Source organism: Sphingomonas sp. 28-62-11 (assembly GCF_002278865.1).
Classification (GTDB): domain Bacteria; phylum Pseudomonadota; class Alphaproteobacteria; order Sphingomonadales; family Sphingomonadaceae; genus Sphingomonas.
Genome location: NZ_NCGB01000020.1, coordinates 1 through 91,161 on the forward strand (window position 1 = coordinate 1; position 91,161 = coordinate 91,161).

Here is a 91,161-nt window from a genome sequence, read left to right on the forward strand (position 1 = left end):
CGTCATCTTCCGCAGCATCAGCGAGGCGATCAAGGAATATCCCGATCTGGTGAAGAAGTGGCTGGGGAAGGTCGTCCCCATGCACGACAATTATTTCGCGGCGCTCAACTGCGCTGTCTTCAGCGACGGGACGTTCGTTTATATCCCCGAAGGCGTGCGCTGCCCGATGGAGCTGAGCACCTATTTCCGTATCAATGCCGAGAATACCGGCCAGTTCGAACGCACGCTGATCGTCGCCGACAAGGGCGCGTATGTGTCTTACCTCGAAGGCTGCACCGCGCCGATGCGCGACGAGAATCAGCTGCACGCCGCCGTCGTTGAACTGGTCGCGCTCGATGATGCCGAGATCAAATATTCGACCGTGCAGAACTGGTATCCCGGCGACGAGAACGGGCTGGGCGGCATCTATAACTTCGTGACCAAGCGTGCCCTGTGCCAGGGCAAGAACAGCAAGGTGAGCTGGACGCAGGTCGAAACCGGCAGCGCGATTACCTGGAAATATCCGTCGTGCGTCCTCGCGGGCGACGGCTCGGTCGGCGAATTCTACTCGGTCGCGGTGACGAACAATCGCCAGCAGGCCGATACCGGCACCAAGATGATCCACCTCGGCAAGAATACCCGCTCGACGATCGTGTCGAAGGGGATTTCGGCGGGGCGCTCGGATAACACCTATCGCGGGCTGGTGCGCGTATCGCCGACCGCGGAGGGGGTGCGCAACTTCACCCAGTGCGATTCATTACTGCTCGGCGACCAGTGCGGCGCGCATACCGTGCCCTACATCGAAGTCCGCAACCCGAGCGCGCAGATCGAGCATGAGGCGACGACGTCGAAGATCAGCGACGACCAGCTGTTCTACGCGATGCAGCGCGGGCTGGACCAGGAAGCGGCGGTGGCGCTGATCGTGAATGGGTTCGCCAAGGAAGTGCTGCAGCAACTGCCGATGGAGTTTGCGGTCGAGGCGCAGAAGCTGCTGGGGATTTCGCTTGAGGGGAGCGTGGGGTGATGTTTGCGGCAGCATTGCTTTTTGTCGCACCACAGGTGGTGGCAGCTGAAACGTCGGATGTTGCCGACGAGGTGATCGTTGTTGGCAGGCGGCTGAAAAATTGGCGCGGCAAGGCCAGCTTCAAAGGGTCGACGGCAACCTGCAAGACGACGATTTCCACCGGGGACCAAGAAATCGATGGAATCGGGTGTCAAGCGCTCGAGGTCTGCTTGCCGCCGTTGCAGGGGCGGGTGGACGCGAGCAACGCAAAAGGCATCAAGCCAGCCGTTCGAAAGAAAATGGTCACGGCACTCAACAGTGATTTGGCGGCATGTGTCCGTGAACGTCGCGATGTGCTTATCGCAGACTTGGTCGATAGACGATTTGAAGAGCGACAGAGAAAAACCGATGCTGAAAATTAAAAACCTCCACGCCGAAATTGACGGCAAGGAAATCCTCAAGGGCCTCTCGCTCAGCGTGAACGCGGGTGAGGTTCATGCGATCATGGGGCCGAACGGCGCGGGCAAGTCGACACTGGGCTATGTGCTCGGCGGGCGGCCGGGGTACGAGGTGACGTCGGGGAAGGTCGAATTTCGTACCACCGCCGTCACCCCGGCCTTGAGCCGGGGTCCCGCTTCTTCTTCTGGCGGCGGCGAAGGCAGCGGGATCCCGGATCTAGTCCGGGATGACGGAGACTGGGTGGATTTGTTGTCCCTCGCGCCGCACGAACGCGCTGCCGCTGGCCTGTTCCTCGGTTTCCAATACCCGGTCGAAATCCCCGGCGTGTCCAACGTCCAGTTCCTGCGGGAGGCATTGAACGCCCAGCGCAAGGGTCGCGACGAAGCACCGCTGTCAGGCGGCGAGTTCCTGAAGCTCGCCAAGGCGCAGGCCGCCGGGCTCGGCATGGATTATGAGATGCTCAAGCGGCCGGTGAATGTCGGCTTTTCAGGCGGTGAGAAGAAGCGCAACGAAATGGTGCAGATGGGCATCATCGCGCCCAAACTGGCGATCCTCGACGAGACCGATAGCGGGCTCGACATCGATGCGTTGCGTGCGGTCGGCGACGGCATCAACCGGATCATGCGCGCGCCCGACAAGGCCGTGATCCTGATCACCCACTACCAGCGGCTGCTCGATTATGTCGCGCCCGATTTCGTGCACATCCTGAGCAATGGGCGGATCGTGAAGACCGGCGGGCCGGAACTGGCGCTTGAGCTGGAAGCGGAAGGCTATGCGGGGGTGACGGCGTGAGCTTCTCGACCCCAAACACCCCCCGTCATGCTGAACTTGTTTCAGCATCCACCGCGCCATCAGGTCGGGCAGGATTGGTGGAGAGTTGGACCCTGAAACAAGTTCAGGGTGACGGAGTTTGGTGTGGCTGAGCTGTTGGCCCTCCCTACCCGCCGCGATGAATCGTGGCGCTATTCCGATCTGGAGGCGGTCGCCTTGGTGTGGCCCGTGCCTGCGCCCGAACGGATCGAGGTCGCTGCGGGTGATGAAATTGCGCGCGTGATCGTGCAGGATGCTGCGCCTGATGTGGTCGCGATCCATGATTATGCCGTGGTGCTGGGTGCAGGTGCACGGGCGACCTTCCACATCCTCAACACCGGCGGGCGATTGGGGCGCGTGACGATCGACGTTACGCTGCACGAGGGTGCCCATTTCGAGCTGGGCGCGGCGATGCTTGGCGGGGGTGAACAGACGCTCGAGATCGTCACGACGATGCGGCATATCGAGCCGCACGCGACGAGCAACCAGGTCGTGCGATCGGTGCTCGGCGGGCGGGCGACGGGGAGCTATCTCGGCAAGGTCGCGGTCGCGCGGCATGCGCAGAAGACCGATGCGTCGCAGTCGGTAAAGGCGATGCTGCTCGCGCGCACCGCGACGGCGAATGCCAAGCCCGAACTGGAAATCTACGCCGATGATGTGAAGTGCGCTCACGGGGCGACCGTGGGTGAACTGGACGCCAACGCGCTATTCTATCTGATGAGCCGGGGCATTGCGCCCGCCGAGGCCAAGGCGCTGCTGCTACGCGGGTTCATTGCCGGCGTGTTCGACGATGTGGCCGATGACGCGGCGCGCGAGCGGTTGGAAGCGGCGGCGAGCGCGGCGCTGGAGCGGATGTTGTGAGCGATACGCCGCACACCTCCCGTCACCCCGGCCTTGAGCCGAGGTCCCGCTTCTTGGCAACGGTGGAAAAAGGCAGCTGGACCCCGGGTCAAGCCCGGGGTGACGCCAAGGGGTTTGGGCTATGAACGCGACCAATGCTGTTCTGCTGTCAGAAGCTCCCCACTCAATCCGCGCCGACTTCCCCGGCATCACCCCCGGCTGGCATTATCTCGACAGCGCGGTGACCGCCCAGAAGCCGCAAAGCGTGATCGATGCGATCGCGCGCGGCTATGGCCCCGATTATGCGAGCGTGCACCGCGGCGTTTACCAGCGCTCTGCAAACATGACGCTTGCCTATGAAGCCGCGCGGCGGCGGGTGGCGGGGTTCATCAACGCTGCTAGCGAGAACGAAATCGTGTTCGTGCGCGGCGCGACCGAGGGGATTAATCTGGTCGCGCACAGCTGGGCCGCCGAGCAGCTGAAAGCGGGCGACCGCATCCTGATGAGCCAGCTCGAGCATCATTCGAATATCGTGCCGTGGCAGCTGGTGGCGGAGCGCGTGGGCGCGCAGATCGATGTGATCCCGCTGACCGAGGATCACCGGATCGATCTCGACGCGATGGCGGCGATGATCACGCCGGCGCACAAGCTGGTGGCGCTGGCGCATGTATCCAATGTGCTCGGCTCGGTGCTCGAATGCCGCCGCGCCGCCGATATCGCGCACGGCGTGGGGGCGAAGATCCTGCTCGACGGGTGCCAGGCGGTGCCACGCATTGCCGTGGATGTGCAGGCGCTCGACTGCGATTTTTACGTGTTTTCGGCGCACAAGCTCTACGGGCCGACCGGGATCGGCGTGCTGTGGGCGCGCGCGGCACTGCTCGAGGCGATGCCGCCGTGGCAGGGCGGCGGCGCGATGATTGACCGGGTCAGCTTCGAAAAGACGACCTACGCCCCGCCACCGGGCCGGTTTGAGGCGGGGACGCCGCATATCGTCGGCGCGCTGGGGCTGCATGCCGCGATCGATTATGTCGAAAGCGTCGGGCTGGACCGCATTCACGCCATCGAAACCGCGCTGGTGCGCGAAACGCGCGAGGCGCTGTCGCAGATCAACTCCGTGCGGCTGTTCGGGCCGGAAGACTCGGCGGGCATCGTCAGCTTCGTGATCGAAGGCGTGCACCCGCATGACATCGGCACCATATTGGACGAGGCGGGCGTGGCGATCCGCGCGGGGCACCACTGTGCGCAGCCGCTAATGGCGGTGCTGGGTGTCGAGGCGACCGCGCGGGCGAGCTTTGGCGCGTATAGCGATGCAAGCGATGTCGCCGCGCTGATCAAGGGTATCGAGCGGGTTACGCGGATTTTCGGGTGAGGGCTGACATGAACGAGGAACGGAAAATCAAGATCGAGGAAGTCAGCGCGGTGGATGCGCCGCCCCGTGCGCGGGTGGAGGACATTGCTAGTGGCGAGGCCCGCCAGCGCGATTATCTCGAAGGCTTTCTGGCGCAGAAGCCGCAGGGCGTTTCGCCAGGCGCGCCAGGTGGTGAAACCTATGAAGCCGTGGTTGCCGCGCTGAAAGATATCTATGATCCCGAAATCCCGGTGAACATCTATGATCTGGGGCTGATCTACGGCGTCGACGTGACGGTCGATGGCCATGCGGTAGTGACGATGACGCTCACGACGCCGCATTGCCCCGTGGCGGAGACAATGCCCGCCGAAGTGGAAATTCGTGTCGGCGCAGTGCCGGGGGTTGGTTCTGCCGAGGTCAATCTGGTGTGGGAACCCGCCTGGGATCCCGCCAAGATGAGTGACGAGGCACGGCTTGAGATGGGTATGCTGTAAGTTTCGATCAAAGTGGTACTTTGATCGAGTTCGATGTGAGGTAAGACCAACCCGTTCGTTTCGAGCGAAGTCGAGAAACGGGTTTAGTGCGCAGGGCTTCTCGACTTCGCTCGAAGCAAACGGATGTAGTGTTATGACAACGACCACCCGCCAGCGCCCCGCCGCGCTGAACCTCACGCCCGCTGCCGAGGCGCGGATCGCAGACCTGATGGCGCGCGCGCCTGCCGACGCGATCGGGGTGAAGCTGTCGACGCCGCGCCGGGGCTGTTCGGGGCTGGCCTATTCGGTCGATTATGTGAGCGACGCCAAGCCGTTTGACGAGCGGATTGATACGCCCGGTGGTACCTTGTTCGTCGATGGCGGATCGATCCTGTATCTCGTCGGCAGCAAGATGGACTGGGTGGAGGATGATTTCGCCGCCGGTTTCACCTTCGAAAACCCGAATGCCAAGGGCGCGTGCGGGTGCGGGGAATCGTTCACCGTCTGAGCACACCGCTCACGCTGATCGGCACGACGAACGCCAGCAGGAAACCGACGTTCATCAGCGCGTTGAGCGCAAAGCCGGTCGCGATCGACAGCGATGAATCGACCACGAACCAGAAGATCATGCTGGCAAGGATCAGTCGCCAAATCCGCGCGCTGCCCTCGCCAATCATGTGTGCGGCCTGGAACGCGGCGTAGAGCGTCACCCCCCAGCCGCACATCACCCCGCCCAGCACGCCGAGCGTGACGCGCGCAGCGCGATCGATCACCAGTGGACCCTGATTCTGCCATTCGAGCAACAGTCGCGCGGGCCATTCGGTGGCGGGCAACGCGCCGCTGGCCATGATGAAGCCGAACAGCACGACAACGCCGCACATCGCGTCCAGCCAGTTTTTGTAAGATTTGCTCATGCTCACGCTCCACCCGTTCACGGGGTTGAAGCACATTTATGTAGCATATGCTACATAAATCAGGCGGGCGATTTTTTGAGCAGCGCGGTGCGCAGGCATTCGCACACCACCTCGCCGCGCTGGTTGATCATGCGGTGTTTCCACGTCACGAGGCCCGCATCTGGGCGAGACTTGCTGTCGCGTAGCTCGGTGACTTCGCTCGTCGCGTGGAGCGTGTCACCGATGAACACGGGTTTCGGCATGACCAACTTATCGTAACCGAGGTTTGCGACGAGCGTGCCCATTGTGGTTTCCGCGACCGTCAGGCCGACCATCAAGCTGAAGGTGAAAGTGCCGTTGACGAGGATCTGCCCGAACTCACTCGCGCGCGCGGCTTCCGCGTCGAGGTGGAGCGGTTGCGGGTTGTGAGTCATCGTCGACCAGAGGAGGTTGTCGGTCTCCGTCACCGTGCGGCGCAGTGGGTGCGTGATCGCTTCGCCGACCTGCCATTCGTCGTAATATTTGCCGGGCATTTCCTCTCTATCCTTTGTACTCCGGCGCAGGCCGGAGCGCTTCCAGTTGGTGATACGCCGATGGCCAAGGCTCCTGCCTGCGCAGGTGCACCAACCTATCCCCCCAGCGCGCCAAAGCCCCGCCCCGCCGTCCAGCCGCCATCGGCGGGCAGCACCACGCCGCTCACATAGCGCGCATAATCGCTGGCGAGGAACAGGCATACATCGGCGACATCGTCCACCGTGCCGAGTCGCCCCAGCGGCACCGCGCGAGCGCTCGCCGCCTTGGCCTCGGGGGTGGGGGCGAGGCGGTCCATCCCTTCGGTGCCGTCGATCGGGCCGGGCGAGACCGAATTGACGCGCACGCCCTCATGCCCCCATTCGATCGCGAGCGTTTTGGTGATCATATCGACGCCCGCCTTGGCGGCGCAGACATGGATCTGGAATGCCATCGGGATCCACGCTTGCGGCGCAGAAATGTTGATGACGCTCGCGCCGGGCTTGGTGAGGTGTTCGTATGCCGCGCGCATGACGTGGAAGGTGCCCAGCGTGTCGATCTCCAGCACCGATTTGAAGCCATTGGGGGAGAGCCCGGCGGCAGGGACGGGGAAATTGCCCGCCGCGCCGGAGATAAGCACGTCGATCGTGCCGCGTTCAGCGCGGAAATGCTCGATCGCGGCTTTGACGGCATCGAAATCACGCACGTCGAGGCTATAGCCGAGCGCCTGCTTCGCGCCGTGGAGCGCGGCGACCGCGGCATCGACCTTGTCTTGCTTGCGGCTCGCGACGGCGAGGTTAGCCCCGGCGCGCGCGAACGATTTGGCGATGCCCAGGTTGATGCCCGATGTGCCACCAAAGACGATGACGTTCTTGCCCGTGAAATCGAATGGCATTTGGCTCTCTCCTGTTCTTTTCTAATCGTCACCCCGGCCTCGAGCCGGGGTCCCGCTTCTTGGCGACGTCGGAAGAAGGCAGCGAGACCCCGGATCAAGTCCGGGGTGACGCGATGGGCTAGGCCGCCGCCTCCACCCGCACCACCTTCACCAGCACCGTCCCCTCGCTCACCTGCGCGCCGGCGGTGGCGTTCAGTTCCTCCACCGTCCCGTCAAAGGGCGCGGTCAGGCTGTGCTCCATCTTCATCGCCTCGAGCGTGACGAGCCGCTGGCCCTTGGTAACGCTATCGCCCGCCGCGACATCGACCGCGGTGACGCGGCCCGGCATCGGGGAGAGGATCGCGCCGTCGGCGGCTCCCGCGCCCGCTTTGGCGTCATGCCGGAGGGTGACACGGTGCGGACTGCCGTTTTCAAATAATATGAATGCTTCGCCGTCAGCGGCAAAGCGATTGCCGAAATCATCGTCCCCGGCCAGTTGGCCAAAAGACCGACGATCAATCACGGCGTCACGTACCACGCCGTCAACGACAATGGCCGCCGTGTTACGCCCGGGTGCATTGAGGCGGAAGCCGCTTAGCCGATCGCCGATCGGCCATTCGCCGCGCTTGCCTTGGGTCAGCAGCGTGAGTCCTGCGCTTGCCATCATGTCCGACAGCGGTGCCGTCATCGTCAACCGGTCACCCTGGCTGGCGATGAATCCTGTCGTGATGTCTCCGGTCAGGAATGCCTGTTCGCGCAGCAGGGTTGCTAAAAATGCAGCGTTGGTGCGGACCGGCCAGACTTCGACATCCGCGCACACCGACGCGAGGCGATCAGCGGCGTCATTACGTGTCGTGGCATGAACGATCAGCTTGGCGATCATTGGATCGTAGAAGGGCGACACCTCGCTGCCTTGCTCGACGCCAGTCTCCACGCGGAGCGGCGTCGAAGGCACCCAGTCTTCCGAATTGCCGGAAAATCCAGCCGATTGCAAAATCTGCGACGCCGCCTGAGGAGCGAATAAAGTCCAGCCCGACCGCTCCAGTACTAGATGATCCAGCCGCCCCACGCTCGGCAAAAACCCCTTCGCGGGGTCTTCCGCATACAACCGCGCTTCCATCGCCCAGCCATTGATGCTCAGTTCGTCCTGCCGCTTCGGCAACTTTTCCCCGCTCGCCACGCGCAGTTGCCACTCGACCAGATCGACGCCGGTGATTTCCTCGGTCACCGGGTGTTCGACCTGCAGCCGCGTGTTCATTTCCATGAACCAGATGCGGTCGGCGCGCAGGCCCTCGCTCGCGTCGGCGATGAACTCGATCGTGCCCGCGCCGACATAATCGACGGCCTTGGCCGCGCGCACCGCCGCCGCGCAGATTGCCTCACGCGTTTCCTCGGACATGCCCGGGGCGGGGGCTTCCTCGATCACTTTCTGGTGGCGGCGTTGCAGCGAGCAGTCGCGCTCGAAAAGGTGGACGACATTGCCGTGGGTGTCCCCGAACACCTGCACCTCGATATGGCGCGGCGAGAGGATGTATTTCTCGATCAGCACCCGGTCGTCGCCGAAGCTGGACGCGGCCTCGCGCTTGCAGCTCGCCAGCGCATCGGCGAAGTCGGCGGGGGCCTCCACGCGCCGCATCCCCTTGCCGCCGCCGCCCGCGACGGCCTTGATCAGGACGGGATAGCCGATCTTGTCCGCCTCTGCCGCGAGCACATCGGGCGACTGGTCTGCGCCGAGATAGCCCGGCGTCACCGGCACGCCCGCCGCGATCATGCGTTCCTTGGCGGCGTCCTTCAGCCCCATCGCGCGGATGCTGTCCGGCAGGGGGCCGACCCAGATCAGTCCGGCGTCGATCACGGCCTGTGCGAAATCGGCGTTCTCGGACAGGAAACCATAGCCGGGGTGGATCGCCTCTGCGCCCGTTGCCTTCGCCGCAGCTATGATCTTCTCGCCGACCAGATAGCTTTCGCGTGCGGGCGAGGGGCCGATATGCACCGCCTCATCGGCCTGGCGCACATGGAGCGCCTTGGCATCGGCATCCGAATAGACCGCGACCGTGCGCACGCCCATTGCGCGCGCCGTGCGGATGATGCGGCAGGCGATTTCCCCGCGATTGGCGATGAGGAGCGAGGCGATCAACGGTCGACCTTTCGGACTGGGGGAGGCACTACGTCATGCACGCTCCCGTGTCTGGCGCGGGGGCAGGGCGAATTCAACCCCGCTAACCCGCTGTCTTTTTTGCCGCCAGGATCGCCTCAAGGCTGCCGATGCCGCGTTCGGGGTGTCGCGGCTGGCTGGCGCGGTAGAATTCGAAGATCTTGGCCATGTCCGCCGCATAATCACCCGTCGGCATGATCGCGGGGCCAAGCCCGCCGACCTTGCGGCCATAATCCATCATCCCGCACACCAACGGCACGCCAGCCCCCAGCGCGATGTAATAGAAACCGCTGCGCCACTGCGTCACCGCGCCGCGTGTTCCTTCGGGGGCGATCGTCAGCATGAATTCCTTGCGGCGTCGGAATTCCTCGACCATCGATTCGACATAGTTATTGCCCCCGGTACGGACCACCGGAACGCCGCCCATATCGCGCATGAAGCGGTTCATCGGCCAGCGGAACAGGCTGGTCTTGCCCATGAAATGCGCGCGGATACCGAGTTCGTTGGTGAGCCCCAGGAAGTTCACGAAATCCCAGTTCGAGGTGTGCGGCACGGCGATGATCACGCAGCGCCGGTCGGCTGGCGGCGTGCCCACCGCCTTCCATCCGCGCAACCGATAGAACCACAGCAGCAACCGGCGAACAACGCGCGACAATATCGCGGGCGCTGGATCCTCGTACATTAACTACCCCTCCCCCAAGGCGATTTTTTGCCACCTTATCGCGGGAAGGGGCGTTCGCCTACCTTATCCCTCGCATCCCGTCGTCCGGCTCGAATAGGTGATGTTGGCGATCTTCCAGTTGCCGTTTTCGCGGATCATGTCGAAATGATCATAGCCGCAGTGATGCAGCTTGCCGTCGATGTAGAAGTTGTAGCGCCCCCAGACGAGCGCGATATCGCCGTCAATCTCGATCGCAGGATCGTACATCCGCTCCTCATAACGCTCCGCGCCAGGCTTCATGCCGGTGATGAACTCGGTCATCGGGCGGCGGATGATTCTGCGGGTGCCGTCGGCATTTTCGACGGCGATGAACAAATTTCCATCCTCGCGCACCAGCGGCCGCAACATCTCTCCATCGCGCGCGGCAATCGCGGCGAAGGTGCCATTGATCGGGCGCATGACCGCGGTGGCATCGTCAATGACAACGGCCGGTGGTGGCAGACCCGTGCCCTTGGGCAGCGGCGGGGTCGGGGTGATCTGGAGGAGGAGGGGGAGGAGAAGGGCACTCATTGTAAAACACTCCGTCATGCTGAACTCGTTTCAGCATCCACCGTGCCACGAGCCCTGTGCTAGCCATAGTGCCGATGAGCAAGCAACCTTGCACCTATATTCTGGCGAGCGGGCCGTTCGGGACGATCTATATCGGGGTGACGTCCGATTTGGTGGCACGGCTGCATCAGCACCGATCGGGCGAGGTGCCGGGGTTCACGTCGCGCTATGGGGTGTTGCGCCTCGTGCGGTTCGAGGTGTTTGATGAGATGATTACTGCCATTGCCAGTGAGAAGCAGTTGAAGCGCTGGCACCGGGAATGGAAGATCAACCTGATTGAGTCGGATAACCCGCATTGGGAGGATCTGGCGGTTGGGCTCGGGTTTGATCCGCTGCTGCCGCGACTTCCGAAGAGGCGAGGACGACGCGCAAACCAATCAAGTTCGTCATGCTGAACTCGTTTCAGCATCCACCGCGCAGCCGGGGCGGACGGGACTTGTGCAGGGCTGGACCCTGAAACAAGTTCAGGGTGACGGTTACTAGAAAGAGGTGGTGCCGATCCTCACATCCGGAACACCCCGAACCTCGGCCGCTCCTCGACCGGTGCATTCAGGCACGCCGCCAGGCTTAGCCCCAGCACATCCCGAGTTTGCGCCGGATCGATAATCCCGTCATCCCATAGTCGCGCGGTGGCGTGCCAGGGGTTGCCCTCGTCTTCGTATTTCTGGCGGATCGGCGCTTTGAACGCTTCGGCTTGCTCGTCGCTCCAGCTTTCCGCGTCGCGGTGGACGGTCGCCAGCACGCTCGCCGCCTGTTCGCCGCCCATCACGCTGATCCGCGCATTGGGCCAGGTGAAGAGGAAGCGCGGGCTATAGGCACGGCCACACATGCCGTAATTGCCCGCGCCGAAGCTGCCACCGATCAGGACGGTGATCTTGGGGACGCTCGCGGTAGCGACGGCGGTCACCAGCTTCGCGCCGTGTTTGGCGATGCCTTCCGCTTCGTACTTCCCGCCGACCATGAAGCCCGAGATGTTCTGCAGGAATAGCAAAGGCACGCGCCGCTGGCAGGCGAGCTCGATGAAATGCGCGCCTTTCTGCGCGCTCTCGCTGAACAGCACGCCGTTATTCGCCAAAATCGCGACCGGCATGCCCCAGATATGCGCGAAGCCGCAGACAAGCGAGGTGCCGTAGAGCGCCTTGAACTCATGGAATTCCGATCCGTCGACCAGCCGCGCGATCACCTCGTGCACGTCATAGGGCGCGCGGACGTCGCTCGGGACGATGCCGTAGAGCTCCTCGACATCGAATTTCGGCGGTCTTGGCTCCCGCAGTGCTCCGGCGGAGGCCGAAGCGTTGGCGAGTAGGGCTCCGGCCTGCGCCGGAGCACAGGGGAAGCCCAGGTGGCTGACGATGTCACGCACGATCGTCAGCGCATGCTCGTCATTTTCGGCGACATGATCGACGACACCCGATCTGCGGCCATGCGTGTCGGCGCCGCCGAGTTCTTCGGCGGAGATGACTTCGCCCGTCGCGGCTTTCACCAACGGAGGACCTGCGAGAAAGATCGTGCCTTGCCCCCGCACGATGATCGTCTCGTCGCTCATCGCGGGGACGTAGGCGCCGCCGGCAGTGCAGCTGCCCATCACACAGGCGATCTGCGGAATGCCGAGCGCGGACATATTTGCCTGGTTGAAGAAGATGCGGCCGAAATGGTCGCGATCCGGAAAAACCTCGGCTTGGTGGGGCAGGTTCGCGCCGCCCGAATCGACCAGGTAAATGCACGGCAGGCGATTGTCCTGTGCAATCTCCTGCGCGCGCAGATGCTTCTTTACGGTCAGCGGATAGTAAGTGCCGCCCTTCACCGTCGCGTCGTTACAGACGATCATGCACTGCCGCCCGGAGACGCGGCCGATGCCCGCGATCATCCCCGCGCCGGGAATGTCCTCGCCATACACTTCGTAAGCGGCGAGCTGGCCGATTTCGAGGAAGGGCGAGCCCGGGTCGAGCAATCGCTCCACCCGGTCGCGCGGGAGCAATTTGCCGCGCGCGGTGTGGCGTTCGCGGGACTTGTCGTTGCCGCCAAGCGCCGCTGTGGCGACATCGGCGCGCAGCCGACCCACCAGCGCGCGGTTATGCGCGGCATTGGCGCGGAACTGGTCGCTCTCGATGGCGATTTTGGTGTCGAGCACCGGGGCGCTCATGCTGGGCATCCTTATCGTTTGGCCCTGACTAACTGGCGTATCCGGGATTTGGAAGCCGCATGCATCGCGGGAATGACTTGGTCGCAGCAATTGCGGCTTGCCGTCATCCGCCAATCGGGTTAGAGAAACGTAGCGAGTGCTACGTAAACGGGAGGGCGATGATGGTTTTCAGGGCGATATTGGTGGCGATTTTTATTGTGATCGCAGGGTACACGCTGCCGGTGACGAGTGTCCATGGCTGGAACCTGGTGCCGATCTTCTTCGCCGCCATCGGGGAGATGACCTGGCAAGGGCAGTTCAACGTCGATTTTTCCTGCTTCCTGATCCTGTCCGGGCTGTGGACCGCGTGGCGCAATGATTTCTCGCCGCTTGGGCTGGTACTGGCGCCGGTCGCCAGCTTTGGCGGCGCGTTGTTCCTCAGCGCCTATCTGCTGATCCTGAGTTTTCAGACGAACGGCGACATGGCGGCGCTGCTGCTGGGTACCAAGCGGGCGGCGGCGCTGCGGGGTTAGTTTTTGATGCTGTAAAGTTTCTCCACTTCCGTTCGGGCTGAGCGCAGTCGAAGCCCAAGCGTTACGCTTGCCCTTCGACTGCGCTCAGGGCGAACGGAAAGAGGAGTTGTCATTACCGGTTTCGGCGGGTGTTCCTATCCCGCGCCGATTAACTCGCGCCCGATCAGGAAGCGGCGGATTTCGTTGGTGCCCGCGCCGATATCATAGAGCTTGGCATCGCGCAGGAAGCGTTCGACGGGCCATTCCTTGGTATAGCCCGCCCCGCCCAGCGCCTGGATCGCCTCAAGCGACACCTTCACCGCATTCTCGCTGGCGAGCAGGATGGCGCCTGCCGCGTCGAAGCGCGTCGTCTTGCCCGCGTCGCAGGCGCGCGCGACCGCATAGACATAGGCGCGCGCCGAATTGAGCGCGACATACATGTCCGCAACCTTGGCTTGCATCAGCTGGAACGACCCGATCGGTTTGCCGAACTGTTTGCGCTCGCGGACATAGGGCAGCACCACGTCGAGACAGGCCTGCATGATGCCGAGCGGCCCCGCCGCGAGCACCGCGCGTTCGTAATCAAGGCCAGACATCAGCACCCCGACCCCGCCGTTCAACGGCCCCATGATGTTCTCAGCGGGCACTTCGCAATCCTCGAACACGAGTTCCGCCGTGTCGCTGCCGCGCATGCCCATCTTGTCGAGCTTTTTCGACACGCTGAAACCCGCCATGCCGCGCTCGATCAGGAAAGCGGTGATCCCGCCTGATCCTTCGCCCGTCTTGGCGTAAACCACCAAAGTATCGGCCTCGGTCGAGTTGGTGATCCAGAATTTGGTGCCGTTCAGGACATAGCGATCATTGCCCTTCGCCTCGGCCTTGAGCTGCATCGACACGACGTCGGAGCCCGCACTCGCTTCGGACATGGCGAGCGAGCCGACATGCTCACCGGAAATGAGCTTGGGGAGATATTTCGCTTTTTGCTCCGGATTACCCCAGCGGCGGATCTGGTTGACGCAAAGGTTGGAGTGCGCGCCATAGCTGAGGCCGATCGATGCGGAAGCGCGCGACACTTCCTCCATGGCGATACAATGATCGAGATAGCCGAGACCAAGCCCGCCCCATTCTTCCTCAACGGTAATGCCGTGGAGGCCGAGCGCGCCCATTTCGGGCCAGAGCGAACGGTCAAACGTGTTGGTCGCGTCGATCTCCATTGGGTCTCTCCAAAAACACACCTGTCACCCCGGATCCTTCGACTCACTCAGGAGAGCCTTGTTCCGGGGTCCAGCGTGCCTTACGCGTCGGTGGCTCTTTGGGGCACGGAGGATGCCGGAACAAGTCCGGCGAGACGAAAACCCGTATCGCGGGGGTAGTTCAGGGGTGTTCATGAGTCTCTTTCGCACCAAGATCATCCTGCATGGCGATGATCGCCCGGTCGAACACCGCATGGCGCGCACGCTTGGCTGGCCAAGCCTGGTCGCGCTTGGTGTGGGAGCGATTGTCGGCACAGGCATCCTGACGCTGATCGGCGTTGGGGCGGACCGGGCGGGGCCGGCGGTGTTGTTGAGCTTCGTGATCGCGGGCGCGATCTGCGCATGCGCGGCGCTGTGTTATGCCGAAATGGCGACGATGATCCCGGCGTCGGGCAGCGCCTATACCTATAGCTATGCGGTGCTGGGCGAAGTGTTCGCCTGGGTGGTCGGGTGGAGCCTGATCCTTGAATATTCGCTGGTGGTGGCGAGCGTCGCGGTTGGCTGGTCGGGCTATGCGGTGGGATTTCTGGGCGGGCTGGGCATCGTCGTGCCGCCAGCGCTCGCCAACGGTCCGGCGCTGGGCGGCGTGGTGAACTTGCCGGCGGTCGGCATCATTGCGGTGGTTGCAGGGCTACTTCTGCTCGGCACGCGGGAGAGCGCGCGGGTGAACACGGCGCTGGTGGTGCTGAAGATTGTGACGCTGACGTTATTCGTGTTTGTCGCGCTGCCGCATTTCGATTCCGCCAATCTCCAGCCCTTCGCGCCCTTCGGCTATGGCAGCACGCCCGGCGCAGACGGCGCGAAATACGGCGTGATGGGGGCGGCAGCGATCATCTTTTTCGCCTTTTACGGCTTCGATGCGATCTCGACGGCGGCGGAGGAAGCCAAGAACCCCGAACGCGATCTGGCGATCGGCATCGTCGGATCGATGGTAGCGTGCACAGTGATTTATCTGGTGGTGGCGGCTGCTGCGGTCGGCGCGATCGGCTTCACGCGGTTTTCGGACAGCACCGAGCCGCTGGCGCTCATCCTGCGCGAACTCGGCCAGCCGACGATCGCCACGGTGGTGGCCGCCGCCGCGGCGATTGCGTTGCCCACGGTGCTGCTCGCGTTTCTGTACGGCCAGAGCCGCATCTTCCTGGTGATGGCGCGCGACGGGTTCCTGCCGAAAAGCCTCGCGACGATCGATTCGCGGGGCACGCCCACCCGGATCACGATCGTGACCGCCGCGTTCGTCGCGGTCATCGCCGGGCTGGTGCCGCTCGACGTGATCGCCTCGCTGGCCAATGCAGGGACGCTGTGTGCCTTCGTGGCGGTGGCAGCATGTGTGCTGGTGCTGCGACGGCGCTCACCCGAAGCACGGCGCCCGTTCCGCACACCAGCGGTCTGGGTGATTGCCCCGGCGGCGATCCTCGGCTGTGTCTATCTGTTCACCAGCCTTCAAGGCGTGACGCAGACAGCGTTCTTCATCTGGAACGGCGTGGGGCTGGCGATCTATTTTGCGTTTGGTCGGGCACGTTCGCTGGTGGCCTAAAGATCAGCCGCTCGCGCGGGCCAGCCGTACCAGCGTGAAAATCCCGATCCCGGCCCAGGCAATGTTGAGCACCGCCGACGGCAGCGCGCCGTGCCACCCGCTGTTGAGAATAAACCCCGCCGCCCCGATCACGTTCATCCACTGAAACGTGGGCGATTGCCCCGACAGCCGCCCGCTCGACACCAGCAGATACGAGGCGAGGATGAGCAATGCGGCCGCCCAGCCGATGATTTCGATGGCGATGGGCATGCTTGTGTTACCAAAGTTTCAAACAACGCCGTCGGTTATCTGCAGACCAAGAGCAAGCTCCGTTTGAGCAATGATACCCCTTCGTTGATTCTATGTTGAATTGTTGGATTTTGTTCCATAAATGTTCTCGCCGTTTCAACGAATCGGTGCAGTATCATGGCCATTCCCCAGAGCGACGACGTCAGGGCATTTTCCTATTGGTTGCGGACCGGTCGCCGGCTCGCCAGGCGTTCTCCCGCCACTATAGAAGTGAAGTTCAACCCCTGGCATGACCCGGCCAATGGCGAGTTCACGTTCGCCAATAGCGGTGACTATCATGCCCGTAGGGGTGGCGGCGGCGATTTTGGCGGCGGTGGTTCGTCAGGAAGCTATGACGCGCCGAGATCACCGCGCGCTGCTGCGAAGCCATCATTGGTTAAAAAGCAACAGGTATCAAAAGCGAAAGCTCCAGATCGAACAAGTATCGTGCCGGTAGGTTTGGCCGTGAGGCCACCCGTCGAGACGTTTCGACGGGTTACCAAAAATGGCTATGAGTTTGAACTGGATTCGGGCGAGCAAATGCGTCGAGCTTCGGGTACTTTAACGAAGGGCACCGAAAAGCGAAATTTACGGGGTCAGCGTGTAGCCGGAGGATCGGATCGTCGATCCACGGATGATGGCGGGCATTACATCGCCCGACGCTTCAACGGACCGCCGGATGACTTTAACCTTTTCCCGCAGGACGCGAATTTCAATCGCGGCACATATCGCCTTCTTGAGGAGCAATGGGCGAGAGCCAAAAGGGCTGGGAAGAAAGTTGAGATTGAAATTGTACCTGGCTTCGAAGCGGGATCGACGCGCCCGTACGAGGTTGACGTAACTTTTTGGATAAATGGTCGCCGTGAGAGCATAAAATTCCCAAACGAAAAGTCGGAGAAGCGTCGTGGAAAATGATGAAGTGGAAAAGATTCTTAACGAAATAGGTCAGATTTTGTCAGAAGATAAAGCATATCCACTCGATAATACGTTGCTTTTCGCTCGTCTTGATTATGGTATGGTAGGGCCGTCTATTTTCAAGAATCTCGGCAACCACATCCTGTATCGTAGCCCCGACCTCGACACGCTCGGTTATGCGCTATTGGATTTGTGGGAAGAACAGCCCGAAGGGCGGCGTTGGGCAGAAATGGAGTATCTAATCAAGGACGGCAAGTTCGAGGCGGTCTTTGTATATCCCGACGAGCTCGACCCCGAAGAAGAGCCGATGGATCGCCGTACCCGAATCGTTCGTCGGTATTTCGGCGACAAGCCGATCGTTTATCCTCAGCCGGGGGAAGAGTAGGTCAACCCTCCCAACTGCGACCATCAACCGGTCTGATCTCCACCGCAGCATAATCAGCCGGATCGAACAGCCGCATATTGCCGCCGATCCGGTCATAACCGGGATCGAGCGCCAGCCAATGCGTGGTGGTACCGCACACCGCGCACCAGTGCTTGGCCAATGACGGATCGGGCAGGTCGGCGCGGACATAGTTTCGCGTCTCGCCGGCGACCGTGACCGCGGCGGGCGGGGAATAGCCCCAGATCGCCCCGCGCGTCATGCACAGCGAGCAGTTGCAGTCATTGATATAGTCGGGCGCGGCCGGGATCGTCACCCGCACCGCGCCGCAATGGCAGCTGCCGGAAAGCGGTCCGTTCACGAGGCCGCCAGGTTCCTCAGCACGTAGTGCAAAATGCCGCCGTTCAGGAAATATTCCAGCTCGTTGACCGTATCGATCCGGCAACGCGTTTCGAACGTCTCCACCGACCCGTCAGCGCGGGTGAGCGTAACGGTGACGTCCTGGCGCGGGCGGAGATCGGCGACGCCGGTGATCGTGAAGGTCTCCGTGCCGTCGAGTTTCAGCGTGGTGCGGTCCACCCCATCGGCGAACTGCAGCGGCAGCACGCCCATGCCGACCAGGTTGGAGCGGTGAATGCGCTCGAAGCTCTCGGTGATGACCGCGCGCACGCCGAGGAGGTTGGTGCCCTTGGCCGCCCAGTCACGTGACGAGCCGGTGCCATATTCCTTGCCCGCGACGACGACGAGCGGGGTACCATCTGCCTTGTAGCGCATCGCGGCGTCATAGATCGCCATGACTTCGCCGGTCGGGATGTACTTGGTGACGCCGCCTTCAATGCCCGGCGTCATCTCGTTCTTGATGCGGATATTGGCGAAGGTGCCGCGCATCATTACGTCGTGATGCCCACGCCGCGCGCCGTAGGAGTTGAAGTCGGCCTTCGATACCTGATGTTCCTGCAGGAACTTGCCTGCGGGCGAGTCCGCCTTGATCGAACCGGCGGGCGAGATGTGATCGGTCGTGATCGAATCGGCGAACAGCGCGAGCGGGCGTGCCTCGATAATGTCGGTCACCGGTGCGGGCGTCATCGTCATTCCGTCGAAATAGGGCGGGTTGGCGACATAGGTGGAGCCTGCGCGCCACATATAGGTGTCCGATCCCGTCACGTCGATCGACTGCCATTTGGCGTCGCCTGCAAACACATGGGCATAGCGCGCTTGGAACATGCCGCGATCGATATTGGCGTCCATCACACTGCGGATTTCGGCGTTGGTGGGCCAGATATCCTTCAGATACACATCGCTGCCATCGGTTGCCTGGCCGATCGGGGTGGTGACGAAATCGGTCGTGACGCTGCCCTTGAGCGCATAGGCCACAACCAACGGTGGCGAGGCGAGGAAGTTGGCGCGGACATCGGGCGACACGCGGCCTTCGAAGTTGCGGTTGCCTGATAGTACCGAGGCGGCGACGATGTCATTCTCGTTGATCGCTGCCGAAATCGCGGGCGCGAGCGGCCCTGAGTTGCCGATGCAGGTCGTGCAGCCATAGCCGACCAGGTTGAAGCCGACCGCGTTGAGATCCGCCGTCAGCCCGGCCTTGTCGAGATAATCGGTCACCACCTGGCTACCCGGTGCGAGCGAGGTCTTCACCCAGGGCTTGGGCTTCAGGCCAAGCGCATTGGCCTTGCGTGCGACAAGGCCTGCGGCGACGAGCACCGAGGGGTTCGAGGTGTTGGTGCAGCTGGTGATCGCGGCGATCACGACGTCGCCGTCGCCGATGTCATGATCCTTGCCCTCGACCGCGACGCGCTTGGGCTCGGAATGGCTGTATACCTTGGCGAGATCGGCGTTGAACACATCGTCGACCTGGGTCAGCACCACTTTGTCCTGCGGGCGCTTCGGCCCGGCGAGCGAGGGGACGACCACGCTCATGTCGAGCTCAAGCGTATCGGTGAACACGGGATCGGGCGCATCGGCGAGCCGCCACATGCCTTGCGCGCGCGCATAAGCCTCGACCAGCGCGATCTGCTCTTCGGTGCGGCCGGTGAGGCGCAGATAGGTGAGGGTCGCGTCATCAACGGGGAAGAAGCCACAGGTTGCGCCATATTCAGGCGCCATATTGGCGATCGTCGCGCGGTCAGCCAGCGAGAGTGCATCAAGGCCGGGGCCGTAGAATTCGACGAAGCGCCCGACCACGCCCTTGGCGCGCAGCATCTGGGTGACGGTGAGGACCAGATCGGTCGCTGTGATGCCTTCAGCCAGCGTGCCCGTAAGCTTGAAGCCGACGACTTCGGGAATCAGCATCGAGACGGGCTGGCCGAGCATCGCGGCTTCCGCCTCGATCCCGCCGACGCCCCAGCCGAGCACACCGAGGCCGTTGACCATCGTCGTGTGGCTGTCTGTGCCGACACAGGTATCGGGATAGGCGACCATGCTGCCATCCGGGGCCTGTGACGACCACACGGCCTGGGCGATATTCTCAAGGTTCACCTGGTGGCAGATGCCGGTGCCGGGGGGCACGACCTTGAAATTATCGAGCGCCTTCGATCCCCATTTCAGGAATTCATAGCGTTCGTTGTTGCGGGCATATTCCAGCTCGACATTGTCGTGGAACGCCTGGGGCGTGCCGAATTCATCGACCATTACCGAGTGATCGATGACGAGGTGAACGGGCACCAGCGGATTGATCTTCTGTGCGTCGCCACCCAGCCGGGTGATCGCATCGCGCATCGCCGCGAGATCGACGACGCAAGGAACACCGGTGAAATCCTGCATCAGCACGCGCGCAGGGCGATACTGGATTTCACGATCCGATTTGCGCTCCTGCTGCCAGTCGACCAGCGCCTGGATATCCTCGGTCGTCACGGTCTTGCCGTCTTCGAAACGCAGCAGATTTTCGAGCAGCACCTTCATCGAAAAGGGCAAGCGGCTGATATCACCCAGCTTCGCCGACGCCTTGGACAGGCTGTAATAGCTGTAGCTCTGGCCGCCTGCGCTCAGCGTGTCGCGTGTGCCGAGCGTGTCTTGTCCGATGGCGGTCATAAGCGGTCCTTCCCTGTTGGCCCTATCAGCGAAGGTGAACGCGGTGGCAGTTGGGGAAACCGCTCACGACCGCGCCATCGCCGATGCATTGCTGTGCGGGAGGCCTTAGCAAGCAGGCGCGCACGGGGGAAGGGGTGGGGTGCGAAGGACGAGGAGTCGGTCCGTTAGGTGCTGGCGACCAAACTGATGCATACCGTCAGACACGCGGTGCCGCAGAAAAAAGATACCACCTAGCCTCACTTTTTACTCTGCTAGGCGAACGTGCGTTCAACGTAGCCCTTCGCGGAATAATCGAGCAGACGACATCCCAACAATTGCAGGATCTCATGAAAATCGAGACAGAATAACTCATTTTCCATGCTAGCGATGATCATGCCGAGAAGTTCTCCGTGCGCAGTGAAGACGGGTCGGCCGGAGCTTCCGGCGTGAACTTCGACAGACGAATTCTCCCTGTTCACGAAGAACCCACGCGTCCGGACTGTAAGGCCATCGGCATACATAATTTCCGGGTTGGCACGTACGCGAGTTATAACGCCGAAGCGATCGCCCTTCACGAACACCTCACCATTGCCCTGAAGAAAGTGGTCGATCGGCGACATAACTGATCGGACCGGATCATGTCCCGAGGAGTTCCGAACGGCGACATCGGGATCGATGCGGATCACGCCTACTTCCTTTAGGCAGCTATAATTGGGGTCAACGCGCCAGAGGTCCATAACGGAGTTGAAACGACTCCAATCGGCCTTGCCAATTTTCCGGCCTTCTCGGTTTAAGATTTTAGCGCCCGAGCGAAAGCCAAAAACATGGGCCGCGCTAATACAATAAATCTCGCGTTCGTCGCCGTCCTTGTCCGGCGTGACGAACGCAGCGATCCGACCTATCCGCCGCTTCTCTCCGACGACAGCATGAATCTCCTGACTCACCTCAACGAGTTCTGTCGAACCGGTCATTTGACGAGGTCTCCCATGGGTGTCAGATCACTCTCGGCGGGCCCTTCGCCCGTTCATACTCGATATTGTAGCCAGCGTATACCGTGGGGCCGTCCCATTTGAGATTTTCTTCGTGGACGATCACCCTAAATCCGGGATTTTGATCGACTTTGCCGATCGCAACTTCCGCGACCTTTCTGGGGTAGTTAGAGCGGTAGTACCGTTCGAGCCTATCTCTGGCCGTTTCGATAGGCGTGACCTCGCTCAGTGGGCCTCTCACCTGCGCAGCCGGACCGTATTTGTCAGTGGAAATGGAATTCGAGAAGTCGAATTCGGCAGCGTTGTCCTTGCTAAAGGCTTCTAATTTAGACGCTCCGAACGTATCGTTCGCGAGCGGACAGTAGGATCGCCTCGGGCCAATCCTCTCGAGTACCCGGCTGAAGGGTCCGACTTCAATCTGTCCAGAAGCCGCCTCTCCCTGAACGAAGTAGCTATCATCCCTAAAAACGACGCCTGTGGCCTCGAGCTCGATTCGGGTCAGGAGGTTTTCGGAAAGGAGGAAGCCTAGGAGAACCTTGTGGATTGGAGATGCCCTGGGAGAGAATGGTTGCGAAAACTTACTCAAAAGCGTCATAGTCACGGCGTCGTTATAGCGAGATCGAAGAAATTTCTTACCCTGCGGCGATAAAATGTCGCCGAGGTAGACAGTTGAGAGCGCTTCTTGGGCTCCCTGCGGATCGGTTGAGAACACTGTACGTGCGGTCTCTTCCTCGGTTTTGATAAGATCCTGCTTTTCGACGTCGACGACGAATTTGTCGGCTACGAAGCGGTAGAGTTGATCAATGTTCTCGTTTGGCCATGCACAGCGAATCAATTCAACCAGCGCGCCGTCGCCATCGCCCACGATCGCAACGGAGGGCTTCTCGAATTTTGAACCGATTGGGATTGGCGAGGTGTCTTCCCAGTAGGAGAAGCGGTCATAGCCCGATATCTTTCGCTCGCTGCTGAACCCGGTCGTTGCGAAGACCGCTGTGAACAGGTCGTACCGTTCGTCGCCGCCGTCTTTGAACGTAACGCGCAGCTTGTTGTTGCGGTTCTCGATCTTAGTCACGTTAGTTGCTAGGTTAACATTAATCCCCTGATGCTCCGCTCCAACGAAGCCAGATCTAAACTCTTGCTCTATCATGTCGGCGATTTCGTTAGAAAAAGCGGAATGCCAATTCAGGAACGGCAGGTCTGTCGAACTTGGTAACGACGAATAAGGCCATGTTACTGAGTTAGGATGTATAAAACGTGTCGTGTTCTTTCTCTGCAACGGCATCAACACGTCGGCGCGCTCAAATAGCGTAACTTGGTAGCCCCTTACGAACATGGCGGCGGCGCACATCACGCCGGCGACCCCACCGCCAACGACAGCCACATCCGTGCCGCTCGCAATACTGCTCGCTACTGCGTCGACTAAATCGAGCGCCCGGCGCTGCTGTGTATGCAAGCTGACGCGCCAAGACATTCCGCCGAGCAGATATATTGAGCGCTTTGGATCAGGCTTACACGCCCTTACTATATCGTTGTTCAAACCGCCCCCATGCAGTCAGATTAGCAATTGTATTCGTTCACGCAATGGGTCTTTTTGCATTTTTAGTCTTATTCTACGACGTTAGTTTAAAAACTTGAGGATTTGCCTTATCGATAGCCATCACCTAATTCATTTAATTAATAACTATTGATCCGGACACAAAAATAAGATATAATCATGTTTCAAAAATCAATCATTTCGGCCAAATACAAAAACCGCCCTTCTGTTAATACTTGTTACTGCAATTGCGATTACATCGTCCAGGCGAGCACGCACCGGCAGCGGACGTTTTTTGAACGCGAGAATTATGCTGTGTAGCGGGATTTGTTGGAATTACGGTGACAGTGCACTTTATTCCGGACCCGTTGCTTGGCGGCCAAACTTGCCGGGCTTTGGATCACGCCCCAGTTGAGTGGCGACGCGGTCGAGAAAGGCGCTGTCGCCCAGTGGCCGCCCGATGCTTTCCGCTTGTCGGAACGTCGATTTACGGTGACACTGCACCTTATTCGCTCAATTTACGACACTGCAACCGCAGTTCATCATAAATCCTGCACCCCCTACCCCAGCACCTCCGCCACCAGATCCTTGCGGCTCAGCTTGCCGATCATCGTCTTGGGCATGGTCTCGCGCACCACGACGCTGTCGACTTGTTCGACCTTGCCGAGTTGCGGATTGAGCCAAGCGGTTAGCGCCGCCCCCGTCGCCTCCTCGCCGTCGTTCAGCGTCACATAGGCGCGCGGATGTTCGCCGCGGTAGCTGTCGGGGATGCCGATGACGAGCGCCTCTTTGACCGCGGGGTGCTTGTACAGGATCGCCTCGATCTGGCTGGGGAACACCTTGAACCCGCCGACCGCGATCATGTCCTTCAGCCGGTCGACGATCTTCACAAAGCCATCGCTGTCGATCTGGCCAACATCGCCGGTGCGCAGCCATTTGGTGCCGTCGGCATCGATGATGAACACATCGGCATCGGCATCGGGCCGGTTCCAATATCCCTTCATGATCTGCGGTCCCGCGACCAGGATCTCGCCGGGCTCGCCCTCTCGCACAGGATGCGCGGGATTTTCCTTGTCGACCAGGCGAATGCGCGTGGCGGGCAGCGGCTGGCCGATCGTGCCGGTCTTGCCCTCGCCTAGATAGGGATTGGCGGAAACGACGCCCGAGGTCTCGGACAGGCCATAGCCTTCCACCAGCTGCGCCTTGGTGACCTGCTCAAACTTTGTGCGCAGCTCGCCCGGCAGCGGCGCGCCGCCGGATATGCAGACGCGCAGGCAAGAGAAATCGGTGCTGGCGATCTTCGGGTGATCGAGCAGCGCCTGATACATGGTCGGTACACCCGGTAGCGCGGTGGCGCGGGTTCGCGAGATGGCGGCAAGCGCCTGGGCGGCATTGAAGCGCGGCAGCATCACAATGCACCCGCCCGACAGCACCGTCCGGTTGAGCACGCAGGTATTGGCGAACACATGGAACAGCGGGAGCACGCCGAGAATGCGGTCCTCCATGCCCGGCTCGGGATCGATCGCGTTCACCTGTCGCGCATTCGCGGTCAAATTCTGGTGAGTGAGCATCGCGCCCTTGGGGCTGCCCGTGGTACCGCCGGTATATTGGATCAGGGCGACATCATGCTCGGGGTCGATTGCGGCGGGGGGCAGTTTGCCATCATTCGCGATCAGCGCGCTGAACGCGGTGATGCGCGGATCATGCGGCTTGGCGGCCACGTCTTTCCCGTTGAACAGGCGGTAGAAAATCGATTTGACCGGCGGCAGCGCGCCCGCGACCGATCCGACCACCAGCCTTTCGAGCGCGCTTTCCTCCAGCACCTTCAGCGCCGTGGGAAGCAGCGCCGACGCGGAGATCGTGAACAGCATCCGCGTGCCCGAATCGGCGACCTGATGCTCAAGTTCCGCCGCGGTATAGAGCGGCGAAAAGTTTACCACCGTCGCGCCCAGTTTCAGGATGCCGTAATAGGCAGCGACATAATGCGGCACGTTCGGCAGGAACAACCCGATCCGATCGCCCGGCCCATAGCCAAGCGCGTGTAATCCCTTGGCGACGCGGTTTGCGCCATCCAACGTTTCAGCATAGCTGTAATGGCGGCCGAGGAAATCGATCAGCGGCGCATCGCCGTTCAGCGAAGCAGCCTGATCGAACATCGTCGTCATCGCTAAGGGCGGGAAAGGTCGGTCCCAACCGCCGGGGTGTCGGTAAGAAGTGTGCCAAGCGTTTTCGTCGCGGATCATTGACACAGGTGTAAGCAGCAACGCGCTGCAATCAACCCGTCATTTTAGGGCGAACGGTAACGCTCAGGCGAAGCGCTTCGAGGTCCAGGTGATGAGGACCGAAACCGCCATCAGGCCGACATCAAAAGCGGCGCGCACCTCGCGCGGGGTGGGATCGCTCGCTTCATGAGTGATGACACGGATATCCGCCGTCGGATGCCGAACCGACATCGCGAGCAACAGCAGTGCAGAACCAGCCAAGATTACCCGACGATTACGCATGACGAGTCGTCCTCCTGAAGTCAGGCTTACTTTACTTTTGGAGTCGCTGCAAGTGGCTTCAGGCGGCGATCGCCAAATCATATCGCACCCGATCGCGGCCTTCGGATTTGGCGGCGAACAGCGCGCGATCAGCCCGGCGATAGAGTTTCTTCCAGTCAATGTCGGTGGCCAGTGGGCCCGTGCTTGCGCCGATGCTGGCCGTAACGGTCAGATCGAAGGGCATGCGTTCGGCGCGCAACCGATCAAGGATCGTCGCGGCGTCAATCGCGCGATTGGCGGGCAGCAGGACCGCGAACTCCTCGCCACCGATCCTCGCCACCAGCCCCTCGGCAGGGATTGATGCGCGCAACGCCCGAGCGAACACGCGCAACACCTCGTCGCCGCCATCATGGCCAATCGTTTCGTTGACCGCCTTGAAATGATCTAGGTCCGCGATCAATAGAACATGATCCCCCGTCTGGCCGATCGCCCGGGCCAAAAATGACCGGCGGTTGAGCAGCCCGGTCAGCGGATCGGTATCTGCAAGCGCTCGAGCGGCGAGTTCGCGGACGCGCGCATCGTCTCGCTCACGGCTGAGCAGGCGGACGCGATAGGAAATCGCGAACGATGACAATAACGCTTCGCTCGTCATTGCCATAATCGTCGAGTTATCGACCCAGAAGCTCCAGTTGATGAAGTTCAGGCCATTGGCAACGCGAAGCCCGGCAAAGATGATCGGCGCGGCCCAGGCGATGGTAACCACCCAGAAATAGCGGCTTCTGGTCGTCCATGCCCGCCACAATATAGGGGGGACAAGCGCCACGACGCCGATAAAGGACATCACAAAAATCCGCTGCAGCATGAATGCCTGCCACGGGACGAGCAGCGCGAACATCACCGCGCTGGCGATCAATACGCCGCAGACAAGCATGATGGCGGGGGAGAGCCACCCGGCACAGACTTCAGGTTCGAAATAGGCACGGGCAAACAGCAGCGCGAGGCTCGCTGAAATCCCGAGCATCAGATAGTTGATCTTGACCCGGACCAAATCGGGCAGATCGGGCCAGATCCAGGCCAGCGCGCCTGATGATGACAGCGCATAGACCGCAAGCGATGCGACCATCAGACAGTAAATGAGCTGGAAGGGGTGCCGCAACGCCCGCCACATCGCCAGGTTATGCAGGATCAGCGCCACGCATAGCCCGCCAAATGCCGAATAAAGTGCTGCCATGAACAGGTTGAGTGTCGCACTTTCGCCCGGTTCGGTAATTTGGGCGCCGACCACAATACCGCGGGGATTCCCCGATCCTTCGATCTTCCAAAGCAGTTGGACAAGGGGTGTCGCGCGCGCGGGCAGCACTTGTTCGACAATCGCGCCGAGCTGCAAGTGGCGCGAAATCTCATGCTTGGCCATCGGCAGCGCGATAATCACCCCGTCGGCATAGCGCCCGTAGAGGATCGAGCGATCCTGTGTTGTCGCCGATGTGCGCACGGCCGCCGGCATCGAGGGGCTCGACCATTTCGGCAAAACAGGGGCGATTACCCAGAAATCGCCGGGGCCGAAACTGGTTTGCCGCGTTCGGCAATCGAAACGGGCGGTCGCGGCGAATAGCTGCCTGGCTACATCGCCCTTGACTCCACGCTTGACGCATAGGTCAAGCGGTGGGTTGCTGAGGCCATTCTGTGCCCGCGCTGGCGCCGAGGAAAGCGCCATCGCCAATGCGGCGAAAACCAGGGCCAAGATGCGCCGACAGAGGAAAGAACGCCCGAATTCCATTCCATCGGCGGTAACTGACTATAGCAAAGATAATGTAAAGATGGGCCGACCGGCGGAAGGACGTGCGCCTATCCGTCGGCCGGCCCGGCCTTATGCGTCAGCGCGATGCGTTTGCGCCGTTAACCACGGCGATTTGGATGGTGCCCGTTGCTGCCGCAACGCGCTGATCGAGCTGGCGGCGCGCATCGGCGAGAGCAGCGTCGCGGCAGGCGTCGGCACCGCGCGTGAACAGTACGCCGCGACGATACGCAGGTTCGCACACGCGGTTGGCGGCGTGGATCAGCCGCGCATCGATGCGCGCACGACCTTCGACCGAGCGCAGATCGGCACGATTGATGATGACAGTGCGGCTTTCCCGAACGACGGTTTGCGCGAGAACGGGTGTCGAGATGGCGATAGCTGCAAGCGAAATTGCAGACAGCACAATGGCTTTGGTAAACATGGGTGATCTCCTGGGGATAGGGCGAACATGTCCGCGGTCTGCGCCGCGCGACGCCGTTCCCCTAGGCGCGAGACGAGTCAGGCGCGTGACCGGTCAGCGACACGCCTGGGAAGAAATTACGACAGTTATGCTGCCATAGTGTCGCCGATCTGACACATCGCGCCCACCCCGGCAGCCACAAAAAAGGGCGGCCCGAAGGACCGCCCTTTGATTGTTTCAACTGATTGAGGTCGAAGAGCTATTTTACTTCGATCTTCTCGGCTTTGCCCTTCTTTTTGGGTTTTTTGGGGGCCGCCGGGATGATCTCGAAGGAGAGTGCGTTGTCCTTCAGCTTCACCGTCACCTCGCCGCCATGGACGAGCTTGCCGAACAACAATTCTTCGGCGAGCGGCTGCTTGATCTTTTCCTGGATCAGGCGGCCCATCGGACGGGCACCATAAAGCTTGTCATAGCCCTTGGTGGTGAGCCACGCCTTGGATTCATCGTCCAGGTTGATATGGACCTGCCGATCCGCCAGCTGCAGTTCGAGCTGGAGGATGAATTTGTCGACGACGCGGGCGACAACTTCCGGTGGAAGATAACCGAACGGCACGATTGCATCGAGCCGGTTTCGGAATTCCGGCGTGAACATCTTCTTCACCGCCTCCTCATCCTCGCCTTCGCGCGTCATCGCGCCAAAGCCGACCGCCTCGCGCGCCATGTCGCTGGCGCCCGCATTGGTCGTCATGATCAGGATGGTGTTGCGGAAATCGACTGTCTTGCCGTGGTGATCGGTGAGCTTGCCGTTGTCCATCACCTGCAACAGGATGTTGAACAGATCGGGATGCGCCTTTTCGATTTCGTCGAGCAACAGCACCGAATGCGGCTGCTGGTCGACTGCATCGGTGAGCAACCCGCCCTGATCATAGCCGACATAGCCCGGAGGCGCGCCGATCAGTCGGCTGACCGAGTGGCGTTCCATATATTCGGACATGTCGAACCGCTGGAGCGGGATGCCCATGATCGACGCAAGCTGACGGGCAACTTCGGTTTTGCCGACGCCGGTGGGGCCGGTGAACAGATAATTGCCGATCGGCTTGTCGGGATCGCGAAGCCCGGCGCGCGACAGCTTGATCGCGGACGCCAGTTTTTCGATCGCGGCATTCTGGCCGAACACAACGCGCTTTAGATCGGTTTCGAGGCTGGCAAGCGCCGCCGTATCGTCCTTTGACACCGATTTGGGCGGGATGCGCGCCATCGTCGCGATTACCTGTTCGATCTCCTTGGCGGTGATCGTGCGCTTGCGGCGGCTGGGCGGCACGAGCATCTGCATTGCGCCAACCTCGTCGATCACGTCGATTGCCTTGTCCGGCAATTTGCGATCGTTGATATAGCGCGCCGACAGTTCGACCGCGGTCTTGATCGCATCGGGCGTGTATTTTACCGAATGATGCTCTTCGAAAGCGGTCCGCAGCCCGGTCAGGATCTTGATCGTATCCTCGATCGTCGGTTCGTTGACGTCGATCTTCTGGAACCGGCGCAGCAGCGCGCGGTCCTTTTCGAAATGGTTGCGGAATTCCTTGTAGGTGGTCGAGCCGATGCAGCGTATCGTGCCGCCCGACAAAGCCGGCTTGAGCAGGTTCGACGCGTCCATCGCGCCGCCGCTGGTGGCCCCGGCGCCGATGACGGTGTGGATTTCGTCGATGAACAGGATCGCATCGGGCAGCTTTTCGAGCTCGTTGACGACGGCCTTCAGCCGCTCCTCGAAATCACCGCGGTAACGCGTACCGGCGAGCAGCGCGCCCATGTCGAGCGAATAGATGATCGCTGGCTTCAGGACCTCAGGCACATCACCTTCGATGATTTTCCGCGCCAGCCCTTCCGCAATCGCGGTTTTGCCGACGCCGGGATCGCCCACATAAAGCGGGTTGTTCTTGCTGCGGCGGCACAGGATCTGCACCGTCCGGTCAACCTCGGCATGGCGGCCGATCAGTGGATCGACTTTGCCCTTGCGGGCCTTTTCGTTGAGGTCGACGCAGAATTGCTTCAGCGCGCTCTCGCCCTTCGCCTTGCCGTCCTGCTTGGCGGGCTTTTCCTCTTCGGCACCCTTTGGCGACGATGCTTCGGTGGGGGTGCCGCCCTTGCCGACGCCGTGGCTGATGAAGCTGACCGCGTCGAGGCGGCTCATATCCTGCTGCTGCAGGAAATAGACGGCATAGCTCTCGCGCTCGCTGAACAAAGCAACGAGCACGTTCGCGCCAGTCACTTCATCGCGGCCGGATGACTGGACGTGGAGGATCGCGCGCTGGACAACGCGCTGGAAACCGCTGGTCGGCGACGGATCAGTCGCCGCTTCCACCTTCAGCGCCTCAAGCTCGGTATCGAGATAATGGGCGACGGTCGTCTTCAACTCGCCGAGATCGACCCCGCATGATGCCATCACCTTCGACGCGTGCTCGTCATCGACCAGTGCGAGCAGCAGATGTTCGAGCGTTGCATATTCATGGCGGCGCGATGAGGCGGCTTCGAGGGCCTTGTGCAGCGTGGTCTCAAGCGCGGAAGCAAAAGAGGGCATTATCTTAACTCCAAACGGACCGTCAGGCGACGGCCCTTTCCAGCTATGTTGGAAGGCGCGCCCTCCGCATCAAGCACTTGACAAACTTCCGCCCCGAACGGCTTCGAAGGCGAAAGACCTGTCACCGTCTGAATAACGCATCCGCGCTTGCGCGATGGTTAACGGCTTTTGACAAATGTCGCTTGGTGCGTTCGATCTCTGCGGCCAGCGCGGTAATGCGCGCTTCCAGCTCCTCGACCGACAACGGGTCGAGCTCAAGCCGGGCAAGCGCCTCCAGAGGATCGCTCGCCCGACGCGGCAAATTCTCGTCGGGCTCCATGTGCGACAACGTTGACCCGCGCGATCGTCGTGTCAATAAGGCCATCGGGGCTTTTTCCAGCGACGATCCCATACGGGGCCCAAGGGTGGCGGATTCCATGAGCGCAATTCCCGAAACCATGCCGGATATCATGACGGCGATCGATCCGGCCGCGCCCGGCGGGCCGGAAGTGCTGGTGCCCGTGATCCGCCCGATCCCGGTCCCGGGCGCGGGCGAGGTGCTGATCCGGGTTGCCGCGGCCGGGGTGAACCGGCCCGATGTGCTTCAGCGCAAGGGGCTGTACCCGATGCCGCCGGGCGCGCCATCGATCCTGGGGCTGGAGCTGGCCGGTACTGTGGTCGCGCTGGGCGAGGGGGTGGAGCCCGAAATGCTTGGCCAGCCGGTCTGTGCGCTGGTCGGCGGCGGGGCCTATGCCGATTTCGCGGTCGCGCCGGTCGGCACCTGCCTTCCCGTCCCGCCTGCACTCTCGATGGTCGAAGCGGCGGCGATCCCCGAGACGCTGTTCACCGTGTGGACCAATGTGTTTGAGCGCGGCTACGCGAGCGAGGGCGATACCGTGCTCGTTCACGGTGGCACCAGCGGCATCGGGACGATGGCGATCGCGCTCGGCACGATCTTTGGGCTGACCGTGATCGTGACGGCGGGATCGGATGAGAAATGCGCGGCGGCGATGGCGCTGGGGGCGGCGCATGCGATCAATTACAACACGCGGGATTTCGTCGCCGAGGTGAAGGCGTTCACCGGCGGGGCGGGGTGTGCGGTGGTGCTCGACATGGTGGGCGGAGACTATGTGCCGCGCAACCTGCAGTGCCTCGCCGATGACGGCCGCCATGTCTCAATCGCGGTGCAGGGCGGCATGATGGCGACGATCCCGATCTTCGAGGTAATGCGCCGCCGCCTGACGCTCACCGGATCGACGCTGCGCCCCCGCGACCTGGATTTCAAATCAATGGTGGCCGACGAGCTCGCCCGAAACGTGTGGCCGCATGTCGAGGCGGGGCGGCTGAAACCGGTGATCGACAAGACCTTCCCGTTGGCCGAAGCTGGCGCAGCCCATGCCCGGATGGAAGCGGGCGATCATGTAGGCAAGATTGTGCTGACAATGGGCGGCATCTTATAAGGGCAGCTTGTCGCCCGACAGGATTTCCTAATTCGATCCGCGGACGACTGGTGGGCTATGGCGCGCTGGCTGATGCAGGGAGCCTCGCATGACCGACTTGATCCTCCACGAATACGCCCCGTCCGGCAATTGCTACAAAATCCGGCTCACCGCGGCGCATTTGGGAATTGCGCTGGCGCGGCTCGGCTATGACATATTGGCGGGCGAAACGCGGACGCCGTCGTTTCTGGCGACCGTCAACCCCGATGGCCGCATTCCCGTGCTGCAGATCGGCGATCGGTTTCTGCCCGAGAGCAACGCAGCGTGTTTCTACCTCGCCGACGGATCACCGCTGATCCCGGCGGATCGCTTTGCGCGGGCTGATATGCTGCGTTGGATGTTCTTCGAACAATATAATCACGAACCCAATATCGCGACCTTGCGGTTCTGGCTCGCCTTTGTCGGGGAGGATGCGCTGAGCGACATGCAAAAGGCGCAGATTCCGGGGAAGCGCGCGGCGGGGGATGCGGCGCTGGCGCTGATGGATGAACAATTGGCCCGTACGCCGTTTCTGGTTGGGGACACCCTGACGCTCGCCGATATCGCGCTTTATGCGTACACCCATGTTGCTGGCGAGGGGGGATTCGATCTCGCAGCCTATCCCGCAGTGACGGCGTGGCTTGCGCGGATCGCCGCCATGCCGGGTCATATTGGCATTCTCGATTAAAAAACCCGCGTTTCTGCGGTCTCCAACGATTCGAACTGTAACACAAACTCGGCATAGCCGACCAACCAGCCAATGGTTGCAAGGGTTAGAGCATGGACGTTGCCCAGCTTGTGATGGACACCGGCATCACCGATTTCGCCGATTTCGCGCATTCCAATCCCGTCATCCCGGAAAAGTCGGTCGAGGGGCGGCGGCAGTTCCGCACGATCTGGATTTCGGACATCCATTTGGGCACGCGCGGGTGCAATGCCGAGATGCTGATCGACTTTCTCGATCATGTCGACAGCGAAACATTGTATCTGGTCGGCGACATCATCGATGGCTGGCGGCTGAAGAAGAAATTCTATTGGCCAGCCGCGCATAACGACATTGTCTGGCGGCTGCTGAAACGCGCCAAGCGCGGTGCCAAGGTGATCTATATCCCCGGCAATCATGACGAGGTTTTCCGCCAGTTTTCGGGGCTCGACTTTGGCGGCATCTCGATCCGGCGCAAGGCGATCCACCAGACCGTGGATGGCCGCCGCCTGCTGGTGCTGCACGGTGACGAATTCGATGCGATCACGCTGGCGCACAAGTGGCTCGCACATGTCGGCGATTTTGCGTACAATGCGCTGATGGGGCTGAATCGGGCGGTCAATGCGTTTCGCAGACGCTTTAACATGCCCTATTGGTCGCTCTCAAAGCACGCCAAGGCAAAGGTGAAGAACGCTGTCGAGTTCATCTCCAATTACGAAGAGATCGTCGCGCATGCAGCCGGCGCGCGCGGTGTCGACGGGGTGGTGTGCGGGCATATCCATACGGCCGAACACCGCATGATCCAGGGCATCGAATATTGGAACGATGGCGATTGGGTGGAAGGCTGCACCGCGCTGGTCGAACATTTCGACGGCCGGATGGAGGTGCTCCACTGGGCCGATGAAATCGCCGTTCGAGAGCTCGGCAAAGTATCGGCGCTGGCGGCCTGACGCGCGTGCGGATCGCCATCGCCACTGATGCGTGGAGCCCCCAGGTGAATGGAGTGGTGCGCACGCTTCAGTCGGTGCGCGCCGAGCTTGAGCGCCAGGGGCATGAGGTGCTGGTGATCAGCCCCGAGCGTTTCTATTCGATGCCGTGCCCCACCTATCCTGAAATCCGGCTGGCCTTTGCGCGGACCGCGTCAGTCGGCAAGATGCTCGCCGATTTCAATCCGCACGCGATCCATCTGGCGACCGAAGGGCCGATTTGCCTCGCCGCGCGGCGCTGGTGCCTGGCGCGCGATTTTCCCTTCACCACCGCCTATCACACCCAGTTCCCCGATTATGTGTCGGCGCGGATCGGGATCGATCCGGGCTGGATCTGGCGGTATATCACCTGGTTCCACTGGCCTGCCCAGGCAGTGCTTGCATCGACCCCGTCGATCGCGACTACGCTGCGCGACCACGGGCTGACGCGGATCAAGCATTGGGGGCGCGGGGTCGATCTGTCGACTTTCGGCGCACACGTCACGCCCGATCCTGCGATCCGCGCGCTGGCCCATAGCGGTGGGGGGCCGATCCAGCTCTATGTCGGCCGCGTCGCGATCGAAAAGAATATCGAGGCGTTTTTGGACTCGAGCGTGCCGGGCACCAAGGTGATCGTGGGCGACGGCCCTGCCCGCGCGGCGCTGCAGGCGAAATACCCGCAAGCGCACTTCCTGGGCCCGAAGTTCGGTGCCGAACTTGCCGCTGCTTATGCGTCGGCTGACGTGTTCGTATTTCCCAGCAAGACGGACACGTTCGGGCTGGTGATGATCGAGGCGCTGGCATCGGGCGTGCCGGTCGCGGCGTTCCCGGTGACCGGGCCGGTCGATGTGCTGAAACCAGGCGTTGGCGCGATGGCTGAAGATCTGGATGCAGCGATCACCGCTGCACTCACCCTCGATCGGTCGGCCTGCGCCGCTTATGGCCAAACCTTCACCTGGGAAGCGAGCGCGCGGCAGTTTCTGGAGGCACTGGCCCCGGTTCGCCTGGACGAAGCGCTGGCTGCCTGAACTGAAATCGCTCCATAATACGACGTCGCTTGCCCCCACCGCTGATCCGCATTAAGTCCACTCTATTACAGGCCGCTCCGTGAAGGGGCGGCCCTTTCTGTTTTTAAGGAGTTTATCGTGGCCCAGCCGCTCATGCCGCACGCAACCGCCTCATGGCTGGTCGACAATACGGCGCTCAGTTTTGAACAGATCGCCGAATTTTGCGGGCTGCACATCCTCGAAATCCAGGCGATTGCCGATGATACGGCAGCCACCAAGCTTACCGGGCGCGATCCGGTGCGCGCGCATGAGCTGACGCAGGAAGAGATCGAAAAGGGCCAGGCCGATCCGAGCTATTCGCTGAAGATGCTGAAAGGCCCCGATCAGGTCCGCCGCACCAAGGGGCCGCGTTATACCCCGGTATCGAAGCGGCAGGACAAGCCCGATGGCATCGCCTGGATCATCCGCAATCATCCAGAGATTTCGGACGGGGCGATCGGCAATCTGATCGGCACTACCCGCACGACGATCGCCGCGATCCGCGATCGCAGCCACTGGAACATCGCCAACATCACCCCGAAGGATCCGGTGACGCTCGGCCTGTGTTCGCAGCGTGAGCTTGACGCGATCGTCGCCAAGGCCGCCAAGGCAGCGGGCATCGAAGCCCCGGTCGATAACCGGCTCGAGGGCGATCGCGCCGCGCTGATCACAGAACTGCGCGCCCAGCGCGAACAGGCCGCCCGCGATGCCGAAAATGCGGGTGTGGCGGAGACCGAACTCGAGGCGCGCGGCTTCGAGGACCCCTTCAAGCGCCGTTGATTGAGAAAGTATTTGAAATCTAATCCGTTTGTTTCGAGCGAAGTCGAGAAACGGGTTCCGAGCGCTGCGCAGGGTGTCTCGACTTCGCTCGACACGAACGGGGAAGCAGAATGTCGAGCTCAACCCTGAATGGGGATTCTTCCATTACCGCATTCGTCGCTGACGAAAGCTTTGTGCCGACCAGCCATAAGGGGCTGACCTATCCGTTCGGGCATCCGGTGGTCGAGCCGGATGTGCCGTTCGATATCGTGCCCGGGCTGAAGCTGGTGCGGCTGACAGTGCCGGGGCCGCTGAAGCATATCAATTGCTGGCTGATCGACGATCATGACGATCGCGGGCCGGGCGTAGCGCTGGTCGATACCGGCATGAACCTGCCCGATGCGCGCACCGCCTGGAAAGCGCTTTCCAAGGGTGCGCTCGCGGGCGTGCGGATCACCAAGGTGATCGGCACGCATTTCCACCCCGATCATATCGGCCTAGCCGGCTGGATGTGCGATCATCACGATTGCCCGCTGGTGATGACGCGCGGCGAATGGCTGACGGCGCGCATGCTCGCCGCCGATGCGCGCGATGTGGTGCCTGATGAGATGACCGCGTTCTGGCGCGCTGGCGGCTGGGATGACGCGCAGGTGGCGCATGGCACCGCGCGTGGCTGGAGCGGGTTTCGTCGGATCATTACCCCGTTACCGCTGGGCTTCCGGCGGATCGCGGACGGCGACACGCTGATGATCGGCGGTCGGCCGTGGCGGATCGTGACCGGATCGGGCCACAGCCCGGAACATGCGTGTTTGCTCGATGAAGAGCGCGGCATCCTGATTTCGGGCGATCAGGTGCTGCCTCGGATCAGCTCCAACGTTTCGCTGAGTGTCACCGAGCCGGACGCCGATCCGCTCGGCGAATGGCTGGACTCGATCGCGAAGCTGAAGCGGCTGCCGCACCACCTGCTCGTGCTGCCGGGGCATGGCGACCCGTTTATCGGGCTGCACGTGCGTCTCGACGCGCTCGACCGCGAGCACCGCGACCGGCTCGACGAGCTGGCGGTATTCATCGCCGAAGCACCGCGCCGTGCGGTCGACTGCTTCGGGCGGCTGTTCCGACGCGCGATCGGCCCCGAAGTGCTCGGCATGGCGACGGGGGAGGCGCTCGCGCATTTGCGGCGGCTCGAGGTTGAGGGGCGGGCCGTGAAGGACGTGGCGGACGGCGTTTGGTGGTATCGCGCGCCGTGAGGGACAAGATCAACGCCTAGCTACACTGGAGCACCCCTCCTCCCGTTTGCCCTGAGCGAAGTCGAAGGGCACGTGCTGCCCATAGGCTTCGACTTCGCTCAGCCCGAACGGCGGTGGTGGATCGACACAGCTCCATACGGCGCTAATCATGGCCGCCCAGCCAAATCGGGAGTCCAACCATGTCCGACCTTCGCCAGCGCGCGATCGACCTGTACGATGCGTTCACGCATGAGCATCATGATCGCCGCAAGCTGCTGACCCAGATGGTCGCGCTTGCCGGCTCGGTCGCGGCGGCTGAAGTGCTGATCGCCGGGATCGCCGCATCGCCTGTATCGGCCGCGATGATTGATCCGAAAGACCCGCGCCTGACCGCGCAGGATTTCATCGCCAAAGACGGCGTTCGTCAGGGCTATTGGGCAAAGCCGAGCGGCCGCCGGGGGCGGTTGAGCCCGGTGCTGGTGATCCACGAAAATCGCGGGCTGACGCCGCATATCCAGGATGTAACGCGCAAGCTGGCATTGGTGGGCTTTTATGCCTTTGCGCCCGATTTTCTCGCCCCGCTTGGCGGCACCCCGGCGGATGAAAACAAGGCGCGCGAGATGATCGGCAAGCTCGATCTGGGCGTTGCCGTGGCGAACGGCGTCGCGATGATCGAGACGCTTGCGGTGGGCAAGTCGCGCGGCGGCAAGGTGGGCGCGATCGGCTTTTGTTGGGGCGGCGCGATGGTCAATCGGCTCGCGGTGGCAGCGGCGGGCAAGCCGTTGGCGGCCTGCGTTCCCTATTACGGATCAGCGCCGAACCCCGCCGAAGCCCCAAAGGTGACGGCGGCCGTCATGCAGCAGCTCGCCGGGCTGGATGCGCGCGTCAACGGCACCGCACTCCCTTGGGGCGAAGCGCTGAAGGCGTCGGGCAAGAACGTGACCACGCACGTTTATGACGGGGCGAACCACGCTTTCAACAATGACACCTCAGTCGAACGTTATTCGAAGCCGGTGGCCGATCTCGCATGGGAACGCACCACCGCTTTCCTGCATGCACAACTTGACGGCGGCTGAATTTCGTTCACAATTTGTTCTAAAGTGACGAGTCGGAGGATAGCATGGCGAGCGAGCTGATTTTCTACACCAACCCCATGTCGCGCGGACAGATCGCGCGCTGGGCGATCGAGGAAAGCGGCGCGACGTACGACACCGTCGTACTCGATTATGCGACAACGATGAAGCAGGAGCCGTTCCTGTCGATCAACCCGATGGGCAAGGTCCCAGCCATCGTCCATAGCGGAAAGATCGTCACCGAATGCGCCGCGATCTGCGCCTATGTGGCGGATGCCTTTCCCGATGCCGGGCTGGCACCGCCCCTCACCGATCGCGCCGATTATTACCGCTGGCTGTTCTTCGCTGCCGGACCAGTGGAACAAGCCGTTACCAACCGCGCGATGGGGTTCACGCCGTCCGACGAGCAGGGCCGGATGGCAGGCTACGGCAATTACGATCTTGCGGTGGATGTGCTCGAAAAGGCCGTGGCAGCATCGCCCTATATCGCGGGCGACCGGTTTACTGCCGCAGACGTTTATATCGGTTCGCAGGTCATCTGGGGCGTGCAATTCGGCACCCTGCCCAAGCGCGCAGCGTTCGAAGATTATATGGGACGGCTGATCGAGCGCCCGGCCTATGTGCGGGCGAAGGGTATTGATTCAGCGCTGATCGCGGAGGCGCAAGCAGTCGATTGATCACGCAGAATTGCCATAGGCTCAACGTTTCAGTTGAACCGGTTTTCCATTGCTCTAATAACTGTACACAATGTTGGAAGAACAAGGCCAACGGTTAGTCACTTACAAGAACGGAGGCATGCCATCGTGACAGAGTTAGGGAAGAGCGACATGTTGGCACCGCAGTTGCGGCCAGCAGCGGTTTTAGTCTTTTTCCTGATTGCGTTCGGCTGGTCATGGGGCTGGTGGATTTTGGGCCGACCGGTCGGAGTCTCTGACCTGTCCGACGATCGCTTTACCAATATTCTGCTGTGCGGTAGTTTTGGCCCAATGATCGCTGCGTTTGTTGCGTCCTTTGTGGCGGGCGGAGCTGGCGCGACAAAATCATGGCTTGGTTCCCTAATCAAGTTCAGGGCACCGTGGTGGTGTTATCTCTACACGTTCCTGCTGCTCCCGTTGCTGGCGCTTATTGCTGTGACGATGCTGGGCATGGAAGCGAAGATTGGTTGGGCCAAGGCAGCGGGCACGCTTGTGATCGCGATGGTGCCGAATGCAATCATTGGCGGTATCGTGTTCGGCCAGGGTCCGTTAGGCGAAGAACCCGGTTGGCGCGGTTGGCTACAACCTGCCGCGGAGAAGCGATCGCTGTTTTGGGCACCTGTATTCCTGGGCATCATCTGGGCGGCGTGGCACGCGCCCTTGTTCGGCTTTGAGAGCTTCCGCCAAGGCATTGCGTCGATCCCGATCTGGCTGACGGGCTACACGATTTCCCTCATTGCGGCGTCATGCGCGTTCGGGGCGCTGTACCGTTGGTCGAGAGGGTCGGTGCCAATCTGTGTTTTCGCGCATGCCGTTCTCAACATAACTGCAGCCTCGACATCGCGGCTCTGGGCGTTTGATTCGAGCGAATATTTTTTCTGGTTCTACGTCGTCGTGCTGACGATTTTCGGCGTTATAACGGTATGTGTTGACCGACTATTGGGATCACGCAAAACCGCATAATCGGATCATGCCGGATCGTTAGTCCCGTTTAGCGGTAATCCTGTTCTCCCGTTCCATTTGAGCCCGTCGCCCCGGCAGCGCCGCCATCACGCTTGCGCGCCATTCGGGGGAGCCGCTTGCCCAACCGCCGATTTCGTGGAGCGACCGAGCACAGCCAACACAGAGTCGGGTGGCCGGATCGATCTGGCAGATATTGACGCAGGGGCTTTCGATCGGCTCGACCGGAACGATCTCGATAAAGCCCGGCGTCATCGCGCTCAGCTGATCGTGGCGCGCAGGAAATCGGGGAGCGGGCCGTTCCAACCGCCGTCATCCGGGCCGTCATCGCTTTGAACGGGTGCGGGCGCGCGGGCGGGGCGGGCGGGTTTAGGCACTGCCGCTTCGCGCGGTGGACGCGGGGTGCGGGCAGGGCGTTCGACGGCAACGTCAGCCTCAACTTTCGGTTCAGCTTTCGGCGCAGCCTTTGCGGCGGGCTTGCGGGCCGAACGTCGGCCAGTTTCGCGCGGCGCAGCGTCAGCGTCGTCGTCCGCAGTTGCGGGCGAAGACGTTCCCGCCACCCGGTCGATCTTCTGCCCGGTCAGCTTTTCGATATTGGCGATATTCTCGGCATCGTCAGGCGTGACGAAGGTATAGGCGACCCCCGTCGCGCCCGCGCGGCCGGTGCGGCCGATGCGGTGGACATAATCATCGGGGTGCCAGGGCGCATCAAAGTTGAACACATGGCTGACGCCCTTGATGTCCAGCCCGCGCGCCGCGACGTCAGACGCGACCAGAATGTTGACGTCGCCCGCCTTGAACCGATCGAGTTCGGCGATCCGCTGCGATTGCTCCATGTCGCCGTGAATTTCGCTCGACCGGTAACGATCGCGCTGCAGCGACTTGTTGAGCTCGCGCACCGTGGTTTTGCGGTTGCAGAAGATGATCGCGGTCTTGACGTCTTCGGCCGCGAGCAATTCGCGCAGGCGATCCTTTTTCTTCGCGGCGGAAACCGGGACGACCCATTGCTTGATGTTGACGTTCGCGGTCGCCGGTCGGGCCACTTCGACCATCTTGGGGTTGTCGAGAAACTTGTCCGCCAGCCGCTTGATCGGCGCGGGCATCGTGGCGGAAAACAGCAACGTCTGGCGCTGTTTGGGCAGCTTGGTGCAGATTTCCTCGATATCGGGGATGAACCCCATGTCGAGCATCCGGTCCGCCTCGTCGATCACCAATAGCGAGCAGCCATTGAGCATGATTTTGCCCCGACCGAACAGGTCCATCAGCCGGCCCGGCGTCGCGATCAGCACGTCGACACCCTTTTCGAGCGCGGCCATCTGGTCAGTCATCGAAACGCCGCCGATCAGCAGCGCCATCGAAAGCTTGTGATACTTGCCGTATTTCTCGAAATTCTCCGCCACCTGCGCGGCGAGTTCGCGCGTCGGCTCAAGGATCAGCGAGCGCGGCATTCGGGCGCGGCTGCGGCCTTGGGCGAGAATGTCGATCATCGGTAGCACGAAGGATGCGGTCTTGCCGGTGCCGGTTTGCGCGACGCCGATCATGTCGCGCATCATCAGAATCGAGGGGATTGCACTCGCCTGGATGGGGGTGGGCACAGTGTAGCCCGAATCCTCGATGGCGCGAAGAAGTTCGTCAGATAGGCCGAGATCGGCAAAGGTCATGCTGGGTCCGGAAAAAGGGCGCGCGCAACGCGGGCCTGAAAGCGATCAATGCGGTTGCGGATTCCACCCCGATTGTCAAGATTTGCCGCGGTGACCGGCAAACTCAGCGCTTGGGCTGCAGTGTCTTGAAAGCCTCGATGCGGCAAGAATCGCCTGAACGCGATCGGATCGCATCGCGCCTGGCGCAGATCATGCCGTCGGGCGTCCGCTTCAGGTAGAAGCCGGCGTAGAAATCGATCGCGCGACAATCATCGTCGAAGCGCGCGCGCAGCCGCCGATTGTCCATCATGATCAGGTCGACGCTATCGACCCGGGTCACCGATGCACCAGCGATCAGATTGATTGGCTGGCACTTTTCGGCCTTTTTTTCCTTCCACTCCACCATTTTTACCGTCGCCTGCTGCCGGTTCCTTGGCGGATCGGGCAGGCGCGGCACGCGTACCGTAATCCGCTGGCGGATGGTGAACTGGCTATACTGCGCGCGCAAATCGATCTTCCCCGGTTTTTCGGGTAGCGGTGCGCCAATCAGCAGCAGCAGGACGGATGGAAAAGCGAGATGGGCCATTGGTCGGTAGCTCTGTTACCGCCAATGGTTGAACAGTCGATGAACTGGTGCGCGGTGCTGCTGCCATCGGCATCGCCAACTGGTTTCTGCCGCATCCTCATGCTAGCCCGATCCTGCAATGATGATCCCCGCTGCCTCGCTGATCGCAACACTTACCGAACGGCTCGGGCCGAAGGGTGTGATTACTGATCCGCATGATATCGCGCCATGGCTGGTCGACTGGCGCGGGCGTTTTCACGGAAAATCGCCTGCCATTGTGGCGCCTGCGACAACGGCTGAAGTGGCGATGGTTGTGGCCCTGGCGGGCGCGGCCGGGGTTTCGCTGGTGCCGCAGGGGGGGAACACCTCGATGGTCGGCGGTGCGACGCCGCCAGCCGATGGATCGGCGCTTATTCTGTCGCTGCGGCGCATGACCACGATTCGGCAGGTTGATCCGATCGGCAACGTCGCGATTGCCGAAGCAGGCGTGATTCTCAGCGATCTCCATGATGCGGCCAAGGCAGCTGGCCGGCGTTTTCCGCTAACGCTTGGCGCGCGCGGCAGTGCGACGATTGGCGGGCTGGCATCGACCAATGCCGGTGGCACGCAAGTGCTGCGGTTCGGCACGATGCGATCGCTGGTGGCCGGTATTGAGGCGGTGTTGCCTGATGGATCGGTGCATGACGGCCTGTCAGCGCTGAAGAAGGATAATCGCGGTTATGATTTGACCCAGCTGCTGGTAGGGGCGGAAGGGACCCTCGGTGTGATCACCGCCGCAACCTTGCGGCTCGTGCCGGACGTCAAGGCGCGCGCGGTCGCCTGGGCCGGACTGGCGACGCCGGATGATGCGCTCGCGGTCCTGCGCCGAATGGAAGCCGCAACCGACAGTATCGAGAGTTTCGAAATCATTCCCGATCACTCGTTGGGGCTGGTGCTGGCGCATGTACCTGGCGCACGCGCGCCGCTTGATGGCTGCCATGCCTGGCATATTCTGGTGGAGGCGGTGACGACCGGGGAGGGGGATACGGAGCCGACAGCGGTGCTCGAACGCCTTTTTGTCAGCGCGATTGCCGATGGGCTGGTCGCCGATGCCGTCATCGCCGCCAATGAAGCACAGGCTGAAGCATTCTGGCGGCTGCGCGATTCGGTTTCGGCGGCCGAACGGGCAAGCGGTCCCGCGCTTCAGCACGACATCTCCGTGCCCGTTGCGGCGATGCCGCGTTTCATGGTGTCAGCGGCGCGCGCAGTGGAAGCGCGGTTTGCGGGAACGACAGCCGGCGCCTTTGGCCATCTGGGCGACGGCAATGTTCATTTTCATGTCCGTGCACCAGCCGGGGTCGATGGTGATCGCTGGTATGCGGAGCAGGCCCCGTTGATCACGCCGTTTGTGCATGATCTGGTGACGGCCGTTGGCGGATCGATCTCTGCCGAACATGGCATCGGCCAGATGAAGCTTCATGAGCTCGAGCGGCTTTCCTCGCCTGCGCGGCTATCCGCGTTACGGTCGATCAAACGGGCGCTCGATCCGGGACAGATCATGAATCCGGGAAAACTGGTAGCGCTTGCGCCCACGCGATTGGCACCATAGAGGCGTCGGCAACCTGCCATTCGGCTTGTACCCGCTTTTTTTGATGGAGATGATGATGGCCAGCGCGCCCCAGGGACTACCGCTCTTTTACAATGCCCTCGAGCCGCTTTCGAGCCAGGCGCATGCCGATTTCAAGGCGCGGCCCGCCACGACGGCACCTTTTTTGACCGCGCAGCATGCCATCCCGATCACGGTCGATGAATTCGCGCTGGTCCAGCGGTACATGCCGATCGTGTTCTCGGTTGGCCCCGATGCCATTCCTATCGCGCTGATGGGCCTGAACGAGGGGGTGAACGTGTTCGTCGATGACGACGGCCGGATCAACCAGCCTAACTTTTACGTGCCGGCCTATATCCGCCGCTATCCCTATATGCTCGCCAAGCTGACCCCAACCGCCGATGAATTGTCGCTTTGTTTCGATCCGACGTCGGACATGATCGGCAAGTTTGACGAAGGCGATGCGCTGTTCGCGAATGGCGAGCCGACTGAGCTGACCAAGAACATCCTGTCCTTCAACGAGATGTTCGAACAGGCTGGCGCCCGCACGGCCGCGTTCATGCGCGAGCTGGCCGAAGCCGAGCTGCTGATGGACGGCGAAGTGTCGATCCAGGCCGAGGGTGTCGAGCAACCTTATATCTATCGCGGCTTCCAGATGGTGAACGAAGAAAAGCTGCTCGATCTGCGCGGCGATACGCTGCGCAAAATGTCCAAGTCGGGCATGTTGCCGTTGCTCTACGCTCATCTCTTCTCGCTGTCGCAGATGCGCGAAATCTTCCAGATGCAGGCCGCGCGCGGCAAACCGCTGCCAGAGGTTACTGCCGCCTGACGGGCATTTTCGGGTGCTTTCAACCTTGGTGATGAGCCGGGTTGAAGCGCCCGCTGGCCTCACCTATATTGTTTAGGCGTGGCCTTGTGTTCCCCCCTTTCACAGGGCTGCGCAGTTCATCTTCGGATGGACACTCCCTGAACCTTGGCCACCTCGCGCACCTGTTGCGCGGGGTGGTTTTTTAAGTCGGGGTCATTCGGCGGCGATAGCCGTCAGCCCGGCCAGCGCTTCATCGTTGATGGCGGCGATCATTCGGCGGAGCATGGCTGCGGCGGCGGTAAAACCCGTACCTGGCGCATCATGGCCATCGTCGAGATACAGGGAACGGTCGAATTCGATCTGGATGGCGTGAATGCCCATCCGGGGCGCGGCATGGCGATCAAGAATATGCCCACCGGCATAGGGCGTGTTGAGTGCATGGCCAATCCCTGCCGCCTCCGCTTCCCCCGCCAGCCGATCGATGAAGCGCGAAGCGGCTGTTTTGCCAAAGCGATCCCCGAACACGATTTGCGGGGTGTCCGCCGAATCGCCCAACGACGGCATCGAATGAATGTCGAGCAACACCGCAACGCCAAATCGCGCCCGCGCCGCCCCAAGGAGCGCCGCCAATGTGTCGTGATATGGGCGATGGTCGGCCATGATCCGTGCGGTAACCGCGGCATCGCTCAGCCTAGCGCTCCAGATATCGCCGGCGGCGGCAATGCGGCGAGGCACCAGCCCAAGGCCGCTGCGGAGCTTGGCTGACATGGCGGGTTGGCGCGCGGGATCGGCACCGTCATCAAGCTTGGGATCGCGTTCATGCTCGGCCCGGTTCAGGTCAATCCATGCGCGCGCCGGGCGCTGCACCAGCAGCGATTCGTCGCTGCGCGCCGCCAGCGCCAGGTGATCGACATAGCGATCCTCCAACGCCCGCAATGCCTCAACCGGAACGCGGATCGCGCGCAGCAATGCGCCTGGATAATCCCGCCCGGCATGGGGCACTGACAGAACGACTGGACTAACCGGCTGCAGCAAGCCGTGGAGATCGAACGAATGGGCACAGCTGGTCATCGGCCCTAACCTTAGGGTGCGTGCCGCCTTGCCGCAATCGTGCGGAGCGGACCGGGCGCCATGCTGGAAATTGTTAAGGGCTTTGCGCATAAGGTGGCCCAAGCAATCAGGATGGAAAGCCGGGGATGATCAGGATTTTGCTGGCCGAAGATGATCGCGTGATGCGCGAATATCTGACGCGCGCACTCGAACGATCGGGCTATGCCGTCACGGCGGTTGATCGGGGTACGGCGGCGATGCCGCTGCTGAAAACCGAGAGCTTCGATCTGCTGCTGACTGATATCGTCATGCCCGAAATGGACGGGATTGAGCTGGCGCAGAAAGCGGGCGAGCTTTGCCCCGATCTGCGGGTGATGTTCATTACCGGTTTTGCTGCCGTTACGTTAAAGGCCGGTAAGGCCATGCCGCAGGCACGCGTCCTTTCGAAACCATTCCATCTGCGCGATCTGGTGCTTGAGGTCGATCGGCTGTTCGAAACCGAAAATGTAACCCGCGGCCTGTGATCGATTACCAAACGGCGCTTGCACCCGGCGTCCACCGCCGCTAATGCCGCGCTTCCGTGGGCGTGTAGCTCAGTGGTAGAGCACTGTGTTGACATCGCAGGGGTCGCAAGTTCAATCCTTGCCACGCCCACCACCGAAAACCCCGGAAACCATCGGTTTCCGGGGTTTTTGTTTGAACTCGAAAAGCAACGGGCGGGTTTAGACCCGCACGTTCCTTCACCCGTGCTCCTGCGCGACAACAACGGTCGGTCTCTGGGTGCCGCCGGATGAAAGGCGGGGGTCACGTCACCCTGTATCGGGTTTGATTAGGATCAATGCTCGCCAGAGGCCTGCCGCTCATCAAGGTGGGGAAACAAGAGGATGGGCAAATGACCGCAATCACCTTTGGCGACATGCCAACGACGGACGTTGTGAAACGGCAGATCCATGACGAAACGATCCTGTCACCCCGGTTTTACACCACCGATTTTGCGGCGCTCGATCGCATCGATGTCGAGCCGGTCCGCGCCGAATGGGAAACACTGCTCGCCGAAATGGAGGCCGACCCGAACCGCCTCCATTTCCGCCGCCGCGAAAAATTCACCGGGATCGTCGAGGCGCTGGAGCCGGATGTCCGGGAGGAATTCATTGACTTCATGATCTCATCGATGACGTCGGAATTTTCCGGGTGCATTTTCTATTCCGAGATCGCCCGCCGGACCAAAAATCCGGAACTGCGGCGCCTGATGAAGCTGCTTACCCGCGACGAGAGCCGCCATGCAGGCTTTATCCGTGACAGTCTGAAGGACGCGGGTTTACCGATCAGCCTGTCGTTCCTCACCAAGGCCAAGAAATATCATCATTTCCAGCCCAAGTTCATCCTGTACGCGACCTACCTTTCGGAAAAGATCGGCTATGCGCGCTACATCATTATCTGCCGCCACCTGGAGCAAAATCCCGAGCATCGCTTTCATCCGATTTTCGAGCGTTTTGAAGAATGGTGCAACGATGAGTATCGGCACGGTGAGGCTCTCGCGCTCCTGATCCGCGCCGATCCTTCGCTCACGCGCGGCATCAACCGGCTCTGGATCCGCTTCTTTCTGATCTCGGTCTACGCGACCATGTATTGCCGCGATCACATGCGCCCCGCGATGCACAGGGCCATGGGGCTCGACATTACCGATTATGATTATCGCGTTTTCGAAACCTGTACCGCGATCAGTCGGCAAATCTTTCCGATCCTGCTCGATACCGACAGTCCCCGCTTCCGCCGCGCGATGGAAGCAATGCGTCGGGCCTCGGTCCAGCTGGAGGCAGCCCGGCAGCAGAACGGGATCAGGCGGATACTGGGACGGGCCGTCGCCAGTGTGAAGGCAGGTTGGGCATTTGCCCGTTTGTATCTGGTACCCACCATCGAGAATAGCGTTCCAGGCAAGGTGCTTCTGCCACCTTCGTGGTAAGATATCGACGCTCGGTTGGTCCAATATCGCTGGTGCTAATTCGATATCGTAAATCTTTTGACGGTCGTGACATTAGTCAGATTTCAGCAAATCTCCGTCATCTCGCGCGCGCATGTTAGCGGCGGTCAGTTCCGAAGCTCGCAGTCTATAGGATTACATTTACATGTGGCCATATTATTCTGATCTGCTTGCAACGCCGGTGCCGCGCTACACCAGCTTTCCCACCGCCGCTGAGTTTCAGGACTCGGTTGGGCCGCCCGAGATGGCCCAGGCGCTCGCGACCGTCGGTGAGGATCAGGCAATCTCGCTTTACCTCCACATCCCTTATTGCGGGGAGTTATGTTGGTATTGCGGGTGCAACACGGGGGCGGCCAACCGCACCAGCCGCGTTCAGGCCTATCTGCTCCGCCTGATCGAAGAGATCGAGCTGGTCGGGAAAGCGCTGGGCGGGCGCGGGCGGGTGCAACGGATCGCCTGGGGCGGGGGCAGCCCGAATGCGCTGGCACCTGAGGATTTCGATACGCTGATGCAGCGGCTCAAGCGCGTGTTCCACCTCGACGATCCGGTCGTGTCGGTGGAGATCGATCCGCGGGGTTTCGACGGAGGCTGGGCGGATGCCCTTCGTCGTAACCGCGTGACCCGGGTCAGCTTGGGCGTGCAGACCTTTGATGATGGCATCCAGGCGGCGATTGGCCGAGTTCAACCTACCGCAATGATCGCGGAATCGGTTAAGTTGCTCCGCGGCGCAGGGGTCAGTTCGATCAACTTCGATCTGATGTACGGCTTACCTTTTCAGACCGTCGACAAGCTGGCCGCGACGATTGACACCGCGCTGGCAATGCACCCGGATCGGCTGGCGGTGTTCGGCTATGCACATGTCCCGCATCTCATCGCCCGGCAACGACAGATCGACGACTCAGCCCTGCCCGATTCGCTTGCCCGCTTCGCTCAGGCAGAATTCGCGTACGAACGGCTGACCCGGGATGGTTATGCGCCTGTCGGCTTCGATCATTTCGCACTGCCCGGCGACGCGCTTGCGGTGGCGACTACCAGTGGCAGGCTGCGCCGCAACTTCCAGGGCTTTACCGAGGATTCCGCCGATATTTTGATTGGCCTTGGCGCATCGGCCATCAGCCAGTTTCCCGGCTGGCTGATCCAGAACGAAAAAAATGCCGGACGCTATCATCTGCGCGTGGCCAACGGCCAGTTTGCCGCCGCGCGCGGCTGGAAACGCTCAATCGCTGACCAATGCATTGGCCGGGCGATCGAACAGTTGCTGTGCCAAGGCTATGCCGACTTGTCGAACATACCCCATCGTGGCGAGACCAAAGCGCGACTGGCGCATTATGTGAGAGCGGGTCTGGCGGAGTGGCAAGATGGCAGACTGGTCATCAATCAGGCAGGCTTGCCCTACGTGCGCACCATTGCAGCGGCGCTCGATCCTTATCGTCAGGATAGCTCGACCCGGTTCAGTAGCGCTATTTGATATGCGCAATGGAGCCTCCCTTGCGATCATCAGCGCCGTTAACATGGCGCTGTCCGGCGCGGTCATGACGACCACCGGGCCGGGTCCGCTGATGGCAGGCATATGCGGCGATCCGTCGCGCATGATCCGCATTCCCATGCAGAAGGACGACGACCCATCGGGCAGTTGCCCGTCGGCGTGCCACGCAATGTGCGCTCGCCGCGCGCACGGGGAAAATGATGAGTAAGCGCGCTTCCGCTTGACGAGTGGCCCTGGCTAGGCGCTATCAGCAATGCTGACCGCCAATAATGGCGACAGGGTTTGGCACCGGAATCTTTTCATGATCTCCCCCAGCGTTTGCACCGAATGCGCCGTTCGCGATCGTGCGCTATGCGGGGCGTTGAGCAATGAAGAATTGGTCGCGCTCAATAGCATCGGCCAGCGGCGCAAGGTGGCGCGGGGCGAAACGGTAATCTGGTCGGGCGACGACAGCGTGATCTGCGCCAATCTGCTCGACGGAATCATGAAACTGTCTGCATCGACCAGCGATGGGCGAGAGCAGATGGTCGGGCTGCTCTATCCGTCCGACTTCGTCGGTCGACTCTATGCCGATCAAGCCGGGTTTACCGTGACCGCGCTGACCGATGCAGAATTATGTGTTTTTCCCCGCGCCCAGTTTGAAAACGTGCTGCACGATCATGTCCGGATGGAGCGACTGCTGCTGCAACGAACCTTTTCTGCGCTGGAAGATGCCCGTGCTCGCATGCTCACCCTCGCACGCCGGTCAGCCGAAGAACGCGTGGCCGGTTTCCTGCTCGATATGGCGGATCGCGTCGGCAACGCCGGCTGTAAGGCTGTCGATGCGGGGCCGCTTACCTTCGATTTGCCGCTGACACGCGGGCAGATTGCGGAGCTGCTAGGCTTGACGATCGAAACAGTCAGCCGCCAGTTGACCCGGCTGAAAGCCGCCGGGATTATTGCGCTGCCGAGCCTGCGGTCGGTCACCATCCGCAATCGAGCCGCACTTGAGGCGCGCGCTGAGGCCGAGACCTAAGCGACTTCGCAAGCCCCTGTGGCCGCATCATGCGAAAGTGCGGGGCTAGTCTACATGATGCAGGACTTTGTTGGTGATCGGATCGATTGCCCCACGCAACTCCTCATCATCGATCAATATTCTCAGCGCCGCACCATCGAGATCCTCGAATTGCCCCGATCGCGCCGCCCAGAAAAACGCGGCCAGGCCAGCGAGTCCAAGGCCAAGAGCGACGGGGAGGAGAAAGACGAGGCCCGTCACTTTGCCGCCCCGCGCAGACGCAGCGCATTGGCAACGACGATCAGCGACGAGCCTGACATGGCGAGCGCGGCCACCAATGGCGTGACATAACCCATGATCGCGAGCGGCACAGCAAGGACATTATAGCCGATCGCGAGCACGAAGTTCTGGCGAACCACCGCCATCGTTCGGCGGGCGGCGACGATTGCAACGGGCACTGGGCTCAGTTGATCGCCGAAGAAAACGAGATCGGCGGCGAGCTGACCGACATCGCTGGCGGTCGCAGGTGCCATGGCAACATGCGCGCGTTTGAGCGCTGGACCGTCGTTCAGCCCGTCACCAACCATCAACACGCGCTTGCCGGCCAATGCCTGGCGTTCGATAAAGGCGAACTTGTCGGCAGGCGAAAGTCCCGACGTGCCCATTATGCCGATCCGCGCCGCGAGGGCCGCCACCGGCGCGAAACGATCGCCCGAGAGCATCATCGGCGCAAAGCCGAGCGCCTTCAGTCGCGTCATCACCTGCGGCGCATCGCTGCGCATCGTGTCGGCGAACTCGATCAGCCGGGCAGGGCGATCACCCCATTGGAAGGCGGTCGTCACCTGATCGCCATCCGCTGCAGCCCCGACCCAATCGGGCCGACCGAGCCGGGCGCGTTCGCCGCCGATCATCGCTTCAACGCCAAGGCCGGGCTGTTCGGTCATGTCCTCCGCAGATGTTGCGGTCGCATCGCCGATCGAGTCGCGCACTGCCTTTGACAGCGGATGGCGGCTCGCTTGGGCGAGCGCCAGCAGCGCGCTGCGTTCGGCGGGGTCGGTCGGCAACCCAGCGACCGGCTTCAGCCCCGCGAGCGTGATCGTGCCGGTCTTGTCGAACAACACCGTGTCGATCTCGACCAATCGCTCGAGCGCCGAGCCGTCCTTGATCAGCACCCCCGCGCGCATCAATGCGCCTGCGGCCACAACTTGCGCGATCGGCACGGCGAGGCCGAGCGCACAGGGGCAGGTGATGATCAACACCGCTACCGCGATCATCACCGATTGATGGATGCTCGCCCCCGCCAGCATCCAGCCGACGAAGCTCAGCGCGGCGAGACTATGGACCGCGGGCGCATAAAGCCGCGAGGCGCGATCGGCGATGCGAACATAACGCGATTTGCCCTGCCCCGCGCTTTCCATCAGCCGCGCGATTTCGGCGATGACGGTATCCTGCCCGATGGCGGTGATCCGCACCGTCAGCGGCGCATCGAGCGCGATCGTGCCCGCCAGCACCTTGTCCCCCGGCGTCACCCGTTCGGGCACGCTTTCTCCCGTCACCAGCGCGCGATCGACATGGCCGCTACCGGACTCGACGACGCCGTCGATGCCAATCCGCTCTCCCGCTGCCACCAATACGCGCATCTTGGGCGCAAGTTCGGCGGCAAGCCGGGTCTCGGTCGTGCCATCAGGGCGGAGCACCTGAACTTCGGTCGGAAGGCGTTTCAGCAACGCCGTGACCCCATCGGAAGCGCGCGCGCGCATCATGCTGTCGAGGAACCGCCCGGCGAGCAGGAAGAACAGCAACATGATCGCACCGTCGAAATAGGCGTGTGCGCCGCCGGTCGCGGTTTCGTAAAGGCTCATCGCAGTGGTGAGGATCACGCCGATCGAGATCGGCACGTCCATATTGGTATGGCCATGGCGCAGCACGCGCCAGGCGCTGACAAAAAAGGGCCGACCGGCATAGGCGATCGCCGGCACCGCGATCAGCGCGGACAGCCAGTGGAACATCTGGCGGGTTGCGCCTTCGGCACCCGACCAGATCGATACCGACAGCAGCATCACGTTCATTGCGGCAAAGCCCGCGACCGCGAGTGCCTTCATGAGTGCGCGGCTTTCGTCATGCACGCCGCGCGCTTCGCGTTCCTGCATCATATGGGTGGGAAAGCCGAGCCGCTCGATCACATCGGCAATCGCAGCGGTGGTGACGTCGCTGCCGTGGCGGACGACCACCAGATGCGCGCCGAAATTGACACGCGCGGTGGCGACCCCGCTCATTTTCCCAAGCGCGCCCTCGATCCGCGCAATGCAGCCCGCGCAGTGCATCCCCTCCACGGCAAAGCGTGTCTCGGTCATCGCTGCGGCGATCGGTACGCTCGTCAGGGCGTTCATGCCCGTACATCCTCTTCAAACCGGGCAGTGCGGCCATCGGCACGCAGCACGATCCGCAACTGCCAGCGACCGCTGGGCAGCGGCACATCCGCCGCAAAACCGGTCGACGTGGTGTGCATTGCGATCCTCTGGTCAGGCAAGCGGCCAAGCGGATGGCGAGCGGTAACCGTCATTTGTCCGCCAATCAGTGCGCCTTGCGCATCGGTCGCGGCGATCTGCAACCGCCCCGTGGCATCGATGCCGGGCACCACGCGCCAGCCAAGCTTGTCCTGCGCGCGGGCCTCCGCCAGCCAGCCGTTGAAGCGCTGGCTCGCGACATAGCTGTTGTCGACCACCACCCCGCCGAATGTGCCGACGGCAAAGCGCGCCATGGTGAAATTGACCGCGATGATCACGCCGAAGAACGCGACCATGATCGCCAGCATGTGCCAACCGGTAAAGGGGCGGGTCATTCGTCATCCTCCTCGGTGTCGGGCCGGTCGAAGCGCGTCGCGTGGGTGGCCGTGCCACCTTCGGCATCGAGCGCGCGGACGGTGAAGGCGATATCGGCATGTTCCGGACCCCGCGCGGGTGCTGCCAGGAACACTTGTACCGCCCGCACCTGATCGGCATCGACCGGCAGCCGCAGCGATGTTGTCGCCAGTTCGCGCGCGCCGGATTCGTCCCACAGGGCAGCGCCTGCCAGTCCGGTCACGGTGATCTCCACCTTGCGGGGGCGCTGTTCCATGTTGCGGACCTTGATCAGGTAGCTGTTGCGGATGGTGCCGTCGGACAGTTGCACCCATTGCGGGTTGCGACTTTGCGTCACCGACAGATCGAGCCGGGTGCGGTTGCCAAGCGCGAACAGCATGGCGAGGCCAATGGCCCCCCAGACACAGAAATACAGGATCGTGCGCGGCTTCAACAGCTGCCGCAGCGCACCGATCGGTGTGCCCCCCTGCCGCGCGATCGTGGCATCAGCTTGGGTCGAATAGCCGATCAGCTTCAACGGGCGATCGATCTTGGCCATGATCTCGTCACAGGCATCGATGCACAGGCCGCAGGTAATGCAGCCGATCTGCGATCCCTCGCGGATGTCGATACCGGTCGGGCAAGCGGCGACGCAGGCGTTGCAATCGATACAATCGCCGATCCGCATGTCCGGCTCTGCCGCCAGTTCGGTAAGGTCATGCGTGCGCTTCAGCCCACGGGTCCGGGGCTCACCGCGCCAGTCCTTATAAGTGACAGCGAGCGACTGCTCATCCATCATCGCCGCCTGGATGCGCGGCCAGGGACACATATAGATGCACACTTGTTCGCGCATCAGCCCGCCAAGCGTATAAGTGGTGAAGGTGAGCACCCCAACCGTGGCATAGGCAATGAAGGGCGCGTCGCCGGTGAACAGGGTGCGCGCCAAGGTGGGCGCATCGGCGAAATAGAAAATCCAGGCGCCGCCCGTCGCCATGGCGATCAGCAGCCAGGCAGCATGCTTTGACACGCGCTTGGCGATCTTGGTGGGCCCCCATGGGGCCTTGAGCAGCCGGAACTGGGCGTTACGATCACCGTCGATCAGCCGCTCGACATGCACGAACAAATCGGTCCACACGGTTTGCGGGCAGGCATAGCCGCACCAGGCGCGGCCCACCGCCGAGGTGACAAGGAACAGCCCGATCCCCGCCATGATCAGCATGCCCGCCACATAATAGAATTCGTGCGGCCAGATTTCGATCGAGAACAGGTAGAAGCGGCGATTGGCAATATCGACCAGCGCCGCCTGATGCGGGGCATAGGGGCCGCGATCCCAGCGGATCCATGGCGTGACATAATAGATCAGCAGCGTCACCGCCATGATCGCCCATTTCAGCCGCCGGAACGATCCATGGACGGCTTTGGGGAAAATCTGGCGGCGCGCCTCGAAAAACGGCTCCTGATGGATCAGGTCATTGGGGTGGGACATTGGCTGCTGTCTGCTGGAGAACGGGCGCGGGTGGGGCGGGCGCCTTTTCGCCGCCGCCCAGCGAATGGACATAAGTGGCGAGCATCTTGATCGTCACCGGATCGAGCCGGGTGTTCCACGCCGGCATGATGCCATAGCGGGCATTGACGATGGTGGTGGTCAGCGCCTCGCGGTCGCCGCCGTACAACCAAATGCCGTCGGTCAGGTTTGGCGCGCCGAATTCTCGCCCGCCCTTGCCATTATCGCCATGACAGGCCGCGCAATTGACCGCGAACAGCGCCTGGCCGCGGCCTGCCGCGTCGTTCATCGGCTCCTGCCGCGAAAGGGTGCGCACATAGGAAACGACATCGTCGATCTGCGGTGTGGTGAGGATACCGTCCTTCCCAAAGGCGGGCATTTGCGACATCCGCGTCGCATCGTCGCCGGGATGGCGGATACCATGGATCAGCGTCTGTTCGATCGCCGCGAGGTCGCCGCCCCAGATCCAGTCATCGTCGTTCAGGTTGGGATAGCCCTTGCTGCCCGCCGCCCCCGCGCCGTGGCATTGGACGCAGTTGACCTTGAACGCAGCGCGCCCCCCTTCTTCGGCGGCGTGCAGCAACGCCGGTTTGGAAGCGATCTGGTCGATCGGGGTCGCCGCAATCGCCGCAAGCACCGGCCCTTTGCGCTTCAGATCGGCGCGCTGGTCATCGGCAAGCTCGCCCAGGCTTGACCAGCCAAGCACGCCCTTGGTCGCGCGATCCGCGAGCGGAATGGCAGGGTAAAGCACGACATAGATGATCGCGAACACGATCGTACCGTACAGAATGTACAGCCACCAGCGCGGCATGGGCGTGTCGAGTTCCTCGATCCCGTCCCATTCATGGCCGACGAAGTCGGTGCCGGTGGCGGCATCAACGCGTTTGCGATCATCAGCCATTGGCCTGCTCCCCATCTTGCAGATCGTCTTCCAGGATCATCGTGGCAGCGCGGGCATGCGCGGCGCGGGCGTGGGGCAAGAAGGTCCAGCCGACAAAGGTCAGGAACATCACCGTCATCGCGACCAGCCCCCAGCTGTCAGCGAAATGGCGAAGCGCATCATAGCTCATTTGCGCTGCTCCTGCGCCTGGGCCGCCTTGAAATCGACCATCGTGCTAAGTCCCTGGAGATAGGCGATCAGCGCGTCCATTTCGGTGATGCGGGCAGGATCGCCGTCATAATCGCGCGCTTGCGCCTTGGGGTAGCGTTTTAGCAGCGCGGCGGTGTCACCCGTGCCGGTTGCCTGGGCGGTGAAATCGGCGGTCGCCTGCGCGATATGCTCCGCCGAATAGGGCACGCCGACGCGGCTGAGCGCGGTCAGATGCGCGCCGATCGTCTTTCCGTCGAGCTCACGATCCGCCAGGAAGCCATAGGGGGGCATGATCGATTCAGGCACCACCGAGTGCGGATCGCGCAGATGCTGATTGTGCCATTCGTCCGAGTAGCGTCCGCCGACCCGCGCCAGATCAGGCCCGGTGCGCTTCGACCCCCATTGGAACGGGTGATCATACATGCTTTCCGCCGCCAGGCTGTAATGGCCATAGCGTTCGACCTCGTCACGGAATGGACGGATCATTTGGCTGTGGCAGCCATAACATCCCTCGCGGATGTAAATGTCGCGACCCGCCAGTTCGAGCGGGGTGTAGGGACGCACGCCCTCCACCTTGGTAACGGTCGACTGGATCCAGAACAGCGGCGCGATTTCGACGATGCCGCCGATCGCAACAGTGACCAGTGCGAGCAGGCCGAGCAGGGTTACGTTGCGCTCGATCACCTTGTGGCGGTGGAGGAGGTTGGTGGCCATGATCTGATCCTCCTTAGGCTGCGGGAAGGGTGGTGGTTTTCGCGGTGACCGGATGGTCGCGGCTTGGATCGAACGGGGTTTCGGTCATCGGCGCTTCGGTGCGCAGCTTGCCTGCGATCGTCATCCAGATGTTGATGACCATGATCGCCGCCCCTGCCAGATAGAGCAGGCCCCCGGCCGACCGGATCAGGTAATAGGGGTGAAGTGCGGCGACGACTTCGGCGAAGGAATAGACGAGGAACCCGTCCGACCCATATTCGCGCCACAACAGCCCCTGGGTAATGCCCGATACCCACATCGACGAGGCATAGAGAACGATGCCGAGCGTCGCGCACCAGAAGTGCCAGTTCACCATGCGGAGCGAATAGAGCCGGGTCCGCCCCCATAGCCGCGGCGCGAGATAGTAAAGCGCGGCAAAGGTGATCATCCCGTTCCACCCGAGCGCCCCGGAATGGACATGGCCAATCGTCCAGTCGGTATAATGCGAGAGCGAATTGACGCTCTTGATCGACATCATCGGCCCTTCGAAGGTGCTCATCCCGTAAAAGGCGAGGCTGGCGACCATCATGCGGATGATGGGATCGGTCCGGATTTTGTCCCACGCGCCGTTGAGCGTCATCAGCCCGTTGATCATGCCGCCCCAGCTGGGCATCCACAGCATGATCGAGAACACCATGCCGAGCGTCTGCGCCCAATCGGGAAGTGCTGTGTAATGAAGATGGTGCGGACCCGCCCAGATATACAGGAAGATCAGCGACCAGAAATGGATGATCGATAGCCGGTAGCTGTACACCGGCCGTTCGGCCTGTTTGGGCACGAAATAGTACATCATGCCGAGGAACCCGGCGGTCAGGAAGAAACCGACCGCGTTATGGCCATACCACCACTGGGTGAGCGCATCCTGCACACCCGAAAACGCTGAATAGGATTTGGACCCGAGGAAAGACACCGGCACGGCCAGATTGTTGACGAGGTGCAACATCGCGACGGTGATGATGAACGCCAGGAAGAACCAGTTGGCGACGTAGATATGCGGTTCCGACCGCTTGAGGATCGTGCCGACGAACACCACCAGATAGCTGACCCAGACGATCGTCAGCCAGATATCAACATACCATTCGGGCTCAGCATATTCGCGGCCTGCGGTGACGCCCATCAGGTAGCCGGTCGCGGCCAGCACGATAAACAGCTGGTATCCCCAGAACACGAAACGGGCGAGCGCGGGTGAAAAAAGTCGCGCCCGGCACGTGCGCTGGACGATGTAAAAGCTCGACATGATCAGCGCATTGCCGCCGAACGCGAAAATCACCGCCGAGGTGTGCAAGGGGCGCAGTCGACCGAAAGTGGTGAACTCGGTCGGGAAGTTGAGCAGCGGATAGGTGAGCTGCAAGGCGATGAAGAGCCCCGCCGAAAAGCCGACCACACCCCAGAAGACGGTCGCAATCACACCCCAGCGGATTACTTCGTCATAATAGCGGCTGGTGTCGTTCCCGCGGGGTGCGCTGTTGCCAGCCTGCCGCATCGTGACGATCGCAGCGAGCAATGCCGCTAGCGCTGCAATTGCCATGTGTACCGAAAAGCCGCGATCTGCGCCCAGCAACCCGCATACCGCTGCGGCAAGCGCGAGCACCATCCAGACGCCTGAGCGTGCAACTGTCATCATCATTAGCGGTCCCTTCCCATCGGACGGGGCCGCTATGCGACGGCGACGTGCGCAAACCTTTGATCTTGGTCAAATCGACGTCGCAACCGGGTGGGTGCTGTCAGAGGGGGCTGTCAAACCAAAGTGGCAGTCAGCGACGGGTGCTGATAGCGGACGCGAATGAGCCGCAAATCCGGCGCCAAACGTCCCTCGCCTTGCCTCTGTTTCAACTCGTCGCCTGACGTGATCCGGCCGAACGAGCAAAGCTGCCCGTCGGGTTTCGGGAAAGTGGCCGGGACGACTGACCGGCGATAACTGGGTCGGGAACTGACGACCGCACGGATTGACCGCACCTGAGACATTTCGGTCAGGCGGCTTTTGCGAAGAAAGCGGTGGAGAGCTGCCGGTTTGCATTCCCGATAAGGGGACAGTAGCCGCCTCAAGTCCTCCTTCGATTGCCAAGTTTTAATTTCGCGAAACCAATTACTTCCGAGCAATAACCGTTCGGCTTGCCCATGTCGAAGCAGACGGCGATATCGATTTGTTCACTAGCAACGAACGTTAGCGTATACTCTTGGCGCGCCCAAACTCGGCGGCGATAGAGTTGCACCCTGCCCGGTTACGCATTGCCATTGACCCGGAAACGGCGCATTTTGCGGTTTCGTAGGATCATCCAGCATTAACCTGGATTGACCGAGGGAGAGACTGATCATGGCGACCGCTTTCAAGCAGATCGAGGATGAGGCCATCGAAGCCGCCCGCTCGATCGCTTATTCGATGCCGATCGAAGATATCGACATGACCGACTCCTCACGCTTCGTCGACAATACGCATTGGGCGTTTTTTGAACGGCTGCGCAAGGAAGCCCCGGTCCATTATTGCGCCAATGGCCGGTTCGGTCCGTTCTGGTCGGTGACACGCTACAAAGACATTATGGCGGTCGATACCAACCACGCCGTCTTCTCCTCAGAAGCGCATCTCGGTGGGATCACGGCAAAGGACCAGGATGATGATTTCATCCTGCCGATGTTCATCGCGATGGATCAGCCCAAGCATGATGTGCAGCGCAAAGCAGTGTCGCCGATCGTCGCGCCCGCCAATCTGGCGATACTCGAAGTGCTGATCCGCGAACGCGCGCAAAAGATTTTCGATAATTTGCCGATTAACGAACCGTTTGACTGGGTCGACCGCGTCTCGATCGAACTGACGACGCAAATGCTTGCGACATTGTTCGACTTTCCCTGGGAGGAACGGCGCAAGCTGACCTATTGGTCCGATGTCACGACCACTGACGTCACCTCGCCCGATGCCAAGATGACCCGCGACGAACAGCGTGCGATCCTGATCGAATGCCTCACCTATTTCACCGGTCTGTGGAATGCGCGCGTCAATGCGCCGCCAGCGGGCGATCTGATCTCGATGATGGCGCACAACCCGTCGATGCGCGACATGCAGCCGATGGAATATCTCGGCAATCTGTTGCTGTTGATCGTGGGCGGCAATGACACGACGCGCAACTCGATCACCGGCGGGCTGTTGTTCCTCAATGAGAATCCGGGCGAGTATCAAAAGCTGCGCGACAACCCTGCGCTGATCGAATCGATGGTCCCGGAGATCGTTCGCTATCAGACGCCGCTCGCGCATATGCGCCGCACCGCCCTGCAGGACACGATCCTGGGCGGACAGCATATCAAGAAGGGCGACCGCGTCGTCATGTGGTACGTCTCGGGCAATCGCGACGAAACCGAGATTGAAAATGCCGATGCGTTCATCATCGATCGCGCCCGCCCGCGCCAGCATCTGTCGTTCGGCTTCGGCATTCATCGCTGCGTTGGCAATCGACTGGCCGAAATGCAGCTGAAGATCGTCTGGGAAGAAATCATGAAGCGCTGGCCACTGATCGAGGTGGTTGAGCCGCCGGTCAGGGTGCCGTCGGCCTTTGTCAAAGGCTATGAACGCATGATGGTGCGCATTCCGGGCTGATCCGCGCCCTTATCGCCGATCTGCCATATCACTGAACATTCGGGGGATTTCATGCCGCGCGTCACTTTCGTTGAACCCAATGGTACCGAACATCAGGTAGAAATTGCGAACGGCTATTCGGTGATGGAGGGCGCGCTCAACAACAATATTCGCGGGATTGATGGCGATTGTGGTGGTAATTGCGCGTGCGGCACTTGCCACGTCTATGTCGCCGCCGAATGGCGCGAGCTGACCGGCACGCAAAGCGACATGGAGCATGACATGCTCGAATTCGCCGAAGGCGTGCGCGCCGATAGTCGGCTGTGTTGCCAGATTGAAATGTCCGATGCGCTGGATGGTCTTGTGGTGCATATCGCAGATTCGCAGCACTGATCGGATCATCCACTGCTTTCAAACCAACCCGGCCATCTGCGGCTGCGTTTGGTAGCGCCCAACCCGCATCCCATCGCGGACATTCGGCAACGTCGATGACGAGCAAAGGGTGTTTGCAAGGACCGCCTTGACCCGGCGCATAACCATCGCCGAATTGCGTTAGCCCAGCCGTGGCGCAATCTGTGTCGTCGCCCACCACCCCACGCTTGCGGCAAAGCTGGTCAGGAAGGTGCCCCAGCACAGGTCGATGATGGTGATGGTCGTTGACCAGCCGCGCAGCGTCGCCTGGTTGGTCAGATCATAGGTGGCGTATGCAACCAGGCCGAGGACCGCACCGCGCGTCAACGCCGTCGACAATTTGCCATCGGCGAGCGCTGGCATCACCGCCAGCACGGTGACGCCGGTGACGTAAATGAAGTAGAAAATCGCGGCGGGCGCCAGGTTGAACTCCTGCAGCATCAGATGCCCCAGCTTGGCGCGGTAAAGCCGGTCTGCCGTGAGGTTTAGCCAGATTGAATCGAGCGCCAGCATGGCCAGCGCGGTCGACAAAAAGGCGATGAGGGGCGCGATCATGGGCACTTCCTTTGCTGGGCATCGCCAGCGAAGGTGGCAGCTCTTGTCCGGCGCGACTAGTCGCTGCGGAGGTTGCGCAGATCGTCTGCCGATCGATAGTGCTCATGCTGCTGCTTTAACGCCTATCCCAAAAGGCATAGGCTGACGGTCACATCTTCGCTGGCCCCCTTGTGCATTGCAACAAAGCGTTGCAGCATGGTGTTAGCGACGGGGTTGGGAGCGGTGCTGCATTAATGGCGTTGAAGCTGGCGTTTGACGAGATTTGGGGGACTGGCGCGGCACAGGTCGCGCGCCCCGAACTCGCCGCGCTTGGCAGCTGGCTCGCCGATACAACGACTTCCGACCTGCGCCGTCGTCAGCAAGCCGCCGAAGCCGCGTTCCGTCAGCTCGGCATTACCTTTGCGGTCTATGGCGACGGTGACGCGGCCGAGCGGATCATTCCGTTCGATATCGTCCCACGTGTTTTCCTGGCCGATGAATGGGCGCGACTGTCCGAAGGACTCGTCCAGCGGGTTGAGGCGATCAATGCGTTTCTTGACGACATTTATGGCGAGCGGCGCATTCTGGCAGAAGGCGTCATCCCGCCTGATCTGATCTTCGGTAATCCTCAATTCCGGCCCGAAATCGCGGGGATGCGGCCGCCACACGGGGTATGGGCGCATATCTGCGGGATTGATCTGGTCCGTACCGGTCCCAATGATTTTTACGTGCTCGAGGATAATGCCCGGACGCCATCGGGTGTTTCATATATGCTCGAAAACCGGGAGGCGATGCTGCGGCTGTGCCCCGAGCTGTTCAGGTCGCTGAGGGTCGCGGCCGTCGACAGCTATCCCGATAAGCTGCTCGAGACGATGCGATCGGTAACGCCGTTGAGTGCGGGCAATAATCCGGTGTGCGTGGTGCTGACGCCGGGCCATTATAATTCGGCCTATTATGAACACAGCTTCCTGGCCGACAGCATGGGCATCGAGCTGGTTGAGGCGGCTGATCTTGTTGTTGATAACGACATCGTCTGGATGCGGACGATATCGGGCCGGGTGCGGGTTGATGTCATCTATCGGCGGATTGACGATGATTATCTCGATCCGTTGGTGTTCCGCCCTGATTCGATGCTGGGTGTGCCGGGGCTGATCGCTGCCTATGCTGCGGGCAATGTCGCCATCATCAACGCGCCCGGCAACGGCATCGCCGATGACAAGGCGATTTACAGCTATATGCCGGAAATCGTCCGCTTCTATTCGGGCGGTGACGCCAAGCTGCCCAATGTGGAGACCTATCGCTGCCGCGAGCCGCAGGCCCTGCAATATGTGCTCGATAACCTGTCGGATCTCGTCGTGAAGCTGGTCGATGGGTCAGGCGGCTACGGGATGCTCGTCGGCCCCACCGCGACCAAGGCGGAGATCGAGGCGTTTCGCGCCGCGCTCGTCGCCGAACCGCAGCGTTACATTGCGCAGCCCACGCTCGCGCTGTCGACCGTGCCAACGCTGGCGGACGATGGCCTGTCGCCGCGCCATGTCGATTTCCGTCCCTTTGTGCTGACGGGGTCAAAGGGCGTGCAGGTCGTACCCGGCGGGCTGACGCGCGTGGCGCTGAAACAGGGCTCGCTCGTGGTGAACTCCAGCCAGGGTGGCGGGACGAAGGACAGCTTCGTGCTGCTCGACAATGGCGAGGCGGGGACGGTGGCTGCCCAATCGCAAAGTCAGCAGCAGCAACAGGCGCAGAACTGATGCTCTCGCGTACCGCCGCATCGCTGTACTGGCTCGGTCGCTATGTCGAGCGCGCGGATTTTGTTGCGCGGTTGGTGGAGGCGACGGTGCGGCTCGATGCGCTGTCGGCGCGACCCGCGGGTGAGGCCGCGTGGGCGAGCGCGCTGGCGGTCTCGGAGACCGACGAGGCCTTTGCCGCCACCAAACAATCGATCACCCAGGCGCATGTCGCGCGATTCCTGACAGTCGATGCCAGCCATCCTGGATCGATCGTGCGTTGTCTCGATATGGCCCGGATGAATGCCAAGGCAGTGCGCACGGCGCTGACGCGGGATGCCTGGACGTCAATCAACCGCGCGTGGCTGGTGTTCAGCAATCGGTCTAGTCCAGGCGGTACGGTGGCAACGCTCAACCTGGTCGAGGCGGTCAAGGTAGAGACCTTGGGGTTCGAAGGCGCGGTTCACCGGATGCTCCGCAACCAGGCAAACGCGTTCATCCGGCTCGGCCAGTTGATCGAGCGAGCGGACAACACCGCGCGGCTGCTCGACGTGAAATATCACCTGCTGCTGCCCGAAGGTGAGGCGGTGGGCGGTCTGGTCGATCGCGATCAATGGACGACGATTTTGCAGACCGTGTCGGCCGTTACCGCCTATCGCTGGCTGTACAATGACGGGCTGACCCCGGCCAATGTGATCGATTTGCTGCTCAGCCGCCAGGAAATGCCGCGATCGCTGGCGGGTGCGGTGGAGGAGACGGTCGAGATCCTGAGCCTGCTCGCCAAGCGGACCGGGCTACAGGGCGAGGCGGACCGGATGGCGCGGATGCGCTATGCCCGAATGCAGAAGACGACCTCGAAAGAAGTGATCGCAAACGGGCTGCACCAATATCTGAAGGCGTTTAATGCCGAGAATGCGCTGTTGAGCGGGGCGATTGCGCGCCAATTCCGGTTCGTCGCTTGAGGCAGGTAAGATGAGGCTGTCGATCGATCACCGCACGCTGTACCGCTTCTCCACCCCGCAATCGCGGCTGGTACAGATGCTGCGGATGACGCCGAGCGATACGCATGATCAGACGATCGCGGCATGGCGGATCGATATCGATTGCGACGCGCGGCTGAAGGAAGCGCGGGACGGTTTCGGCAACAAGGTGACGATGCTTTATGCTGAAGGACCGATCAGCGCGATCGAGATTTGCGTTACCGGCGAAGTGCTGACCGCGCCGAATGCCGGGGTGATCGATGGCTCCACGGAGCGTTTCCCACCCGATCTATTCCTGCGATCGACACCGTTGACGCAGGCAGATGCGGCGATGGCCGACTTCGCCCAGGCGGCAGCCAGCGGAGGATCGCCACTTGAGCGACTTCATGCGCTCAACCGCGCTGTGTTCGATCGATTCACCTTGTGTTTGCGCCGCCCAGTGCAGGGCCGCACGGCCGCGCAGGCTTTCGCGGAGGAGCGGGCACCGGCGCGGGATCTGGCGCATATCTTCATCGCCTGCGCCCGCGCGATTGGTGCCCCGGCGCGCTATGTATCGGGCTATAGCCTATCGGTCGGCGGCGGCGGGCAGCAACCCACCCCGCATGGCTGGGCAGAGGCGCATGTACCGGTGCTCGGCTGGGTAGCGTTCGATCCTGGCACGGGGCTGTGCGCGACGCAGGATTATGTGCGCGTCAGCATCGGGCTGGATGCGGCAGGGGCAGCCCCCGTCGCCGGATCCCGGCTCGGCGAGGGCAATGAAGAGCTCGACGTCGACATCAGCGTAGATGCGATCGGCGAGGGTTGAGGCGTGTCATTTCCAAAATACCGTCGCCCCGGATCCTTCGACAGGCTCAGGAGAGCCTTGATCCGGGGTCCAGCTTCTTGTCGAACGGCGCAAGGCAGCGGGACCCCGGGTCAAGCCCGGGGTGACGAACGGTTGTGGGAGAAAGGTCGCAATTGGGCCGAGGGGAAAAACGCATCAAGGGCCACGAGTGCCCCCGGATTCAGGCCAACTCATCCGCCAGTGCAGGCAGGCGTTCGATCGCGATGTCTTCATCGGCCATCACGCGCCATCCCGAAGGGCCGAGCACTTCGATCGGGCGATAGCGCGTCTTGTACGACATCCGCTCCGATCCCTTCACCCAATAGCCGAGATAGACATAGGGCAAGCCGATCGCACGGGCGCGCAGGATGTGATCAAGGATAATAAGATTGCCCAGGCCGGGGCGGCTTTCATCGGCGGCATCGAAAAAGCTGTAGATCATCGATAAGCCATCGGCCTGCTGATCGGTAAGGCACGCGCCGATCAGCCGACCGCGGCGGCCATGCGCGGCTGGTTCACGATATTCGACGACGAAGCTGTTTACCGGGCTTTGTTCGACCATATCGGCATAATCGCCGTCATCCATGCCCGCCATGCCGCCGCCCGGGTGGCGATTGGCGAGGTAGCGGCGGAGCAGCTCGAACTGCTCATCGGTTGCCCAGGGCTTGCACGCGCTGACTTCCAGATCGGCGTGGCGGCGGATCAGCTTGCGCTGGGTGGCGTTGGGTTTGAAATCATTGGCAACGACGCGCACCGACACACAGGCAGTGCATCCGGCGCAGCTGGGGCGATAGGCGACCGACTGGCTGCGGCGAAAGCCGATCCGGCCAAGCGCGTCGTTCAGCTCGACCGCATGCGGGCCGTTCAGCTCGGTGAAGACTTTGCGTTCAAGCCGATCGGGCAAATAGGGGCACGGTGCCGGGCTGGTGACGAAGAATCGCGGAAAGCGAAAAGGCGCTGACACTGCCGCTGATCCTCCCAAACTTGCCGAAAACCGGCACCCCGATGCGCCCCTTATGAATCACCACCATCGTGATGAAAAGCGGCTTTACCATGATTGAAGGTTAACGGCGGGAAAGGATGAGTCAAAGCTTCTCGCCTTGGGGCATTCCCACAGCAAGTATAGCCACTCTAGTTGATCGTGGCGGATGCGAAAGAGTCGGACGACTCGGTTCGTCGTGCGCAGGATTCGCTTCGTCAGGCGAGCTCAACCAAGCTCGCTTCATAACCCGCCAACCGGATCGCGGCGATTAGCCGGTCGAGATGCGCGCGATCACGCGTTTCGCATTCGATATCGGTGATCAGTCCCTTGGCGGGCAATGTCGTGAAGACGCGCTGGTGATAGACTTCGATGATGTTGACGCGTTCGGCATCGAACACGCGCACCAGATTGAACAGCGCCCCCGGCTGATCCTGCAGCCGCACCCGCAGGCGCGCCAGCCGCCCCGATCGCGCCAGATCACGCAGCAGCACATTGGCGAGCAGGCGCGTGTCGATATTGCCGCCGCACAGCGTGATCCCCACCGTCTTGCCCCGGAAACGCTCGGGATGCTGGAGCAACGCGGCCAGCCCCGCCGCGCCTGCACCCTCGACGACGGTCTTTTCGATCTGAAGCAACAGGCTGACCGCCTTCTCGAGGTTCCGTTCGCTGACGAGCAGAATGTCATCGACCAGCGCCTCGACCATCGTCGCGGTGATCGCGCCGGGTTCCTTGACCGCAATGCCCTCGGCCAGTGTATCGCCCGCGCAGGGCATGTCGGTGCCGTTGATCCGGTTGTACATCGACGGGAACAGCTCCGCCTCAACGCCGATCACCTCGATATCGCGGCCGCTGGCGCGCGCCACCGTCGCCATGCCGGAAATCAGACCGCCGCCGCCGATCGGCGTCACGATCGTGTCGATCGCGGGCACGTCTTCCAGCATCTCGATCGCGACGGTGCCCTGGCCCGCGATGATGCGCGGATCGTCGAACGGGTGGACAAAGGTGAAGCCGCGCGCCGCCTCCAGTTCGCGGGCGTGGGCATAGGCGGCGTCGAACGTCTCGCCGAACAGGATCACGGTTGCGCCGTGTCCTTCGGTTTGCGTTACCTTCACCGTCGGGGTGGTGGTGGGCATCACGATCGTTGCGGGAATGCCGAGCCGGTTGGCGTGATAGGCAAGGCCCTGCGCGTGATTGCCTGCCGATGCGGCGATCACGCCGATCACCTTCGGGTTGAGCTGCATCAACGTGTTTAGCGCGCCACGCTCCTTATAGGCAGCGGTGAACTGCAGGTTTTCGAACTTCAGATAGACGGTCGCGCCGGTCAGATCGGACAAAGTCTTGCTGATCAGCGTCGGTGTGCGAACGATTGATGGGGCAATGCGGGCGTGCGCCGCGCGTACATCATCAATCGATACGAGCAGGGGTGCTGCGGACGGGGGGAGGGGATCGGTAGCCATGGCCACGGCAACTAGACCATCTGGCGTGGCGAAGGAACACGCCTTATGCGCTGGTTCCATGGCAGATATCGCATTCATCGGCACCGGAATCATGGGCGGCCCCATGGCACGCCATCTCGCAGCGGCAGGGCACAGCCTGACCGTCTATAACCGCACCCGCGCCAAGGCAGAGGCTTGGGTGGCGGCGCATGGCGGGGCGGTGGCGGATAGCCCAGCGGCCGCCGCGACGGGCAAGGATGCGGTGATTGCTTGCGTGGGCAATGATGACGATCTGGCACAGGTGACGCTGGGCACTGACGGCGCGTTCGCGGCAATGCGTGACGATGCGGTCTTTATCGATCACACCACCGTCTCCGCCGACATCGCCCGTCGGTTGGCGTTAGCGCGCACACTGGTCGTCGATGCACCGGTTTCGGGCGGGCAGGCGGGGGCGGAGAATGGCAAGCTCTCGATCATGTGCGGTGGCACAGCGGCGGCGATGGCGGCGGCGGAGCCGCTGATGGCGGCCTATGCGCTCCGCATCGTCCATGTCGGCGGGCCCGGCGCCGGGCAGCAGACCAAGATGGTCAACCAGATCGCGATCGCCGGGGTGCTGCAGGGCTTGAGCGAGGCGCTGCGCTTTGCCCAGGCGAGCGATCTCGATCTCGACAAGGTGTTCGAAGCGATTTCAGGCGGGGCCGCGCAAAGCTGGCAGATGGTCAATCGCTGGCAAACGATGAGCGAGGACAAATTCGATTTCGGCTTTGCGGTCGATTGGATGCGCAAGGACCTTGGCCTCGCGCTCGATGAAGCGCGCAAGAACGGCGCGAGCCTGCCGGTCGCGGCGATGGTCGATCAATATTATGCCGATGTGCAGAAAATGGGCGGAAACCGCCAGGATACGAGCTCGCTGGTCAGGAGAATGCCGAAATGAAGAAGTTTCTGCTCGCGGCGCTGCTCGCGACAATGCCAAATCCCGCCTTCGCCGATGGTCTGATCGACAATGTCGATGGCGTCACGCTTGATGCCGATGGCAAGGTGCTGCGTTTTACCGGGCTGCTGATCACACCTGACGGCCATGTCGCTCGCCTGATGAAACAGGGGGAGAAGCGCCCCGACAGGCTTGATTGGCGCGCAGATATGAAGGGCAAGGTGCTGCTGCCCGGCTTTGTCGATGCGCACGGCCATGTGGTCGAACTGGGGTTCCGGGCGCTTGAGCTTGATCTGTCGGACACCAAGTCGCTGGACGAGGCCAAGGCGAAGATCGCGACCTATGTCGCCGCGAACCCCGAAAAGAAATGGATCTTGGGCGGCGGCTGGAATCAGGAAAAATGGGGGCTGGGCCGTTTTCCCACTGCTGCCGATCTTGATGCGGTGGTGAACGATCGCCCGGTCTGGCTGTCCCGCGCGGATGGCCATGCGAGCTGGGCGAACAGCGCGGCGATGAAGGCGGCGGGCATCACCGCCAAGAGCATTTCGCCCGCCGGTGGTCGTATTGAGAAAACCGGGGCAGAGCCGAACGGCGTGTTCGTCGATTCAGCCCAGGAACTGGTGCTGAAGGCCGTGCCCAAGCCGCTCCCCAAGGAACGCGGCACTGCGGTGCTGAAGGCGCAGGCGATCCTGCTGAGCTATGGCATCACCGCGACAGCGGATATGGGCACCTCGCTCGATGACTGGATGGCGTATCGTCGGCTCGGCGATGCCGGATCGCTCCGGGTGCGGATCATGAGCTATGGTGCGGGGCTGGAAGACACGATCCGCATCGGCGGCATCGGCCCGACGCCCTGGCTCTATGGCGGGCGGCTGAAGCTGGCGGGGATGAAGCTTTACACCGATGGCGCGCTGGGATCGCGCGGGGCGTGGCTGAAGGCCCCCTATGCCGATGCACCGGGGCAGTCCGGCGCCGGGTTCCTGGCGGATGACGTACTGCGCAACCTGATGAGCCGCGCGGCGATGGACAATTATCAGGTCGCCGTCCACGCGATCGGCGACAAGGCCAATGCGCAAGTGGTCGATGCGATCGCCGATCTGGCCGAAACCTATAAGGGCGATCGGCGCTGGCGGGTGGAGCATGCCCAGGTGATCGACCCCGTCGATCTCGCCAAGTTCGGCAAAAACGGCATCATCGCCTCGATGCAGCCGGTGCATGAAACCAGCGACCGCACCATGGCAGAGGCGCGATTGGGGCCAGCGCGGCTGGCGGGGGCCTATGCTTGGCAGACGATGCTCCAGCAGGGTGCGGTGCTGGCGTTCGGCACTGATTACCCGGTTGAGAGCCCCGACCCGTTCGCGGGCTGGGCGACGGGCTTCACCCGGTCAGACGCCGATGGCCAGCCCTTTGGCGGGTGGCAGCCACAGGAACGCATCAGCCGCGAACAGGCCTGGCGCGCCTATACGATGGACGCCGCCTATGCAGGTTTTGCCGAAAAGGATTTCGGGCGGCTGGGCGCGGGGCAATGGGCCGATTTCATCATCGTTGATCGCGATCCGCTGCTCGCCAGCCCAAGCGATCTGCGCGCGACAAAGGTCGAAGAGACGTGGATCGGTGGGGTGAAGGTTTGGGGGCGGTGAGGCGGCGGCGGGTGCGCGGTATCTGCTGCACGTGATACTGGTCCAGCAGCGCTGCCTCCACTAACGGTCCCGTGCCAGCTTTGTAGGTTTTGGCTTGGGCTGAGCGGTCGCTTCGGCACCCGGTTCGGCGGCGGTGCCGATGATTTGCTGCAATTCTTCTCCCACCAGCCGCAACAGCTTTTCGACGGTTGCGTGTCCACCACGCACGGCATCATCGAGCGGCGTGTTGCCCCAGCGATCCTTGGGATCGATGCGTGCGCCCTGATCGATCAGGAATCGTACCGCTTCGGTATGGCCCTCGCTTGCGGCCAGGTGCAGCCCGGTGCGACCATCATAATCGGCCGAATTGACGTCCGTGCCTTTGGCGATCAGCCGTCGCATTTCACTCACGTCGCCGCGGGCGCCCGCTGCGCACATCAAAAACGCCGGCTCGACCTCGTTCATCACTTCGCTGCGACGTGGGTCGACCAGCCGGTGGTCGGCAACCACGTTGGCATAGGTATGGAATGGAAAGGTCTCGACCAGTCGCTTGGAGAATTCGACCCCGCGGACGGTGTTGCCGAGTGAATCAAGGCGCGGGCTGTAAAGCGCAATCCCGCACACACCCGGCACGACAATGAACATCGCGCCGGACACCCCCGATTTGGCGGGCAAGCCCACCGTGAACGCATATTCGCCTGAAAAATCATACATGCCGCAGCTGTACATCAGCGACAGGCAGTTCTTGGTAGTGGACGGAGAGAACACGCGCTTGTCCGTCATCGGGCAAATGCCGCCATTAGCAAATGTGGCCGCAACGGTTGCCATTTGTTTGACGTCGACGGTGATCGAACAACACTGGAAATAGAAATCGAGCGTCGCGATCAGATCGGTATCGGGCGGGAAGGCTTTGTTCTCCCGCATGAAATAGGCGAGCGCAAAATTGCGGTCGGCGGTATCCTTTTCTGACAGATAGACCGAGTTATCGAACCCCGCGGATTCATTGCCCGCCAGCGATCGCCAGACGCTCATGACATAATCGAAGCGATCGGCGAGCGGGAGGCCGGGCTTGATCAACGCCGAGCACATGATCGCGCCGGCGTTGATCATCGGATTGTGCGGCAATGACGCGTTGTTGAGGGTCAGCTCATTAAAGGACCGACCCGAGGGCTCGCGCCCGACATGACGCTGCACTTGCGCCTGGCCCAGCGTATCCATCGCAATTGCATAATTGATTGGCTTGCATGTGGATTGGACACAATAGCGTTCTTCATCATCGCCAAGCGACATTCGCTGGCCATCGACGGTGCAGACCGCAATCGAATAAAGATCCGGATTTACCCTGGCGAGCTGGGGAATATAGGTGGCGACTTCGCCCCCATTATAATCCCGAACAAAATCAAAGATTGTCGTCAGCTTGTCGCGGAACCGCTGAAAATCAGGGATGATCAGGTCGCCGCGCAACGCCCGGTGCAGCAGCGATGTCGTCGATGGGTGCAGGCTTTCGGCAAATTCAGAAAGCGTGATCGGCTCAAGATCGGCCCGCCGACGCAATGCCTTCACCGTTTCGCGAATACGCGGGTCGTCGAGTAAGATGCCGGTATGCTCGATCGCGGTTTCGAAATCCCGCCGGGTGATCGTCAGATCCTTGCTCTGCCGGATCGCGTTGAACATCGCGGTGGCGACGGGGTCATGATTATGCCCGGTGGCTGCGTTGGTCTTGGAGACCGGGGCCTGGAGGGGTGGCGGGGCCATGGTGGCGGCCAGCAGAAAATCTTCCTCGTTCATCGCATCGCTCCCGTCCGGTCAGGCGTTCATTGGCCTTTCTCTTCGGTAGCGACGCTATACAAAAGCCAGGCTGCTGCGTCACCATGATCAAGTGCATCATGAGGAACAACAAAAAAGCCCGCAGTTTCCGACTTGGAAACTGCGGGCTTTTCCCCCGTATTTAATCTTGCTTATGCGACGGCAGCTTCCTGCACTTCGTCAGGCTCGCGTAGCACATAGCCGCGACCCCAGACGGTTTCGATATAGTTGTCGCCTTCGCAGGCCATGCTGAGCTTCTTGCGCAGCTTGCAGATGAACACGTCGATGATCTTGAGTTCGGGTTCGTCCATGCCGCCATAAAGGTGGTTCAGGAACATTTCCTTGGTAAGCGTGGTGCCTTTGCGCAGCGAAAGCAGCTCGAGCATCGCATATTCCTTGCCGGTCAGGTGGACGCGGGCGCCATCGACTTCGACGGTCTTGGCATCCAGATTGACGGCGAGCTTGCCGGTGCGGATCACCGACTGCGAATGGCCCTTGGAACGGCGCACAACCGCGTGGATGCGGGCGGTGAGTTCTTCGCGGTGGAAAGGCTTGGTGACATAATCGTCAGCGCCGAAACCGAACGAGCGGACCTTGCTGTCCATTTCGTTGATGCCGGAAAGGATCAGAACCGGCGTCTGCACCCGGGCGACGCGGAGCTTTTTCAACACGTCATAGCCGTGCATATCGGGCAGGTTCAGGTCGAGCAGGATGATATCATAATCATACAGCTTGCCCAGATCGAGGCCTTCTTCGCCAAGATCGGTGGTATAAACGTTGAAGCCCTCAGCCGAGAGCATCAGTTCAATGGCTTTGGCCGTGGTGGGCTCGTCTTCGATCAGCAGTACGCGCATCTGGCAGTTCCCCTGTTGCTCGCAGCCCCGAACATCCCCAGTCGCTCGGCGCGTTCACACACATTCCATTAACCTGATCAGTAATGAAGGTAAAAGGTTAATTTCAGATTAATCGGCCTGACTCCACGAGTCGCGGAGAATCCTTTAGGTCGACACCAAGCCCAATCATTGTGCCGAATTGGTGAATTCGGCATTTGGTACATCATGCGGCCCGTCGTCGACGGGGCACAATCGACGCAGGTGCACGGTGAGATAATCGAGCAGCAGATCGACGCGCGCCGGGCGCAGGCTGCCGGGTGGGGTCATGAGGTGCAACGCAATCGGGGGCGCGTGCCAGTCGGCCAGGATCGGCGTCAGCGTGCCGGCCGCGATATCGTCGCCGACGATGAAATCGGGCAGCACCGCAATCCCCAGACCCTGGCGGAGCGCGGGGAGGAGAGCATCGCCGCTATTCGCACGGAACGGCCCGGCCGGACGCACCGCCACTTCGGCACCACCTGGTCCCGCGAAACGCCATGGGCCGTGCAGGTTGGTATAGGCAAGGCAGGCATGCTCGCCGAGTTGCGCGGGGTGAGTTGGGGTGCCGTGGCGGGCAAGATAGACGGGCGCGGCCACGATATGCACGGTCACAGGCCCCAACCGTCGCGCGCGAAGCGAACTATCGGGGAGATTGGCGACACGGACCGCGATGTCAAACCCCTCGGCGACGATATCCAGCTTGGTGTCCGACAGATGGAGATCGATTTCGATGCCCGGATGCGCGGCGATAAAATCGGCAATCAGCTCGGTTAGGTACAACAGGCCAAGCGTCATCGGGGCAGCCATGCGGATCAGCCCCGCCGGGGCCAGGGCTGCGTCGCGCGCAGCTTCTTCCGCTGCATTGGCTTCGCCTAGAATGCGGGCGGCGCGTTCGGCGAGCACTCTGCCATTTTCTGTCAGGCTCAACCGACGCGACGTGCGGTGGAACAGCGATTGGCCGAGGTGCGTTTCGAGCCGCGTCACCGCCTTGGAGATGGTCGCCTTTGACAGGCCGATCGCGTCCGCCGCCCCACTAAACGACCGATGCTCGACGACGCTCGCAAAGATCGCCCATGCTTCAAGATCGGGAAGCCGCACATCACCCTCCACATAAATTGACCGATATCGGAAACGATGCGTTTCTATCGTTTCCATTTACGCCGCAAACGCAACCCCTATCTTGGCGTCAACTTCAAGGAGGTTCCCATGTTGACCAAGACACGTATCGACCGGCGGCCTTTCGACAGCCTTGGCCATGCCGATCATGGCTGGCTGAATGCGCGCCACCATTTTTCGTTCGCCAATTACTATGATCCTGACCGGATGGGCTGGGGCAGCATCCGCGTGTGGAATGATGACGAGATCGCCGCCAATTCGGGCTTTCCGCCGCATCCACACCGCGACATGGAGATCATCACCTATGTCCGGGCGGGTGCGATCACGCACCAGGATTCGCTGGGCAATACCGGCCGTACCGAAGCAGGTGATGTGCAGGTGATGAGCGCGGGCACTGGCGTTCGCCATTCGGAGTATAATCTGGAGCCGGAAACCACGCGGATCTTCCAGATCTGGATCGAGCCGAAGCGCTTGGGCGGATCGCCAAGCTGGGGGGCAAAGCCGTTCCCCAAGGGCGATCGGTCGGGCCAGTTCGTCACGCTCGCCAGCGGTTTCGCCGAGGATGAAGGCGCTTTGCCAATCCGTGCCGATGCCCGGTTGCTCGCTGCCACGGTGAAGGCGGGCGACACGATCAACTACACGCTTGGCGAAGGGCGGCACGGGTATCTGGTACCGGCCACCGGCCGCATCGACATCGATGGCGAAGTGATAGCCGCCCGCGACGGTGCAGCGATTCACGGCGGACAGACAGTGACGATCACGGCGATTGAAGAGTCCGAAATTGTTCTGGTTGATTCCGAGTAACGTATTTTAATTGTTGAAATATTCCCCGTTTCCGAGCCCGTCCGTGGGCGCGGAAGGGGCGGACATCGCTTCTCTCCCCCCCCGTGCGGTGTCCGCCCCGAATTTTATCGCCCCCGCGATTCACGCGATGCAATCGCTTGAAATTGGAGACTTATCGTGTCGAAGGTCCTTGTTCTGTATTACTCGTCCTATGGCCATATCGAGCAGATGGCCGATGCCGTTGCCGATGGTGCCCGCTCGGCCGGTGCGACCGTTGATGTCCGCCGCGTGCCCGAAACCGCGCCCCAGGCGGTTGTGGAAGCGGCGCATTTCAAAACAGACAGCGCCCACCCGGTGATCGGATCGGTCGAAGAACTGGCCAATTACGACGCCATCGTCATCGGCGCGCCAACGCGCTTCGGCCGCATGCCCGCCCAGATGGCGGCGTTTCTCGATCAGGCCGGCGGGCTTTGGTACCGCGGTGCCCTGAACGGCAAGGTCGGCGGTGCCTTCACATCGAGCGCGACACAACATGGCGGCCAGGAGGTGACGCTGTTTTCGATCATCACCAATTTGCTGCATTTCGGGATGACGATTGTCGGGCTCGATTATGGCTTTCAGGGCCAGATGGGTGTCGACGACGTGAAGGGCGGATCGCCTTACGGCGCGACGACGATCGCTGACGGCAATGGCAGCCGCCAGCCAAGTGCGACCGAACTGGACGGTGCCCGCTATCAGGGGCGCCGGATCGCAGAGGTTGCGGGTAAGCTCGTCGCATAGAGCTCATCGCAGTACATCTGAACAATGTCCGTTCGGCCTGAGCGAAGTCGAAGGCCACGCGTTGCGCAGGGTGCTTCGACTTCGCTCAGCACGAACGGTACAGAATTATCGCACGTTGATGTGATCGCGCAGCATCGGTTTATCGCGGCAGCGGTGCTTCCGATGGAGGCACCGCGGCTGGCATTTCCGGCGCCGTGATTGCAGGCGCGTCGACCTGCATCGGGCGCGCGGGATAGGCGGTTCGGGCACGCGCAAAAATCGCACGGGCGGGCCCGGCGCCGGGGGCGGTTGGCGATGTGCCGACCCAGCGCCAGTGCCACGGTTCCCACGTCACGCCCTGCGCATTGCCCGCCGGAAATGACAGCTCGAACCCGTAGTTGCTGGCGTGGGTGAGCAACCAGCGACCAGCGCGGGTATTGGCGAAGCACGCCTCGAGATCGACGCACCCGCCCGATGGCCGCGCACCGAAATCGAGCGCATAGCCGGTCGCATGCTCGCTATAGCCGGGCGGGCCGACATAGCGGGCGCGCTCGGCCGGGTTCTTGCAGCGTTTGCCCGGGCCAATCTGGCCGCAAAAGACGCTGCGTTGGCGCGCAACGGTGCGGTAGCAGGATATCGCCTTGATCTGACCGCCAAGGCCCGCCGATGTCGCGTCGGTCAGCATGCGCGACAGGTCAGCCGCTGCTTCGGGTCGCAACCGGCAGGGTGTGCCGAGCGAAAAGCGCGACGGCATCGTCACCAGTTCGGGCTGGTTCGCCTGGCCATAGGGCAAATGCCCAAGCATCCGCCCATCGCGTCCCACCTCCACCCGGTGGCCGATACACAGCTCCTGACCTGATGCCATCGCGATCGACGGAATCAGCGCGATCGTCATCACGGCGATGGCGGCGAGGTGTTTCATGGGGTCTCCGGGAAGGTAGCTTGCGCTTTTTGTGGCACGCGGGCGCGGCGAGTGGCAAGGGCGGGGAATGATAACCGACCATGTTCTTTTCATCGACGGCGAAGCGATCGTCATTGACAAGCCAACCGGCCTGCCGGTCGATCCGCCGCGCGACGGTGCGCTGAGCCTCGAAAACCATCTCCAGAGCCTGACCTTCGGCTTTCAGCGCTGGCCGCAGGCGGTGCACCGGCTCGACCGGGATACCAGTGGCTGCCTGCTCCTTTCCCGCAATCCCAAGGCCCATAAGCGGTTCCAGCGCGTGTTCGAGGCGGGGCTGGTGACGAAGCGCTATCTGGCGGTGCTCGACGGCGTGCCGACCGGCGAGGAGGGGCTGATCGACATCGCGCTCGACAAGATCAGCAGCGAGGCGGATGGTTGGCGAATGATCGGCAGCCCCAAGGGCAAGCCATCGCGCACCCATTGGCGGCTGGTGCGGGTGGAAGGCGCGCAATCGCTTGTCGAGTTCCGTCCCGAAACCGGGCGCACCCACCAGATCAGGGTGCACGCTGCCGAAGGGCTCGGCGCGCCGGTCGCGGGCGATCCGGTTTATGGGCGCAAGGGGCCGCATGGCATGCTGCTTCACGCCGCCGCGCTCATCGTGCCGCGCGAGGGCAAGCCCGATGTGAGCGCCGAAGCGCCCTTGCCTGAGCGATTTGCGGCGGCGGGATTCGGCGCTGAAGCGTCCGCTGATGCTGAGCCCATCATCGAGCCGGGCCATGGCTGAGTATGTTCTCCCCGAAAGCGCGATCGAGGAGGAGCGGTTTCTGGCCGCATCGGGGCCGGGCGGGCAGAACGTCAACAAGGTGGCGACCGCGGTGCAGCTGCGCGTCGCCGTGTTCAAGCTCGGCCTCGCGCCAGATGTCTATCAGCGGCTGAAGGTGCTCGCGGGCACGAAGATGACGGCAGCGGGCGAACTCGTCATCACCGCGCGCAAATTTCGCACGCAGGACGCCAACCGCACCGACGCCCGCGCGCGCCTGTCCGAACTGATCGGCAAAGCGCATGAACGCCCCGTCCGCCGCGTCAAAACCAAGCCAAGCAAAGCCGCCAAGGCCCGCCGCGTCGACGCGAAAAAGGGTCGGAGCGAGGTGAAGGCAGGACGCGGTCGGGTGTCGGTTGATTAGGCCGCCGTCCGCGATGTCGCTTTTTTCGATCCGGTCTCACTTCATCCCACGCAAAAGGATGGCGCACATTCCAATGTGAAGTTGCGGAAGTTGCGGGTCTCGCGCACTTTTTCGCAACTTCGGTTTTGGGAGAGAAAACCGGCTGTGATCAACAAGTTCAAAGAGCGGCCGGAACGGTTTCTGTTTGTGACGATGTAGGAACGCCGTGGCTAGTTTTGTAGAGGCTTTCCCTTTGCCGCTGCCGTTCCGCCAAAGCCGTCACCCCGGGACGAGCCCGGGGTGACGATGAAAAGTTGGGCAGCTTCCGCCCAATCGCAGAAGTTGACATTGTGCTCCCGCGAAGGCGGGAGCCCAGACTGGATCCCCGCCTTCGCGGGGACACAACTGACAGCGAAGTGACTGCTTTCCAACAGTTCTCTCCGTAGTGCGCCTTGGCGCATTGCTGCCCTACCCGAAAGCGGAACGACGGCTATCGGGCGGAAAAGCAGACTGGCTGCAAGCGCCCCAATCCCAGCCGGTCAGCGCCGTTTTTAGGTTTCCTAAAACCCGTCGCTCGATCGTCGCTTGCCATGCTTCGACCAATGTCGACACCTGGGACACAGCGGCAGTTGGTCGTAGCGCGGTTGAACGTCCGCTTCAGCCACCAGTCGATATTCTGCATTTGCCCGCGCCTGCATCGAACGATTAATCCCGTTTGGAGCCCAGCTTGACAGCACGTTGATTCAGGCGGATCCGAGGTTCCTCCTCTCGCAACCAGTGGTCATCAGATCGACGCCGGTGGTCGCGATCCAGCAGCAGAGCCCCCAGCGGTTCAAGCCCGGGAAACTGGGCAAGCTTGGTTGTCGGCTAGTCCGAGCCCATCGATACGGGAGCGCAAGTCGACCGGGAGCGGGCCAGCTCGTTCGGCCAAGAGGCATTCGGCGAGTTCCTGTCGGTTCTTCACCCCCAGCACTACAGTGTCAACGCCGTCCATATCGAGTGCATAGCGGTGGGCGATGGCCGCCGGCGAAGCACTGATATCGGCACACAAGGCACGGAACGGCGCGGCAGCCCGGAAATCGCGCATTTCGGGGTGGGAATCCTTCAGCGGCCGATCGATGGCCGAGGTCAGTGCGCCGGCCTGGACGGCGCGAATGCCCATGACACCGACGCCGTTCAGGGCGGCCGCGCGGATAATGTCGCGCGGCTGCGGCGCCTCGCCATAGGCGTGCATGCCGCCGGGCGAATCCATCAGGTTGCTAATGGCCTGCACGATGTCGGGGCGGATCGCGTGGCGCAGCGCCTTGAGGATTGTCGAAGGCACACCGACCCCGGTGATGCCCCAGGCGCCGATCCGCCCGCCTGCTTTCAGAGCTTCGAACGCTGGGACGACCTCGTCGACATAGTGTTCCCACGGCGTAACATGCTCGGCGCGGAGCGTAGCATCGAATCGAAATGCCGCGTCGTCATCGGCGATGAAACTGTGTAGGAGAAAGATGTCGACCCGCTCCAGCCGCATCACCGCCAGGCTGGCGTCAAGCGAGGCCTCCAGCCGGCTGGCAACGGTGCCCCGTCCGGGCGCGCCCAGCCCGCATTTGGTGGTGATGCGGACGCTGTTGGGCAAGCGCCCGGCAAAGGCTTCGCCGATGATCGCTTCGCAATTGCGATATCGGGGGGCCGCGTCGATTAGGTTGATACCCGCATCAATGGCATCGCCGATGGTGGCCAGCGCCTCGTCGCGGTTGGTGGTGCCCCACACCTCGCCAAGTCCGGCACCGCCGAGCGTCAGCCGGCTGATATTCTCGAAAGGGCCAAGCCTGATGAACTGCATCGGAACAAGCTTTCGATCAGCGCGGCACCCAGCCGCTGGTTTCAAGCGCAATCATCGACGCTGCTGATCTTGTGAGCCGGCCAGCAGCAGCAATCCGCCGGCGACAGCTACATTCTTCAAGAACAGCGAACCTTGCAGCCGCGCAACTTCGCCTTCCATCGTCCAGAAATCGTGGAACCAGTAATTGGTCGCCAGCGTGAAGATGGCGAGAACAAAGGCCGCAAGTGCCGCCCCGCGGCGGCCGATCGCGACGAGCAGGCCGCCGCCGAGTTCGAGCGCGATCGTTGCTGGCAGCAGCAGCGATACAGGTTCCAGCCCGGCCGCCGCCATGCTAGCCCCTGTCTGGGCATAGGTGGTCAGCTTCAGGACTCCGGCGAAGAGGAACAGCGAGGCCAGCAGCAGGCGCCCGGCGGTGGCAATGGCCGCGGACATCACGACATCGTCCGGTACAGGCGCATCGGCTGTCACACCATGCCCAGCCGGACGGCGGATTCGGCACTCGCCAGCAGCGCCTCGCGGGCCGGGATGAAGTCGATGCCCAGCCGCTCGCGCGCCTTTCGGTTGTCATACACCCGTTGGCGGTTGAGATTGGGCAGCAACGGCTTGAGGTTGGCATTGGACCGCGCCATCAGCCTCACCAGCCAGGTCGGCAACTCGCCCCGGGGCAGCTTGCGATCGGGATAGGCCTCGCGCAGGATGGCGCCGACCTCGGCGAACCAAAGCGTCTCCGAACAGACGATGTAGCGCTCGCCAGCGGCATCCGGGCGTTCCATCGCCTCGATATGCGCCTTTGCCACATCGCGAACATCGACAATGCCCTGGTGCAGCCGCGGATAGCGCGGCATCGATCGGCGCAGCGGCCCGATCACCATGCCGAGCGAGGTCGAGACGTCCTTGCTCATCGCCGGTCCCAGCACCGCGACCGGGTTGATGACGGCGAGTTCCAGCCCGGCGCCTTCGCCATGCACATAATCCCACGCCGCGCGCTCGGCGAGCAGCTTTGATTGGGCATAAAAGGAGACCCGGTCGAGATCGTCCATCTTGGTCCAGTGGCTCTCGTCATAGGCTGCCGGCGCGTCGGCACCCCAGCCGGTATCGACCGCCGCGACCGACGAAGTCAGCACCACCCGCTTGACGCCCGCTGCTTTTGCCGCCTTCAGCACCCGCAGCGCCCCGTCACGGGCTGGCCCGATCAACTCGTTGGCCGAGGCAGGCTGAGTCGGTGGAAACGGCGACGCCACATGCTGAACATAGGTGATGTCCGCCATCGCTTCCGCCCAGCCGGCGTCGCTGCTGAGGTCGGCGGCGACGATCTCGATGGCGATCGGACGCCCGGCAAAGTCAGAAAGGATCCGGTTGAGCGCCTCGCCCTTGGCGGCGGAACGCGCGGTGCCGCGCACCTCATAGCCGTTGTCGAGCAGGGCGAGGATCAGGTGCGACGCGACAAATCCGGTTGCACCCGTCACGAGAACTTTGGTCATGATGGCTCCAGTCAAACCGATCGCTGCGTCGATCAGCAATTCGTACTTTACACTTCAAACAACAACTGTAAATGTGATTCTGAAAGGCCGGTTGATGAAGCAGGACGCCAAGCGAGAGACCGTGTTCGAGGCAGCAGCAACCTTATTCGCCCAATATGGCTTTCGCCGTGCCTCGATGTCGGAAATCGCCGCGGCTGCCGGCATCTCCCGGCCGACGCTCTATGCGATGTTCGACAACAAGGAGACCTTGTTTCGTCAGCTCGCCAACCACCGCCAGAACCAGGCCATCGACGAAGCTGCCGCCGTGCTGGCGGAGGACGCGCCCGTGGCCGATCGTGTCACGCGCGCCATCCTCGCCTATGAACGCATCTATTATGAACCGGTTGCCGGGTCGCCGCATGGCGCCGAGTTCATGGACCTCAACAATGGGGCGGCGCTGCAGGACATGATCGACGGGCGAAACCGGCTGATTGTCTACCTATCGGGCGCCATCGCGGCCGCACAGGCCGATGCGCCGTTGCCTGGTGCCGCGATGCCGGCCCGCGATTTTGCCGAGTTGTTGATGCTGTCGATCAACGGCTTGAAGAAGGCAGCAAGCTCGATCGAGGAATTCCGCCAGAAGATCCGCGAAGTGTCGGGGATCTTCATGGCATCGATCACGTCGCACACGCAAGGCTGAACCAAAGCTCGCGGGATGCGGGTCTGGAGGGTTTGATGACAGGTTTCAGGATCAATGGCCGCCAGACCGAAATCGCTTTCGAGCTCGACATGCCGCTGCTCTCGGCGATCCGCGATCACTTGAAGCTACTGTTCCGCGTTGACCTCGGAAATGTCTGAAACAGGGGCGGCAGCCGTGGAACAGTGCGGCGCGATCGAAGGGCCTCTATGCGAGGTCGGCCGCCCGAAACCTGCCCTACCGCTTTCCACCAGAAGCGGTCATTGTGGAATAGGCAATCCAGCGTGATAGTCGTTTACTTCCGAGCTTTCGAAAGATTGCCCGGCAAAACGATCCTCAACCGCACCGCCTTGCCAAAGGGAGCCCGCACTCCCAATTTGCCTGCTCACTGCCCCGGAAAGCCCACCCCATGTACGCCTTCACCGTCGATACCAGCGCCAAGGACGAATTGTACCGCGATCTCGCCTCGGCGCTCGACGCGCTGACCGCGGATGAGCCCGATGCGGTGGCGAATATGGCCAATGCGGCAGCGCTGATGTGGCAATATCTGCCCGATCTCAACTGGGCGGGATTTTACCGTCTGGTCGGCGGTGAGCTGGTGCTCGGGCCGTTTCAGGGCAAGCCTGCCTGCATTCGGATCGCCATGGGTGCGGGGGTTTGCGGTACGGCCGCCGCCACGTTGACGACGCAGCTGGTCGATGATGTCCATGCCTTTCCCGGCCATATCGCCTGCGATGCCGATAGCCGGTCCGAACTCGTCGTGCCGATCGTGCGGGATGGGGTGTTGCTGGGGGTGCTCGACCTCGACAGCCCAATAGCGGCGCGGTTCGATGCCGCCGATGCCGCCGGGGTAGAGGCACTGGCGGCGATGCTTGCCGCGCGGCTTTAGCCCGACTTGGCTGACCCGATCTGGGACACGCTCTCCCGTGGCTGAAAACTGCCAAAAATGGTAACGGTCGCGTTAAGGATATGGTCCGTTTGACGGCCTGTCCCGGTACCCGTTGGAGAGTTAACCATGCGAACCCCCATGATCGCGTCACTTGCCCTTTTGGCGACGACGATGGCCGGCCCTGCCGATGCCCAGCGACTCGGGGGTGGACGCATGGTGGCGCCGCAGATCGCGGTGCCACCGGCAGGGCCGCAAGGTGGCCCGCCCGTGGCGATCACGCCGCAGCCTGCGCCGCAGATGGGTATGCCTGCGCCGCGCGTCGGGCAACCGCGGATGAGCGGCCAACGGATGGCTGGCCAGCGTTTCCAGGGCCAGCAATTTCAGGGCCAGCGTTGGGGTGGTCGCGTCGGCGGGCGCTGGATCGGTGGTGTGCAGGCGCCGGGCGGCTGGAACGCCTATCGCCGCCCCGGCCGCGGCTTTGCGCTGCCATCCTATTGGATCGCGCCGAGCTTCTTTATCGGCAACTTCGCCAGCTACGGCCTCGCGCCGCCGCCTTATGGCTATCACTGGTCGCGCTATTATGACGATGCCGTGCTGATCGATGATCGTGGACGCGTCTATGATAGCGTGCAGGGCATCGGCTGGGATGACACGCGCGATGAAGGCTATGATGACGATCAGCCTGGCTATGGCGCACCCTATGCCGCACCGACGACTGGCTATCAGGGCAGCTATGAGGGCACTTATGAAGTAGGCGGCCAGCGAGGCTATCAACGGGGTCAGCAGAGCGGCAGCTATCTCCCGCAAGTTCAGGTGCAGGGCGGTGCGGTGGTGCAGCCACTCTATCCGCATGGCTATACGCAAAGCTGGTCGGCAGGCAGTGGCTATTACTACCCTGGCGGCGTGACCACGACGATTACGGTGCAGCAAGCACCCGTCGTCACGACCACCGTCACCGAGTATATCGAGGAAACAGTGTACCGCGCGCCTGTGCGCCGCAGCTACCGCAAGCCGGTTCGCAAGTGGAAGCCGAAGGCCAAGCCGCAATGCGCGTGCCAGTGTGCCTGCCGGTGAAGAGGCACGTCTAGGCTCGTTTGTGAACGGACATAGGGATAGGGGCCCGTCACCCCGGACTTGATCCGGGGTCCCGCTTCTTATCGTCGGCCGCAAAAGCGGGACCCCGGGTCAAGCCCGGGGTGACGTCGAAAATGTCTTGATAAGGCGAGAGCGGGTTTCGCCCCAATCACTGCCGCGTCGGTGCCGCTCCCAATGTCGCAATGCTCTCCGCGCCCGACCCGCCAAGTGCAGCCACTGCAAACAAATGATCGTCGATCGAGGTGTTTACCAGCGTGACATTGGTATCGGTAATGTCGCGCTTGCCCGTCCAGCGATCGGTATCGGTTCGCCGCCAGTACACGCGGTAGCCGGTAGCGCCCGGCACGGGCTCCCATGAAACCTTGGTGTCGAACGAGATCGCGCCGCTGATCGCGACCGTCTTGGGCGCACCGGGGGCGCTGGCGAAGCGGCGGATCGCGGCGATGTTGATCGCGGTCACCTTGGCGAGATAGGGGAAATCCATCTTGTCGACCGTATCGCCGTATTCGATGCCGTTTTCGGTGCGCAGATCCTGATGCTGCTGCGTCCAGTTTTCCGCCCCGACCGAAAAGCGGACGGCGGGATAGCCAAGTTTCAGGAACGGCTCATGATCGCCCCCGCGCCCGAAACGGTCGGGCCGGCGATCCATGAACACGTCGAGCCCGCCGCGAATTTCGCCGGCAACGTTATCGATCGCCTTGGCGAGCGCGCGGCTGGGGCCGTCATCCTCTCCGCCATTGCCGCGCCGGGCGATTTGCTGGGGCAGCGTTTCCGATGCGCGGATGCCCTCGGAAAACACCCGGACCCGGTCTGCCACGCGGATGCCGTTCTGGCCCATCGTGTTGCCGACGATATCGTTGTTGAGCATCGCCGAGATTTCCCAGCCGCGATCGCGGGCGGTTTCGGCCAGCAAGGTGCCGCCCCACAGACCCTGCTCTTCGCCCGAAAAGATCGCGTAGACAATCGTCGCGTCGAACGTTTCCTTGGAAAGGATGCGTGCGGCCTCCATCACCAGTGCGACACCCGATCCATCATCGTTCGCGCCGGGCGCATCCTTGGTAATGTCGAGCGTGTCGGTGCCGCGGCTGTCGATATGCGCGCCGACGATGACAACGCGGTTCTTGTCGCGCCCCCATTGCACGCCGAGCACGTCGATCACTTCAACGCCATTGGGGGCGCGTGGACCAGTGAACGTGCGGCCTATGCGCTGCACCTGCATGCACTTGCACGCCTCGCCCAGCTTATCGAGCTCATCCGCCACCCAGGCCCGCGCAGCACCGATGCCACGCACCGGATCGGTCGCCGACGACAACGTATTGCGCGTGCCGAACGAGACGAGCTTTTCGACGGACGCCTTCAGGCGGACGGCGTCGGGCTTGTCGGCGGCGAGGGCGGGGCTGGCGGAGGCGAAGCACAACACCGCAGCAGTGGTCAGTTTTTTGATCATGGGCAGTATCGTGCCGGTTCGGTTGTGATCGATCAAGTGCCGTTCGCGGACGGCTTAACTCAGCCGGTCGATCGCCTCGGCGCTTAGGCCGCCAGGGATGATCATCAACGGGATCGGCAACGCGCCCGCTTCTGACCCGGCAAAATGGCTGATGAGCGGTCCCGGCGCGCCACTTGCCGCGGCGGCGAGCACCAACGCGGCGATTTCCGGATTGCCGGCGATCACATCGCGAATCACCTTGTTGGCGTCGCCCTGTCGCACGGTGATGATCGGTTTCAGCCCCGATTCCTCGATCAGCGTTCCTGCGGCGGCGGCGACCAGCGCCTGGGCGTGCTGGCGCGCTTCTTCCTCGATCGTTGCCTGCACGCCGCCCCAGGGCACGAACTCGGCGGCGGGCACCAACGCCAGGATTTCCACGCCGCCACCGGTCTTGACGGCACGGCGCGCGGCAAAGCGCAGCGCGGTTTCGGCCTCGCGGCTTTCATCGATGACCACCAGGTAGATCCGCACCGCCACCCTCCCTCTTTTGTCTTTGGATGATAGGTGGGCCGGATGGCGCGCGTGCGCAAGCTACTCATGGCCCGGATGGACTTGACCCGAACGCCGGGATGGCGAAGGAAACGCCCACCCCCAGGACTCGTGCAAGGATCCACCTTTCATGCCGATCGAGATCAAGATGCCCGCGCTTTCCCCGACAATGGAGGAAGGCACGCTCGCCAAATGGCTGATCAAGGCAGGCGATACCGTGTCATCGGGCGATCTGATGGCCGAAATCGAAACCGACAAGGCGACGATGGAATTCGAAGCGGTCGATGAAGGCGTGATTTCCGAAATCCTCGTGGCGGAGGGCACCGACAATGTGAAGGTCGGCACCGTTATTGCCATCCTGACACAGGAAGGGGAGGCAGCGGCCCCGAAGGCGGCATCCAAGGCGGAGGCGGCACCGTCTGAGGCCAAGCCCGAACCGACCCCGGCGCCTGTTGCACCTGCGCCTGCCGCCGCTGCACCCGTTGCCGTTGCGCCGATCGCAACGGGCGATCGCATCAAAGCGAGCCCGCTCGCGCGGCGGATCGCGGCGGCGAAAAGCGTCGATCTCGCGACGCTCACCGGCACGGGGCCGAATGGCCGGATCATCAAGGCGGATGTCGAAGCCGCAGGCAGCGGTACGGCGGCTTCCGCGCCAGCAGCAACATCTGTTAAGGCCGCGCCTGCGGCACCGGCCGCACCCGAAGCGCCGCGCTCGACCGCGCCGGTCGCCTGGGACGATACGATCCCGCACCAGATCGACAAATTGTCGAACATGCGCAAAACGATCGCGCGCCGCTTGACCGAGGCGAAATCGACGATCCCGCATATCTATCTCACGGTCGATATCCGGCTCGATGCACTGCTCAAGCTGCGCGGCGAGCTCAACAAGGCGCTCGAGCCGCGCGGGGTGAAGCTGTCGGTCAATGATCTGCTGATCAAGGCGCTTGGCGTCGCGCTGATTCAGGTGCCCAAGTGCAACGTCACCTTCCTTGGCGATCAGCTTGTCACCTACAGCCGCGCGGATATCGCGGTGGCGGTGTCGATCCCCGGGGGGCTGATCACCCCGATCATCAAGGATGCGGCGAACAAGAGCATGTCGGCGATCGCCACCGAGATGAAGGGCCTCGCCGCCCGCGCCAAGGACGGCAAGCTGCAGCCTGCCGAATATCAGGGCGGCACGGCTTCCATCTCCAACATGGGGATGTTCGGGATCAAGGCGTTCGACGCCGTCATCAACCCGCCGCAGGGCATGATCCTGGCGGTCGGTGCGGGCGAGCAGCGCCCCTATGTGATCGACGGCGCGCTCGGCATTGCGACGGTCATGTCGGTGACGGGCAGCTTCGATCACCGCGCGATCGATGGGGCAGACGGTGCGCAGTTGATGCAGGCGCTAAAGGCGCTGGTCGAAAATCCGCTCGGCTTACTGGCATAAGGGGCAGGCGATGCGCTTTGCGATCGAGCTGATGTATGTGGCGATCGGCATTATCGTGTCGATCGTGATGGCGGTTGCTGCCGCTTGGGCGGTGCCACTGGCGCGTGCTGAGATCTGGATCATCGATTATGTCGCGATCGCCTTCATCATCGGTATGGGCTATCCGCAGATGCGTGATGCATGGGCGGCGGACCGGGCGGCTGACCGCGCCGCTGGGGTAACGTCGGACCGTGGCTGATCAGCCGCCCGGCATGACGCTGGCCATTCGCGCCACCGCGATGGCAGAAGATGCCAACCCTTACGGCTCGATTTTCGTTGGCTGGCTGATGGGGCAGATGGCGCTCGCGGCGGGCTCTGTCGCGTCGCAGCGTTGCCGGGGCCAGGCCCCGGTGGTCGCCGCTGACGGGTTCAACTTCACCGCGCCGGTTACCATCGGCGACGAGGTGAGCTTTTATGCCAGTATCATTGCGGTCGGGCGAACGTCCATGACCGTCGCGGTCGAATGCTGGCGGCGAGACCGACACGGCGACGACACCGAGCGCGCCGCACGCGGCCAGCTCACGCTTGTGTCGATGGGGCCGGATGGCAGGCCCCGCCCGGTCGATGGCCCGCTCGTCTGACATTCCTTCACTGATCCTTCCTCCCTCCCCAGGAGATAGTTGTGGCTGACCAATTTGATCTCATCGTTCTCGGTTCGGGGCCCGGCGGCTATGTCGCGGCGATCCGGGCGAGCCAGCTTGGCCTGAAGGTCGCGATTGTCGAGCGTGAGTTGCTCGGCGGCATCTGCCTCAATTGGGGGTGCATCCCCACCAAGGCGCTGCTGCGATCGGCGGAAATCTATCATTATATGCAGCACGCCAAGGATTATGGCCTGGTGGCCGAGGGCATCAGCGCCGATATCGACGCAGTGGTGAAGCGCTCGCGTGGTGTGGCGAAGCAGCTCAATCAGGGCGTCACCCATCTGATGAAGAAGAACAAGATCACGGTGGTGATGGGCGAGGGGAAACTGACCGCCGCCAATGTGCTGACCGTGACCGACAAGGACGGCAAGTCGACCGCGCTTGCGGCGAAGAACATCATCCTAGCCACCGGTGCGCGCGCCCGCGACCTGCCGTTTGCGCCCGCCGACGGGAAGCGCATCTGGACCTATCGCCACGCGATGGTGCCGCCCGAAATGCCGACCAAGCTGCTCGTCATCGGCTCCGGCGCGATCGGGATCGAGTTCGCCAGCTTCTACAATGATATGGGTGCCGAGGTGACGGTCGTCGAAATGCTCGACCGGATCGTGCCGGTCGAGGATGCCGATGTTTCCGCGTTCCTCGAAAAGGCACTGAAGAAGCAAGGGATGACAATCATGACCGGCGCGGGCGTCGAGAAGCTGAGCGTCACCGACAAGGGCGTGAAGGCGAGCATCAAGGGGAAAGATGGCAAGGTCATCGACGGCGAATTCAGCCACTGCATCGTCGCGATCGGCATCGTCCCCAACACCGAGAATATCGGGCTGGAAGCGCTCGGCGTGGAAACCGATCGCGGCTTCCTGAAGACCGGACCGACTTGCCAGACCAACGTCCCCGGCCTCTACGCGATCGGCGATATCACCGCCCCGCCCTGGCTGGCGCACAAGGCAAGCCATGAAGGCGTGATCGCGGCGGAATCCATCGCCGGCGGCCATCCGCATGCGATGGACCCGAAGAACATCCCCGGCTGCACCTATTGCCACCCGCAGATCGCCAGCGTCGGCCTGACCGAGGCCAAGGCGAAAGAAGCCGGGTACGATGTAAAAGTCGGCAACTTCCCCTTCATCGGCAACGGCAAGGCGATCGCACTGGGCGAGGCCGAGGGCTTCGTGAAGACCGTGTTCGATGCCAAGACCGGCGAGTTGCTCGGCGCGCACATGATCGGCGCCGAAGTGACCGAGCTGATCCAGGGCTATACGATCGGCAAGACCGCAGAGCTGGTCGAAGCCGATTTCATGGAAAGCGTGTTCCCACACCCGACCTTGTCGGAAATGATGCACGAAAGCGTGCTTGGCGCTTACGGGCGGGCGCTGCATATCTAATGCTAATGTCAAAGGGGTCGAATGTGCTGAAATCCATTGTTGCAAGTGCTGTTGCGCTTGCATTCGTCACCGTTCCCGCCGCTGCTGACACCGTGGTCGTCACCGCCGATCACATGGTTGACGTGGTGAATGGCAAGACGGTGGACTACCCCGCTATCTTCATCACCGACGGCCGCATCACCGGCGTTGCCGATGCGCGTACGGTGAAATGGGGCAGCGATGTGAAGCACATCGATCTTTCGGGCCAGACCATCCTGCCCGGTCTGATCGACATGCATGTCCATCTCGATGCCGATCCCCGGCTCAGTGGCTATCAGGCGCTCGGCTATACTGACAGCTTCTGGCAAGCAGTTGGTGTGGCCAATGCCAAGGCAATGCTGGAGGCGGGCTTCACGACGGTGCGCAATGTGGGATCGGGCCAGTTCAACGATGTCGGTCTGAAACAGGCGGTAGAGGCCGGCTATATCGCCGGGCCACGGATCGTGCCGTCGGGTTATGCGCTGGGCGCGACCGGCGGGCACTGCGACGGGACCGAATCACTCCCGCCCAGCTTTGCAGGGCTGCCCAATCCGTCCGTGGCCGATGGGCCAGAGGGGTATCGCAAGCTGGTGCGCACGATGCGCAAATATGGCGCGGAGGCGATCAAAATCTGCGCGACCGGCGGAGTACTTTCGCGCGGCGATGCGGCAGGCGCGCAGCAAATGACGCTTGATGAGATCAAGGCCGTTACGGCGGAGGCGCATATGCTTGGCATGCGCGTTGCCGCACACGCCCATGGCACGTCCGGTATCAACGATTCACTGCGCGCCGGGGTGGATACGATCGAGCATGCCAGCCTGGCCGATGCCGAGAGCTTCCGTCTCGCCAAGGCGGCGGGCGCGTGGTTCTCGATGGATATCTATGACGATGATTATATTCTGGCCGAAGGTGCGAAGAATGGGGTGTTCCCCGAAAGCCTGGAAAAGGAACGCCAGATCGGCCGCAAGCAGCGCGAAGTGTTCCGCGATGCGCACAAGGCGGGCGTAAAAATGGTGTTCGGCACCGACAATGGCGGCGTGTTCCCGGCGGGCCAGAATGCGCTTCAGTTCGCCAAGATGATCGAATGGGGGATGACCCCGGCCGAGGCGATTCGGACCGCGACGACGAATGCGGCAGAGGCGCTGTCGCGCACAGCCGATGTCGGTTCGCTTGCGGTGGGTCGCTATGGCGACATCGTAGCCGTCACGGGCGATCCGCTGACCAATGTCCGCCTGCTCGAAAAGCCGAGTGCGGTCATCAAGGGCGGGGTGCGCATCAAGTAAGCGGCTGCCATCGTCACCGTGGTAAAGGCCGGGGTCCTGCGCCCAGTGCACCACGCAGCAAAAAGGCGCTTTCCCAGCCCCCCGGGAAAGCGCCTTATGCTCGAACCGCGCTACCGATCAGGCGGCGGCTTCGCTCGGAGGGGTGTAGAATACTGATTCGGTCGCGCGCGACGGCGAAGTAACGGTTGTCGTCGCCGGACCGCCAAAGGTTTTCCCTGAATCGGGCGAGACGTGCTTCAGGCGGCCATCGATGCTGGCGCCGTTTTCGATCGCGATGTTTTCATATTCGACATCGCCGGTGATCCGCGCAGCGCGCTCGACGGTGAGTTGGCGTACCGACACCGTGCCCTCGATCGCGCCGCCCAGACGCGCGCTTTCTGCACGAACGTTGCCCGAAATGCGGCTCTCATTGCCCTGGACGAGCGATCCGCAATTCACGTCGCCGTCGACACGACCGTCGATGTGCAGATCGGCGGTTGCAGTCACGTTGCCCGTCACGATTACATCAGGCCCGAGCACCGAGAACATTCCGCGCTTGGCCGACGACTGGGCGGGGGCTGGTGGCAGGCTGCTCGAGCCCGTCTCCCGCGTCGATCCAGCCTTGTTGTTGTTAAACATGCTCATAATCACCCCGCACAAAAAAACCGAGCCAGAAGCTGATCCAGCGACTCGGGAAGAACCGTAACATAAAACAGGGTCGGCTAGGAGACGGGAACACTCATATTGGGCGTACCAGAAGGGGATTGTCGTTCGCCGCGGGCTGGAGCAGCGGCCGGGCGATACGCCAGGTGGCGACGAGCATCGGCACGGCGCTCATCGCAGCGACGGATTCGATGCCGCTCAGATAGGCGAACAGCGCCAAAGTCGATCCAGTCTGGATCAATAAGGCGGTTCGCCAGCTTTCCCGATCGGCGGCCATGATCGCCAATACCAGCGCGACGATATCGGCGAGGTAGAAGAAGCGCTCATGCATTTTGGGGAGCAGCCCCGCCGTTACCAGCATCGCCAGCAACGCAGCAGCGATCAGCGCACGGCCGTGCAGCGGTTGGGCCGAGAATCGCGCGATATAGGCGGCACTCGCGCCGACAGCAGCGGTAAAGGCGAGCCCCAGCAACGGCATATCCTCACCCCGCGGCAGCAGATCGATGATCGACCAGATATTGGGGGCATTGCGGGAGAGATCAGCAAAGGTCGTGCTTTGCAGCGCATAGATAGCGACCAGGTTGCCAGGCGGCCAGCCGGCCACCATCGCCGGGATCATCATCGCGGCGGTTGCAAGCGGGGTCAGCAGCCACAGCCGGACGGGCACGCGCCGGTGGATCAGCAAGGCCAGAAAGAAGGGCGCGATCAGTACCGCCTGCGCCTTGAACGACAGCGCGACCCCGCACCACAGCAGCATCGCGGCATGGCGGCGATCAAGTGCGGCGGCGAGCGCCATCACGCACGGCGCTGCCCAGAACATGTCGGCCTGGCCCAGCAGTGAAGCGTTGATCGCAACACTCGGCAACAAGAATACCAGCGCGGCACCCCGCTCAGGCTGCGGTACATCCAGGCGAGTCAGCAGATACCGCACCGCGAGCGCAAGCGCGCCGGTGCCTGCGACCGAGATCAGCTTGATCAGCGTGATCCACGGCACGAACGGGGCCAGCGGGCTGACGATTGCCAGCAGATAAAGATAGGGCGGGGTGTAGTTTGAAAATGGCGCGGCAAAGGCGGCTACCGGCCCGGTGCGCACGACATGATCGAACCACGGCAGCAAATAAGCCGACATATCGGCCGCAACGATGTGCCAGAAGGCCAGATGCAGCAGGGCGGCCGCTGCCAGGGTGACGACCACTGGCGGTAAGGGCGATCGGGCGGGCGCTGCCGGCAGAAGTACTGTGAAGTGGGGAGCAGGAATCATGGATAAAGCCATGCCCCGGCCATGGTTGAGGCGGGGTTAAGTTCAGACGGGATAGTGCCATTTTGAGTGGCGGCACGTCACGGAATTGCGCTGGATTTCTGCGCCTAGCGCGATTGACGCATCATGGCATTGACCACCCCGGCCAGCATGGGTATAGCGCCGCCTGCTCGCGAAAGGGGCTGGTGGTGGGTTTGCCTGCACGCCGTTCGCTAGTGAGCAGAGCTGAACATTGCTGAACGCAAGGGGCCTGGGGGGCCGTTATGGCCGCCGGGGTCCCTTTGTATTTTTCCGCTTTCAGCAAAGTAACCGCCGGGATTGCCGGTAACAAAAGGTGAAGGGCTTCATGCCAACGATTAACCAGCTGGTCCGCAAGGGCCGCGATCCGCAGAAGGCCAAATCAAAGGTCCCTGCGATGGACCAGAACCCCCAGAAGCGGGGCGTCTGCACGCGCGTTTATACGACGACTCCGAAAAAGCCGAACTCGGCATTGCGCAAGGTGGCCAAGGTTCGCCTGACCAACCAGCGCGAAGTCATCAGC

Annotated in this window: 92 protein-coding genes, 1 tRNA gene and 2 pseudogenes; 50 read left to right on the top strand and 45 right to left on the bottom strand. The window is 62.1% G+C overall.

The window, feature by feature from the left end; all coding sequences use genetic code 11:
- The 7 genes from sufB to B7Y49_RS08075 all read left to right on the top strand — a co-directional run.
- Positions 1–1,003 (top strand): Fe-S cluster assembly protein SufB (gene sufB, locus B7Y49_RS08045; protein WP_374127069.1); only part of this gene is annotated, 1,003 nt, incomplete at its 5' end.
- A complete protein-coding gene (locus B7Y49_RS08050) occupies positions 1,003–1,404 on the top strand; it encodes a hypothetical protein (protein ID WP_374127070.1) in 402 nt (133 codons plus the stop codon). The genes sufB and B7Y49_RS08050, both read left to right, overlap by 1 nt.
- Positions 1,391–2,233: an ABC transporter ATP-binding protein gene (gene sufC / locus B7Y49_RS08055; protein WP_374127071.1), complete on the top strand. Its 843-nt coding sequence runs from the start codon at positions 1,391–1,393 to the stop codon at positions 2,231–2,233. Before B7Y49_RS08050 ends, sufC begins: the two co-directional genes overlap by 14 nt.
- Positions 2,234–2,356: 123 nt before the next feature.
- Entirely contained in the window at positions 2,357–3,112 is a 756-nt protein-coding gene (locus tag B7Y49_RS08060; RefSeq protein ID WP_374127072.1) for a SufD family Fe-S cluster assembly protein, read from the top strand.
- A gap of 121 nt (positions 3,113–3,233) precedes the next feature.
- Complete coding sequence (locus B7Y49_RS08065; RefSeq protein WP_374127073.1) at positions 3,234–4,460, top strand: aminotransferase class V-fold PLP-dependent enzyme; 1,227 nt, start codon at positions 3,234–3,236, stop codon at positions 4,458–4,460.
- An 8-nt stretch (positions 4,461–4,468) separates the two neighbouring features.
- Complete coding sequence (locus B7Y49_RS08070) at positions 4,469–4,933, top strand: DUF59 domain-containing protein (RefSeq protein ID WP_374127074.1); 465 nt, start codon at positions 4,469–4,471, stop codon at positions 4,931–4,933.
- Positions 4,934–5,066: 133 nt separating this feature from the next.
- The gene (locus B7Y49_RS08075) at positions 5,067–5,420 is read left to right on the top strand and encodes an iron-sulfur cluster assembly accessory protein (protein ID WP_374127075.1); all 354 of its coding nucleotides are present in this window, start codon (positions 5,067–5,069) and stop codon (positions 5,418–5,420) included.
- Here B7Y49_RS08075 and B7Y49_RS08080 read toward each other — a convergent pair.
- The 6 genes from B7Y49_RS08080 to B7Y49_RS08105 form a co-directional block, all read right to left on the bottom strand.
- Positions 5,410–5,826 (bottom strand): hypothetical protein, encoded by a 417-nt coding sequence (locus B7Y49_RS08080; protein WP_374127076.1) that lies wholly within the window; start codon positions 5,824–5,826, stop codon positions 5,410–5,412. The two genes, B7Y49_RS08075 and B7Y49_RS08080, sit on opposite strands and share 11 nt — an antisense overlap.
- Positions 5,827–5,885: 59 nt before the next feature.
- Complete coding sequence (locus B7Y49_RS08085; RefSeq protein ID WP_374127077.1) at positions 5,886–6,338, bottom strand: MaoC family dehydratase; 453 nt, start codon at positions 6,336–6,338, stop codon at positions 5,886–5,888.
- 95 nt (positions 6,339–6,433) lie between these two features.
- Complete coding sequence (locus B7Y49_RS08090) at positions 6,434–7,210, bottom strand: SDR family oxidoreductase (RefSeq protein ID WP_374127078.1); 777 nt, start codon at positions 7,208–7,210, stop codon at positions 6,434–6,436.
- Positions 7,211–7,328: 118 nt separating this feature from the next.
- A complete protein-coding gene (locus B7Y49_RS08095) occupies positions 7,329–9,326 on the bottom strand; it encodes an acetyl/propionyl/methylcrotonyl-CoA carboxylase subunit alpha (protein ID WP_374127079.1) in 1,998 nt (665 codons plus the stop codon).
- Between the two features lie 82 nt (positions 9,327–9,408).
- Entirely contained in the window at positions 9,409–10,026 is a 618-nt protein-coding gene (locus tag B7Y49_RS08100; protein WP_374127080.1) for a lysophospholipid acyltransferase family protein, read from the bottom strand.
- A gap of 63 nt (positions 10,027–10,089) precedes the next feature.
- Positions 10,090–10,575: a nuclear transport factor 2 family protein gene (locus tag B7Y49_RS08105; protein WP_374127081.1), complete on the bottom strand. Its 486-nt coding sequence runs from the start codon at positions 10,573–10,575 to the stop codon at positions 10,090–10,092.
- 74 nt (positions 10,576–10,649) lie between these two features.
- Between B7Y49_RS08105 and B7Y49_RS08110 the strand changes: the two genes are divergently transcribed.
- Positions 10,650–11,009, top strand: coding sequence for a GIY-YIG nuclease family protein (locus tag B7Y49_RS08110; RefSeq protein WP_374127082.1), 360 nt, complete (start codon positions 10,650–10,652; stop codon positions 11,007–11,009).
- A 107-nt stretch (positions 11,010–11,116) separates the two neighbouring features.
- On the opposite strand, the gene B7Y49_RS08115 is transcribed toward B7Y49_RS08110, so the two are convergent.
- Entirely contained in the window at positions 11,117–12,757 is a 1,641-nt protein-coding gene (locus B7Y49_RS08115; RefSeq protein ID WP_374127083.1) for a carboxyl transferase domain-containing protein, read from the bottom strand.
- A 182-nt stretch (positions 12,758–12,939) separates the two neighbouring features.
- Here B7Y49_RS08115 and B7Y49_RS08120 point away from each other — a divergent pair, with 182 nt between their 5' ends.
- On the top strand, positions 12,940–13,269 hold the full coding sequence (locus B7Y49_RS08120) for a hypothetical protein (RefSeq protein WP_374127084.1): 330 nt from the start codon (positions 12,940–12,942) through the stop codon (positions 13,267–13,269).
- Between the two features lie 134 nt (positions 13,270–13,403).
- Here B7Y49_RS08120 and B7Y49_RS08125 read toward each other — a convergent pair.
- A pseudogene (locus B7Y49_RS08125) lies at positions 13,404–14,459 on the bottom strand (acyl-CoA dehydrogenase family protein); the annotation flags it as partial.
- Between the two features lie 175 nt (positions 14,460–14,634).
- Here B7Y49_RS08125 and B7Y49_RS08130 point away from each other — a divergent pair.
- Positions 14,635–16,035 (top strand): amino acid permease, encoded by a 1,401-nt coding sequence (locus B7Y49_RS08130; protein WP_374127085.1) that lies wholly within the window; start codon positions 14,635–14,637, stop codon positions 16,033–16,035.
- A gap of 3 nt (positions 16,036–16,038) precedes the next feature.
- On the opposite strand, the gene B7Y49_RS08135 is transcribed toward B7Y49_RS08130, so the two are convergent.
- The gene (locus B7Y49_RS08135; protein WP_374127086.1) at positions 16,039–16,284 is read right to left on the bottom strand and encodes a hypothetical protein; all 246 of its coding nucleotides are present in this window, start codon (positions 16,282–16,284) and stop codon (positions 16,039–16,041) included.
- A 156-nt stretch (positions 16,285–16,440) separates the two neighbouring features.
- Here B7Y49_RS08135 and B7Y49_RS08140 point away from each other — a divergent pair, with 156 nt between their 5' ends.
- Together B7Y49_RS08140 and B7Y49_RS08145 are read left to right on the top strand one after the other, a co-directional pair.
- On the top strand, positions 16,441–17,217 hold the full coding sequence (locus B7Y49_RS08140) for a DNA/RNA non-specific endonuclease (protein WP_374127087.1): 777 nt from the start codon (positions 16,441–16,443) through the stop codon (positions 17,215–17,217).
- Positions 17,207–17,602: a hypothetical protein gene (locus B7Y49_RS08145; RefSeq protein ID WP_374127088.1), complete on the top strand. Its 396-nt coding sequence runs from the start codon at positions 17,207–17,209 to the stop codon at positions 17,600–17,602. Before B7Y49_RS08140 ends, B7Y49_RS08145 begins: the two co-directional genes overlap by 11 nt.
- A 1-nt stretch (position 17,603) precedes the next feature.
- On the opposite strand, the gene B7Y49_RS08150 is transcribed toward B7Y49_RS08145, so the two are convergent.
- The 10 genes from B7Y49_RS08150 to B7Y49_RS08195 all read right to left on the bottom strand — a co-directional run bounded on the left by B7Y49_RS08150 (position 17,604) and on the right by B7Y49_RS08195 (position 30,715).
- Positions 17,604–17,960: a GFA family protein gene (locus tag B7Y49_RS08150; protein WP_374127089.1), complete on the bottom strand. Its 357-nt coding sequence runs from the start codon at positions 17,958–17,960 to the stop codon at positions 17,604–17,606.
- Complete coding sequence (gene acnA / locus B7Y49_RS08155) at positions 17,957–20,638, bottom strand: aconitate hydratase (protein ID WP_374127090.1); 2,682 nt, start codon at positions 20,636–20,638, stop codon at positions 17,957–17,959. Before acnA ends, B7Y49_RS08150 begins: the two co-directional genes overlap by 4 nt.
- Positions 20,639–20,889: 251 nt before the next feature.
- Positions 20,890–21,588, bottom strand: coding sequence for a hypothetical protein (locus tag B7Y49_RS08160; protein WP_374127091.1), 699 nt, complete (start codon positions 21,586–21,588; stop codon positions 20,890–20,892).
- A gap of 22 nt (positions 21,589–21,610) precedes the next feature.
- Complete coding sequence (locus B7Y49_RS08165) at positions 21,611–23,143, bottom strand: FAD-dependent oxidoreductase (protein ID WP_374127092.1); 1,533 nt, start codon at positions 23,141–23,143, stop codon at positions 21,611–21,613.
- A 557-nt stretch (positions 23,144–23,700) separates the two neighbouring features.
- Positions 23,701–25,383 (bottom strand): long-chain fatty acid--CoA ligase, encoded by a 1,683-nt coding sequence (locus B7Y49_RS08170; protein WP_374127093.1) that lies wholly within the window; start codon positions 25,381–25,383, stop codon positions 23,701–23,703.
- Positions 25,384–25,446: 63 nt separating this feature from the next.
- Positions 25,447–25,644 (bottom strand): hypothetical protein, encoded by a 198-nt coding sequence (locus B7Y49_RS08175; protein ID WP_374127094.1) that lies wholly within the window; start codon positions 25,642–25,644, stop codon positions 25,447–25,449.
- A 58-nt stretch (positions 25,645–25,702) separates the two neighbouring features.
- On the bottom strand, positions 25,703–27,364 hold the full coding sequence (locus tag B7Y49_RS08180) for a diguanylate cyclase (protein WP_374127095.1): 1,662 nt from the start codon (positions 27,362–27,364) through the stop codon (positions 25,703–25,705).
- Positions 27,365–27,497: 133 nt separating this feature from the next.
- Complete coding sequence (locus B7Y49_RS08185; RefSeq protein WP_374127096.1) at positions 27,498–27,842, bottom strand: UrcA family protein; 345 nt, start codon at positions 27,840–27,842, stop codon at positions 27,498–27,500.
- Positions 27,843–28,080: 238 nt separating this feature from the next.
- Positions 28,081–30,396: an ATP-dependent Clp protease ATP-binding subunit gene (clpA, locus tag B7Y49_RS08190; protein ID WP_374127097.1), complete on the bottom strand. Its 2,316-nt coding sequence runs from the start codon at positions 30,394–30,396 to the stop codon at positions 28,081–28,083.
- A gap of 121 nt (positions 30,397–30,517) precedes the next feature.
- Positions 30,518–30,715 (bottom strand): DUF1192 domain-containing protein, encoded by a 198-nt coding sequence (locus B7Y49_RS08195; protein ID WP_374127098.1) that lies wholly within the window; start codon positions 30,713–30,715, stop codon positions 30,518–30,520.
- A 97-nt stretch (positions 30,716–30,812) separates the two neighbouring features.
- On the opposite strand from B7Y49_RS08195, the gene B7Y49_RS08200 reads away from it, so the two are divergent.
- From B7Y49_RS08200 to B7Y49_RS08240, 9 genes are all read left to right on the top strand, one after another.
- The gene (locus B7Y49_RS08200; RefSeq protein ID WP_374127099.1) at positions 30,813–31,835 is read left to right on the top strand and encodes an NAD(P)H-quinone oxidoreductase; all 1,023 of its coding nucleotides are present in this window, start codon (positions 30,813–30,815) and stop codon (positions 31,833–31,835) included.
- 88 nt (positions 31,836–31,923) lie between these two features.
- A complete protein-coding gene (locus B7Y49_RS08205) occupies positions 31,924–32,541 on the top strand; it encodes a glutathione S-transferase family protein (RefSeq protein ID WP_374127100.1) in 618 nt (205 codons plus the stop codon).
- A gap of 113 nt (positions 32,542–32,654) precedes the next feature.
- Positions 32,655–33,506, top strand: coding sequence for a UDP-2,3-diacylglucosamine diphosphatase (locus B7Y49_RS08210; protein WP_374127158.1), 852 nt, complete (start codon positions 32,655–32,657; stop codon positions 33,504–33,506).
- A gap of 5 nt (positions 33,507–33,511) precedes the next feature.
- Complete coding sequence (locus tag B7Y49_RS08215; protein WP_374127101.1) at positions 33,512–34,549, top strand: glycosyltransferase family 1 protein; 1,038 nt, start codon at positions 33,512–33,514, stop codon at positions 34,547–34,549.
- Between the two features lie 117 nt (positions 34,550–34,666).
- A complete protein-coding gene (locus B7Y49_RS08220) occupies positions 34,667–35,347 on the top strand; it encodes a DUF1013 domain-containing protein (RefSeq protein WP_374127102.1) in 681 nt (226 codons plus the stop codon).
- A 110-nt stretch (positions 35,348–35,457) separates the two neighbouring features.
- Positions 35,458–36,573, top strand: coding sequence for an MBL fold metallo-hydrolase (locus B7Y49_RS08225; RefSeq protein ID WP_374127103.1), 1,116 nt, complete (start codon positions 35,458–35,460; stop codon positions 36,571–36,573).
- A 179-nt stretch (positions 36,574–36,752) separates the two neighbouring features.
- Positions 36,753–37,628: a dienelactone hydrolase family protein gene (locus B7Y49_RS08230; RefSeq protein ID WP_374127104.1), complete on the top strand. Its 876-nt coding sequence runs from the start codon at positions 36,753–36,755 to the stop codon at positions 37,626–37,628.
- Positions 37,629–37,672: 44 nt separating this feature from the next.
- Entirely contained in the window at positions 37,673–38,302 is a 630-nt protein-coding gene (locus B7Y49_RS08235) for a glutathione S-transferase family protein (RefSeq protein WP_374127105.1), read from the top strand.
- 33 nt (positions 38,303–38,335) lie between these two features.
- On the top strand, positions 38,336–39,283 hold the full coding sequence (locus tag B7Y49_RS08240) for a type II CAAX prenyl endopeptidase Rce1 family protein (RefSeq protein WP_374127106.1): 948 nt from the start codon (positions 38,336–38,338) through the stop codon (positions 39,281–39,283).
- Between the two features lie 18 nt (positions 39,284–39,301).
- On the opposite strand, the gene B7Y49_RS08245 is transcribed toward B7Y49_RS08240, so the two are convergent.
- The 3 genes from B7Y49_RS08245 to B7Y49_RS08255 form a co-directional block, all read right to left on the bottom strand.
- Positions 39,302–39,535, bottom strand: a complete 234-nt coding sequence (locus B7Y49_RS08245) for a DUF1289 domain-containing protein (protein ID WP_374127107.1) — start codon at positions 39,533–39,535, stop codon at positions 39,302–39,304.
- 5 nt (positions 39,536–39,540) lie between these two features.
- Entirely contained in the window at positions 39,541–40,941 is a 1,401-nt protein-coding gene (locus B7Y49_RS08250) for a DEAD/DEAH box helicase (protein WP_374127108.1), read from the bottom strand.
- Positions 40,942–41,044: 103 nt separating this feature from the next.
- Positions 41,045–41,506 (bottom strand): hypothetical protein, encoded by a 462-nt coding sequence (locus B7Y49_RS08255; RefSeq protein WP_374127109.1) that lies wholly within the window; start codon positions 41,504–41,506, stop codon positions 41,045–41,047.
- Positions 41,507–41,627: 121 nt separating this feature from the next.
- Here B7Y49_RS08255 and B7Y49_RS08260 point away from each other — a divergent pair, with 121 nt between their 5' ends.
- Together B7Y49_RS08260 and B7Y49_RS08265 are read left to right on the top strand one after the other, a co-directional pair.
- Positions 41,628–43,073, top strand: a complete 1,446-nt coding sequence (locus B7Y49_RS08260) for an FAD-binding oxidoreductase (RefSeq protein ID WP_374127110.1) — start codon at positions 41,628–41,630, stop codon at positions 43,071–43,073.
- 55 nt (positions 43,074–43,128) lie between these two features.
- On the top strand, positions 43,129–43,899 hold the full coding sequence (locus B7Y49_RS08265) for a SapC family protein (protein ID WP_374127111.1): 771 nt from the start codon (positions 43,129–43,131) through the stop codon (positions 43,897–43,899).
- 192 nt (positions 43,900–44,091) lie between these two features.
- Here the strand turns inward: B7Y49_RS08265 and B7Y49_RS08270 are convergent, their stop codons facing one another.
- The gene (locus B7Y49_RS08270) at positions 44,092–44,949 is read right to left on the bottom strand and encodes an N-formylglutamate amidohydrolase (protein ID WP_374127112.1); all 858 of its coding nucleotides are present in this window, start codon (positions 44,947–44,949) and stop codon (positions 44,092–44,094) included.
- A gap of 125 nt (positions 44,950–45,074) precedes the next feature.
- On the opposite strand from B7Y49_RS08270, the gene cpdR reads away from it, so the two are divergent.
- The 6 genes from cpdR to B7Y49_RS08300 all read left to right on the top strand — a co-directional run bounded on the left by cpdR (position 45,075) and on the right by B7Y49_RS08300 (position 49,410).
- The gene (gene cpdR / locus B7Y49_RS08275; RefSeq protein WP_374127113.1) at positions 45,075–45,452 is read left to right on the top strand and encodes a cell cycle two-component system response regulator CpdR; all 378 of its coding nucleotides are present in this window, start codon (positions 45,075–45,077) and stop codon (positions 45,450–45,452) included.
- 58 nt (positions 45,453–45,510) lie between these two features.
- A tRNA-Val gene (locus B7Y49_RS08280) sits at positions 45,511–45,585 on the top strand.
- Between the two features lie 235 nt (positions 45,586–45,820).
- On the top strand, positions 45,821–46,891 hold the full coding sequence (gene acsF, locus B7Y49_RS08285) for a magnesium-protoporphyrin IX monomethyl ester (oxidative) cyclase (RefSeq protein WP_374127114.1): 1,071 nt from the start codon (positions 45,821–45,823) through the stop codon (positions 46,889–46,891).
- Between the two features lie 163 nt (positions 46,892–47,054).
- Entirely contained in the window at positions 47,055–48,377 is a 1,323-nt protein-coding gene (gene hemN, locus B7Y49_RS08290) for an oxygen-independent coproporphyrinogen III oxidase (protein WP_374127115.1), read from the top strand.
- 1 nt (position 48,378) lies between these two features.
- Entirely contained in the window at positions 48,379–48,603 is a 225-nt protein-coding gene (locus tag B7Y49_RS08295; protein WP_374127116.1) for a hypothetical protein, read from the top strand.
- 93 nt (positions 48,604–48,696) lie between these two features.
- Positions 48,697–49,410 carry a Crp/Fnr family transcriptional regulator gene (locus B7Y49_RS08300; RefSeq protein WP_374127117.1) on the top strand — a complete coding sequence of 238 codons (714 nt, stop codon included), beginning with the start codon at positions 48,697–48,699 and terminating at the stop codon, positions 49,408–49,410.
- A gap of 45 nt (positions 49,411–49,455) precedes the next feature.
- Here B7Y49_RS08300 and ccoS read toward each other — a convergent pair whose 3' ends face one another.
- Genes ccoS through ccoN form a run of 8 tightly spaced genes read right to left on the bottom strand, consistent with a single transcriptional unit; the run spans position 49,456 to position 57,203 of the window.
- Positions 49,456–49,650, bottom strand: coding sequence for a cbb3-type cytochrome oxidase assembly protein (gene ccoS, locus B7Y49_RS08305; RefSeq protein ID WP_374127118.1), 195 nt, complete (start codon positions 49,648–49,650; stop codon positions 49,456–49,458).
- Positions 49,647–51,779, bottom strand: coding sequence for a heavy metal translocating P-type ATPase (locus tag B7Y49_RS08310; protein WP_374127119.1), 2,133 nt, complete (start codon positions 51,777–51,779; stop codon positions 49,647–49,649). Before B7Y49_RS08310 ends, ccoS begins: the two co-directional genes overlap by 4 nt.
- Positions 51,776–52,231 carry a FixH family protein gene (locus tag B7Y49_RS08315; protein WP_374127120.1) on the bottom strand — a complete coding sequence of 152 codons (456 nt, stop codon included), beginning with the start codon at positions 52,229–52,231 and terminating at the stop codon, positions 51,776–51,778. Before B7Y49_RS08315 ends, B7Y49_RS08310 begins: the two co-directional genes overlap by 4 nt.
- Positions 52,228–53,715 (bottom strand): cytochrome c oxidase accessory protein CcoG, encoded by a 1,488-nt coding sequence (gene ccoG / locus B7Y49_RS08320; RefSeq protein WP_374127121.1) that lies wholly within the window; start codon positions 53,713–53,715, stop codon positions 52,228–52,230. The genes B7Y49_RS08315 and ccoG overlap by 4 nt, the downstream gene beginning before the upstream one ends.
- Positions 53,699–54,634, bottom strand: coding sequence for a cytochrome-c oxidase, cbb3-type subunit III (gene ccoP, locus B7Y49_RS08325; RefSeq protein ID WP_374127122.1), 936 nt, complete (start codon positions 54,632–54,634; stop codon positions 53,699–53,701). Before ccoP ends, ccoG begins: the two co-directional genes overlap by 17 nt.
- Entirely contained in the window at positions 54,627–54,803 is a 177-nt protein-coding gene (locus B7Y49_RS08330; RefSeq protein WP_374127123.1) for a cbb3-type cytochrome c oxidase subunit 3, read from the bottom strand. The genes ccoP and B7Y49_RS08330 overlap by 8 nt, the downstream gene beginning before the upstream one ends.
- The gene (ccoO, locus tag B7Y49_RS08335) at positions 54,800–55,537 is read right to left on the bottom strand and encodes a cbb3-type cytochrome c oxidase subunit II (protein WP_374127124.1); all 738 of its coding nucleotides are present in this window, start codon (positions 55,535–55,537) and stop codon (positions 54,800–54,802) included. The genes B7Y49_RS08330 and ccoO overlap by 4 nt, the downstream gene beginning before the upstream one ends.
- Positions 55,538–55,550: 13 nt before the next feature.
- Positions 55,551–57,203, bottom strand: coding sequence for a cbb3-type cytochrome c oxidase subunit I (gene ccoN / locus B7Y49_RS08340; protein WP_374127125.1), 1,653 nt, complete (start codon positions 57,201–57,203; stop codon positions 55,551–55,553).
- A 687-nt stretch (positions 57,204–57,890) separates the two neighbouring features.
- On the opposite strand from ccoN, the gene B7Y49_RS08345 reads away from it, so the two are divergent.
- Together B7Y49_RS08345 and B7Y49_RS08350 are read left to right on the top strand one after the other, a co-directional pair.
- Positions 57,891–59,162, top strand: coding sequence for a cytochrome P450 (locus B7Y49_RS08345; protein WP_374127126.1), 1,272 nt, complete (start codon positions 57,891–57,893; stop codon positions 59,160–59,162).
- A gap of 51 nt (positions 59,163–59,213) precedes the next feature.
- Positions 59,214–59,534, top strand: a complete 321-nt coding sequence (locus tag B7Y49_RS08350) for a 2Fe-2S iron-sulfur cluster-binding protein (protein WP_374127127.1) — start codon at positions 59,214–59,216, stop codon at positions 59,532–59,534.
- Between the two features lie 159 nt (positions 59,535–59,693).
- Here B7Y49_RS08350 and B7Y49_RS08355 read toward each other — a convergent pair whose 3' ends face one another.
- The gene (locus B7Y49_RS08355) at positions 59,694–60,107 is read right to left on the bottom strand and encodes a DUF2177 family protein (RefSeq protein ID WP_374127128.1); all 414 of its coding nucleotides are present in this window, start codon (positions 60,105–60,107) and stop codon (positions 59,694–59,696) included.
- Positions 60,108–60,340: 233 nt separating this feature from the next.
- Between B7Y49_RS08355 and B7Y49_RS08360 the strand changes: the two genes are divergently transcribed.
- Genes B7Y49_RS08360 through B7Y49_RS08370 form a run of 3 tightly spaced genes read left to right on the top strand, consistent with a single transcriptional unit; the run spans position 60,341 to position 63,595 of the window.
- Complete coding sequence (locus B7Y49_RS08360; RefSeq protein ID WP_374127129.1) at positions 60,341–61,834, top strand: circularly permuted type 2 ATP-grasp protein; 1,494 nt, start codon at positions 60,341–60,343, stop codon at positions 61,832–61,834.
- Positions 61,834–62,772, top strand: coding sequence for an alpha-E domain-containing protein (locus tag B7Y49_RS08365; protein ID WP_374127130.1), 939 nt, complete (start codon positions 61,834–61,836; stop codon positions 62,770–62,772). The genes B7Y49_RS08360 and B7Y49_RS08365 overlap by 1 nt, the downstream gene beginning before the upstream one ends.
- Before the next feature lie 10 nt (positions 62,773–62,782).
- Entirely contained in the window at positions 62,783–63,595 is an 813-nt protein-coding gene (locus B7Y49_RS08370) for a transglutaminase family protein (RefSeq protein WP_374127131.1), read from the top strand.
- 199 nt (positions 63,596–63,794) lie between these two features.
- Here the strand turns inward: B7Y49_RS08370 and B7Y49_RS08375 are convergent, their stop codons facing one another.
- Both B7Y49_RS08375 and B7Y49_RS08380 read right to left on the bottom strand, forming a co-directional pair.
- Positions 63,795–64,577 (bottom strand): arginyl-transferase family protein, encoded by a 783-nt coding sequence (locus B7Y49_RS08375; protein WP_374127132.1) that lies wholly within the window; start codon positions 64,575–64,577, stop codon positions 63,795–63,797.
- 233 nt (positions 64,578–64,810) lie between these two features.
- The gene (locus tag B7Y49_RS08380) at positions 64,811–66,052 is read right to left on the bottom strand and encodes a threonine ammonia-lyase (protein WP_374127133.1); all 1,242 of its coding nucleotides are present in this window, start codon (positions 66,050–66,052) and stop codon (positions 64,811–64,813) included.
- A 58-nt stretch (positions 66,053–66,110) separates the two neighbouring features.
- Here B7Y49_RS08380 and B7Y49_RS08385 point away from each other — a divergent pair, with 58 nt between their 5' ends.
- On the top strand, positions 66,111–66,965 hold the full coding sequence (locus B7Y49_RS08385) for an NAD(P)-dependent oxidoreductase (protein WP_374127134.1): 855 nt from the start codon (positions 66,111–66,113) through the stop codon (positions 66,963–66,965).
- Positions 66,962–68,602 (top strand): amidohydrolase, encoded by a 1,641-nt coding sequence (locus B7Y49_RS08390; RefSeq protein WP_374127135.1) that lies wholly within the window; start codon positions 66,962–66,964, stop codon positions 68,600–68,602. Before B7Y49_RS08385 ends, B7Y49_RS08390 begins: the two co-directional genes overlap by 4 nt.
- A gap of 60 nt (positions 68,603–68,662) precedes the next feature.
- Here the strand turns inward: B7Y49_RS08390 and glsA are convergent, their stop codons facing one another.
- The 3 genes from glsA to B7Y49_RS08405 form a co-directional block, all read right to left on the bottom strand.
- Positions 68,663–70,369 carry a glutaminase A gene (gene glsA, locus B7Y49_RS08395; protein ID WP_374127136.1) on the bottom strand — a complete coding sequence of 569 codons (1,707 nt, stop codon included), beginning with the start codon at positions 70,367–70,369 and terminating at the stop codon, positions 68,663–68,665.
- 170 nt (positions 70,370–70,539) lie between these two features.
- Positions 70,540–71,241: a response regulator transcription factor gene (gene ctrA / locus B7Y49_RS08400; RefSeq protein ID WP_374127137.1), complete on the bottom strand. Its 702-nt coding sequence runs from the start codon at positions 71,239–71,241 to the stop codon at positions 70,540–70,542.
- A gap of 165 nt (positions 71,242–71,406) precedes the next feature.
- Positions 71,407–72,357 (bottom strand): LysR family transcriptional regulator, encoded by a 951-nt coding sequence (locus B7Y49_RS08405; RefSeq protein WP_374127159.1) that lies wholly within the window; start codon positions 72,355–72,357, stop codon positions 71,407–71,409.
- 108 nt (positions 72,358–72,465) lie between these two features.
- On the opposite strand from B7Y49_RS08405, the gene B7Y49_RS08410 reads away from it, so the two are divergent.
- Together B7Y49_RS08410 and wrbA are read left to right on the top strand one after the other, a co-directional pair.
- Positions 72,466–73,179 carry a pirin family protein gene (locus B7Y49_RS08410; protein WP_374127138.1) on the top strand — a complete coding sequence of 238 codons (714 nt, stop codon included), beginning with the start codon at positions 72,466–72,468 and terminating at the stop codon, positions 73,177–73,179.
- A 156-nt stretch (positions 73,180–73,335) separates the two neighbouring features.
- Positions 73,336–73,938, top strand: a complete 603-nt coding sequence (gene wrbA, locus B7Y49_RS08415) for an NAD(P)H:quinone oxidoreductase (protein ID WP_374127139.1) — start codon at positions 73,336–73,338, stop codon at positions 73,936–73,938.
- 139 nt (positions 73,939–74,077) lie between these two features.
- Here the strand turns inward: wrbA and B7Y49_RS08420 are convergent, their stop codons facing one another.
- Positions 74,078–74,839 carry a M15 family metallopeptidase gene (locus B7Y49_RS08420; protein WP_374127140.1) on the bottom strand — a complete coding sequence of 254 codons (762 nt, stop codon included), beginning with the start codon at positions 74,837–74,839 and terminating at the stop codon, positions 74,078–74,080.
- A 67-nt stretch (positions 74,840–74,906) separates the two neighbouring features.
- Here B7Y49_RS08420 and B7Y49_RS08425 point away from each other — a divergent pair, with 67 nt between their 5' ends.
- Both B7Y49_RS08425 and arfB read left to right on the top strand, forming a co-directional pair.
- Complete coding sequence (locus tag B7Y49_RS08425) at positions 74,907–75,602, top strand: RluA family pseudouridine synthase (RefSeq protein ID WP_374127141.1); 696 nt, start codon at positions 74,907–74,909, stop codon at positions 75,600–75,602.
- Entirely contained in the window at positions 75,595–76,002 is a 408-nt protein-coding gene (gene arfB, locus B7Y49_RS08430; RefSeq protein WP_374127142.1) for an aminoacyl-tRNA hydrolase, read from the top strand. Before B7Y49_RS08425 ends, arfB begins: the two co-directional genes overlap by 8 nt.
- Before the next feature lie 811 nt (positions 76,003–76,813).
- On the opposite strand, the gene B7Y49_RS08435 is transcribed toward arfB, so the two are convergent.
- The 3 genes from B7Y49_RS08435 to B7Y49_RS08445 are packed head-to-tail and all read right to left on the bottom strand — an operon-like array spanning position 76,814 to position 79,293.
- The gene (locus B7Y49_RS08435; protein ID WP_374127143.1) at positions 76,814–77,812 is read right to left on the bottom strand and encodes an aldo/keto reductase; all 999 of its coding nucleotides are present in this window, start codon (positions 77,810–77,812) and stop codon (positions 76,814–76,816) included.
- Positions 77,813–77,863: 51 nt separating this feature from the next.
- Entirely contained in the window at positions 77,864–78,280 is a 417-nt protein-coding gene (locus tag B7Y49_RS08440; RefSeq protein WP_374127144.1) for a DoxX family protein, read from the bottom strand.
- A complete protein-coding gene (locus B7Y49_RS08445) occupies positions 78,277–79,293 on the bottom strand; it encodes an aldehyde reductase (RefSeq protein WP_374127145.1) in 1,017 nt (338 codons plus the stop codon). The genes B7Y49_RS08440 and B7Y49_RS08445 overlap by 4 nt, the downstream gene beginning before the upstream one ends.
- A 94-nt stretch (positions 79,294–79,387) precedes the next feature.
- Between B7Y49_RS08445 and B7Y49_RS08450 the strand changes: the two genes are divergently transcribed.
- The 4 genes from B7Y49_RS08450 (at position 79,388) to B7Y49_RS08465 (ending at position 81,932) form a co-directional block, all read left to right on the top strand.
- Complete coding sequence (locus tag B7Y49_RS08450) at positions 79,388–79,972, top strand: TetR/AcrR family transcriptional regulator (protein WP_374127146.1); 585 nt, start codon at positions 79,388–79,390, stop codon at positions 79,970–79,972.
- A 35-nt stretch (positions 79,973–80,007) separates the two neighbouring features.
- Entirely contained in the window at positions 80,008–80,130 is a 123-nt protein-coding gene (locus B7Y49_RS08455; RefSeq protein WP_374127147.1) for a hypothetical protein, read from the top strand.
- A gap of 248 nt (positions 80,131–80,378) precedes the next feature.
- Positions 80,379–80,858 carry a GAF domain-containing protein gene (locus B7Y49_RS08460; protein WP_374127148.1) on the top strand — a complete coding sequence of 160 codons (480 nt, stop codon included), beginning with the start codon at positions 80,379–80,381 and terminating at the stop codon, positions 80,856–80,858.
- A 126-nt stretch (positions 80,859–80,984) separates the two neighbouring features.
- Positions 80,985–81,932: an RcnB family protein gene (locus tag B7Y49_RS08465; RefSeq protein WP_374127149.1), complete on the top strand. Its 948-nt coding sequence runs from the start codon at positions 80,985–80,987 to the stop codon at positions 81,930–81,932.
- 169 nt (positions 81,933–82,101) lie between these two features.
- On the opposite strand, the gene B7Y49_RS08470 is transcribed toward B7Y49_RS08465, so the two are convergent.
- Together B7Y49_RS08470 and B7Y49_RS08475 are read right to left on the bottom strand one after the other, a co-directional pair.
- Complete coding sequence (locus B7Y49_RS08470) at positions 82,102–83,397, bottom strand: M28 family metallopeptidase (protein WP_374127160.1); 1,296 nt, start codon at positions 83,395–83,397, stop codon at positions 82,102–82,104.
- Positions 83,398–83,454: 57 nt separating this feature from the next.
- Positions 83,455–83,910, bottom strand: coding sequence for a universal stress protein (locus B7Y49_RS08475; RefSeq protein ID WP_374127150.1), 456 nt, complete (start codon positions 83,908–83,910; stop codon positions 83,455–83,457).
- A gap of 148 nt (positions 83,911–84,058) precedes the next feature.
- Here B7Y49_RS08475 and B7Y49_RS08480 point away from each other — a divergent pair, with 148 nt between their 5' ends.
- The 5 genes from B7Y49_RS08480 to B7Y49_RS08500 are packed head-to-tail and all read left to right on the top strand — an operon-like array spanning position 84,059 to position 88,720.
- Entirely contained in the window at positions 84,059–85,360 is a 1,302-nt protein-coding gene (locus tag B7Y49_RS08480; RefSeq protein WP_374127151.1) for a dihydrolipoamide acetyltransferase family protein, read from the top strand.
- 10 nt (positions 85,361–85,370) lie between these two features.
- Positions 85,371–85,598, top strand: coding sequence for a hypothetical protein (locus B7Y49_RS08485; RefSeq protein ID WP_374127152.1), 228 nt, complete (start codon positions 85,371–85,373; stop codon positions 85,596–85,598).
- A complete protein-coding gene (locus B7Y49_RS08490; RefSeq protein WP_374127153.1) occupies positions 85,591–85,980 on the top strand; it encodes an acyl-CoA thioesterase in 390 nt (129 codons plus the stop codon). Before B7Y49_RS08485 ends, B7Y49_RS08490 begins: the two co-directional genes overlap by 8 nt.
- A 41-nt stretch (positions 85,981–86,021) precedes the next feature.
- Positions 86,022–87,419, top strand: coding sequence for a dihydrolipoyl dehydrogenase (gene lpdA / locus B7Y49_RS08495; protein WP_374127154.1), 1,398 nt, complete (start codon positions 86,022–86,024; stop codon positions 87,417–87,419).
- Between the two features lie 5 nt (positions 87,420–87,424).
- Complete coding sequence (locus tag B7Y49_RS08500) at positions 87,425–88,720, top strand: amidohydrolase family protein (RefSeq protein WP_374127155.1); 1,296 nt, start codon at positions 87,425–87,427, stop codon at positions 88,718–88,720.
- A 117-nt stretch (positions 88,721–88,837) separates the two neighbouring features.
- On the opposite strand, the gene B7Y49_RS08505 is transcribed toward B7Y49_RS08500, so the two are convergent.
- Positions 88,838–89,344, bottom strand: a complete 507-nt coding sequence (locus B7Y49_RS08505) for a polymer-forming cytoskeletal protein (RefSeq protein ID WP_374127156.1) — start codon at positions 89,342–89,344, stop codon at positions 88,838–88,840.
- 94 nt (positions 89,345–89,438) lie between these two features.
- A complete protein-coding gene (locus B7Y49_RS08510; protein ID WP_374127157.1) occupies positions 89,439–90,557 on the bottom strand; it encodes a hypothetical protein in 1,119 nt (372 codons plus the stop codon).
- A 409-nt stretch (positions 90,558–90,966) separates the two neighbouring features.
- On the opposite strand from B7Y49_RS08510, the pseudogene rpsL reads away from it, so the two are divergent.
- A pseudogene (rpsL, locus tag B7Y49_RS08515) lies at positions 90,967–91,161 on the top strand (30S ribosomal protein S12); the annotation flags it as partial.

Coding starts and splice junctions, on each gene's coding strand:
- B7Y49_RS08450 (WP_374127146.1), top strand. CDS start 79,388: ATGAAGCAGGACGCCAAGCGAGAGACCGTGTTCGAGGCAGCAGCAACC.
- B7Y49_RS08050 (WP_374127070.1), top strand. CDS start 1,003: ATGTTTGCGGCAGCATTGCTTTTTGTCGCACCACAGGTGGTGGCAGCT.
- B7Y49_RS08170 (WP_374127093.1), bottom strand. CDS start 25,383: ATGATCCGCGACGAAAACGCTTGGCACACTTCTTACCGACACCCCGGC.
- B7Y49_RS08485 (WP_374127152.1), top strand. CDS start 85,371: ATGCGCTTTGCGATCGAGCTGATGTATGTGGCGATCGGCATTATCGTG.
- B7Y49_RS08090 (WP_374127078.1), bottom strand. CDS start 7,210: ATGCCATTCGATTTCACGGGCAAGAACGTCATCGTCTTTGGTGGCACA.
- hemN (WP_374127115.1), top strand. CDS start 47,055: ATGTGGCCATATTATTCTGATCTGCTTGCAACGCCGGTGCCGCGCTAC.
- B7Y49_RS08065 (WP_374127073.1), top strand. CDS start 3,234: ATGAACGCGACCAATGCTGTTCTGCTGTCAGAAGCTCCCCACTCAATC.
- B7Y49_RS08425 (WP_374127141.1), top strand. CDS start 74,907: ATGATAACCGACCATGTTCTTTTCATCGACGGCGAAGCGATCGTCATT.
- B7Y49_RS08270 (WP_374127112.1), bottom strand. CDS start 44,949: ATGACCAGCTGTGCCCATTCGTTCGATCTCCACGGCTTGCTGCAGCCG.
- B7Y49_RS08295 (WP_374127116.1), top strand. CDS start 48,379: ATGCGCAATGGAGCCTCCCTTGCGATCATCAGCGCCGTTAACATGGCG.
- B7Y49_RS08460 (WP_374127148.1), top strand. CDS start 80,379: ATGTACGCCTTCACCGTCGATACCAGCGCCAAGGACGAATTGTACCGC.
- ctrA (WP_374127137.1), bottom strand. CDS start 71,241: ATGCGCGTACTGCTGATCGAAGACGAGCCCACCACGGCCAAAGCCATT.
- B7Y49_RS08200 (WP_374127099.1), top strand. CDS start 30,813: ATGAGCGCAATTCCCGAAACCATGCCGGATATCATGACGGCGATCGAT.
- B7Y49_RS08300 (WP_374127117.1), top strand. CDS start 48,697: ATGATCTCCCCCAGCGTTTGCACCGAATGCGCCGTTCGCGATCGTGCG.
- B7Y49_RS08355 (WP_374127128.1), bottom strand. CDS start 60,107: ATGATCGCGCCCCTCATCGCCTTTTTGTCGACCGCGCTGGCCATGCTG.
- B7Y49_RS08160 (WP_374127091.1), bottom strand. CDS start 21,588: ATGACCGGTTCGACAGAACTCGTTGAGGTGAGTCAGGAGATTCATGCT.
- acnA (WP_374127090.1), bottom strand. CDS start 20,638: ATGACCGCCATCGGACAAGACACGCTCGGCACACGCGACACGCTGAGC.
- B7Y49_RS08265 (WP_374127111.1), top strand. CDS start 43,129: ATGGCCAGCGCGCCCCAGGGACTACCGCTCTTTTACAATGCCCTCGAG.
- B7Y49_RS08365 (WP_374127130.1), top strand. CDS start 61,834: ATGCTCTCGCGTACCGCCGCATCGCTGTACTGGCTCGGTCGCTATGTC.
- arfB (WP_374127142.1), top strand. CDS start 75,595: ATGGCTGAGTATGTTCTCCCCGAAAGCGCGATCGAGGAGGAGCGGTTT.
- B7Y49_RS08480 (WP_374127151.1), top strand. CDS start 84,059: ATGCCGATCGAGATCAAGATGCCCGCGCTTTCCCCGACAATGGAGGAA.
- clpA (WP_374127097.1), bottom strand. CDS start 30,396: ATGCCCTCTTTTGCTTCCGCGCTTGAGACCACGCTGCACAAGGCCCTC.
- B7Y49_RS08070 (WP_374127074.1), top strand. CDS start 4,469: ATGAACGAGGAACGGAAAATCAAGATCGAGGAAGTCAGCGCGGTGGAT.
- ccoN (WP_374127125.1), bottom strand. CDS start 57,203: ATGATGATGACAGTTGCACGCTCAGGCGTCTGGATGGTGCTCGCGCTT.
- B7Y49_RS08085 (WP_374127077.1), bottom strand. CDS start 6,338: ATGCCCGGCAAATATTACGACGAATGGCAGGTCGGCGAAGCGATCACG.
- B7Y49_RS08420 (WP_374127140.1), bottom strand. CDS start 74,839: ATGAAACACCTCGCCGCCATCGCCGTGATGACGATCGCGCTGATTCCG.
- B7Y49_RS08380 (WP_374127133.1), bottom strand. CDS start 66,052: ATGGCTACCGATCCCCTCCCCCCGTCCGCAGCACCCCTGCTCGTATCG.
- B7Y49_RS08465 (WP_374127149.1), top strand. CDS start 80,985: ATGCGAACCCCCATGATCGCGTCACTTGCCCTTTTGGCGACGACGATG.
- B7Y49_RS08445 (WP_374127145.1), bottom strand. CDS start 79,293: ATGACCAAAGTTCTCGTGACGGGTGCAACCGGATTTGTCGCGTCGCAC.
- B7Y49_RS08250 (WP_374127108.1), bottom strand. CDS start 40,941: ATGACCTTTGCCGATCTCGGCCTATCTGACGAACTTCTTCGCGCCATC.
- ccoP (WP_374127122.1), bottom strand. CDS start 54,634: ATGGCTGATGATCGCAAACGCGTTGATGCCGCCACCGGCACCGACTTC.
- B7Y49_RS08205 (WP_374127100.1), top strand. CDS start 31,924: ATGACCGACTTGATCCTCCACGAATACGCCCCGTCCGGCAATTGCTAC.
- B7Y49_RS08100 (WP_374127080.1), bottom strand. CDS start 10,026: ATGTACGAGGATCCAGCGCCCGCGATATTGTCGCGCGTTGTTCGCCGG.
- B7Y49_RS08255 (WP_374127109.1), bottom strand. CDS start 41,506: ATGGCCCATCTCGCTTTTCCATCCGTCCTGCTGCTGCTGATTGGCGCA.
- sufC (WP_374127071.1), top strand. CDS start 1,391: ATGCTGAAAATTAAAAACCTCCACGCCGAAATTGACGGCAAGGAAATC.
- B7Y49_RS08260 (WP_374127110.1), top strand. CDS start 41,628: ATGATCCCCGCTGCCTCGCTGATCGCAACACTTACCGAACGGCTCGGG.
- B7Y49_RS08315 (WP_374127120.1), bottom strand. CDS start 52,231: ATGACCCGCCCCTTTACCGGTTGGCACATGCTGGCGATCATGGTCGCG.
- B7Y49_RS08310 (WP_374127119.1), bottom strand. CDS start 51,779: ATGAACGCCCTGACGAGCGTACCGATCGCCGCAGCGATGACCGAGACA.
- B7Y49_RS08235 (WP_374127105.1), top strand. CDS start 37,673: ATGGCGAGCGAGCTGATTTTCTACACCAACCCCATGTCGCGCGGACAG.
- B7Y49_RS08075 (WP_374127075.1), top strand. CDS start 5,067: ATGACAACGACCACCCGCCAGCGCCCCGCCGCGCTGAACCTCACGCCC.
- B7Y49_RS08330 (WP_374127123.1), bottom strand. CDS start 54,803: ATGAGCTATGATGCGCTTCGCCATTTCGCTGACAGCTGGGGGCTGGTC.
- B7Y49_RS08350 (WP_374127127.1), top strand. CDS start 59,214: ATGCCGCGCGTCACTTTCGTTGAACCCAATGGTACCGAACATCAGGTA.
- B7Y49_RS08360 (WP_374127129.1), top strand. CDS start 60,341: ATGGCGTTGAAGCTGGCGTTTGACGAGATTTGGGGGACTGGCGCGGCA.
- B7Y49_RS08140 (WP_374127087.1), top strand. CDS start 16,441: ATGGCCATTCCCCAGAGCGACGACGTCAGGGCATTTTCCTATTGGTTG.
- B7Y49_RS08385 (WP_374127134.1), top strand. CDS start 66,111: ATGGCAGATATCGCATTCATCGGCACCGGAATCATGGGCGGCCCCATG.
- B7Y49_RS08245 (WP_374127107.1), bottom strand. CDS start 39,535: ATGACGCCGGGCTTTATCGAGATCGTTCCGGTCGAGCCGATCGAAAGC.
- B7Y49_RS08500 (WP_374127155.1), top strand. CDS start 87,425: ATGTCAAAGGGGTCGAATGTGCTGAAATCCATTGTTGCAAGTGCTGTT.
- B7Y49_RS08080 (WP_374127076.1), bottom strand. CDS start 5,826: ATGAGCAAATCTTACAAAAACTGGCTGGACGCGATGTGCGGCGTTGTC.
- B7Y49_RS08370 (WP_374127131.1), top strand. CDS start 62,783: ATGAGGCTGTCGATCGATCACCGCACGCTGTACCGCTTCTCCACCCCG.
- ccoO (WP_374127124.1), bottom strand. CDS start 55,537: ATGGCCACCAACCTCCTCCACCGCCACAAGGTGATCGAGCGCAACGTA.
- B7Y49_RS08225 (WP_374127103.1), top strand. CDS start 35,458: ATGTCGAGCTCAACCCTGAATGGGGATTCTTCCATTACCGCATTCGTC.
- glsA (WP_374127136.1), bottom strand. CDS start 70,369: ATGAACGAGGAAGATTTTCTGCTGGCCGCCACCATGGCCCCGCCACCC.
- B7Y49_RS08435 (WP_374127143.1), bottom strand. CDS start 77,812: ATGCAGTTCATCAGGCTTGGCCCTTTCGAGAATATCAGCCGGCTGACG.
- cpdR (WP_374127113.1), top strand. CDS start 45,075: ATGATCAGGATTTTGCTGGCCGAAGATGATCGCGTGATGCGCGAATAT.
- B7Y49_RS08455 (WP_374127147.1), top strand. CDS start 80,008: ATGACAGGTTTCAGGATCAATGGCCGCCAGACCGAAATCGCTTTCGAG.
- B7Y49_RS08230 (WP_374127104.1), top strand. CDS start 36,753: ATGTCCGACCTTCGCCAGCGCGCGATCGACCTGTACGATGCGTTCACG.
- B7Y49_RS08410 (WP_374127138.1), top strand. CDS start 72,466: ATGTTGACCAAGACACGTATCGACCGGCGGCCTTTCGACAGCCTTGGC.
- B7Y49_RS08195 (WP_374127098.1), bottom strand. CDS start 30,715: ATGGAGCCCGACGAGAATTTGCCGCGTCGGGCGAGCGATCCTCTGGAG.
- B7Y49_RS08135 (WP_374127086.1), bottom strand. CDS start 16,284: ATGCCCATCGCCATCGAAATCATCGGCTGGGCGGCCGCATTGCTCATC.
- acsF (WP_374127114.1), top strand. CDS start 45,821: ATGACCGCAATCACCTTTGGCGACATGCCAACGACGGACGTTGTGAAA.
- ccoG (WP_374127121.1), bottom strand. CDS start 53,715: ATGTCCCACCCCAATGACCTGATCCATCAGGAGCCGTTTTTCGAGGCG.
- B7Y49_RS08105 (WP_374127081.1), bottom strand. CDS start 10,575: ATGAGTGCCCTTCTCCTCCCCCTCCTCCTCCAGATCACCCCGACCCCG.
- B7Y49_RS08390 (WP_374127135.1), top strand. CDS start 66,962: ATGAAGAAGTTTCTGCTCGCGGCGCTGCTCGCGACAATGCCAAATCCC.
- B7Y49_RS08345 (WP_374127126.1), top strand. CDS start 57,891: ATGGCGACCGCTTTCAAGCAGATCGAGGATGAGGCCATCGAAGCCGCC.
- B7Y49_RS08210 (WP_374127158.1), top strand. CDS start 32,655: ATGGACACCGGCATCACCGATTTCGCCGATTTCGCGCATTCCAATCCC.
- B7Y49_RS08175 (WP_374127094.1), bottom strand. CDS start 25,644: ATGCGTAATCGTCGGGTAATCTTGGCTGGTTCTGCACTGCTGTTGCTC.
- B7Y49_RS08110 (WP_374127082.1), top strand. CDS start 10,650: ATGAGCAAGCAACCTTGCACCTATATTCTGGCGAGCGGGCCGTTCGGG.
- B7Y49_RS08130 (WP_374127085.1), top strand. CDS start 14,635: ATGAGTCTCTTTCGCACCAAGATCATCCTGCATGGCGATGATCGCCCG.
- B7Y49_RS08115 (WP_374127083.1), bottom strand. CDS start 12,757: ATGAGCGCCCCGGTGCTCGACACCAAAATCGCCATCGAGAGCGACCAG.
- B7Y49_RS08185 (WP_374127096.1), bottom strand. CDS start 27,842: ATGTTTACCAAAGCCATTGTGCTGTCTGCAATTTCGCTTGCAGCTATC.
- B7Y49_RS08505 (WP_374127156.1), bottom strand. CDS start 89,344: ATGAGCATGTTTAACAACAACAAGGCTGGATCGACGCGGGAGACGGGC.